General features: G+C 72.6%; 116 protein-coding genes (1 of these 116 cut by a window edge). 58 read left to right on the forward strand and 58 right to left on the reverse strand.

Annotation, left to right across the window (positions count from 1 at the left end):
- Positions 1–221 precede the first annotated feature (221 nt).
- The 4 genes from ABT369_RS31540 to ABT369_RS31555 are packed head-to-tail and all read right to left on the reverse strand — an operon-like array spanning position 222 to position 4,897.
- Positions 222–1,835: a hypothetical protein gene (locus ABT369_RS31540; RefSeq protein WP_350617531.1), complete on the reverse strand. Its 1,614-nt coding sequence runs from the start codon at positions 1,833–1,835 to the stop codon at positions 222–224.
- 23 nt (positions 1,836–1,858) lie between these two features.
- Positions 1,859–3,145, reverse strand: coding sequence for an ABC transporter substrate-binding protein (locus ABT369_RS31545; protein ID WP_350617533.1), 1,287 nt, complete (start codon positions 3,143–3,145; stop codon positions 1,859–1,861).
- A gap of 19 nt (positions 3,146–3,164) precedes the next feature.
- Positions 3,165–4,004, reverse strand: coding sequence for a carbohydrate ABC transporter permease (locus tag ABT369_RS31550; RefSeq protein ID WP_350617535.1), 840 nt, complete (start codon positions 4,002–4,004; stop codon positions 3,165–3,167).
- Positions 4,001–4,897: a carbohydrate ABC transporter permease gene (locus tag ABT369_RS31555; protein WP_350617537.1), complete on the reverse strand. Its 897-nt coding sequence runs from the start codon at positions 4,895–4,897 to the stop codon at positions 4,001–4,003. The genes ABT369_RS31550 and ABT369_RS31555 overlap by 4 nt, the downstream gene beginning before the upstream one ends.
- A 161-nt stretch (positions 4,898–5,058) precedes the next feature.
- Here ABT369_RS31555 and ABT369_RS31560 point away from each other — a divergent pair, with 161 nt between their 5' ends.
- Positions 5,059–6,090, forward strand: coding sequence for a LacI family DNA-binding transcriptional regulator (locus ABT369_RS31560; protein ID WP_350617539.1), 1,032 nt, complete (start codon positions 5,059–5,061; stop codon positions 6,088–6,090).
- Here the strand turns inward: ABT369_RS31560 and ABT369_RS31565 are convergent.
- The 14 genes from ABT369_RS31565 to ABT369_RS31630 form a co-directional block, all read right to left on the reverse strand.
- Positions 6,059–6,769: an EAL domain-containing protein gene (locus ABT369_RS31565; protein ID WP_350617541.1), complete on the reverse strand. Its 711-nt coding sequence runs from the start codon at positions 6,767–6,769 to the stop codon at positions 6,059–6,061. The genes ABT369_RS31560 and ABT369_RS31565 overlap by 32 nt on opposite strands.
- Before the next feature lie 227 nt (positions 6,770–6,996).
- Positions 6,997–7,731, reverse strand: coding sequence for an SDR family NAD(P)-dependent oxidoreductase (locus ABT369_RS31570; RefSeq protein WP_350617543.1), 735 nt, complete (start codon positions 7,729–7,731; stop codon positions 6,997–6,999).
- Positions 7,732–7,746: 15 nt separating this feature from the next.
- The gene (gene npdG, locus ABT369_RS31575) at positions 7,747–8,397 is read right to left on the reverse strand and encodes an NADPH-dependent F420 reductase (RefSeq protein WP_350617545.1); all 651 of its coding nucleotides are present in this window, start codon (positions 8,395–8,397) and stop codon (positions 7,747–7,749) included.
- Positions 8,384–9,103, reverse strand: a complete 720-nt coding sequence (locus ABT369_RS31580; protein WP_350617547.1) for an enoyl-CoA hydratase/isomerase family protein — start codon at positions 9,101–9,103, stop codon at positions 8,384–8,386. The genes npdG and ABT369_RS31580 overlap by 14 nt, the downstream gene beginning before the upstream one ends.
- Positions 9,100–9,423 carry a VOC family protein gene (locus tag ABT369_RS31585; protein ID WP_350617549.1) on the reverse strand — a complete coding sequence of 108 codons (324 nt, stop codon included), beginning with the start codon at positions 9,421–9,423 and terminating at the stop codon, positions 9,100–9,102. Before ABT369_RS31585 ends, ABT369_RS31580 begins: the two co-directional genes overlap by 4 nt.
- Positions 9,420–10,403: an LLM class flavin-dependent oxidoreductase gene (locus ABT369_RS31590; RefSeq protein ID WP_350617551.1), complete on the reverse strand. Its 984-nt coding sequence runs from the start codon at positions 10,401–10,403 to the stop codon at positions 9,420–9,422. The genes ABT369_RS31585 and ABT369_RS31590 overlap by 4 nt, the downstream gene beginning before the upstream one ends.
- The gene (locus ABT369_RS31595; RefSeq protein WP_350617553.1) at positions 10,400–11,380 is read right to left on the reverse strand and encodes an enoyl-CoA hydratase/isomerase family protein; all 981 of its coding nucleotides are present in this window, start codon (positions 11,378–11,380) and stop codon (positions 10,400–10,402) included. Before ABT369_RS31595 ends, ABT369_RS31590 begins: the two co-directional genes overlap by 4 nt.
- A gap of 10 nt (positions 11,381–11,390) precedes the next feature.
- Positions 11,391–12,380 (reverse strand): LLM class flavin-dependent oxidoreductase, encoded by a 990-nt coding sequence (locus ABT369_RS31600; protein ID WP_350617555.1) that lies wholly within the window; start codon positions 12,378–12,380, stop codon positions 11,391–11,393.
- On the reverse strand, positions 12,377–13,810 hold the full coding sequence (locus tag ABT369_RS31605) for a class I adenylate-forming enzyme family protein (RefSeq protein WP_350617557.1): 1,434 nt from the start codon (positions 13,808–13,810) through the stop codon (positions 12,377–12,379). Before ABT369_RS31605 ends, ABT369_RS31600 begins: the two co-directional genes overlap by 4 nt.
- Before the next feature lie 82 nt (positions 13,811–13,892).
- Positions 13,893–14,861, reverse strand: coding sequence for an LLM class flavin-dependent oxidoreductase (locus ABT369_RS31610; RefSeq protein ID WP_350617559.1), 969 nt, complete (start codon positions 14,859–14,861; stop codon positions 13,893–13,895).
- Positions 14,858–15,940: an LLM class flavin-dependent oxidoreductase gene (locus tag ABT369_RS31615; protein ID WP_350617561.1), complete on the reverse strand. Its 1,083-nt coding sequence runs from the start codon at positions 15,938–15,940 to the stop codon at positions 14,858–14,860. Before ABT369_RS31615 ends, ABT369_RS31610 begins: the two co-directional genes overlap by 4 nt.
- Positions 15,941–16,013: 73 nt before the next feature.
- Positions 16,014–16,940, reverse strand: coding sequence for an acyl-CoA dehydrogenase family protein (locus ABT369_RS31620; protein ID WP_350617563.1), 927 nt, complete (start codon positions 16,938–16,940; stop codon positions 16,014–16,016).
- 14 nt (positions 16,941–16,954) lie between these two features.
- Positions 16,955–18,106: an acyl-CoA dehydrogenase family protein gene (locus ABT369_RS31625; RefSeq protein WP_350617565.1), complete on the reverse strand. Its 1,152-nt coding sequence runs from the start codon at positions 18,104–18,106 to the stop codon at positions 16,955–16,957.
- The gene (locus ABT369_RS31630) at positions 18,093–19,628 is read right to left on the reverse strand and encodes an AMP-binding protein (protein WP_350617567.1); all 1,536 of its coding nucleotides are present in this window, start codon (positions 19,626–19,628) and stop codon (positions 18,093–18,095) included. The genes ABT369_RS31625 and ABT369_RS31630 overlap by 14 nt, the downstream gene beginning before the upstream one ends.
- 86 nt (positions 19,629–19,714) lie before the next feature.
- On the opposite strand from ABT369_RS31630, the gene ABT369_RS31635 reads away from it, so the two are divergent.
- On the forward strand, positions 19,715–20,695 hold the full coding sequence (locus ABT369_RS31635) for an MBL fold metallo-hydrolase (protein ID WP_350617569.1): 981 nt from the start codon (positions 19,715–19,717) through the stop codon (positions 20,693–20,695).
- Positions 20,696–20,741: 46 nt separating this feature from the next.
- Positions 20,742–21,353 (forward strand): hypothetical protein, encoded by a 612-nt coding sequence (locus ABT369_RS31640; protein WP_350617571.1) that lies wholly within the window; start codon positions 20,742–20,744, stop codon positions 21,351–21,353.
- Between the two features lies 1 nt (position 21,354).
- On the opposite strand, the gene ABT369_RS31645 is transcribed toward ABT369_RS31640, so the two are convergent.
- Both ABT369_RS31645 and ABT369_RS31650 read right to left on the reverse strand, forming a co-directional pair.
- Complete coding sequence (locus ABT369_RS31645; RefSeq protein WP_350617573.1) at positions 21,355–21,801, reverse strand: hypothetical protein; 447 nt, start codon at positions 21,799–21,801, stop codon at positions 21,355–21,357.
- A gap of 30 nt (positions 21,802–21,831) precedes the next feature.
- Positions 21,832–22,521 carry a hypothetical protein gene (locus ABT369_RS31650; protein WP_350617575.1) on the reverse strand — a complete coding sequence of 230 codons (690 nt, stop codon included), beginning with the start codon at positions 22,519–22,521 and terminating at the stop codon, positions 21,832–21,834.
- 252 nt (positions 22,522–22,773) lie between these two features.
- Between ABT369_RS31650 and ABT369_RS31655 the strand changes: the two genes are divergently transcribed.
- The gene (locus ABT369_RS31655) at positions 22,774–23,160 is read left to right on the forward strand and encodes a hypothetical protein (protein WP_350617576.1); all 387 of its coding nucleotides are present in this window, start codon (positions 22,774–22,776) and stop codon (positions 23,158–23,160) included.
- A 394-nt stretch (positions 23,161–23,554) separates the two neighbouring features.
- On the opposite strand, the gene ABT369_RS31660 is transcribed toward ABT369_RS31655, so the two are convergent.
- Entirely contained in the window at positions 23,555–24,169 is a 615-nt protein-coding gene (locus ABT369_RS31660; protein WP_350617577.1) for a hypothetical protein, read from the reverse strand.
- Positions 24,170–24,538: 369 nt separating this feature from the next.
- On the opposite strand from ABT369_RS31660, the gene ABT369_RS31665 reads away from it, so the two are divergent.
- The 8 genes from ABT369_RS31665 to ABT369_RS31700 all read left to right on the forward strand — a co-directional run bounded on the left by ABT369_RS31665 (position 24,539) and on the right by ABT369_RS31700 (position 33,016).
- A complete protein-coding gene (locus ABT369_RS31665; RefSeq protein WP_350617578.1) occupies positions 24,539–25,387 on the forward strand; it encodes a hypothetical protein in 849 nt (282 codons plus the stop codon).
- A gap of 207 nt (positions 25,388–25,594) precedes the next feature.
- Positions 25,595–26,914, forward strand: a complete 1,320-nt coding sequence (locus ABT369_RS31670) for a cytochrome P450 (RefSeq protein WP_502891847.1) — start codon at positions 25,595–25,597, stop codon at positions 26,912–26,914.
- A 2-nt stretch (positions 26,915–26,916) separates the two neighbouring features.
- Entirely contained in the window at positions 26,917–27,813 is an 897-nt protein-coding gene (locus tag ABT369_RS31675; RefSeq protein ID WP_502891843.1) for a terpene synthase family protein, read from the forward strand.
- A complete protein-coding gene (locus ABT369_RS31680; RefSeq protein WP_350617580.1) occupies positions 27,810–29,252 on the forward strand; it encodes a prenyltransferase/squalene oxidase repeat-containing protein in 1,443 nt (480 codons plus the stop codon). The genes ABT369_RS31675 and ABT369_RS31680 overlap by 4 nt, the downstream gene beginning before the upstream one ends.
- A gap of 127 nt (positions 29,253–29,379) precedes the next feature.
- Positions 29,380–31,626, forward strand: a complete 2,247-nt coding sequence (locus ABT369_RS31685; RefSeq protein WP_350617581.1) for a sensor histidine kinase — start codon at positions 29,380–29,382, stop codon at positions 31,624–31,626.
- Positions 31,627–31,641: 15 nt separating this feature from the next.
- Entirely contained in the window at positions 31,642–32,061 is a 420-nt protein-coding gene (locus ABT369_RS31690) for a roadblock/LC7 domain-containing protein (protein WP_350617582.1), read from the forward strand.
- A gap of 9 nt (positions 32,062–32,070) precedes the next feature.
- Positions 32,071–32,457, forward strand: a complete 387-nt coding sequence (locus ABT369_RS31695) for a DUF742 domain-containing protein (RefSeq protein ID WP_350617583.1) — start codon at positions 32,071–32,073, stop codon at positions 32,455–32,457.
- Positions 32,438–33,016: a GTP-binding protein gene (locus ABT369_RS31700; protein WP_350617584.1), complete on the forward strand. Its 579-nt coding sequence runs from the start codon at positions 32,438–32,440 to the stop codon at positions 33,014–33,016. The genes ABT369_RS31695 and ABT369_RS31700 overlap by 20 nt, the downstream gene beginning before the upstream one ends.
- Before the next feature lie 12 nt (positions 33,017–33,028).
- Here ABT369_RS31700 and ABT369_RS31705 read toward each other — a convergent pair whose 3' ends face one another.
- From ABT369_RS31705 to ABT369_RS31755, 11 genes are read right to left on the reverse strand one after another with little or no spacing between them, the layout of a single operon-like run.
- Positions 33,029–34,576: a class I adenylate-forming enzyme family protein gene (locus ABT369_RS31705; RefSeq protein ID WP_350617585.1), complete on the reverse strand. Its 1,548-nt coding sequence runs from the start codon at positions 34,574–34,576 to the stop codon at positions 33,029–33,031.
- Positions 34,573–36,078 (reverse strand): class I adenylate-forming enzyme family protein, encoded by a 1,506-nt coding sequence (locus tag ABT369_RS31710; protein WP_350617586.1) that lies wholly within the window; start codon positions 36,076–36,078, stop codon positions 34,573–34,575. Before ABT369_RS31710 ends, ABT369_RS31705 begins: the two co-directional genes overlap by 4 nt.
- Entirely contained in the window at positions 36,078–36,572 is a 495-nt protein-coding gene (locus tag ABT369_RS31715) for a VOC family protein (RefSeq protein ID WP_350617587.1), read from the reverse strand. The genes ABT369_RS31710 and ABT369_RS31715 overlap by 1 nt, the downstream gene beginning before the upstream one ends.
- A gap of 20 nt (positions 36,573–36,592) precedes the next feature.
- Positions 36,593–37,489 (reverse strand): SDR family NAD(P)-dependent oxidoreductase, encoded by an 897-nt coding sequence (locus tag ABT369_RS31720; protein WP_350617588.1) that lies wholly within the window; start codon positions 37,487–37,489, stop codon positions 36,593–36,595.
- Positions 37,486–38,670 carry an acetyl-CoA acetyltransferase gene (locus ABT369_RS31725; protein WP_350617589.1) on the reverse strand — a complete coding sequence of 395 codons (1,185 nt, stop codon included), beginning with the start codon at positions 38,668–38,670 and terminating at the stop codon, positions 37,486–37,488. The genes ABT369_RS31720 and ABT369_RS31725 overlap by 4 nt, the downstream gene beginning before the upstream one ends.
- The gene (locus ABT369_RS31730; RefSeq protein ID WP_350617590.1) at positions 38,660–40,042 is read right to left on the reverse strand and encodes a zinc ribbon domain-containing protein; all 1,383 of its coding nucleotides are present in this window, start codon (positions 40,040–40,042) and stop codon (positions 38,660–38,662) included. Before ABT369_RS31730 ends, ABT369_RS31725 begins: the two co-directional genes overlap by 11 nt.
- Positions 40,043–40,047: 5 nt before the next feature.
- Positions 40,048–40,839 (reverse strand): ABC transporter ATP-binding protein, encoded by a 792-nt coding sequence (locus tag ABT369_RS31735; protein ID WP_350617591.1) that lies wholly within the window; start codon positions 40,837–40,839, stop codon positions 40,048–40,050.
- Complete coding sequence (locus ABT369_RS31740; protein ID WP_350617592.1) at positions 40,836–41,711, reverse strand: ABC transporter permease; 876 nt, start codon at positions 41,709–41,711, stop codon at positions 40,836–40,838. The genes ABT369_RS31735 and ABT369_RS31740 overlap by 4 nt, the downstream gene beginning before the upstream one ends.
- 5 nt (positions 41,712–41,716) lie before the next feature.
- On the reverse strand, positions 41,717–42,640 hold the full coding sequence (locus tag ABT369_RS31745; protein ID WP_350617593.1) for an ABC transporter permease: 924 nt from the start codon (positions 42,638–42,640) through the stop codon (positions 41,717–41,719).
- Positions 42,637–43,491 carry an ABC transporter ATP-binding protein gene (locus ABT369_RS31750; RefSeq protein WP_350617594.1) on the reverse strand — a complete coding sequence of 285 codons (855 nt, stop codon included), beginning with the start codon at positions 43,489–43,491 and terminating at the stop codon, positions 42,637–42,639. Before ABT369_RS31750 ends, ABT369_RS31745 begins: the two co-directional genes overlap by 4 nt.
- Before the next feature lie 2 nt (positions 43,492–43,493).
- A complete protein-coding gene (locus ABT369_RS31755) occupies positions 43,494–45,020 on the reverse strand; it encodes an ABC transporter substrate-binding protein (RefSeq protein WP_350617595.1) in 1,527 nt (508 codons plus the stop codon).
- Positions 45,021–45,212: 192 nt separating this feature from the next.
- Between ABT369_RS31755 and ABT369_RS31760 the strand changes: the two genes are divergently transcribed.
- Genes ABT369_RS31760 through ABT369_RS31770 form a run of 3 tightly spaced genes read left to right on the forward strand, consistent with a single transcriptional unit; the run spans position 45,213 to position 47,262 of the window.
- A complete protein-coding gene (locus ABT369_RS31760; RefSeq protein ID WP_350617596.1) occupies positions 45,213–45,938 on the forward strand; it encodes an enoyl-CoA hydratase/isomerase family protein in 726 nt (241 codons plus the stop codon).
- Entirely contained in the window at positions 45,935–46,750 is an 816-nt protein-coding gene (locus tag ABT369_RS31765) for a VOC family protein (RefSeq protein WP_350617597.1), read from the forward strand. Before ABT369_RS31760 ends, ABT369_RS31765 begins: the two co-directional genes overlap by 4 nt.
- The gene (locus ABT369_RS31770) at positions 46,747–47,262 is read left to right on the forward strand and encodes a flavin reductase family protein (protein WP_350617598.1); all 516 of its coding nucleotides are present in this window, start codon (positions 46,747–46,749) and stop codon (positions 47,260–47,262) included. The genes ABT369_RS31765 and ABT369_RS31770 overlap by 4 nt, the downstream gene beginning before the upstream one ends.
- 19 nt (positions 47,263–47,281) lie before the next feature.
- Here the strand turns inward: ABT369_RS31770 and ABT369_RS31775 are convergent, their stop codons facing one another.
- Entirely contained in the window at positions 47,282–47,779 is a 498-nt protein-coding gene (locus ABT369_RS31775) for an aldo/keto reductase (protein ID WP_350617599.1), read from the reverse strand.
- Positions 47,780–47,982: 203 nt separating this feature from the next.
- Between ABT369_RS31775 and ABT369_RS31780 the strand changes: the two genes are divergently transcribed.
- From ABT369_RS31780 to ABT369_RS31790, 3 genes are all read left to right on the forward strand, one after another.
- Entirely contained in the window at positions 47,983–49,197 is a 1,215-nt protein-coding gene (locus tag ABT369_RS31780; protein WP_350617600.1) for a helix-turn-helix domain-containing protein, read from the forward strand.
- A gap of 78 nt (positions 49,198–49,275) precedes the next feature.
- On the forward strand, positions 49,276–49,590 hold the full coding sequence (locus ABT369_RS31785; RefSeq protein ID WP_350617601.1) for a hypothetical protein: 315 nt from the start codon (positions 49,276–49,278) through the stop codon (positions 49,588–49,590).
- Positions 49,591–49,659: 69 nt separating this feature from the next.
- Complete coding sequence (locus tag ABT369_RS31790; RefSeq protein ID WP_350617602.1) at positions 49,660–49,959, forward strand: hypothetical protein; 300 nt, start codon at positions 49,660–49,662, stop codon at positions 49,957–49,959.
- Positions 49,960–50,210: 251 nt separating this feature from the next.
- Here ABT369_RS31790 and ABT369_RS31795 read toward each other — a convergent pair whose 3' ends face one another.
- The 8 genes from ABT369_RS31795 to ABT369_RS31830 form a co-directional block, all read right to left on the reverse strand.
- Positions 50,211–50,828 carry a replication initiator gene (locus ABT369_RS31795; protein ID WP_350617603.1) on the reverse strand — a complete coding sequence of 206 codons (618 nt, stop codon included), beginning with the start codon at positions 50,826–50,828 and terminating at the stop codon, positions 50,211–50,213.
- A gap of 20 nt (positions 50,829–50,848) precedes the next feature.
- Complete coding sequence (locus ABT369_RS31800; protein WP_350617604.1) at positions 50,849–51,382, reverse strand: hypothetical protein; 534 nt, start codon at positions 51,380–51,382, stop codon at positions 50,849–50,851.
- Between the two features lie 219 nt (positions 51,383–51,601).
- Complete coding sequence (locus ABT369_RS31805; RefSeq protein ID WP_350617605.1) at positions 51,602–52,069, reverse strand: MaoC family dehydratase; 468 nt, start codon at positions 52,067–52,069, stop codon at positions 51,602–51,604.
- 3 nt (positions 52,070–52,072) lie between these two features.
- Positions 52,073–52,786 carry an enoyl-CoA hydratase/isomerase family protein gene (locus ABT369_RS31810; protein ID WP_350617606.1) on the reverse strand — a complete coding sequence of 238 codons (714 nt, stop codon included), beginning with the start codon at positions 52,784–52,786 and terminating at the stop codon, positions 52,073–52,075.
- Positions 52,783–53,739 (reverse strand): zinc-binding dehydrogenase, encoded by a 957-nt coding sequence (locus tag ABT369_RS31815; RefSeq protein ID WP_350617607.1) that lies wholly within the window; start codon positions 53,737–53,739, stop codon positions 52,783–52,785. Before ABT369_RS31815 ends, ABT369_RS31810 begins: the two co-directional genes overlap by 4 nt.
- On the reverse strand, positions 53,736–54,422 hold the full coding sequence (locus ABT369_RS31820) for a nitroreductase family protein (RefSeq protein ID WP_350617608.1): 687 nt from the start codon (positions 54,420–54,422) through the stop codon (positions 53,736–53,738). The genes ABT369_RS31815 and ABT369_RS31820 overlap by 4 nt, the downstream gene beginning before the upstream one ends.
- Complete coding sequence (locus ABT369_RS31825; protein ID WP_350617609.1) at positions 54,419–55,150, reverse strand: nitroreductase family protein; 732 nt, start codon at positions 55,148–55,150, stop codon at positions 54,419–54,421. The genes ABT369_RS31820 and ABT369_RS31825 overlap by 4 nt, the downstream gene beginning before the upstream one ends.
- The gene (locus tag ABT369_RS31830) at positions 55,147–56,082 is read right to left on the reverse strand and encodes a nuclear transport factor 2 family protein (RefSeq protein ID WP_350617610.1); all 936 of its coding nucleotides are present in this window, start codon (positions 56,080–56,082) and stop codon (positions 55,147–55,149) included. The genes ABT369_RS31825 and ABT369_RS31830 overlap by 4 nt, the downstream gene beginning before the upstream one ends.
- Positions 56,083–56,180: 98 nt before the next feature.
- Between ABT369_RS31830 and ABT369_RS31835 the strand changes: the two genes are divergently transcribed.
- Positions 56,181–57,305 (forward strand): acyl-CoA dehydrogenase family protein, encoded by a 1,125-nt coding sequence (locus tag ABT369_RS31835; RefSeq protein WP_350617611.1) that lies wholly within the window; start codon positions 56,181–56,183, stop codon positions 57,303–57,305.
- A 7-nt stretch (positions 57,306–57,312) separates the two neighbouring features.
- On the opposite strand, the gene ABT369_RS31840 is transcribed toward ABT369_RS31835, so the two are convergent.
- Positions 57,313–57,438, reverse strand: a complete 126-nt coding sequence (locus tag ABT369_RS31840) for a hypothetical protein (protein WP_350617612.1) — start codon at positions 57,436–57,438, stop codon at positions 57,313–57,315.
- 157 nt (positions 57,439–57,595) lie between these two features.
- Here ABT369_RS31840 and ABT369_RS31845 point away from each other — a divergent pair, with 157 nt between their 5' ends.
- Together ABT369_RS31845 and ABT369_RS31850 are read left to right on the forward strand one after the other, a co-directional pair.
- Positions 57,596–58,093 (forward strand): hypothetical protein, encoded by a 498-nt coding sequence (locus ABT369_RS31845; RefSeq protein ID WP_350617613.1) that lies wholly within the window; start codon positions 57,596–57,598, stop codon positions 58,091–58,093.
- A 175-nt stretch (positions 58,094–58,268) separates the two neighbouring features.
- A complete protein-coding gene (locus tag ABT369_RS31850) occupies positions 58,269–58,571 on the forward strand; it encodes a hypothetical protein (RefSeq protein WP_350617614.1) in 303 nt (100 codons plus the stop codon).
- A gap of 215 nt (positions 58,572–58,786) precedes the next feature.
- Here the strand turns inward: ABT369_RS31850 and ABT369_RS31855 are convergent, their stop codons facing one another.
- Both ABT369_RS31855 and ABT369_RS31860 read right to left on the reverse strand, forming a co-directional pair.
- Positions 58,787–59,248, reverse strand: coding sequence for a hypothetical protein (locus ABT369_RS31855; protein WP_350617615.1), 462 nt, complete (start codon positions 59,246–59,248; stop codon positions 58,787–58,789).
- 180 nt (positions 59,249–59,428) lie between these two features.
- On the reverse strand, positions 59,429–60,886 hold the full coding sequence (locus ABT369_RS31860; protein WP_350617616.1) for an SMI1/KNR4 family protein: 1,458 nt from the start codon (positions 60,884–60,886) through the stop codon (positions 59,429–59,431).
- Positions 60,887–60,941: 55 nt separating this feature from the next.
- Here ABT369_RS31860 and ABT369_RS31865 point away from each other — a divergent pair, with 55 nt between their 5' ends.
- On the forward strand, positions 60,942–61,274 hold the full coding sequence (locus tag ABT369_RS31865; RefSeq protein WP_350617617.1) for a hypothetical protein: 333 nt from the start codon (positions 60,942–60,944) through the stop codon (positions 61,272–61,274).
- Between the two features lie 55 nt (positions 61,275–61,329).
- On the opposite strand, the gene ABT369_RS31870 is transcribed toward ABT369_RS31865, so the two are convergent.
- On the reverse strand, positions 61,330–62,697 hold the full coding sequence (locus ABT369_RS31870) for a GAF domain-containing protein (protein WP_350617618.1): 1,368 nt from the start codon (positions 62,695–62,697) through the stop codon (positions 61,330–61,332).
- A 358-nt stretch (positions 62,698–63,055) separates the two neighbouring features.
- Between ABT369_RS31870 and ABT369_RS31875 the strand changes: the two genes are divergently transcribed.
- Genes ABT369_RS31875 through ABT369_RS31920 form a run of 10 tightly spaced genes read left to right on the forward strand, consistent with a single transcriptional unit; the run spans position 63,056 to position 68,087 of the window.
- Positions 63,056–63,583: a hypothetical protein gene (locus ABT369_RS31875; protein WP_350617619.1), complete on the forward strand. Its 528-nt coding sequence runs from the start codon at positions 63,056–63,058 to the stop codon at positions 63,581–63,583.
- 6 nt (positions 63,584–63,589) lie between these two features.
- Positions 63,590–64,705 carry an SRPBCC family protein gene (locus ABT369_RS31880; protein ID WP_350617620.1) on the forward strand — a complete coding sequence of 372 codons (1,116 nt, stop codon included), beginning with the start codon at positions 63,590–63,592 and terminating at the stop codon, positions 64,703–64,705.
- Complete coding sequence (gene gvpJ / locus ABT369_RS31885; protein ID WP_350617621.1) at positions 64,702–65,097, forward strand: gas vesicle protein GvpJ; 396 nt, start codon at positions 64,702–64,704, stop codon at positions 65,095–65,097. The genes ABT369_RS31880 and gvpJ (ABT369_RS31885) overlap by 4 nt, the downstream gene beginning before the upstream one ends.
- A 1-nt stretch (position 65,098) precedes the next feature.
- Positions 65,099–65,857 carry a GvpL/GvpF family gas vesicle protein gene (locus ABT369_RS31890; protein WP_350617622.1) on the forward strand — a complete coding sequence of 253 codons (759 nt, stop codon included), beginning with the start codon at positions 65,099–65,101 and terminating at the stop codon, positions 65,855–65,857.
- A 22-nt stretch (positions 65,858–65,879) separates the two neighbouring features.
- Positions 65,880–66,128 carry a gas vesicle protein GvpG gene (locus tag ABT369_RS31895; RefSeq protein ID WP_350617623.1) on the forward strand — a complete coding sequence of 83 codons (249 nt, stop codon included), beginning with the start codon at positions 65,880–65,882 and terminating at the stop codon, positions 66,126–66,128.
- 3 nt (positions 66,129–66,131) lie between these two features.
- On the forward strand, positions 66,132–66,461 hold the full coding sequence (gene gvpO, locus ABT369_RS31900; RefSeq protein ID WP_350617624.1) for a gas vesicle protein GvpO: 330 nt from the start codon (positions 66,132–66,134) through the stop codon (positions 66,459–66,461).
- Between the two features lies 1 nt (position 66,462).
- Positions 66,463–66,801 (forward strand): gas vesicle protein GvpJ, encoded by a 339-nt coding sequence (gvpJ, locus tag ABT369_RS58030; protein WP_502891844.1) that lies wholly within the window; start codon positions 66,463–66,465, stop codon positions 66,799–66,801.
- Positions 66,794–67,564, forward strand: coding sequence for a GvpL/GvpF family gas vesicle protein (locus ABT369_RS31910; protein ID WP_350617625.1), 771 nt, complete (start codon positions 66,794–66,796; stop codon positions 67,562–67,564). The genes gvpJ (ABT369_RS58030) and ABT369_RS31910 overlap by 8 nt, the downstream gene beginning before the upstream one ends.
- Positions 67,561–67,746 carry a gas vesicle protein gene (locus ABT369_RS31915; protein WP_350617626.1) on the forward strand — a complete coding sequence of 62 codons (186 nt, stop codon included), beginning with the start codon at positions 67,561–67,563 and terminating at the stop codon, positions 67,744–67,746. The genes ABT369_RS31910 and ABT369_RS31915 overlap by 4 nt, the downstream gene beginning before the upstream one ends.
- Complete coding sequence (locus tag ABT369_RS31920) at positions 67,743–68,087, forward strand: gas vesicle protein K (protein WP_350617627.1); 345 nt, start codon at positions 67,743–67,745, stop codon at positions 68,085–68,087. Before ABT369_RS31915 ends, ABT369_RS31920 begins: the two co-directional genes overlap by 4 nt.
- Positions 68,088–68,100: 13 nt before the next feature.
- Here ABT369_RS31920 and ABT369_RS31925 read toward each other — a convergent pair whose 3' ends face one another.
- The gene (locus ABT369_RS31925; protein ID WP_350617628.1) at positions 68,101–70,956 is read right to left on the reverse strand and encodes a helix-turn-helix transcriptional regulator; all 2,856 of its coding nucleotides are present in this window, start codon (positions 70,954–70,956) and stop codon (positions 68,101–68,103) included.
- Positions 70,957–71,049: 93 nt separating this feature from the next.
- Here ABT369_RS31925 and ABT369_RS31930 point away from each other — a divergent pair, with 93 nt between their 5' ends.
- Positions 71,050–71,646, forward strand: coding sequence for a dihydrofolate reductase family protein (locus ABT369_RS31930; protein ID WP_350617629.1), 597 nt, complete (start codon positions 71,050–71,052; stop codon positions 71,644–71,646).
- A 57-nt stretch (positions 71,647–71,703) separates the two neighbouring features.
- On the opposite strand, the gene ABT369_RS31935 is transcribed toward ABT369_RS31930, so the two are convergent.
- A complete protein-coding gene (locus tag ABT369_RS31935) occupies positions 71,704–72,375 on the reverse strand; it encodes a CPBP family intramembrane glutamic endopeptidase (protein WP_350617630.1) in 672 nt (223 codons plus the stop codon).
- A 79-nt stretch (positions 72,376–72,454) separates the two neighbouring features.
- On the opposite strand from ABT369_RS31935, the gene ABT369_RS31940 reads away from it, so the two are divergent.
- On the forward strand, positions 72,455–73,168 hold the full coding sequence (locus ABT369_RS31940) for a helix-turn-helix domain-containing protein (RefSeq protein WP_350617631.1): 714 nt from the start codon (positions 72,455–72,457) through the stop codon (positions 73,166–73,168).
- A gap of 13 nt (positions 73,169–73,181) precedes the next feature.
- Positions 73,182–74,345 carry a hypothetical protein gene (locus ABT369_RS31945; RefSeq protein WP_350617632.1) on the forward strand — a complete coding sequence of 388 codons (1,164 nt, stop codon included), beginning with the start codon at positions 73,182–73,184 and terminating at the stop codon, positions 74,343–74,345.
- Positions 74,346–74,380: 35 nt separating this feature from the next.
- Here ABT369_RS31945 and ABT369_RS31950 read toward each other — a convergent pair whose 3' ends face one another.
- Both ABT369_RS31950 and ABT369_RS31955 read right to left on the reverse strand, forming a co-directional pair.
- Positions 74,381–74,725: a hypothetical protein gene (locus ABT369_RS31950; RefSeq protein WP_350617633.1), complete on the reverse strand. Its 345-nt coding sequence runs from the start codon at positions 74,723–74,725 to the stop codon at positions 74,381–74,383.
- On the reverse strand, positions 74,722–75,198 hold the full coding sequence (locus tag ABT369_RS31955) for a cupin domain-containing protein (RefSeq protein WP_350617634.1): 477 nt from the start codon (positions 75,196–75,198) through the stop codon (positions 74,722–74,724). The genes ABT369_RS31950 and ABT369_RS31955 overlap by 4 nt, the downstream gene beginning before the upstream one ends.
- Positions 75,199–75,240: 42 nt before the next feature.
- Here ABT369_RS31955 and ABT369_RS31960 point away from each other — a divergent pair, with 42 nt between their 5' ends.
- Positions 75,241–75,825 (forward strand): TetR/AcrR family transcriptional regulator, encoded by a 585-nt coding sequence (locus ABT369_RS31960; protein ID WP_350617635.1) that lies wholly within the window; start codon positions 75,241–75,243, stop codon positions 75,823–75,825.
- On the opposite strand, the gene ABT369_RS31965 is transcribed toward ABT369_RS31960, so the two are convergent.
- Together ABT369_RS31965 and ABT369_RS31970 are read right to left on the reverse strand one after the other, a co-directional pair.
- On the reverse strand, positions 75,812–76,306 hold the full coding sequence (locus ABT369_RS31965; protein ID WP_350617636.1) for a DinB family protein: 495 nt from the start codon (positions 76,304–76,306) through the stop codon (positions 75,812–75,814). The genes ABT369_RS31960 and ABT369_RS31965 overlap by 14 nt on opposite strands.
- Before the next feature lie 29 nt (positions 76,307–76,335).
- Positions 76,336–76,983 (reverse strand): TetR-type transcription factor C-terminal domain-containing protein, encoded by a 648-nt coding sequence (locus ABT369_RS31970; RefSeq protein WP_350617637.1) that lies wholly within the window; start codon positions 76,981–76,983, stop codon positions 76,336–76,338.
- 180 nt (positions 76,984–77,163) lie between these two features.
- On the opposite strand from ABT369_RS31970, the gene ABT369_RS31975 reads away from it, so the two are divergent.
- Together ABT369_RS31975 and ABT369_RS31980 are read left to right on the forward strand one after the other, a co-directional pair.
- On the forward strand, positions 77,164–77,982 hold the full coding sequence (locus ABT369_RS31975; protein WP_350617638.1) for a polysaccharide deacetylase family protein: 819 nt from the start codon (positions 77,164–77,166) through the stop codon (positions 77,980–77,982).
- A 145-nt stretch (positions 77,983–78,127) separates the two neighbouring features.
- Positions 78,128–79,267: a M20 metallopeptidase family protein gene (locus tag ABT369_RS31980; protein ID WP_350617639.1), complete on the forward strand. Its 1,140-nt coding sequence runs from the start codon at positions 78,128–78,130 to the stop codon at positions 79,265–79,267.
- A gap of 73 nt (positions 79,268–79,340) precedes the next feature.
- On the opposite strand, the gene ABT369_RS31985 is transcribed toward ABT369_RS31980, so the two are convergent.
- On the reverse strand, positions 79,341–79,967 hold the full coding sequence (locus ABT369_RS31985) for a TetR/AcrR family transcriptional regulator (RefSeq protein WP_350617640.1): 627 nt from the start codon (positions 79,965–79,967) through the stop codon (positions 79,341–79,343).
- A gap of 97 nt (positions 79,968–80,064) precedes the next feature.
- On the opposite strand from ABT369_RS31985, the gene ABT369_RS31990 reads away from it, so the two are divergent.
- A complete protein-coding gene (locus tag ABT369_RS31990) occupies positions 80,065–81,522 on the forward strand; it encodes an MFS transporter (protein WP_350617641.1) in 1,458 nt (485 codons plus the stop codon).
- Between the two features lie 18 nt (positions 81,523–81,540).
- Here ABT369_RS31990 and ABT369_RS31995 read toward each other — a convergent pair whose 3' ends face one another.
- Positions 81,541–84,543, reverse strand: a complete 3,003-nt coding sequence (locus ABT369_RS31995; protein ID WP_350617642.1) for a TIM-barrel domain-containing protein — start codon at positions 84,541–84,543, stop codon at positions 81,541–81,543.
- Between the two features lie 257 nt (positions 84,544–84,800).
- On the opposite strand from ABT369_RS31995, the gene ABT369_RS32000 reads away from it, so the two are divergent.
- From ABT369_RS32000 to ABT369_RS32030, 7 genes are all read left to right on the forward strand, one after another.
- Positions 84,801–85,784 (forward strand): LacI family DNA-binding transcriptional regulator, encoded by a 984-nt coding sequence (locus tag ABT369_RS32000; protein ID WP_350617643.1) that lies wholly within the window; start codon positions 84,801–84,803, stop codon positions 85,782–85,784.
- A gap of 21 nt (positions 85,785–85,805) precedes the next feature.
- Positions 85,806–86,108 carry a hypothetical protein gene (locus ABT369_RS32005; protein ID WP_350617644.1) on the forward strand — a complete coding sequence of 101 codons (303 nt, stop codon included), beginning with the start codon at positions 85,806–85,808 and terminating at the stop codon, positions 86,106–86,108.
- Between the two features lie 219 nt (positions 86,109–86,327).
- Positions 86,328–87,521, forward strand: a complete 1,194-nt coding sequence (locus tag ABT369_RS32010; RefSeq protein ID WP_350617645.1) for a cytochrome P450 — start codon at positions 86,328–86,330, stop codon at positions 87,519–87,521.
- Positions 87,518–88,486 (forward strand): methyltransferase, encoded by a 969-nt coding sequence (locus ABT369_RS32015; protein WP_350617646.1) that lies wholly within the window; start codon positions 87,518–87,520, stop codon positions 88,484–88,486. The genes ABT369_RS32010 and ABT369_RS32015 overlap by 4 nt, the downstream gene beginning before the upstream one ends.
- Positions 88,487–88,502: 16 nt before the next feature.
- Positions 88,503–89,501, forward strand: a complete 999-nt coding sequence (locus ABT369_RS32020; RefSeq protein WP_350617647.1) for a polyprenyl synthetase family protein — start codon at positions 88,503–88,505, stop codon at positions 89,499–89,501.
- Entirely contained in the window at positions 89,498–90,463 is a 966-nt protein-coding gene (locus ABT369_RS32025; protein ID WP_350617648.1) for a UbiA family prenyltransferase, read from the forward strand. Before ABT369_RS32020 ends, ABT369_RS32025 begins: the two co-directional genes overlap by 4 nt.
- Positions 90,456–92,135: a prenyltransferase/squalene oxidase repeat-containing protein gene (locus ABT369_RS32030; RefSeq protein WP_350617649.1), complete on the forward strand. Its 1,680-nt coding sequence runs from the start codon at positions 90,456–90,458 to the stop codon at positions 92,133–92,135. The genes ABT369_RS32025 and ABT369_RS32030 overlap by 8 nt, the downstream gene beginning before the upstream one ends.
- Before the next feature lie 2 nt (positions 92,136–92,137).
- Here ABT369_RS32030 and ABT369_RS32035 read toward each other — a convergent pair whose 3' ends face one another.
- Entirely contained in the window at positions 92,138–93,043 is a 906-nt protein-coding gene (locus ABT369_RS32035; RefSeq protein WP_350617650.1) for a TauD/TfdA dioxygenase family protein, read from the reverse strand.
- A gap of 47 nt (positions 93,044–93,090) precedes the next feature.
- Between ABT369_RS32035 and ABT369_RS32040 the strand changes: the two genes are divergently transcribed.
- From ABT369_RS32040 to ABT369_RS32070, 7 genes are all read left to right on the forward strand, one after another.
- Positions 93,091–94,068 (forward strand): aminotransferase class I/II-fold pyridoxal phosphate-dependent enzyme, encoded by a 978-nt coding sequence (locus ABT369_RS32040; protein ID WP_350617651.1) that lies wholly within the window; start codon positions 93,091–93,093, stop codon positions 94,066–94,068.
- Positions 94,065–95,258: a nucleotide disphospho-sugar-binding domain-containing protein gene (locus ABT369_RS32045; RefSeq protein ID WP_350617652.1), complete on the forward strand. Its 1,194-nt coding sequence runs from the start codon at positions 94,065–94,067 to the stop codon at positions 95,256–95,258. Before ABT369_RS32040 ends, ABT369_RS32045 begins: the two co-directional genes overlap by 4 nt.
- A complete protein-coding gene (locus tag ABT369_RS32050; RefSeq protein WP_350617653.1) occupies positions 95,251–96,438 on the forward strand; it encodes a cytochrome P450 in 1,188 nt (395 codons plus the stop codon). Before ABT369_RS32045 ends, ABT369_RS32050 begins: the two co-directional genes overlap by 8 nt.
- Entirely contained in the window at positions 96,432–97,265 is an 834-nt protein-coding gene (locus tag ABT369_RS32055; RefSeq protein ID WP_350617654.1) for an aminoglycoside 6-adenylyltransferase, read from the forward strand. Before ABT369_RS32050 ends, ABT369_RS32055 begins: the two co-directional genes overlap by 7 nt.
- A 10-nt stretch (positions 97,266–97,275) precedes the next feature.
- The gene (locus ABT369_RS32060) at positions 97,276–98,574 is read left to right on the forward strand and encodes an NAD(P)/FAD-dependent oxidoreductase (RefSeq protein ID WP_350617655.1); all 1,299 of its coding nucleotides are present in this window, start codon (positions 97,276–97,278) and stop codon (positions 98,572–98,574) included.
- Entirely contained in the window at positions 98,571–99,728 is a 1,158-nt protein-coding gene (locus ABT369_RS32065; protein ID WP_350617656.1) for a cytochrome P450, read from the forward strand. Before ABT369_RS32060 ends, ABT369_RS32065 begins: the two co-directional genes overlap by 4 nt.
- 370 nt (positions 99,729–100,098) lie before the next feature.
- On the forward strand, positions 100,099–100,845 hold the full coding sequence (locus ABT369_RS32070; RefSeq protein ID WP_350617657.1) for a class I SAM-dependent methyltransferase: 747 nt from the start codon (positions 100,099–100,101) through the stop codon (positions 100,843–100,845).
- On the opposite strand, the gene ABT369_RS32075 is transcribed toward ABT369_RS32070, so the two are convergent.
- Entirely contained in the window at positions 100,829–101,503 is a 675-nt protein-coding gene (locus ABT369_RS32075; protein ID WP_350617658.1) for a response regulator, read from the reverse strand. The two genes, ABT369_RS32070 and ABT369_RS32075, sit on opposite strands and share 17 nt — an antisense overlap.
- Positions 101,500–103,077 carry a sensor histidine kinase gene (locus ABT369_RS32080; protein WP_350617659.1) on the reverse strand — a complete coding sequence of 526 codons (1,578 nt, stop codon included), beginning with the start codon at positions 103,075–103,077 and terminating at the stop codon, positions 101,500–101,502. The genes ABT369_RS32075 and ABT369_RS32080 overlap by 4 nt, the downstream gene beginning before the upstream one ends.
- 131 nt (positions 103,078–103,208) lie before the next feature.
- Here ABT369_RS32080 and ABT369_RS32085 point away from each other — a divergent pair, with 131 nt between their 5' ends.
- From ABT369_RS32085 to ABT369_RS32105, 5 genes are all read left to right on the forward strand, one after another.
- Complete coding sequence (locus ABT369_RS32085) at positions 103,209–104,006, forward strand: ABC transporter ATP-binding protein (RefSeq protein WP_350617660.1); 798 nt, start codon at positions 103,209–103,211, stop codon at positions 104,004–104,006.
- On the forward strand, positions 103,999–104,799 hold the full coding sequence (locus tag ABT369_RS32090; protein ID WP_350617661.1) for an ABC transporter permease: 801 nt from the start codon (positions 103,999–104,001) through the stop codon (positions 104,797–104,799). Before ABT369_RS32085 ends, ABT369_RS32090 begins: the two co-directional genes overlap by 8 nt.
- The gene (locus tag ABT369_RS32095) at positions 104,792–105,826 is read left to right on the forward strand and encodes an ABC transporter substrate-binding protein (RefSeq protein ID WP_350617662.1); all 1,035 of its coding nucleotides are present in this window, start codon (positions 104,792–104,794) and stop codon (positions 105,824–105,826) included. Before ABT369_RS32090 ends, ABT369_RS32095 begins: the two co-directional genes overlap by 8 nt.
- A gap of 54 nt (positions 105,827–105,880) precedes the next feature.
- A complete protein-coding gene (locus tag ABT369_RS32100) occupies positions 105,881–106,357 on the forward strand; it encodes a nucleoside deaminase (protein ID WP_350617663.1) in 477 nt (158 codons plus the stop codon).
- Between the two features lie 298 nt (positions 106,358–106,655).
- Positions 106,656–107,459: an ATP-binding protein gene (locus tag ABT369_RS32105; RefSeq protein WP_350617664.1), complete on the forward strand. Its 804-nt coding sequence runs from the start codon at positions 106,656–106,658 to the stop codon at positions 107,457–107,459.
- Between the two features lie 18 nt (positions 107,460–107,477).
- Here the strand turns inward: ABT369_RS32105 and ABT369_RS32110 are convergent, their stop codons facing one another.
- Positions 107,478–109,685, reverse strand: a complete 2,208-nt coding sequence (locus tag ABT369_RS32110) for an MMPL family transporter (protein WP_350617665.1) — start codon at positions 109,683–109,685, stop codon at positions 107,478–107,480.
- A gap of 57 nt (positions 109,686–109,742) precedes the next feature.
- Positions 109,743–110,251, reverse strand: partial view of an ABC transporter ATP-binding protein gene (locus ABT369_RS32115; protein WP_350617666.1) — the 3' end only. 1,075 nt of this gene lie beyond the right edge of the window; the window shows 509 of its 1,584 coding nt (coding positions 1,076–1,584); its start codon lies off the right edge, out of view — the gene reads right to left on this strand; it ends in the stop codon at positions 109,743–109,745.

The raw sequence follows: 110,251 nt of genomic DNA on the forward strand, positions 1-110,251 counted from the left end.
CGGCCTGAACGTGAATCGAAACATGGGCATCTCCCGCTGGCGGACGGGTCAGGAACGCCCAGTGTGTCCCACTAAATCGCCATAGAACAATGTCCAACAGCGAAATGTTTAACTTTGTTGGCTGATCGCAGTGGTGCTCGCGGCGCGCGAGTCCCCCAGAAGCGGAGGCCGTCCCCCGGGCGTTGCTCAGGCGCCCGGGGGACGGCGGGACGAAGGACCGCTCAGGCCAGGTACTTCGCCGCGTACTCGTGGGCGTCCTGGATGATCAGCGCCACCCGGTCGGCCGCGTCGTCGAGCGTGCCGTCGACCACGGTCAGCGTGGGCAGGACACCCTCACGCACGGGCAGGCGCCAGTGCGCGTTGTAGCCGGCCTCGTGCACACCCGTCGACCCGTACGCCGGATCGCCCAGGCACACGTGCCCGAACGCCCGGTTGGCCCCCGTGAACAGGGCGGCATCGGGCTCGTCGTGCAGCGTCGGCACGGTGTCGCGGTGCCCGGCCTGCACGAGCGGGATGTGCCCGCCGATCCCGTCGAACCAGGCCTCCCCCGCGATGAGCAGGTCGGGGCTGCCCTCCCGCAGCAGGTCGACCAGGGCCCGCAGGCCGTGCACCGTGCTGCCGCGCGGGTCGTTGTTGTACATGGCCGAGATGTCCAGGAACGCGGCGTCGAAGCCGTACTCGTGGTGCAGCCGCACGATCTGCTCGGCCAGGTGCCGCCGCCACGGCTCGTAGGCGGGGTTGATCAGCGCGCCCCAGCTGTGGTCGAAGTGGCGCGAGGCGTCCCAGTCGACGGAGCCGATCGGCATGTGGCCGCTGGCGTTGAGCAGCTGCCCGGGCGCGGCCCACGTCTCGAAGCCGGGCAGGTCACGGGCGGCGACGTTGGCGCCGAACATGGGCATCACGCGGGTGCCGAGACGGTGCGCGCCCTCGATGAGCCGCCGGAATCCGGCCGCTCCGCCCAGGCGCTCATCGACGTCGAACCGGCCGTACCACCGGTAATATCGCCCCTCCCAACCGGGCAGATAGGCCAGGATCCGCGACGGGTCGATCTGCTCGGACAGCCGTCGCAACGTGGTCAACATGGCGTCGTAGTCCAGGAACACGCGCCCGGTGAAGTGCATCCCGTTAAGCGAGACCACGAGTGCGGTGCGGCGCAGCCAGTCGGGTACGTCCGGGCGCGATGACCACGAGGGCAGGTCGTACGCGGAGCGGATGTGCTCGGTGTGCGAGGCCACCACCGGCGCCAGGTCCGTCACGCGGCGCAGTTCCCACGTCGGCACGGCGAAGTCCGCGCTCGGCCGGGTGGCGTCCGCGTCGGCGATCAGCTCGAAGTCGCATGTGGACGGTGAGGCGAAGTGCGGGACGACGACGAACCGCTTGGCGCGCACCTGGGTGTCCAGGCTGCGCGCGACCGTGCAGGAGCCGTCGGGGCGCTTCAGGCCGAGCAGCGGGGTCGCCAGGTCGAACCAGCCGTTGGGGTACTGCACGACCCGCCCGGTGACCGGCACCGGCAGGTCGCCCTCGCGCAGGCCGGTGACGTCCCCGGTGGGCTGGTCGTGCAGGACGACGGCGACGCAGCGGATTCCGTCGCGGTGCGTCGCGCGGACCGAGATCCGCACGACGCCGTCCGTGTCGTCGATGCGCACGACCGCGCCGCCGGGGCTGACCTGCTGCCCGCCGGCCCAGGTGAGTTCGCCCGCCGTGACCGTGCCGGTGCCATCGGACGTTGTTGCACCGAGCCCGTAGACGTTCTCGCCGGTGTGGATGCGGACGCTGATCGGGCCGAGCGAGGTGTCGATGCGGGGGTGCGGCCACCGGAAGCTCAGGTCGTGCATGGTGCTGACTCCTTCGGAAACGATCAGGACGCGAGCCGGCTGCTGAAGCCGGACTTGCCGGTGGAGACGGCCTTCGCCGGGTCGCCGGTGAACACCCAGTCGCGGATGAACTGCAGATACGGGCCGGTCGGGTCGATGAACAGGGAGTTGTACTTCGCGGTGACCGGCACCTTCGCGGTGGCGACGAGCTGGTTGGCCTGCAGCAGGCGCGGCTCGGCCTTGGTCAGCTCGTTGTCGGCGGTGTCGGAGCGGACGGTGAGCTGGCCGGTCTTGGCCACGACCGTCTTCTGCACGTCCTCGGACATGCTCCAGGCGATGAAGTCCCACGCGGTCTTCGCGTTCTTGGCGCCACGGGCGATGCCCACGACGTCGCCGCCGAGGAAGGACGCGGTGCCGGACGTGCCCGGGATCGTGGTGACGCCGAAGTTCAGGCCGGCCTGCGCCTTGTAGACGCTGACGGCGAAGCTGCCCAGCGCGATCATGCCGATCTTGCCGGACTGGAAGCCGTTGAGCCACGTGGCGCCGTTGTCGTCCTTGACCGCGGCGGGCATGAGCTTCTCGTCCCACATCGTCTTGTGCGCGTTGAGGGCGGCCGCGACGGCGGGGTCGTCGAGGGTGGCCTGGGTGCCGTCGGCGTTCATGATGTCGCCGCCGCTGGCCCAGATGTACGGCAACAGCGTGTAGGCGTTGCAGCCGGCGCAGTTGCCGGCGAAGGAGAACCCGTACGTGTCTCCGCCCAGCGCGGTGATCTTCCGGGCGTCGGCGACGAGCTCGTCCAGGGTGGCCGGCGGCTTCTGCGGGTCGAGGCCGGCCTTGGTGAAGAGGTCCTTGTTGTAGTACAGCATCGAGACGTCGAGCTGGTGCGGCAGCGCGTAGATCTTGCCGTCGGCGGTGCTGATCCGCACGGCGGCCGGGGCCAGGGCGCTCTTGTACGGCAGCGCGTCGACGAGCTTCGTGATGTCGGTCAGCAGGTTCTGGCTCGTGAGCGACTTGACGTTGGCGATGTCGACGGCGACGAGGTCGGGGGCGTCGCCACTGCGCACGGACTGGACGTACTTCTGCACGTACTGCGCGTCCGGCACGGTCAGCATCGTGATCTTGCGGTTGGGGTTGGCGTCGTTCCAGGCGGCGACGAGGGCCTTGTCCATCGGCTCGTCGGCGGCGCGGACCCAGAGGGTGGCCGGGCCGTCGCCGGTGAGGTCGCTCGCGGCGGACGGGCTGTCGCCGGGGGCGTCGGTGTTGCTGCAGGCGGCTAACACGAGGGCGACGAGGGCGGCCAGAGCCGGCGCCAGGCGGCGCGTAGGGGGCATTGCGGGCTCCTAAAGGAAACTAACCTTTGACGGCGCCGCCGGTCAGCCCGGCGACGTAGTAGCGCTGCAGGATCAGGAAGATGACGACGCAGGGCACCGCCGCGAAGACCGCTCCGGTCTCGAGCACGCCCCAGTTGAGCGTGCCGCCGGCGCCGGTCTGCAGATTCGCCAGAATGACCGGGAGGGTGTACGACTGCTGCCTGGTCGTGAAGATGAGCGCGGCGAGGAACTCGTTCCAGGCGGTGAAGAAGGCGTAGAGCGCGACGGTCGCCACGCCCGGGGCGACCATCGGCACCAGCACCCGCCGCAGCGCCGTGAACGTGCCGGCGCCGTCGCAGATCGCGGCCTCCTCGACCGCGGCGGGCACCGAGGCGAAGGCGGCGCGCATGGTGAAGATGCCGAAGGGCAGGGCGAACACGGTGTAGACGAGCACGAGCCCGAGCCGCGAGTTGGTCAGGTGCAGGTCGTCGAGGATGACGTAGAGAGACGGCACGATCGACTGGAACGGGATCATCAGCGTGGAGAGCACGACGAGGAACAGCACTCCCCGGCCACGGAACCGGAAGCGGGCGAAGCCGTAGCCGGCCAGGACCGACAGGGCGCTCGCGGCGAGCACCGTCCCGGCGGTCACGAGGGCGCTGTTGAGGACGTTGTGGAACAGGCCGGCGTCGAGCAGGCGGCGGTAGTTCTCCAGGCTCGGGTCGTGCGGCAGGAGGGTCGGGGGTGTCTGGGCGAACTCGGCGCCGGTCTTGAACGAGGCGATCACGAGCCAGCCGAGCGGGGCGACGAAGAGCAGGGCGAGGAGCCCGAAGACGGTGTAGAAGGGGACGGCCGGCAACCAGCCGGGGCGCCGGGTCACGAGTCCTCCCGGGAGCGGGTCAGTAGCAGTTGCACGGTGGTGAGGATGAGCAGGATGGCCATGAGCGCGATCGACATGGCCGCGGAGTAGCCGAGGTTGAAGTCGATGAACCCGGCCCGGTAGATGAGGTAGACGACCGGGATCGTGCGGTTGTCGGGGCCGCCCTGGGTGAGGATGAAGAACTGGTCGAAGGCGAGGTAGCTGCCGATGACGGTGAGGATGAGCACCAGCGCGAGCGTCGGGCGCAGCAGCGGCAGCGTGATGGAGCGGAAGACCCGCAGCCGCCTGGCCCCGTCGACCTCGGCCGCCTCGTAGAACTCCTTGGAGATGGCCTGCATCCCGCTCATGAGCAGCAGCATCGTGAGGCCGACGGTCTTCCAGACGACCAGCGCGACGACGACCGCCAGGGCGGTGGGAAAGCTGCCGAACACCGAGACGGGGCCGTCGGCGAGCCCGCTCCTGCGCAGCAGGTCGGGCACGATGCCGATGCGGTCGTCGAGCAGCCATAGCGTCATGTAGCTGGCGGTGGCGAAGCCGATGACGACCGGCATCACGAACGCGGTGCGCAGCAGCCCGACCCCGCGCCGGCGGTGGCGCACCGCGGAGGCGAGCGCGAAGCCGACGACGAGCAGCGCCGCGGTCACGATGACGGTGTAGAGGGTGGTGAAGCCGAGGCTGTGCCAGAAGGTGGCGTCGCCGCCGAGGCGCCGGTAGTTGGCGAGGCCGATGAACCGGCGCGAGCCGAGCAGCGACCAGTCGTAGCAGGACATGACCGCGGTGACGATCACCGGCAGCACGAACAGCCCGAGCACCAGCAGCACGGCCGGCGCCACCAGCAGCAGTCCGAGCCGCTGCCGGCGGGCCTGGGGGCCGAGCCGCCGTCGCTGCGTCATCGATGCTCCTTCCGAACGCGAAGTTCCGAGGTCCCAGTTACGTAATCGTTTTCGTAGAGGGCACGTTACAGCCCTGCGTCCGGATCATGTCAAGTATCCCAGCTGGAGTTTCTGCTACAGTGACGTTCGCCGAAGCTCAACGAAATCGGTTAAGGAGCGATGTGACCGCCGCACGCAGCTCACCGGGCCGCGTCACCATGCGCGACGTGGCCTCCGTCGCCGGGGTGTCGACCGCGACCGTGTCGAAGGTGCTCAACGACCGGCCCGACGTCGGCCCCGAGGTCCGCCAGCGCGTGCTGGACACCATCGGCCGGCTCGGCTACCGGGTCAACGCGGTCGCCCGGGGCCTGCGCGCGCGGACCACCGACACCATCGCGATCCTGACCGACGACCTCGAGGGCATCTTCACCACGACGCTCATGCGCGGCGTCGAGGAGGCCGCGTCGGAGTACGACGTCTCCGTGCTGCTCGCCAACAGCTACGGCGACCCGGAGAAGGAGCGCAAGCACCTGCGACGGCTGCTCGACCGGCAGGTCGACGGGCTCATCATCATGTCCGGCAACCGGGTGCGGCCCCGCTCCGGCCCCGCGCTGCCCATGCCGGACACGCCCTACGTGTTCCTCTACGAATACGGCATGGCCGAGCCGGTCCCGAGCATCCTGCCCGACGACCGCGGCGGCGCCGCCCTGGCCGCCCGGCACCTGCTCGACCTCGGCCGCCGCCGCATCGGCTTCATCAACGGTCCCGCCTCCTGGGAGGCCACCGCCGACCGGCTCGACGGCTTCACCGCGACGCTGCGCGAGGCGGGCCTCGACGCCGACCCGGTGCTCGTGCGGCACGCGGCGTCCTGGTCGCCCGAGGACGGCTACGCGCTGACGGCCGCGCTGCTGGATCTCCCCGACCCGCCCGACGCCGTCTTCTGCGCCAGCGACGACCTGGCCACCGGCGCCCTCGCCGCGATTCACGACCGCGGGCTCGCCATTCCCGGCGCGGTCGCGGTCGTCGGCTTCGACGACCGCTCCCTGGCCGTGCACCAGCGCCCGCCGCTGACGACCGTCGCGCTGCCGCTGCTGGAGATGGGCCGGGTAGCCGGGCAGCGGCTGCTGTCCGCGATCAATGGCGAACCCCAGTCCCACGAGCTGATCCGGGTCGCCTGCGAGCTCAAGATACGGACGTCGACCGGGCCGGCGTGAGGCCGGCCCCGAACAGGAGCCGCTCGACGCCGTCGGGGGGCAGGGGGCGGGCGAAGTGGTAGCCCTGGGCGTTGCGGTACCTCAGCAGCGTCAGCTCCGTCGCCTGGTCCCCGTCCTCGATGCCCTCCGCGACCGTCTCCATGCGCAGGATCTGGCTCAGCCGGATCACGGCCTCGGCGACCGCGGCGCGCTCCGGGTCGCCGTTGAGCTCGGCCACGAAGCAGCGGTCGAGCTTGAGGATGTCGACCGGCAGGCGGGTCAGGCGTTGCAGCGATGAGTAGCCGGTGCCGAAGTCGTCCAGGGCGACGCGCACGCCGCGGGCGACGCCGAGCGTCATGACGAAGGCGCCGACGATCAGGCCGAGCCACGGGAACAGGCCGGAGCGGGCCGCGGCGACGACGAGCAGCAGGTAGCCGCCGGCGAGGGCGGCGTAGGGCAGCCAGGCGTTGCGGCGCAGCGACCGCACGGCGTCCGTCCCGGCCCCGGCGGGCCGCGGCTGCACCACCGGCGCCAGCAGGATCAGGAACATCGGCAGGTGCAGCAGCGTCGGCACGTGCGCGTCCGGGCCGGCGTCGCGCACGCTGAAGGTGAGGAAGACGGTGTCGACGACGAGGTGGCCCGCCGTCCCGGCCAGCAGCAGGATCAGTGGCGTCCGGGCCGCGAGCAGGCCGAGGGCCACGCTGGGTGTACCGGTACGCGCGGACGCGGCGGGGGGCGGCGCGCAGGTGCAGGACCAGCGCGACGGTTTCCAGCGTGCAGATCGAGACGCCGGCCGCCTCGGTGTTGTTCAGGTCACCGAGGCGGGCCACCGAGCGCGGCGAACAGCAGGCACGCCGCGAACAGCAGACCTCGGCCCCGGGCGCCGCCCGCCGCGTCCCCGGGCCCGGGTCAAGGCAAACGTCAGTGCTACCGCGGGGCCATCCGCAGCGCGCCGTCGAGGCGGATGACCTCGCCGTTGAGGTAGTCGTTGTCCACGATCGACAGGACGAGCTTTGCGTACTCGTCCGCGGTGCCGAACCGGTGCGGGAACGGCACGCCCGCGGCGAGGCCGGTGCGGTACTCCTCCGACACCGTCTGCATCATCGGGGTCTCCATGATGCCGGGGGCGATCGCCATCACGCGGATGCCGTACTGCGACAGGTCCCGGGCCGCCGGCAGGGTCAGCCCGGCGATGCCGCCCTTCGAGGAGGAGTAGGCGGCCTGCCCGATCTGGCCGTCGAAGGCGGCGACGGAGGCGGTGTTGACCACGACGCCCCGCTGCCCCTGGTCGTCGGGCTCGGTCTGGGCGATGTGCTCGGCGGCGAGGGTGAGGACGTTGAAGCTGCCGATGAGGTTGACCTGAATGACCTTCGCGTACTTGGCGAGGTCATGCGGGCCGCGGCGGCCGAGGATGCGCTCCGAGGGGGCGATCCCGGCGCAGTTGACGACCGTGCGCAGCGGTTCGGGGCCGCCGGCCACCTGGGCTACGGCGGCGCGGACGGATTCGGGATCGGTGACGTCGACCACGAGCCCGTCCTCGGTGGACGGCTGCAGGTCGAAGCCGTAGACCTTGGCGCCGCGAGCGGTCAGGGCGGCCGCGGTGGCGGCGCCGAGACCCGAGGCGGCGCCGGTGACGATGGCGGCGGTGCCGGCGAGTTCCATTTCGACCAATATTCCTTAAACGTCGGTGATGCGCAGGCCCGCGTGGGCCTTGTAACGACGGTTGACGGAGATCAGGTTAGCGGTGAGCGCCTCGACCTGATGAGCATTGCGCAGGCGTCCGCCGTACAACCCCCGGACCCCGGGAATCGTGGACGCCAGCTCCTGCACGAGGTCGGTGGCGGCCCGGTCGTCGCCGAGGACGAGCACGTCGGTGTCGACGGTCTCGGCCTCGGGGTCCTCCAGGACGACCGCCGAGACGTTGTGGAACGCCCCGACGACGGTCGACCACGGCAGGATCGCGGCGGCCTGCTGGGCGGCCGAGCCCTCGGGCACCACCAGCGCGAACGCCCCCTGCTGGTCGAACCCGAGCGGGTTCACGCAGTCCACGACGATCTTGCCGGACAGCGCCGGGGCGAGCTCGCGCAGCAGCTCGGCGTGGCCCTCCCACGGCACCGCGACGACCACGATGTCCCCGGCCGTGGCCGCCTCGGCGTTGGACGCCCCGCGGACGTTGCCGGGCAGGGTGGCCGCGGTCGCCTCGGCGCGCTCGGCGGAACGGGAGCCGAGCACGACCGCGAGCCCGGCGGCGGCGAAGCGGCGGGCCAGGCCTCGCCCCTGCGGGCCGGTGCCGCCGAGCACCGCGATCGTGCGGTCACGAACGGTCACGGAAGAACTCCTCTACGAGCGCGGCGTGTTCGGGGGTCCGGCCCAGCGCGACCTGCTCCCGCGCCTCGGCCCGCAGCGTCTCCGCGAGCGAGGCCGCGGCCAGGAGCCGCTTCGAGGCCGCCAGGGCCGGGGCGGAGGCGCCGGCCAGGCGGGCCGCGAGCTCCAGGGCGCGCGGCTCGACCTCCCCGGGCGGCACGACGTCGCCGGCGAAGCCCCAGCCGGTCGCCTGCTGCGGGGTGAACGGCTCGGCCAGCAGGATCAGCTGCGACGCGCGGGCGTGGCCGACGGCCCGGGTGAGGGTGAGCGACAGGCCCGAGTCGCAGGTCAGCCCGATCTTGGTGAACGCCGTCGAGAGGGTGGCGGCGGAGGACCACACCTGCAGGTCGCAGGCGAGCGCGAAGCCGAGGCCGGCGCCGACGCAGGTGCCGTTGACGGCCGCGACGACCGGCTTGGGCATCGTCGCGAGCAGCGTCGTGATCGGGTTGTAGTGGGCCTCGACAGTGTCACCGGCCGTGGCCGGGTTGTCGCGCAGCGCCGCGGCCAGCTCCTTCAGGTCCTGGCCACGGCTGAAGACGTCCCCGGTGCCGGTGAGCACGACGGCCCGCACGCTGTCGTCGGCGGCCGCCTTGCGCAGCGCCTGCAGCAGCTTGAGCTTCGCCGTCAGGGTCAGCGTGGGGCCATCCAGGCGGACGACGGCGACGCTCATGAGGGGAGCCTCTCATAGAGCACGACCGGGTTCCCCGCCGGATCGCTGATGACCGCCCGGCGCTCGTGCGGACCGGTTTCGACGACGGCCCCGGGAACGTCCGACAGGCACGCGTCGAGGTCGTCCACCTGGATGCTCAGCACGACCCGGCCCGGGACGGGCTGCTGGGAGGCGTCGGCCAGGCCGATGGTGACCGTGCCGTCGGTCAGGGCCGCGTAGCGGTCGCCGTCGCGGAACCGGGTGGTGAGGCCGAGGCCGGTGTAGAACGCCTCCTGGGCGTCGAGGTCCCCGGCCGGGACGATGAGGTGGCCGATCTTCATGCGCGGAACCTCGGCATGACCTCGCGGGCGAACCGCTCGACGATCTCCATCGAGCGCTCGATCGGCAGGCCGAGCCACTGCGAGCGGAACACGAAGTGGTTGTAGCCGCCGTCGGCGAAGTCGGTGATCTTCGCGGCGATGTCGTCGGGCGAGCCGAAGAAGAGCGCCTTGTGCTTGATGCCCTCCCACTGCGACTCGAAGTAGTCCATGCCGTACTGGACGTATTCGCCGTAGGAGCGCCGCACCGCCTCCCCCGCCAGGGCGTAGGCCTCGTCGAAGGAGTCGGCGATGCACAGGTCCCGGTGGATCGGGAAGACCGCGCCCTCCTCGGAGTGCCCGGCCGCGGCGCGCTGCTCGCGGTAGTCCTTGAGGTTGCCGACGGCCCAGTTGCGCCGCACGTTGGACGGGGCGAGCCAGGGCAGCCCCTGCTTGGCGATGCGGGCGATGCCGATCGGGCCGTTGGCGCCGACCCACACCGGCGGGCCGGGCCGCTGGGCCGGCAGCACGCTGCAGCGCACCCCGTCCAGCTGGAAGTGCTTGCCGTCGTACTTGACCGGCTCCCCCGTCCACAGCCGCTGCATGACCTCGAGGGACTCGTTCATCCGCGACACCCGCGTGCGCCGCTCGACGCCGAAGGACGCGAACTCGTCCTCGCGGTAGCCGGAGCCGATGCCGAGCACGAACCGGCCGCCGGACATCTGGTCGATGGTGGCGATCTCCTCGGCCCAGTGCACCGGGTGGCCCAGCGGCAGGATGAGGATGCCGGTGCCGAGCTGCATGGTGCCGGAGTGCTCGATGAGCCGGGACAGCAGCGGCAGCGGCTGCGGGGTGCTCAGCGACGACAGGTAGTGGTGGATGCCGAAGACCGAGTCGAAGCCGAGGTCGCGCACGTGCTGGACGTACTCGACCAGTTCGCCGGTGCGCCGCTGGATGTCGTCGCCGGGCTCGTACTGGTGGTCCAGCAGGATCCCGAACTTCACTTGGTGTCGTCCTCTTTGGAGCGGGACTGGCTGAGGCGGAAGTACGGGGCCACGAGCCGGTCGCGGTCGGCGAGGGCCTGCGCGATGCCCTTCTCGCGCCGCTCCTTGAGGAAGTTCCAGTCGCCGTCCTCGAAGCTGACGTTCGTCGCCCAGCCGTGCCCGACCCACCCCGTCATCGCGCCGAGGCCCTTGCCCCGCGCCTCCATCACGATCTGCATCATCGACTTGCCCATCATGAGCGAGTCCAGCGGCATGACGGCGATGGCGTCGGCGTAGTCGTCGACCCACTGCTGCAGCTCGTGCCGCTCGACGACCTTGGTGACGAGGCCCTTGCGCTCGCCCTCCTCGGCGCCGATCGCGCGCATGGTGAGCATGACGTCCTTCATGGTCGTCAGGCCGACCTTCTCGATCCAGTGGTACATGTCCTGCGGGCCGGGGCCGAGGTAGCGGAACGCCGGGTGGGTGAAGCGCGCGTCGGGCGTGGCGATGACGATGTCCGCGGACAGCGCGATCTGGAAGTGCCCGCCGTAGCAGTACCCCTGCACCTGGCAGATCGTGGCCTTCAGCGACTCGATGATCGGGCGGGTGAAGCCGGAGCTGAGCACGTTGCGGTCGGGCAGGATCCGCTGGCGCTGGGCGGGGCGGCGCCGCGAGGCCTTGTCGGTGCCGGACTTGTAGCCGATGTAGTGGCCCAGCTCGGAGGCGTCGGCGCCGGTACCGAAGTGATCGCCCTCCCCCTTGAACACGATGACCTTCACGCGGTCGTCGGTCTCGGCCTCCCGCACCAGGTCCCCGACGCGCTCGAAGGCGGCCACCGGGATCGCGTTGAGCCGCTCGGGGCGGTCGAAGGTGATGGTGGCGACGGCCCGCGCCTCGTCGACGTCGTAGCGCACGTACTTCGCGAGCACCTCGGGGTCGACTTCCATGTTCTCGACGTCCCACTGGTTTTCCAGCAGCTCGGCTTCGGTCTTCTTCACGGCGTAGTCCTTAGTGGTTGAAGGCGGGGAAGACTTCCTTGGCGAACAGGCGCAGCGACGCGCGCACCCGTTCGGCCGGCAGGCCCATCCAGCCGGGCCGGAAGATGAGGTGGTTGAAGCCGAGGTCGCGCAGGTAGCCGATGCGCTCGATGAGCATCTCCGGCGAGCCGAGCAGCAGCGTGTTGAGGACCAGCTCGTCGAAGCGGTCCCGCTGCCAGCGCAGGGCCGGGTACTCGGCGTAGGTGGCGTACTCGCTGCGGGCGTGCGGCAGGCCCTCGGCGACGGCCTGCTCGGTGGTCGGCGCGCAGTACAGTTCGACGCCGACAGGACGCTCGACGTTGACGGTGTCCTTGCCGTACTCGGCCAGGGCCGCGTCGTAGACGGCGATGTGCTCGGGCAGGAACTTCTTGCTCGGCGCGTTGCCGGGCGCGTACCAGGCGTCGCCGAGCCGGGCGGCCCGGCGCACGGCCCGCTTGCCGCCGGCCCCGACCCAGATGGGCGGGCCGCCGGGGGTGAGCGGGCGGATGCCGATGGAGGCGTCGCGCAGCGGGAAGTACTCGCCCTCGTGGGTGACGGGCTGGCCCGACCACAGGGCGCGGATCACCCGCAGGCTCTCGTCCATGCGCCGGAACCGGGTGTCGGGCTCGACCCCGAACGCGGCGAGCTCGTTCTCCCGGTAGCCGGCCCCGACGCCGAGGATGACCCGCCCGCCGGAGAGGTGGTCGAGGGTGGCGAACTCCTCGGCCACGTGCACCGGGTGGAACAGCGGCAGCAGCAGGATGCCGGTGCCGATCTGCATGGTGCCGGTGCGCGGGATGAGCGCGGCCATCATCGAGATCGGCTGCGGGGTGGCGAGGTTGGACTGGAAGTGGTTGATCGTCCAGACCGAGTCGTAGCCGAGTTCCGCGGCCAGCTCCACCGTGCCGAACAGCTCGCTGAGGTGCTTGCCGAGGTCCTCGTCGTGGGGGTACTGGTGCGAGGCCATGATGCCGAATTTCATGCCGTGGCCTCCTTGGTGCGGCTGACCTTGCCGGCCGCGCTGCGCTCCAGCGCGGGGACGAACTCGATGCGCCGCGGGGTCTTGAAGTGCGCGAGGCGGTCGCGGACGAAGGCGACCAGCCGCCCGGCGAGCTCGTCGTCGGAGACGGCGTCGTCGGCCTCGCGCACGACGAGCGCGACGGGGATCTCGCCGAGGCGCTCGTCGGGCCGGCCGAGCACGCGCACGTCGTGCACGAGCGGGTGCTCGCGCAGCTCGTCCTCGATCTCTTCCGGCCACACCTGGAACCCGCCGCACTTGATCATGTCGCGCTTGCGCCCGACGAGGAACAGCACGCCGTCGGCGTCCACGTACCCGGTGTCGCCGGTGTGCACCCACCCGTCACGGACCAGCTCCTGCGAGGCGGCGGCGTCGTCGACGTACCCCTTCGTGAGCTCCGAACGCACGACGACCTCGCCCTCCTCGCCGACCGGGAGCGCGGTGCCGTCGTCGGCCCGGATCTCCAGCTCGACGCCGGGGTAGACGCGGCCCGCGGAGCCGGGCTTCCACCGGCCCTCCTTCATGTCCCGCCCGGTCCAGCCGGCGATGTGCCCGGCCTCGGTGGAGCCGTAGTTGACCAGGATCGGCACCCGGTAGCGCTCCTCGAACGCCTTGCGCACCGGCCAGGAGATCGCCTGCCCCGCGACGAGCACCGACTTCACGCCCTCGAACGGCAGGTCGCGCTCGGCGTGCACGATGTCGAAGACCATCGTGGGCAGGAAGAAGAAGTTGTCGAACCGGAACCGCTCCATGAGCGTGGCGAGCCGGTCGATGCCGAAGCGCTCCCAGACGACGGCGGCGCGGCCGACGTGGAACGCGAACAGCAGCGAGTGCTGCCCGCCACTGTGGAACAGCGGCAGCGCGATGAGGTTCGGCCTGGCGTCGGGGGCGGCGGTGAGCTCGGCCTCGGTGCCGGTGGAGACCTTCGCCAGCCGGGCGAGGGAGGCGCGGGTGCCGCCGTGGGTGACGGAGACCGCCTTGGGCCGGCCGGTCGTGGTGCCGCCGGTGAACAGGATGCAGGCCTCGGCGTCGGGCTCCACGTCGGCCGCGGGGACGTCGGCCTCGCGGGTCCAGCCCAGCGTGCCGTCGGAGATCAGCAGGCGGGGGTTGGTCTTCGCGACGGACTCCGCGAGCTCGTCGGCGTTGTAGAGGCTGCTGATCGTCACCGGGACGGCGCCGAGCTTCCAGGCGCCGAAGAGGAAGAAGGCGATCTCCGGGCCGTTGGTGAGGTGGCAGGCAACCCGGTCGCCGGGGCCGACGCCGGCCTCGCGCAGGTCCTCGGCGACCCCGCCGGCGATGCGGTCGATCTGGGCGAACGTCCAGCTGCGGCCGTCCTCACCGTAGAGGCCGGTCCGGTCGCCGCGGCCTTCGACAAGGTGCGCGAGATTGCTCATGCCGACACCTCCGCAAGCTCCGGCGCCGGCATGAGGAAGCTGTGCATCTGATGAGCGGCCCCTCCGCTCCGCTCCGGACCGCTCATGAGCGCACCTGCGGGATGACCTCGGCGCCGAAGCGGGCGATCTGCTCCATGGTCTCCTCCTGGCCGGCGCCCACGAACTGCAGGCGCAGCGACACCTCGGTGATGCCGAGCTCGGACTCCCAGCGGCGCAGCTTCGCCACGATCTCGTCGGCGGCGCCGACCAGGCAGTCCTCGGCGATGTACCGGTCGACGTCGATGTTCTGGGCGTCGTCCCACGACTTGTAGCCCGCGTACTGGCGCTGCAGGTCCGGGCGGACCGCGGCGGCGGCCTGCTCGTAGGAGTCGCCGATGTACGCCTCCCGGCTCATGGGCTGCTCGACCGGCTTGCCGCCGCGCTCCTCGTGGTAGACGCCCAGGAGGCGCTTGAGCTCCTCGTCGTTGCCCTTCGGGCCGATCAGCCACGGGCAGTCGAGGCGGGCGGCGCGGCGGATGGCGGGCTCCGCGAACGCGCCGATCCACAGCGGAGGGCCGCCGGGCTGCACCGGGCGCAGCGCAAGCGAGGCGCCGGGCACCTCGCCCCAGGAGCCGGCGGCGTCGACGGTCTCGCCGTTCCAGAGCGCGCGCAGCAGCGGCACGTACTCGCGGATGCGGCGCAGGCGGTCGTCCCAGGCGACGCCGAACGCGGTCGTCTCGCGCTTGCGGTAGCCCGCGCCGATGCCGACCGTGAGCCGGCCGTTGCTGAGCACGTCGAGGCTGGCGAGGTCCTCGGCGAGGCCGATCGGGTTGTACAGCGGGGCGAGCAGGACGGCGAAGCCGATGCGGACGCGGGTGGTGGCGTGGGCGAGGTAGCCGGCCAGCGGGACGGGCTGCACGAACGCCGACTTCGCGAGGTAGTGGTGGCCGAGGTAGACGGCGTGGAAGCCGGCCGCCTCGGCCGCGGCGGCCTGAGCCATGACGTCGTCGATGCCGGCCGAGGGGTCGGCGGACGGGTCGAACTGGGCGCTCAGGAAGCAGCTGATCTTCACCCGACGACCGCCTCGGCGGCCGGCTTGACGGCGTCCTTGGCGCGGAAGTACGGGATGACCTTGGTGGCGAACTCCTCCATCGACTTGAGCGCGGCCTTGCGGTCCAGCGACGGGATGCGCAGCCAGCCGATGTAGTGGTTGACGCCGAGCTGCTCGCCGAGCATCTCGATGGTCTCGATGACCCGCTGGGCGGAGCCGAAGTTGCCGCCGTGGGTCAGCGTCTGCTCCAGGGTGAGCAGGTCGATGTTCTTGGCCACGGCCGCGTAGTACTTCTTCTCCTGCTCCATGGCCTCCTCGGAGCCGGGGATGACCTTGCCGACCGACTTGTAGTAGTTCAGCGCGGCCTGGGCGGCCTCCCGCAGGCCCTCGTCGCCGTCGCCGACCCAGACCTGCTGCATGAACGGCACGTCGTAGGCGGCGATGTCGAACCCGTTGTCGGCCATGGCCTGCCGGTAGAGGTCGTAGTTCTTCTGCATGATGCCCAACGGCGTGAAGTTCGGCGAGGTGATGATCGACTCGCCGACGGCACCGCGGTCGCGGAAGCTTTCCGGGGAGACCGTGCCCTGCAGGATCGGCGGGCCGCCCGGGGTGAACGGCCGCGGGTAGGTGGTGATGTTGTCGTAGGTGAAGAACTTGCCGTGGTACGAGAAGCCCTCCTGCGACAGCGCGAGGCGCAGGACCTCGAGGGTCTCCTGGTAGCGCTCCTTGGACTCGGCGAGCGGGATGCCGAAGCCGGCGAACTCCGAGGGCTGGTAGCCGCGGCCGACGCCGATCGAGACGCGGCCGCCGCTGAGCACGTCGAGCGCGGCGATGTCCTCGGCCAGGCGCAGGGGGTCGTGCAGCGGCAGCACCAGCACGGCGGTGCCGATGGTGATCCGCTTGGTGCGCTCGGCGACCGCCATGCCGAAGTGCACCGGGCTGCCGAGGATGCCGTACTTCGAGAAGTGGTGCTCCGCGAGCCACACGGAGTCGAAGCCGAGCTCGTCGGCCAGCCCGATCTCCTCGAGCGTCTCGCGCAGGACCTGGTGGTCGGACACGCCGTCGCCCACCGGGAACAGGTTCATGATGCCGAACTTCACGACGTCTCCCAAACTATTCCGACCAGCCGGTATGTTAGTGCCAAAAGTGCCTGACCTGCAAGATGTCGACGGTTTACCCGCGGCGGGACTGCACCCGGAGCTCGCCCGTGCGGCGCCGGTGCCACGACCCGCTGCCGCCCAGCGCGTCCAGGACGAAGGCGCGGCGGAGGTACAGATGCGGATCCGCCTCCATCGTGATGCCCATGCCGCCGTGGACCTGGATGCAGCGCTCGGCCGCGAAGACCGCCGCGTGCCCGGCCGCCGCCTTGGCCGCGTGCACCTGGATCGCGGCGTCGGAGCGCCCGTGCTCGACGGCCCAGGCCGCGTACAGCGTCAGGTCCCACGCCGCCTTGCGCGCCACGGCCGCCTCGGCGAGCTGAAACGCGACTCCCTGGAACGAGCCGATGATCCGCCCGAACTGACTGCGGGTGCGGGCCTGCGCGGCGGCGAGCTCGATCGCGCCCTGGGCCACCCCGCACAGCTGCGCCGCGAGGACCAGGACCGCCCGCTGTGTCGTCTCCGTCGGCACCGGGTCGAGCGCGACGCCGGACAACGGCACCGACGGGTCGAACGAGCGCCGCGGGGTGACCTCGGCGGCATCGACGAGGCGGTCCCCGGCCACAAAGCCGTCGGCCTGCTCGGCGTAGGCCGCGAAGGAGTCCAGCACCGGCGTGAGGACCCGGCGGCCCTCCAGCACGTCGGCGGGGAGTGTCCGGCTGGACAGCAGCTGGACGGCCGCCGCGTGGAACGGGAAGCGGCTCGGCACCAGCAGCTCGCCGAGGACCTCGACGGCGACCATGAGGTCGATGAGCCCGGAGCCGACGCCGCCGGCGGCCTCGGGGACGCCGAGCAGCCCGAAGTCGCTCAGCAGCGGCGCGTCGCAGGACGGGGCCCGCCACGGGCCGCTCAGCGCGTCGCGGGCGGTGAAGTCCGCGTCCTCCACGATGGCGCGGACGGTCTTGGCGATCTCCAGCTGTTCCTGGGTGAAGGTGGCTCGCATCGCACCGGCTCCGCTCAGCGTGAGCGGGGCAGGTCGAGGACCCGCTCCGCGAGGATGGACTTCTGGACTTCCTCGGTGCCGCCCTCGATCGTGTGGGCGCGCGAGCGCAGGTAGCGGCGCATCCGGGCGGCGGCGCCGTCGCCGTCGAGCAGCACCCCGCCCGCGTCGTCGAGCTGCACGGCCAGCCGGTTGGCCCGCTGGACGGTCGCGGCCCAGAGGCTCTTGAGCGCCGAGGTCTCCGGCCCGGGCACGCCCCCGGCCCGGCTCTCGCCGACCATGCGCATGGAGCCGATGCGCACCGCCTCGGCGTCGCACTGCAGCTGCCCGACGGTGTCGAGGAAGGCGGCGTCGCCGTCCATCCCGCGCTCGATGGCGAGGTCGACGATCCGGTCGACGGCCTGACGGGCCCACACCCACAGGTTCAGCGCCATGCTCCCCCGCTCGAAGGCCAGGGTGGTGAGCGCGACCTTCCAGCCGTTGCCGACGCCGCCGAGCACGTCCTCGTCGGGCACGAACACGTCGTCGAGGAACATCTCGTTGAACTCGGTGTCGCCGTTGATCATCACCAGGGACCGGACGGTGAACCGGTCCATCGGCGCCAGAAGGTAGGAGATGCCCTGGTGCTTCGGCGCGTCGGGGTCGGTGCGGGCCAGCAGCAGGCACTTGGACGCGTTGTGCGCGTTGGAGGTCCAGATCTTCGACCCGTTGACGAGCCAGCCGCCGTCGACCTTGCGCGCGGCGGTGCGCAGGCTGGCCAGGTCCGAGCCGGACTCCGGCTCGCTGAAGCCCTGGCACCAGTACGTCTCCCCGGAGAGGATCGCCGGCAGGTGCCGGGCCTGCTGCTCGGGCGTCCCGTGCGCGATGATCGTGGGGCCGGCGAGCATCATGCCGACGCCGTTGAGCGGGTACGGCGCCCCGCGGACCGCGGCCTCCTCGTTGAAGATGGCCTGCGCGAGCGCGTCCATCCCGCGCCCGCCGTGCTCGACCGGCCACGACAGCCCGGCCCAGCCGGCCGCGCACAGCCGGTCCTGCCAGACCCGCGACCACGACTCGCGCTCGTCCTGGCTCAGCTCCTCCTGGTCGGGCACGTCCGCGAGCGCCCCGTCGAGCCAGGCCCCGACCTCGCGCCGGAACGCGAGATCGGCGTCGCTGTCATCGAAGTCCATGCGATACCTCCAGCCGTGCCTTGTAGAGCTTGCCGTTGGGGTCCCGGGGCAGGGCGGGGCTCACGACGTACGACACCGGCCGCTTCGGCTTGGCCAGCCGCTGCTCCAGGTGCGCCCGCAGGCCCGCCACCGCCTCGTCCGGCCCCGGCGCGCCCTCGCGCAGCACGATGTGGGCCTGCGGGACCTCGCCGAACTCGGGGTCGGGCGCGCCGATGACGGCCGCGTCCGCGACCCACTCGTGCGCGACCAGCTCGGCCTCGATCTCAGCGGGGTATACGTTCACGCCGCCGACAAGGATCAGCTCCGCGGCCCGGCCGGTGATGTAGAGGAAGCCGTCGGCGTCGACGTGGCCGACGTCCCAGACGGTCATGAGCCCGTCGCGGCGGGCGCCGTCGGTCTTGCCGGGGTCGTTGTGGTACTCGACCCGGTCCTCGCCCTGGCGCATGTAGACGATCCCGGTCTCGCCCACCGCCACCTCGTGCCCCTCGGCGTCGAGGATGCGCAGCGTGGAGATCGAGGCCGGGCGCCCGACGGTGCCGGGGTGGGCGAGCCACTCGTGCGGCCGCGCGATCGTGGTGCCGACCTCGGTGGAGCCGTAGTACTCGTACACGACCGGACCGAACCAGTCCATGATGCGCTGCTTGATCTCCCGCGGGCACGGCGCGGCACCGTGCAGGACGTACCGCAGGGACGAGATGTCGTACTGCTCCCGCACCTGCGGGGGCAGCTGCAGCAGCCGGTAGAAGTGCGTCGGCACCATGCTCGTGCCGGTCACGCGCTGCTGCTCGACGCGGCCCAGGAAGCCCTCCGCGGTCCAGCCGTCCATCAGCACCATCGTGCCGCCGGCGTGCAGCGCGCCCATCGCCGGCGTGATGTTGGCCGAGTGGTACAGCGGCGCCGACACCAGCCAGCTCCCGAACGCGGGCCGCTGCATGCCGAACTCCTTGAACAGCCACACATAGGTCAGCGCGCCCGTGTCGGCGTCGATCCCGCTCAGGGGCCGCTTGACGCCCTTCGGCCTTCCCGTGGTGCCGGAGGTGTACATCATGAGCGAGCCCGCCGGCGTCTCGTCCGGACTGGTCTCGGGCATCCCCGCGGTGAGGTCTCGCATCGGCGCGGCGCCGTGCTTCGGCTCGCCGTCCACATAGACGCGCACGCCCGGCCCGGCGGCCGCCGTGGCTATCGCCTCGACCCGCTCCGAGGCCACCACGACCTTGGCCCCGCTGTCGCGCACGATGTACTCGACCTCGGGCTCGGTCAGGTGGTAGTTCAGCGTCACCAGGTACAGGCCGGACTGCATCGCGGCGAGGTACAGCGCGACCATCCCCGGGCTGTTGGTCATCACGGCCGCGACGGTGTCGCCCACCTCGAGCCCATCGCGCGTGCGCAGCCCGTGCGAGATGCGGTTCACCTCGGCGAAGAGCTCGCCGTAGGTGATCCGCCGATCGTCGGCGGCCACGATCGCGCACAGGTCCGGCTCGGCGGCGGCCCAGAGCCGGAAGCCCGTCCGCTCGTCGCTCATCGTCCGTCCTCCTGCACTTGCGGTTGCTTGAGTTTGATTCCGACCATCCGGTATGTTGGCGCCAACAGTAAGGGAGCGCTCCGACGATGTCCATACCCGCGATCGAGGCGCACGAGGCGAGCTACCGCGCCCGTGAGGTGCCGGAACCCGCCCAGGTCGTCCCCGGTGTCTGGGCCGTGCCGATCCCGCTCAACGGCCACGCCCTGCGCTCGATCACGGTCTTCCTCGCCGAGACCCGCGACGGCCCGGTGCTCATCGACGCCGGCTACGCCCACTCCTCGTGCTGGGCCGCGTTCCAGGCCTCGCTGGCCGTCATCGGCCACCGCATCGAGACCATCCGCGCCGTGCTGCTGACCCACAACCACCCCGACCACGTGGGCTTCGCCGACCGCGTGCGGGCCGCGTCCGGTGCCACCGTCGCCATGGGCCGGGCCGACGACTTCGCCACGGTCCGGGCGGCCCGCGGCGGCTTCCTCGACCAGCTGCGCCGCTCCCTGGACCTGACCGGCGCCCCGGCGTCGGTGACGGACACGATGTACACCGAGGCCCTGGACGTCGCCAAGCACCACGAGTCCCTGTCGCTGGACGTCCTGCTCTCCCAGGAGCAGGAGCTCGACTTCGGCGACGTGACGATCCGCGCCGTCCCGTCCCCCGGCCACACCTACGGCCACACGGTGTTCCTGGACTCCCGCGGCGTCCTCTTCACCGGCGACACCATGATGGCCGAGGGCCCGACCCAGCTGGCGATCGTGAGCAGACCCGCCGACGACCCGGCCGGCGACCTCCTGTCGACCCTGGACCACATCGCCGGCCTCGGCGCGAGCATCGCCTGCCCGGCGCACCAGTTCCCCTACGAGCACGTGGCCACGCGCGCGGCCGAGCTGCGAGCCTTCCACGCGGCCGAGGTCGACCAGGTGCGCGCCCTGGCCGAGGAGGGCGCGACGGCCTGGACGATCGCGCCGCAGCTGACGTGGAAGAAGCCGTGGGAGCAGCTCGGCCCGGGCACGCGGCGCTTCGCGCTCATGCACACCCTCGCCCTGCTCCGCCACGTCGAGCGAGCCCGCTAGCGGCCTGCAGTATGGGGGGATGGCGTCGATCGGTACGGCACGGCGGATGACCGCGGACTGGCAGAGCATCTTCCCGAGCTTCGACGTGTACCGCCCGCGGTGGCTGCTCCGCCGGATCGGCCCGGTGATGCAGGGCATCCTGCTCGAACGGACCCGCTCAGCCGATAGGTACCGGCCCACGTCGCACATACACGCGCTGACCCGGCCGTTCCCCACCCTGACGCTGATGCTGTTGCAGTGCGGGACCGACATCCGGCACGCACGCCATGAGCAGGAGTTCCGCGACGTGGCGGCGCAGCTGGAACGGCAGACCGTGCTGCCACTGCGGGAGCCGCCGACGATCCCGCAGATCGTCGACGCCTGTCACGCATTCGCCCGCGCCGAGCGCGAGCGGGGATGCCCGCCGGCGGTGTACCCGGTCGAGGACAGTGTGCTGATCGCCGCCGCGAGCGGTGAACGCGCGCTGGCCGACGCGGGCCTGCGGCTGGCGGAGGAACTCGTCGCGGTCTGGCCGAAGTGGGGGCTGCCGCTCGACTGGCCGGGCAGTGACGCCTGGCTGCAGAGCCTCCGTGAAAGGGCAGCCAACGTGGATCTGCTGGACGCGTTGATCGCGGGTCAGGTCGCCCAGCACAAGCTCGGCAGTATCCGCGCGGTTTAGCTCATCGACGGCCTGGTGGAAGCGGCCCCCGGCTGAGCAGCAATCGGACCAACGCCGCCGCGTCCGCGACCGCGGTCAACGCACGGGGGGCCACCGTCGCGGCGTCGTGCCACAGCGGCTCGCAGAGGTCGTCGGCCGGGCGAGCCGGCCACGGATAGGCGACCTCGCCGGCGGTGTGCACCGCCCTGAGCTGGAAGGTGACGCCGAGGGATTCGCAGGGACCATTGAGGTGCTCCGGCGGATACGTGACCTCGCAGATCAGCTCCGCCGCCGGGGTGTCGACCCGGGTACGCCGCTCCTTGTCGAAGACGGAGTCGGCGCGGCGGCGCACCTCGATCTGCCGCCGTAACAGGTCGAGACGGGCGCACACCGAACCGCGCGCGGTGTAACCCGGGCCGAGGTGACCGGCGATCGCCTTGGCGACCTTCGGCGCCGTCCAGCCCGCCACGCTTCACCCCTTTGACCGGCTCTGCACATCTTAGGCGGTTTGCGGCTTGTGTGTCTGCCGCGTAGTGGTGAGGCTGACGCGGCGACCAGTCCGCCAGTACGTGTGCCGCAGGTCAAAGCAAAAGGCAACAAGCCTTGTCTTTCCCTCCCTGAAAATTTGAAGTTCGTCGCTCTTCGGGTTCCGCCTGCTGCGGATCGTCAGCGAGACGTCGAGGAAGCTTCCGATCCGCGTCCTGGACGAGCCCGACCTCGCCGCGGACACACCATTCGTCGGCGACGTCACGTGCTGGCTCGAAGCGCTCGACCGGCACGGTGTGGACGCCCTCGATGGAGCATGCTGAATCCGGTAGGTCAGTCGCGGCAGTACGAGAGGCGCGGCGAGCAGGGTGTGCTGGCCGAACGCCGTGTTCCACGCGGTGCCGTCGGCGGTGGTGACCTCGACCGTGGTGCCGCCGACGAACCGCGCGGAGGCGAAGGTGCGCTCCGGTGCGGCGTCATGGTCGAACGGCACGACAAAGCAGGCTAGGTCCTGACCTGCCTCGCGGCTGCGCAAACCCTCCCGCGAACGGACCCGCACGATGTCAGCGCCCAGCCCGATCGAGCTGAACTGCAGTCGCACCAGCTCGAACCGCCCGCCGGGCGCGACGCCCAGGACGGTGACGCTCCTGGGATCAGCACCGAACGAATCCGCCCCGGCGGTGAACCGCGCCCCTCCGCGCACATGGCGAGGGCGAGCACGACCGCGATCCCGGCCGAGATGCCTCGCGCGATCCGATTGCGCAGCACGAGCCACGCCGCGGCGCCGAGCAGCAGCGGCGCGACGACGAGCGCTGTCAGCACGGCCCCGGGGCGCCCACACGGCATGAGGTGGACGTAGCGCTTCGGGTTGTTCCCAGCGGCGATCGCGCCCGCAACGGCCAGTGCCGCCACAACGCCCAGCGCTGACGCCAGGAGCCACCGCCCCCGTGCGCTCATGCCCGCCCCTGATGCGGATGAGGTTGTCAGGGCGCCGATCGTAACTCGCATCGAGCAACTCCGGTGCCACGTGCTGCCGGGCCGGCCGGCGTCGATGGCCTCGGACGTGGCGGCGGTGAACCAGGCTTCGGGTTTGCGCATGATGTGCAGCACGGTGGCAAGGACGGTTCCGGCCGGCATCGGCTCCGTCACCGCCGCTTCTTCCCACGCTCGCGGCAGCCGCCAGGTCAAAGCAAAGAGCAAAAGCGACAAGCCTGGAATTTCCAAAGGGGGAAAAACAATAGGCCTGGCGGCCGCCGAGGCGTTCCCGATCCCGGGGTGTTGCCGTGGTCGGCCACCGTCGGCGTTGAAAAGCATCCTGAACAGCGGCATTGGCGAGCGTTGAGCGCGCGGTTCGCAGCCGACATCGGCGCGGACTTCCGGCCGACGCCCGAGAGCTGCGGGCCGACGTTGTCTCCGCGGCCCTGCTCTTCAACCCCGACGGTGGCCGACCACGGCAACACCCCGGGATCAGGAACCCTTCGAATCCGTCCGGCCCATTGCTTTTCCTCTCCTGAAAATTTGAAGTTCTCGCTCTTCGGTTTTCGCTTGTGTCCGCAAACGTGTGCTGGCTTGTCCGCAGTCATGGAGCTATTCCGCGCAAGGTGATGGTGACGTTCGGTAGTTGATGGTGTGACGGCGTCCGACACGCCGAAGTCGCGAGAGCACGCACAACGGCTCGCCAGACGATCCGCCGTCATCAGAGACAACCTTGGTGCGATGCCTGAACTTGTGCCAAGTCATCGGCTTTCTGGGCTCTCGGTCGGCCATACCGCTTCCAGGCCGTGGTCGGTGGCGTAGAGCAGGTATGGCCGCAACTCGGGGGCGCATTCCAGGTCGCGGCGCAGTGCGTACAGATGAGCTGACCTCACCGCCAGGAACGGCTGGGCGGCGAGCAGGCCCCTGAGATCCCCGAACCGCCAATCCACACCCAGCAGCTTCCTTGCCCGTACCAGCAGCTGAACTCCATCGGCCGGAATCCCGCCCACATAGACGTCGGCGGTCGGCGGCAGGTCTGGCTCCGGGTCGGCCGGCAGAGCGAAACCGGAACGCAGCCACACCTCGAACACGGGGGCAGCGACATCGAGGTCGGCTTCGCCGAGACCGCCCAGGTCGGCCCGAAACACCGGGCCGCCGCCGTCGTCGCACCTGAGGAAGAATCCCCGATCGCCTTCTTGGCCGATCATGAGGTAGCCCGTGAGCCACTCGCCGATTTCGTAGGTCGTGTTGCGCTCCGGCAGGGATTCCAGGCAGAACATGACCACACCATCGGCGACGACGTCGTCGGTGACCGACGCCAACCATCGCTGGTAGGCGGCATCCGTCCGGGAAATGAGCTGCTCGACCATCTCCACCGCCGGCTCCTGCCTGTCGTCACCCGGCCGGCCCCAACCCGACACCCCGGAAGCCAACACCGTAGCCCGACCCGCACCGCAGGAGTCATCATCAAGGCCAAGCCCCGTCCACTGCAGGAGGGTCCAGGGCACGTCCGGGAGCGCCGACCGCCCCGCCGAACTGCCGAGAAGCGCGCACGTGGCACGTCGCTCGTCGGCTAGTTTGATCGGGTGGCGGAGCCGAGGGTGATGTATGAGCCGGTGCTGAGCGGCGAGCCCAAGGCAGCATCTTCTATCAGGCCGGCGCGTTCCGAGTGAGGCCGAGGCGCAGAAGGGCAACTGCCAGGAGACGGCCGTCAACATCGTGCCCGTCTACGACACGGCTGAAGCGTGGCTGAGCGACCGGTAGCGAGCAGCATCGCCCTGATCGCCTGCTTCGAGGAGGACGACGGCAACGGTGTGCTGGCCGCCGCGGCTGGCCTGTCCGACGACGCACGAGCGGCAACCTGGCAGGCGCTACGAGTGCGGCTGTGCGCAGTGCCCGACTCCGAGCAGCGGCAGGGTCTGACCGGCCAAGCCTGGAGCGAACGCGTCCGGACGTGGGCGCTCCTGGCCCTGGCCGTCGGCCCGGTCGACGTCGTGAAGCGGGTGGGCTCGTACGTGTACCTGCATCCCCCGGTGACCGATGTCGAACGAGTGCTGGCCTCGCGATCGCGCGAGTGGCGCCAGGCGTTCACGGAGGCCACCCTGCGCGCCGAGGCCGGCGAGACCGAGGTCGGGCTGTTTGGCCCCCTGTGGTGGGACCTCTGGCGAAGGTTCCGCGAACTGGCCGGGGCGTTGCAGCCGGACGACACATCGCCGGGCTATCTCGTTCTGATGGTCAGGGGCCTGCTGTTCAGCGGCTCCATCGTCGACGCCGTCGGCGCGGATCTCCAGCTGACCGAGCGGTCGATCTGGTTCCTCTTCGAGCCTGCGGCCGGGGTGCAGAAGGCGTTGCTGGGAGCCGAGCGGTACTGGAACCCAGCCAACACCTGGCGGGTCGCGCTGGTCCGGCTGGCGCTGGCCGGCGTCCTCGACCGTCAGCGGCTCGCCGACGCGGCCACGGCCGCCGCCGGCGACGGGCGGATGGGCCGTAACCACCGCAGCTGGTACCGCCGAATTCCGCAGCTGCTGGCCGACCCGCGCCTGCTTCCGCGGGAGGCCGGCCACGGTCCTCCCCCGCCCGGCAACCAGCTGTGAATGTTTCCGTTGTGCGCAGCCATCTGCCACAAGTTACAAAACCGGTAAATATTCACATGGATCGCAGACTTGGCGACCTCCCGTGACATGATCCTGCAGGTTCCACGATGCATGTTGCGAGTCGGGCCGGGCGCCGCGATGCCCGGCCGCTGGGGGTGTTCGGTGTCCGCAGTCCAGGAGGCCTCGCATAAGGCCGCCGTCGTCCCGATGCACCGAGCGGTGCGCGGGCTCGCCCGCAATCCCCTCGACGCCCTGGTGGGCTTCGCCGAGGCGGCCGGCGGTGACGTGGTCCGGGTCAATCTCGGCGCGTTCCGGCCCTACCTCGTGTCGAACCCGGCCCACGTGCAGCACGTGCTGCGCGACAACGCCGCGAACTACCTGCGCGACGGCAAGGGCATGCTGTGGCGGCCGGTGAAGCGGCTCTTCGGCGAGGGCATCCTCGCCGAGGGGCAGGTGTGGGCGGCCAGCCGGAACACGCTGCAGCCGCTGTTCACCGCCAAGCGCGTCGACGCCCTCGTCGACGGCCTGGCCGCGTCGATCGAGGCGTCGGTCGAGCGCCTCGACGAGCCCGCCCGCCAAGGCCGGCCGATCGACCTCGGCGCCGAGCTGTCCGAGATCGTGTGCGCCGCCATCATGCGGGTGCTCTTCGCCGACAAGGTCAGCGTGGCCGAGGCGCTGCGGATCGTCAGCGCGCAGAACACCATCGCCACCGCGATCGTGTACCGGCTGCTCGTGCCCTTCGTGCCGAACGCGATCCCGATGCCGGGCGACCGGCCGTTCCAGACCGCGGTGCAGCAGATCGACGACGTGCTGCTGCCGATCGTGCGGGCGGCCCGCGAGCACGGCGACGACGGCGACGACATCATCGCCACGCTGAGCCGGGCCGTCGACGCCGCCGGGCGGCCGATCGACGAGCGGCAGGCCCGCAACGACACCGTCGCCATGTTCGCCACCACGACCGAGACGACGTTCGGCGTGCTCACCTGGCTGTGGCCCATCCTGCAGGCCCACCCGCGGGTCGCCGAGCGGCTCTACGACGAGGTCGACCGGGTCGTGGGCGACGGGCCGGTCCGCCGCGAGCACCTGGCCGAGCTGACGTACCTGCGGATGGTCCTCGAGGAGCTGCTGCGGCTGTACCCGGTCGGCTGGCTGATCCCGCGCGTCGCGGCCGGGGCGGACGTCATCGGCGGGACCCGGATTCCCGCCGGTGCCGACATCCTCATCAGCCCGTACATCACGCAGCGGATGTCGGCGTTCTGGGACCGGCCGGCGCAGTTCGACCCGGAGCGGTTCGCCTCGCCGCGCGCCGAGCGACGCCACCGCTACGCCCACTACCCGTTCGGCGGCGGCCCGCACCAGTGCCTCGGGCAGTACCTGTTCTACCTGGAGTCGCAGCTCATCGTCGCCGCGATGCTGCGCCGGTTCCGGTTCGAGCTCACGAATCCGGTGATCCCCGAGCCGCAGGTGGCGGCGTCGCTGCGGCCGAAGACCGCGGTCGAGCTGACGCTCCTGCCCCGCACCCGCTGACCGTGCCGGCCATCGACACCCCGGCGGGGCTCACCGGCGAGCTGACCGCGGCGGCCGAACAGGGCCGCATCTGCGCTCTGGCCGCCGGGGGCCAGCGGGACCTGCAGGCCGTCGCCGCGGCCTACCCGGAGCTGTTCCCGGCCAAGCCGTTCGATCCGGCGGTGTTCGGCACCGTCGCCCTGGCGACCGCGTTCGGGGCGCCCTGGTGCACCCGGGAGCAGTTGCGGATCGCGAACCTGACCGCGCTGTGGGTCTTCGCCGTGGACTGGCGCATCGACTACCTCGCCCGCGAGGCGGCCGACGTCGACGGCGTCGTCGAGCGCTGCCTGGCGACCGCGGACGGCGCGGCGCCCGGCGACGACGACGCACTGGCGCGCATGCTCGCCGCGGTGCGCGACGAGCTCGCGGCCGGTCCGGCGTTCGCCGCGCACCGGGCGGCCTGGCGCGAGGAGTTGCGCCGGATGCTCGCGGCCATGCGGCGCGAGTGGCACTGGAAGACGTCCGGCGCGCGCCCGGGGCTCGAGGAGTACCTCGACAACGCCGACAACTTCGGCTCGTCCTGGGTCAACGTCTCGCACTGGCTGTCCGGTGCCACCGCGGGCGCACTCACCGCCCTGCCCCGGCTCACCGAGGCCGGGCGGCTGGTCCAGCGGGTGCTCCGGCTCGCCAACGACCTCGCGACCTACGAGCGCGACGTGGAGTGGGGCGATCTCAACGCGCTGCTGCTCGGCGCCGGCCGCGACGAGGTCACCGGGCGCATCGGCGTGCTGGCGCGCGAGGCCCTCACCGCGGCGGAGGCGCTCACCGCCGCCTGCCCGCGGGAGGCGGTGTACCTCAGCCGCCAGATCGGGTTCAGCACCGGCTTCTACCGGCTGACCGACTTCTGGGGCGAACGGTGACCGCCGAGCGCACGATCACCTCGCCGGCAGCCGACGGCGGCCTCGGCCGGCAGGTCGATGCCCTCCTCGCCGGCCTCGTCGCCGAACCCTGGGGGCAGGTGACCGCCTCGGTCTACGAGACCGCGCGGCTGGCCGCCCTGGCACCGTGGCTGCCCGGCCACGCGGAGCGGCTGCGGTGGCTGCGGGCCGGGCAGCGCGCCGACGGGGGCTGGGGGCCGCCCGGCGGCTACGCGGTGGTGCCGACGCTCAGCGCGACCGACGCGCTGCTGGCCGCGGGCGGCGGCGGGGCGGCGCAACGCGGGCTCGCGTTCCTGGGCCGGCTCATGCACGGGGCGCGGCCCATCCCCGACACGCCCGCCGCCGACCTCATCGTCCCGGCGCTCGTCGAGCGGATCGCCGAGCGGACCGGCACCCGGCTGCCGCTGCCGGCCGGGGTCGACGGTGCCCGGCTGGCCGCACTGCGCCGTCGCTTCGGGACGGGTGCGACGGTACCGCCGAAGCTCCTGCACGCCCTGGAGGTCCTCGGCGACGCGGCCCGCGGCGCGCCCGGCGTCCGCCCGGCCGGGCCCGGGACCATCGGCGCATCGCCCGCCGCGACCGCCGCCTGGCTCGGCGAACGGCCCGCGGCCCCCGATCCGTACCTGGCCGCGGCCGCCCGCACCCACGGCGGCCCGGTGCCGTGCGCCACGCCCATCACCGTGTTCGAGCGGGCCTGGGTGCTCGGGGGCCTGGCCCGGGCCGGCGTCGGGTTCGCCGCGCCGCCCGGCCTGGTCGCGAGCCTGACCGCCGACTGGGGACCGGACGGCACCGCCGCCGGGCCCGGGCTGCCGGCCGACGCCGACACCACCGCGGTCGTGCTCTTCGCGCTGGCCGAGCTGGGTCACGACGCCGATCCCGGCGTGTTACAGCGATATGACGTCGGTGAATTCTTCTGTACCTGGCCCGGCGAAGACGGATTCTCGGTCACCACAAATGCCCATGTGCTGGACGCATTCGGCATATTTGACCGCCGCGACATCGCCGAGCGGATATCCCAATGGCTGTGCCTGCGCCAGGAGCCCGACGGCTCTTGGCGCGACCGGTGGCACGCCTCGCCCTACTATGCGACCGCCTGCTGCGTGCTCGCCCTGAGCCGCTTCGGCCGCGGGCCGGCGGTGTCCGCCGCGGTGGCCCGCGCCGCCCGCTGGGCGGCCGCGACCCAGCGCCCCGACGGCTCGTGGGGCCGCTGGCAGGGCACCCCCGAGGAGACCGCCTACGCGGTTCACGTGCTGCTCGCGGCCGGTGCCGGCACCGATCTGGACCGCGCCGGGCGCTACCTGGCCGGGGAGCACCCGCCCGACCTGCCGATGTGGCACGACAAGGACCTGTACGCGCCCCACGCGATCGTGCGCGGCGCGGTGCTCGCCGCGCGGCATTTGCTCAACCACCGCCGGAATTGACCGCACCGGATTTGAGAATCCCGGCAGGAAGTTGCTAGCGTGCCCCAGTGCTCCGGAGGCCGGCGTTGTCCGATATCAATGCATCACCGCTCCGGCCGGTTCAAGAAATGCCGACTGGGACGGTGTAATGGCTTCCCGCAGTTCACGGCTCCGCACGAAAATCACCGCCCTGCTGCTCTCGCTGACCGCGCTCTGGGTGTTCGCGGCCTGGGTGACGCTGCGCGAAGGCATCAACCTCCTGTGGGTCCAGACCTACAACAGCCGCATCTACGAGCCGAGCGAGCCGCTCCTGCTGCAGCTGCAGGTCGAGCGGCGCATGTCGATGGTGTTCCTGGGCAACGCCGGGGCCGTCCAGCGCGCTGATCTCGACGCCCAGCGCCGCAAGGTCGACGACCTGGCCGCCGAGTTCCGCGGCTCAGCGCTGAGCCGCTGGGCCGAGATCGCGGCCGACGCCGAGCTCGAGGGCCGCATCGACCTCGTCGTGCACAACCTCGACCAGCTGCGGTCCACCCGCGCCTCGATCGACGCCCGCACCGTCGACCGGGCCGCCGTGTCAGGCGTCTACACCAGCGCGGTCGAGTCGATCTTCCAGGTGTACTACTCCCTCGGCAAGCTCGACGACCAGGCCATCGCCGACGACACGGTGACGCTGATCCAGCTCAACCAGGTCCGCGAGCTCGTCGCCCAGGAGGACTCGCTGCTGGCCGGGGCGCTGGCCGCCGGCCGGTTCACCGACGCCGAATACGGCCAGTTCGCGCAGCTCGTCGGCGCCCAGCGGTTCCTCGCCGGTCAGGTCGCGGCGAAGCTGCCCGCGGCCGACAAGGCCCGCTACGACGCGGCGGTGACCGACGGCGAGCTCACCCGCCTGCGCCAGATCGAGGACCAGGTCATCTCCGGGTCGCGCACCAGCCTGCGGCTGCCGGTCGACGCCAACGGCTGGAGCGCGGCGACCGAGGCGGCCCAGAAACGCATCCTCGACATCGTGCTGCAGGGCGGCGACGCGGTCGTGCAGCGCGCGGCCCCGGTCGCGATCGGGGTGGTCGTCCGGCTGCTGCTCGCCGCCGGGCTCGGGCTCATCACCGTCATCGCCTCGATCATCGTCTCCATCACCACGGCCCGTGCGATGCTGCGCCAGCTGGAGCGGCTGCGCGACGCGGCCCGCCGCCTCGCCACCGACCAGCTGCCCGGCGTCGTGGCCCGCCTCGGCCGCGGCGAGACGGTCGACGTGGCCGCCGAGGCGCCGCCGCTGGAGTTCGGCCACGACGAGATCGGCCAGGTCGGCCACGCGTTCAACGCGGTGCAGGAGACCGCCATCCGCGCGGCCGTCGAGCAGGCCGAGCTGCGCCGCGGCATCCGCGACGTCTTCCTCAGCATCGCCCGGCGGTCCCAGTCGCTCATCCACCGCCAGCTCTCCCTGCTCGACGGCATGGAGCGGCAGGAGGCCGACGCGGCCAAGCTCGACCACCTGTTCCGGGTCGACCACCTCGCCACCCGGATGCGGCGCAACGCCGAGAACCTCATCGTGCTGGCCGGGTCGAGCCCGGGCCGGGTGTGGCGCCGCACCGTGCCGATCGTCGACATCGTGCGCGGCGCCGTGGCCGAGGTCGAGGACTACACCCGGGTCACCGTGCACCAGCTGGGCCCCGCCGAGCTCGCCGGCCGGGCCGTCAGCGACGTCATCCACCTCATCGCCGAGCTCGTCGAGAACGCGCTGTCGTTCTCCCCGCCGCACACCGAGGTCCACATCAAGGGCCAGCCGGTCGGCAACGGCTACGTCCTGGAGATCGAGGACCGCGGCCTGGGCATCGGCGCCGACGAGCTCGACGAGCTCAACCGGCGCATCGCCAGCCGCCCCGAGTTCAACCTGACCAGTGCCGCCCGGCTCGGCCTGTTCGTGGTGAGCCGCCTCGCCGACCGGCACGGCATCCGGGTCCAGCTCAAGGAGTCGCCGTACGGCGGCACCACGGCCATCGTGCTGATTCCGAAGGGCCTGCTCGACGACGCCGCCCCGGCCGGTGACGGGCCCGCGGCCGGGCTCGTCGCCGCCGGCGCACCGGTGGCCGCGGACCGCGGGGCGCAGCCCGGGGCACCCGCGCCGACGCCGGCGCGGCCTTCCGCCGTCGCCCTGGCCGAGGCCCCGGAGCCGGTCCACGACGCCGAGTTCACCCCGACCGGGCTGCCGGTCCGGGTGCGGCAGGCCAACATCGCCGCGCCGCTGCGGGAGGAGCCGCGCGAACCCGGACCGGCCGGGCCGCCGGCGGGCCCCGACCCGCAGCAGGTCCGCAGCCGTATCGCGTCGTACCAGGACGGGAGCCGCCGGGGACGCGCCGGCCGTCCTCGGCCCGCCGACGACTCCACGCCGCCCGAGGCCTGACGTAAGGGGACATCTGTGGCACCGCACATCACGGCCAACGCGGACCTGACCTGGCTGCTGGACGACTTCGTCGGGCGCGTCGACCACGCGCAGCACGCGATCGTGCTGTCGGTCGACGGCCTGCTCAAGGCGTCGTCGCAGGCCCTGGGCCGGGACGACGCCGAGCACCTCTGTGCGATCGCGGCGGGCATCCAGAGCCTCGCCCGGGCCGCCGGCAAGCGGTTCGACGGCGGGCCGCTGCAGCAGACGATCGTGGAGATGCAGCGCACCTCGCTGCTGGTGACCACGGCCGGCGACGGCTCCTGCCTGGCCGTGCTCGCCGGGGAGGAGGCCGACCTCGGCCTGCTCGCCTACGAGATGGCGATGCTGGCGACCCGGGCCGGGAAGTACCTCGGCTCGCCGCCCCGGCTGCACGAACCGGCTGAAGGAGTGTGACCCGAGCCGATGACCGACCGCGACGAGCCGAAGGACGACGAGTGGGTCGACGACCACGCCGGCCCCGTCGTCCGCCCCTATGCGATGACCCGCGGACGGACGCGGCCGAGTCGCGGCACGTTCAACCGCATCGCACAGGTGACGGCGGCCGTGACGGTCACGACGCCCGACGTCTGGATGGAGCCCGAGCACCTCGCCATCCTGCGGATGTGCCGGCACCCGCTGTCGGTCGCCGAGCTGGCGGCCCATCTGGACCTGCCGCTGGGCACGGTCCGGGTCATGCTCGGCGATCTGCTCGACCGGCACCTGGTCCAGGTGCGTGAACCCGATCCGGCCGGGACGCATCCCAGCGCGGACATCATCGAGGCGGCGATCAATGGCCTACGGGCACTCTGACGACGTCCCCACCGCGATCAAGATCCTGATCGCGGGCGGGTTCGGCGCGGGCAAGACCACGATGGTCGGTGCGGTCAGCGAGACCGGGCCGCTGCGCACCGAGGAGGTCCTCACCGAGGCCGGTGCCGGCGTCGACAGCCTCACCGGCGTGGAGACCAAGTCGACCACCACGGTCGCGCTCGACTTCGGCCGGATCACGATCAGCCCGCAGCTGGTGCTGTACCTGTTCGGCACGCCCGGCCAGGACCGCTTCTGGTTCATCTGGGACGAGCTCGCCCTCGGCGCGACCGGCGCGGTCGTCCTCGCCGACACGCGCCGCCTCGCCGACTGTTTCCCGTCCATCGACTACTTCGAGCGGCGCGGCACCCCGTTCGTCGTCGCGGTGAACTGCTTCGACGGCGCGCGGCAGTACGAGCTCGACGAGCTGAAGCTCGCCCTGAACCTCGAGTCGGACGTCCCGATCGTGCTGTGCGACGCCCGGCAGCGGCAGTCCGGCAAGGACGTGCTCATCGCCCTGCTCCAGCACGCGGCCCGCGTGGGCGCCGCCGTCACCGCCTGACGCCCCTTGCCGTCAGGTGGTGGGCGTGTACGTCCAGTCCGGGGTCATCGACGGGCGGAGGTCGCGCAGGGTGCGCTTGAGGACCTTGCCCGACGGGTTGGTCGGGAACTCCTCGACGATGTAGATCTCCTTCGGGACCTTGAACCGGCCGAGGCGCTCGCGGGCGTGGGCGATCAGCGCCTCCGGGGTCAGGCCGGGGCGGCCGATCACGAACGCGACCGGGACCTCCTGCCACTTCGGGTCGGGGGCACCCACGACCGAGGCGGCGAGCACGAGCGGGTGGTCGGCCAGGACGTTCTCGATCTCGGCGCTGGACATGTTCTCGCCGCCGCTGCGGATCATGTCCTTGAGGCGGTCGCGGATGTACAGGTAGCCGTCCTCGTCGAAGCAGCCCACGTCGCCGGTGTGGAACCAGCCGTCGCGGAACGCGGTGGCGGTCGCGTCCGGGTCGTCGAGGTAGCCGGGGCTCACCTTGGGGCCGCGCGCCACCACCTCGCCGTCGACCCCGACGGGGACGTCGTTGTCGGAGGCGTCGACCACGCGGACCTGGACCCACGGCACCGGGATGCCGACCGAGCCCTGCTTCGACTCCATGTGGGCCGCGTCCAGATAGGTCAGGCCGCTGCAGGTCTCGGTCAGCCCGTACCCCTCGATGAGCCGCGCGTTCGGGAAGAGCCCGCGGGCCACGCCGAACAGGGCCGTGGTCACCTGGGAGTAGATGATCCAGCGCACCGAGGACAGGTCGGCCGCCTCGGACTCGCTCGCGCGGCGGACCATGTCGAGCATGGTCGCGGCCATGACCATGCCGGTGATCCGCTCGGACTCGATGGCGTGCAGCACGGCGGCCGGGTCGAAGCGGCGCTGCAGCACCATGCAGCCGCCCACGTGCCAGATGCCGTAGCCGGGCAGGTCCGTGCCGCCGACGTGGTACAGCGGCGCGAAGTTGAGGATGCGATCGCCCGCGCGCAGGCCCAGCTCGACGATCTGGGCGTGCATGTTCATGTTCACGTTGCCGTGGGTGAGCATGACGCCCTTGGGCAGGCTCGTCGTCCCGGACGTGTAGATGATGCGCTGGAGGGCGTCGTCGCCCAGTTCGGCGTCCGGCACACGGGCACCGCTGTGCCGGGCGGTGAGCGCGCGCAGGTCGGTCCAGTCGGCGTCGATCGGCTCGAGCGCGAACCGGCGTACGCCGGGCAGGGCGGCGCAGGCCGCCGCGGTGAGCGCGGCGAACTCGGGCACCGTGGCGACAGCCTGGACCCGCGCGTGGCCCAGCAGGTGCGCGAGCTCTCCGGCGGTCAGGCGGTAGTTGAGCGGTACGAACACCGCACCGATCTTCGACAACGCCAGCGAGAGGATCAGGAACTCGGGCACGTTGTTGGCGATGATCGCGACCCGGCTGCCCTGGCGGACGTCCAGGTCGAGCAGCCCGGCCGCGAGCGCGTTCACGTCCGCGTCCAGCTGGGCGTGGGTCCAGCGCCGGCCCTCGAACACCAGGGCGTCCTCGGCCGCGAAGCGGCGCGCGTTGCCGGCGAGCATCGCGGCGATGTTCGCGGTCGTCATGAGGTCTCCCGCAGGTTCTTCTTGAGCACCTTGCCGGAGTCGTTGCGGGGCAGCGACTCCACGATCTGCACGTACTTGGGCACCTTGAACTTGGCCAGGTTCGCGAGGCAGTGCGCGCGGACGTCCTCGCCGGTGGCGCGGGAGGCGGGGTGCAGGATGACGAACGCCTTGGGCACCTCGTCCCACTGCGGGTCCGCGACGCCGATGACCGCGACCTCGGCGACGTCCGGGTGCTGGGCGATGACGCGCTCGACCTCGGCGCTGGCGATGTTCTCCCCGCCGGACTTGATGAGGTCGGTGCGGCGGTCGACGAACCAGAGATAGCCATCGGCGTCGATCCGGCCGACGTCGCCGGTGAGGAACCAGCCGTCGCGGCGGGTGCGCTTGGTGGTCTCCTCGTCGCGCCAGTACCCGGGCGAGATCTTCTCCCCGCGCACGATGATCTCGCCCTCGACGCCGGGCGCGACCTCGCGGAAGGACTCGTCCACGATGCGGATGTGCACGCCGGGGAACGGCGCCCCGAGCGCGCCCAGCTTCGAGTCCTCGTGGGCGGCGTCCATGTAGGTGGCGCCGTTGCAGCACTCGGTCATGCCGAACGTGTCGATGAGCCGCACGTGCGGCAGCCGCGCCTTGACCTTGCGCCGGACGCTCGGGGCGACGCCGGCGAAAAGCAGGTACCGCAGCGCGGAGAGGTCCGGCGCCGGGTCGAGGTCGAGCATCCCGAAGAGGATCTGCGCGGCGAGCACCATGCCGGTGATGCGTTCCCGCTCGGCGATCGCGGCGATGTCGGCGGCCTTGAACGTCGGGGTGAGCACCATCGTGGCGCCCGCGACGAAGACGGCGAGGCCCGGCGCCTCCAGGCCGGAGACGTGGAACAGTGGCGCCGAGACGAGGATCCGGTCCTGCTGGGTGAGCTCGAGCTCGAGGACCTGGGCGCGGTGGTTGGCGGCGACGTTGCCGCACGTGTGGATGACGCCCTTCGGGTGGGCGGTGGTGCCGGAGGTGTACAGCAGCCGGTGCACATCGCCGGGCGCCTTCTCGGCATCGGCGATGCGGATCCCCCGCGGCTGCCCCGCGAGGAGCGCCTCGAGGCGCTGGGCGCCGGCCACCATGGAGGAGCCGTTGGCGACCAGCACCCGAAGGCCGGGCAGGGCCTCGGCGACGTCGGCGAAGTCGTCGTCGTAGAGCAGCGCCGCGATGCCCGCCTGCGAGATGACGTAGGACTGCTCGGTCGCGTGCAGCCGCCAGTTCAGCGGCACCGCGATCGCGCCGATGCGGCTCAGCGCGAGCAGCTCGATGACGTAGGTGGCGGTGTTGCGGGCGAGGATCCCGACGAGGTCGGCGGCGGTGATGCCGGCCGCGAGCAGGGCCGCCGCGTGCCGGTCGGTCTCGGCGTCGAGCTCGGCGTAGGTCCAGCGGGCGTCGCCGTCGACCAGCGCCTCCCGGTCCGCGCGGCGCAACGCCTGGACCCGCAGCACCTCGGCGAAGTTGCTGGTGGCCATCAGCTGCCGTTCTCGGCCCGGTAGGCGAGGATCTCCTCGCGGCTGGGCAGCGACACGAACTCCAGCAGGTTGCCGTCGAGGTCGCGGGCGGCGAAGGCGGTGATGTACCCGTAGTTCTCCAGCAGCACCCGGTTGGGCTTGCCCAGCACCTCGGCGCCGAGGTCGGTGATGCGCCGGTGCAGGTCCTCGATCTCGTCCAGCGGCACCTCGAAGCTGAGCAGGAACGTGCCCAGCTCGAGGTGCCCGCCGGTCGCGGTGCGGGTCTTGGTGCCGTTCCACTCGATGAGCTCGAGCTGGCCGACGCGGCTCGGCCCCTGCATGTACTGCACCTTGCCGGTCGTCCCGGCGGGCAGCCCGAGCGAGACCTCGATCCCGGGTCCGCCGACGTCGCTGCGCAGGGTGCGGCGGTAGCCGAGCGCCTGTTCGTAGAAGTCCGCGGCCCGCTCGACGTCCGAGACGGTCATGGCCACGTGATGCACTTCGGAGACCGGCATGGGGTGTAAGCCTTTCCGTTTTACTGGGAGAGAACCTTCTGGATCAGCTCGATCTCGTCGGCGCCCGACGTGGGGACGATGAAGTCGTCCAGGCGGCAGATGTCGTCGAGGTTGGCGAGGATGTCGTCGGGCTTCGCCGGCTCGCGGCCGGAGTACCAGCCGGGCGTGACGCCGAGGAAGATGCGCCCGACGCGGCCGCCGCCGACGGTGAGGATGTGCCGGTTGATCTCGCACTGCTCGGAGGCGAGGAACGTGCCCACGGCGGCGACGTGGCGCGGGTCGAACCGGTCGGCCAGCTCGCCGAGCAGCCCGTCGGTCATCCGGGTGGCCGCGGTCGGCGCGATGGTGTTGACGAGGATGCCGCGACGGGCGCCCTCGAGGGACAGCACGTGCATGAGCCCGATGAGGCCGGTCTTGGCCGCGCCGTAGTTGGCCTGGCCGAAGTTGCCGAGCAGGCCGGACGACGAGCTGGTGAGCACGATCCGGCCGTACCCCTGCCCGGCCATGAGCGGCCAGGCGGGGCGCAGCACGTTGAACGCGCCGGTGAGGTGCACGTCGATGACGGACTGGACGTCGTCGTCGGAGAGCTTGGCGATGGTGCGGTCGCGCAGGATGCCGGCGTTGTGGATGACGGCGTCGACGCGGCCGAAGGCGTCCATGGCCCGGCGCACGAGCGCGGCGCCCCCGTCCGGGGTGGCGATGGAATCCGTCGAGGCTTCGGCGGTACCGCCGGCTGCTCTGATCTCCTCGACGACGCGCTCGGCCGCGCCGCCGCTGCCGGTTCCGTCGAGGGCCCCGCCGAGGTCGTTGACCACGACCTGCGCGCCGTGCTCGGCGAGGGACATGGCGTGGGCGCGGCCGATGCCGTTGCCGGCTCCGGTGACGATGGCGACGCGGCCGTCGAGTCGAACGCTCATCGCTCGCTCCCCAGGACCGCGACGAAGGCCACGCACGAGCCGGGCTGGCCGCCGAGGTTCTGGGCGACGGCGAGCCGGGCGCCGGGCACCTGCCGCTCCCCCGCCTCGCCCCGCAGCTGGGTGAAGCACTCGAACATCATCCGCAGCCCGGTCGCGCCGATCGGGTGGCCGAACGACTTCAGGCCGCCGTCGGTGTTGACCGGCAGCGCGCCGCCGAGGTCGTAGCGGCCGTCGAGGATGTCCCGCCAGGCCTTGCCGCGCTCGGAGAACCCGAGGTCCTCCATGAGCACCACCTCCGTCGGGGTGAAGCAGTCGTGCACCTCGGCGAGCGAGATCTGCGTCGCCGGGTCGGTCACGCCGGCCTGCTCGTAGGCCTGCCCGGCGGCCGCGACGACCTCCGGGAACGTGGTGAAGTCGTAGCCGTCGGTGGCCAGGCCGGCGCCCGAGCCCGCGACGAAGCCCATACCGCGCAGGAACACCGGCTTGTCGGTGTAGCGGTAGGCGTCCTCGGCCCGGACCAGGATCGCGGCCGCGGCCCCGTCGGAGACGCCGGAGCAGTCCATGACGCCGAGCGGTCCGGCGATGCGCGGGCCGCGCTCGACCGCCTCGGCGGTGACCGCCTTGCGGAACTGGGCCCGCGGGTTGAGCGCGCCGTTGGCGTGGTTCTTCATCGCAACCCGGGTGAGCGCGCCGCGCAGGCCGCGGTCGTCGACGCCGTAGGCCTCCTGATACGCCGGGGCCAGCAGCGAGAAGCCCGCCGGGGCGGTCCAGTCGACGTCGGTACCGTCGGCCGGCGGGTACACCGCCGAGAGCCCCGACTGCGAGGCGTCCTTGAGCTTCTCGACGCCGGTCGCCATCACCATGTCGTAGGCGCCCGACGCGACGGCGAACGCCGCGTTGCGGAACGCCTCCGAGCCGGTGGCGCAGTAGTTCTCGACCCGGGTGACGGGCTTGCCGACCAGCCGCAGCGGCCGGGCCAGGGTCTGCCCGGACATGCCCGAGCCCTGGGTGCCGACCCAGAACGCGTCGATGTCGTCGAGCGCGACGTCGGGCAGCGAGCCCACGCACTCGTGGACGGCGTCGACGAGCAGGTCGTCGGCGGAGGAGTTCCAGTGGTCGCGGAACGGGGTGCAGCCCATCGCGACGATCGCGACGTCGTGGGCCATGCGCCTACTCGCCATCGGTGGCGGTGTCCTTTCCCGGGCGAGGCCCGCACGCAAGCTTCCAGAAGTAGTTGTGGATCCCGTCGGTCGTCCACATGCGGCGGAACGTCGGGGTCATCGCCGTGCCGACCGCGATCTCGCCGGCGTCGGCGGTGGCGTAGGCGCTCAGCCGTCCGCCGCCCTCGAAGTCGACGACCACGATCGCCACGTCGGACTCGGGCATGGTGGTGAGGTGGTCGCGGGTCACCGACACGACGGTCGCGGTCTTGTCGCGCAGCGAGACCTTGGCGGTGCCGTCGCCGGCGATCCCGCAGGCGGCGCAGACCCGGCTCGGCGGCGTGGTGACCTTCCCGCAGGCGCCGCATTGGCTGCCCTCGAGGCGGTACTTCCACCCGGCGCGCCGGTGCATCGGCGGCGACGCGGGCGCGGGCGCCGCGGGGCGGGACGGGCCCTGCACGTCGAGCAGGCCCCGCCAGCGCAGGTACCGCCCGTAGCCGATGGTCTGCCGCGCCTCGAGCTGCTCCCGCACGGACGGCCCCGAGCGGGCCTCGCGCACGCCGTCGCCGACCCGGAACACGAACGCGTCGGCGCCCTCGGTCGCGGAGACCAGCAGGATGACCTGCCCCGGCTCGGCCTGGTCGAGCGCGTCGGCCAGCAGCAGCCCCGGGTGCGCGGCGCCGGTGAACCCGGTCGCCTTCTCCAGGTCGCCGGCCTCGCTCGCGGCCCCGAGCGCGCGGCGCAGGGCCGCGGCCGCGCGGACGTTGGAGGAGGAGACGACGACATGGTCGGCCGCGTCGAGCCCGGCCTCGGTCAGCGCCCGGCGGGCCGCTTCGAGGCCGGCCGCGGCGAGGATGTCGGCGGTGAACCGCTCGTCCCACACCCGGTCGTGGCGCTCGCCCGGCAGCCGCCAGCGCTCCAGGAGCTCGGTGGTGTGCCCGGCGCGAGCCAGGAGTTCGGCGGCGCGTCCGGAACCGCCGGTGAACGCGGCCGCGGCGTCGCCCTGGGCCAGCTCGTCGGGGGCGCCGGGGCGGGTGGTGCGCAGGTCGGCCAGGGCCGCGCTGCCGCCGGCCCGGACGACGAGGTCGAGCGCGGTGGCGCCGGAGCGGTGCCCGCGCAGGTCGAGCGCGATCACCCCCGGGTCCAGGCCGAGCGCCTCGTGCACGACGCCGGCGGAGGTCTTGGCCTCGTACGGGGCGCTGGTCGTGGCCAGCAGCAGGCGGTCTTGCGGCAGCGGCAGATGGCGTGCAACCTCGACGGCCATCGTGATGACGTCCTCGTCGAAGCCGGCCACGGACCGGGCGATGCCGCGCGGCCGGGGCGGGCCGTCGAGGCTGTTGTCGGTGAGCGCGTACGCCGGGAGGTAGGCCGCGTAGGCGTCGATGCCTGCCATGCTTGTCAGCTCCAGGAGGGGATGGCGGCGAGCAGGCGCTGGGTGTACTCCTGCTCCGGGTGGTCGAGCACGTGGGTGACGTCGCCCTGCTCCACGACCCGCCCGGCGCTCATCACCGCGATCCGGTCGCACAGGTCGCTGGCGAGCATCAGGTCGTGGGTGACGAAGAGCAGGCCGATGCCGAGCTCGTCGACGAGGGTGCGGAACAGCCCGACGACCTTGGTCTGGGTGGTGACGTCGAGCGCGGTGGTGCACTCGTCGGCGATGACCAGGGAGGGCCGGGTGACGACGGCGAGGCCGATGGCGACGCGCTGGCGCAGGCCGCCGGAGAGCTGGTGCGGATACGCGGCCAGGACCCGGGCGGTGTCGGTGATGCGCATCTGTTCCAGCACCTCGACCGAGCGCCGCTCGACCTCGGCCTTGGTGATGCCGGGGACGTGGCGGCGCAGCACCTCGGCGAGGTGGGTGCGGACCTTCATGAGCGGGTTCAGGGAGCGCGAGGCGTCCTGGAAGACCATGCCGACCGCGGTGCCGCGGACCTTGCCGGTGCGGTCGGCGCCGGGGGCGACGATCTGCTCGCCGGACAGCTCGATCGAGCCGTGCTCGACGCGCACGTTGCGCTCCAGCAGCCCGACGACCGACCGGGCGAGGGTCGTCTTGCCGCTGCCGGACTCGCCGACGACGCCGACGATCTCGCCGCGGCCGATGCGCAGGTCGACGTCGTCGAGCAGCGGCACGTCCCGGTCGCCGACCCGGGCGGTGATGGACAGCCCGGCCACATCCAGCAGGCTCGTCATCGCTGCCTCTTCCGCGGGTCGTGGTGGGTGAGCAGGGCGTCGCCGAGCAGGTTGACCAGCACGACGAGGACCGTGATGGCCAGGCCGGGGAAGAACGCGATCCACCACGCCTGGCTGAGCTCGTTCTGGCCGGACGCGAGCAGCGACCCCCAGCTGATCATCGGCGGGACGACGCCGAGCCCGAGGAAGCTCAGCGCGCTCTCCACGAGGATCGCGGTGCCGACCTGCAGGGTGCCGAGCGCGACGATGGTGCCGGCGAGGTTGGGCAGGATGTGCCGGAACACGATCCGCGCCTCGGAGGCCCCGGCGGCGCGCAGCCCGAGCACGAACTGCCGCTCCCGGATGGCGAGCGTGGCCGAGCGGGTGACCCGGGCGCAGATCGCCCAGCCGGTGAGCGACAGCACCAGGAACAGCACGGGCAGGGAGCTGCCCCGGTTGGAGATGATCGCCAGGGCGATGAGGATGAACGGCAGGGCCAGCTGCGCGTCGATGAGGATGGAGATGAGCCGGTCGACCCAGCCGCGGAAGTAGCCGGCGAGCAGGCCGAGCAGCGTGCCGGGGCCGATCGCGACGAACGCGCCGACCAGGCCGATGACGATCGTGAGCCGGCCGGCGGAGACGAACTGGGTGAGCACGTCCTGGCCGAGCTTGTCGGTGCCGAGCGGGTGCGACCAGGAGCCGCCGCCGAGCCAGCCGGGCGGGCGCCGGGTGGCGGCGAGGTCCTGCCCGGTGTCGGGCAGCAGGCCGGTCAGCGGCAGGACGAAGACGGCCACGACGATGACGGCGATCGGTACGGCCAGCCAGAACGCCGAGGTCCGGCGTCGTTTCGGCGCGGCGGGGCGGACATCGGGCGCGAGCGCGACCTCGGTCACGGCGGTCACCTCACCCTCGGGTCGACGATCGAGTGGATGACGTCGACGAGCAGGTTGAGCAGGACGAAGACGAGGGCCCCGAAGACCACGATCGCCTGCACCAGCGGGAAGTCGCGGAACTGGATGGCCTGCAGCGCGAGCTGGCCGAGGCCGGGCCAGGAGTAGACGTACTCCACCGCGACCGCGCCGGAGAGCAGAATGCCGGTCTGCAGCACCACGATGGTGAGGATCGGCATCATCGCGTTCTTGAACGCGTGCCGCCACACGACCCGGCGCCGCAGGATGCCGCGGGCGCGGGCGGAGTCGATGTAGGGCTCGGCGAGCGCGTCGCTCATCGAGGCCCGGGTGAGCCGGGCGATCTGGGCCATGGGGTAGACGGACATCGTCAGCGCCGGCAGCACGAGATGGGCGGGGGTGCCCGACTGCCCGGCCGGCAGCCAGCCCAGCCGCACGGCGAAGAGCACCACGAGCATCATCCCGAACCAGAACACCGGCACCGACTGGCCGAGCAGGGCCAGGGTCGAGGCGGCCCGGTCCCACCAGGTGCCCTCGCGGGTCGCGGCGAGCACGCCGAGCGGCACGCCGACGAGCACGGCGAGGGCCATGCCGGCCGCGACGAGCTGCAGGGTGAACGGCAGCCGGTCCATGATCATGGAGGTGTTGGACTGGTAGAACTGCAGCGACTGGCCGAGGTCGCCGGTGAAGACGCCCTTGAGGTAGTCGAGGTACTGCACGAGCAGCGGCCGGTCGAGGCCGAGCTCGTGGCGCAGCTCGATGCGCTGCTCCTCCGGGGCCATGGGGCCCAGGATGGTGGCGGTCGGGTCGCCCGACAGCCGGCCGAGCAGGAACGCCATGCTCAGCGCGATGAGCAGCGACGCGAGCAGCGCTGCCAGGCGGCCGCCGATTCTGCGGATTGTGCTGGCCTTCATCGGCGGGCCCTCCAGCGCGCGCCGGGCATGGCGGCCAGCAGCTCGCGCGTGTAGTCGTTCTCGGGTTCGGCGAAGACCCGCTCGCACGGGCCGGACTCGACCACCTGGCCGCGGTACATCACGTGCACCGTGTCGCAGACGGAGCGCACGACGGCCAGGTCGTGGCTGATCATGAGCAGGGCCGCGCCGGTGGCCGTGCGGATCTCGCGCAGCAGGGCCAGTACGTCGGCCTGCACGGAGACGTCCAGCCCGGAGGTCGGCTCGTCCGCGACGATCAGCCGCGGGCGCATGAGCAGGGCGCGGGCGATGCACACCCGCTGGGCCTGGCCGCCGGAGAGCTGGTGCGGGTAGCGCTCCAGCAGCTCGGGGGCGAGCCGGACCCGGCCGAGCAGCGCCGCGTCGTCGATCCAGGCGGTCCGCTTCGGCTGCAGGGCCCGCAGCTCCTTCAGGCCGGAGCGCACGGACTGGCGCGGGTCCAGCGAGCCGTGCGGGTCCTGGAATACCACCTGGACCTCGGGCCGCAGCCGGCGCAACTGCTTGCGGCCGACCGAGGACAGCGAGTGCCCGAGCAGGCGGATGTCGCCCCCGCCGCGCGGGCCGAGCCCGGTCGCGGCGAGGGCGAGCGTCGTCTTGCCCGAGCCGGACTCGCCCACGACCGCCACACTCTCGCCGGCCTCGATGCGCAGCGACACGTGGTCCACGGCCCGGAAGATCTCGCCGGTCGTGCGGTTGCGGTGATCGACGACGAGCTGGTCGACCACCAGGACGGGTGCGTCGGTCTCGGGGGTGCCGGGGCGGCGGGCCGCGTCGCTGATGCGGCCCGCCACCTCCGTCTTCGCTGCCTCGGGCATCGTCAGTGGGTCGTCTTGGTGAAGTCGACGGTGTTCAGCGGGCCGAACACCACGCCCTTGACCCCGGCACCGGTCGCGTAGTTGAAGATCTGCCGGTACAGCGGCACGTAGCAGTGCTTGTCGACCACGCCGATCGTGTTGAGCTGCTCGTAGATCGGGGCGGCGGCCGCGGCGTCGGTCTGCTCCAGCGCCTTGGTGGCCAGGTCGTCGATCTGCGGGTCGGCGCAGTTGCCGGTGATCGACTTCGTCCGCATGAAGCCGGAGACGAAGTAGTCGGGCGAGGCGACGTTCGGGACGCCGGCGAAGATCGCGATGCCGGGGACCTGACGGCCGACGACCCGCTTGACCAGCGTGCCGTAGTCGATCGGCACGTAGCTGACCTTGAAGCCGGCCTTCTCCAGCGCGCCGCCGACGGCCTGGCTGACCTCGGCGATGTTGGTGTACTGGTTCGCCGGGTAGGTGATCTGCACGGCCGGCGCCGCGGAGCCGACGAGCTCCTTGGCCTTGGCCGGGTCCGCGGTCACGCTCGACGCCGGCTTCGAGCCCGGGTTGATGTTGAGCAGCCCGGAGTCGGCGACGGCCTGGCCGTCGAAGATGCCCTTGACGATCGCGTCGCGGTCGATGGCCAGGGCGGCCGCCTCCCGCAGCTTCGGGTCGTCGAACGGCGCCTTGGTCGAGTCGAGGAACGCGATGATCTTCATCGCGGTCTCGGTGCTCACCACGTTGATGCCGGCCTTCTTGGCCTCGCTCGTCTGGGCGGGCGGCAGGTCGAAGGAGACGTCGACGCTCTTGCTCTGGATCAGGGCCAGGCGCTGGGACGCCTCATTGGCCCAGGTGAACGTGATGCCGCTGTTCTGTGCCTTGTTCGGGCCCCAGTAGTTGTCGTTCTTCTTCACGGACATGTCGCGCCCGGCGTGGGCGCCCGCCCACACGTAGGGCCCGGTGCCGATCGGGTCGGCGGCGAAGCCCTCCGAGCCCTTCTCCTTGTAGTAGGCCGGCGGCACCAGGTAGACCGTGGTGAGCAGGTCCGGGTAGTTGTACTGCGGCGTCTTCGTCTTCATCACGACCGTGGTCGCGTCCGGCGCCTCGATGCTGGCGACGTTGGTGAAGTACGACTTCAGCTGGGACGACGGCGCGTCGCGGGTCAGCGTCAGCGTGTTGGCGACGGCGGCCGCGTCGGCCTTCTCGCCGTTGCTGAACGAGACGCCGTCGCGGACCTTGAAGGTCCAGGTCGTCGGGTCGGTGCGGGTCCAGCTCGTCACGATGCCGGTGTCGACCGGCTTGAGCGACGAGTCGGTGTTGATCAGCGGCTCGAGCATCGTCGCCCAGACGATCTGGGCGGAGCGCGCGCCGACGATGGGGTCGAGGGTGGCCGGCTGCGCGGCCAGCAGCGCCCGGATCGGGGCGGTGCTGGGGGTGTTGCCGCTGCTGGCGCCGGAGTCCGTGGTGCCGCCGCAGGCGGCCAGGCCGAGCGCTGCCACGGCAACCGTGGTGACCAGCGACAACGACCTTCGGGGGTGCTTCATCATTATCGATGTCCTTCACAGCGATGAGGCTGATGTGTCACTGCGAATCGAGCCCGTGACGCTCGCCACAAAGTACCGACCAGCCGGTATCAAGTCAACAGGTCGAACCGGTATCGCGTCCGTGACATCGGCGTGACAAACCGCCGGTCAGAGGCCTGCGTTGCCTTCATACCGACTGGTATGTATGATCCGGCCGTGCCCATCACCTTGACCCGCGAACACGACGGCCGCGTCGCCCGGGTGGGCTACGACAACGCCGGGCGCGGCAACGCCTTCGACGACCACGCGCTGCGCGAACTGGTCGCGGCCATGCAGTCCGCGGCGGCCCATCCGGCCTGCGCGGTCGTGCGGCTCGACATGGCCGGTCGGCACTTCTGCGGCGGCTGGGACACCTCCTCGTTCGCCGGCCTCGCGGGCGCGACGGCGGAGTCGGTCGCGGCCGGCCTGCGCGACAGCGACACCCAGCTCGGCCGCATCCGGGACCTGCCCGTCCCGGTCGTGGCCGCCGTCCGCGGCCGGGTCATCGGCTTCGGCGCCGGGCTGCTCGCCGCGCTGCACCTGCCCATCGCCGGGCAGAACGCCCGCCTGACGCTGCCCGAGGTCCGCTTCGGCTTCGCCCCGGCCGGCGTCGGCTTCACGATCGCCCGGCGGCTGCCGCGCCCGCAGGCGTACGCGCTGCTGACCGGCGTCACCGAGGCCACCGCGGCCGACCTGCTCGGCTGGGGCCTGGTCGCCCGCGTGGTGTCCGACGACGACCTCGACGCCGCGGTGGACGAGGTGGTCGCCGCCCTCGCCGCGGTGCCGGGCGACACCCTGCGCGGCGTCGTCGGGGTCGTCGAGGCCAGCCTGGCCACCGGCAGCCCCGAGCGCGCCTACGAGATCTCCGCCGCGACCATCACATCCCGGGAGGTTCACGCATGAACCACCGCTTCCACGCCGGTGAGGCCGTCTGGGTCGAGCTGTGCACCCCCGACCCGGACAAGGCCGAGCGGTTCTACGCGGCCCTGCTGGGCTGGTCGGTACGTCACGAGCCGCTCGGCAGCGGGACGTACCGGATGTGCAGCGTCGACGGCCGCGACGTCGCCGGCATCTCCGACGCCGCCGCCCTGCACGGCGGCCGCCCCCGCGGCTGGATCACCTACTTCGCCGTCGACGACATCGAGCGCTCCGCCCGCCAGGCGGTCGACCTCGGCGGCGAGCTGGTCACCCGCCCCCGCTACCTCCCGGCCGCCGGCACCGGCGGGGTCGTCGTCGACCCGTTCGGCGCGGTCTTCGGCCTCTACCAGGGCGAGTCGCGGGCCGGCGTCCAGGCGCTGAACTCGGTCGGCGCCCTGTGCTGGAACGAGCTGGACACCGGCGAGCCCGAGCGCTCGGTCCAGTACTACCGCTCTCTTTTCGGCTACACCACCCAGCAGCGCGACGACTCCCCCACGGCCCGCCCCTACACCGTGCTCATGCTCGGCGACGTCCCGGTCGCGGGCGTGCTGGAGCTGGACAACGAGTGGCCGAACCTGCTGCCGTCCAAGTGGATCACGTACTTCACGGTCGCGTCCCTCGACGCGGCCCTCGCCCGCGTCACCGCGCTCGGCGGCACCCCGACCGTCGGCCCGGTCGACAGCCCCCACGGCCGTCTGCAGCTGGTGAAGGACCCCGGCGGGCACACGCTGTGCCTGATCGAACTCGAAGGCGGGCTCCGCCCCGATCACCCCTCCGACCCGGCGGTGCAACGATGATGACTGAGCCCTTGTTCGACTCGGCCGAGTTCCGCCAGGTGTGCGGGCACTTCCCCACTGGGGTGACCGCGGTGACCGCCGTCGCGACCGACGGCGCCGTGGCCGCGCTGACCGTGAACTCCTTCACATCGGTGTCGCTGACCCCGCCGAAGGTCCTGTTCTGCGTCGCGACCTCGTCGTCGAGCTTCCGCGTGCTGATGGAGTCGCAGCGCATCGCGATCCACATCCTGAGCCAGGAGCAGGAGGACGTGGCCCGGCGGTTCGCCACCTCGGGCCTGACCGGCCCCGAGAAGCTGGGCGGCGTCGCCTGGGTCCCGGGCCCCGACGGCGTGCCCCTCCTGCCCGCCACCCCGGCCGTCCTGGCGGGCCGGCGCGACGAGGTCATCACGAGCGGCGACCACGTGATCGTCCTGCTCGACATCGACCACGTCCACCTGAAGCCGTCCCGGGTCCCCGCGCTGTCGTTCTACCGGGGCCGGTTCGTGGCCCCGAACGCCGACATCGCGGAGTGAACCGGAGCGCAGTGCCCGCTCAGGCGTTGGCGTAGCCGGGGATGCTGTCGCGGATGCGCTGCATCTCGGCCTCGTCGGAGACACCCTGGAAGTCGTACCGCGGGGTGTAGGGCCGCCGCAGGGCCGCGACCTCCTCGCCGGTGAGGTCGATGTCCAGCGAGGCCACGGCGTCGTCGATCTGGGCGATCGTGTTGGCGCCGACGAGCGGCGCGGTGACCACCGGGTTCCCGCGCAGCCAGGCCAGGGCGACCTGGGCCCGGGTGGCGCCGCGCTCGGCCGCGATCGTGCCGACGGCGTCGACGATCGCGCGGTTGGCGGCCTCCTCGGCGGGCGTGTACAGCATGTCGGCGAAGCCGCCGTCGGTCGCGGCCCGGGCGGTCGACTTCGCGTCGTCCCAGGCGCGGGCGAGCCGGCCGCGGGCGAGCGGGCTCCAGATGAGGGTGCCGACGCCCTCGTCGAGGCAGAGCGGGATCATCTCGCGCTCCTCCTCGCGGTACACCAGGTCGCAAAGCTTCACCGAATGCGCAGTGGCCGCGCGATGCTAGTTCTAGCACCTGAGGCTGCTAGCGCTAGCACCCGTACTAGCACCTGAAACGTGAGCTGATCAGGACGTTAGCAGCCAGCAGCCTTTCGCGGCGCTGGGCGTCGCCCCCGGTTTCGGCCGGGCTGCGGACCCCTCTGGGGTGCTAGATTCGCGGTGTCCGACGAGGGGAAACGTCGATGGCGCGCAACGAGGTCGATCCACGGTTCGGTGATCTGCTGCGCGCGTTGCTTGAGGCGCGGGGCATCTCGTACCGGGCGCTCGCCGCCCGGGTGTACCAGGGCAAGACCTACGTCCACGACCTTGCCACCGGCCGGGCCGCGCCAACCGTCGAGGTCGCTCAGCGGCTTGACGAGGCGCTGGACGCCGGGGGAGCGCTGGTCGCCCTGGTGCAGCCGCAGCCTGCCGTACCGCCTACCGCTCCGTCTGTTGACGCGGAGCTTGAGGCCATCGAGCTGGCCCGCCGGATCGAAGCGAGCGACGTCAGCGACGGCACCCTGACCCGCCTTGAGCAGGCGGCCGATCGAATGGCGATGAGCTATGCCGCCACCCCGCCGGCTGACCTGTTGCCGCAGGTCCGGCGGTACCTCGGCTACGTGACCGGCCTGGTCGACGCGCGGATGACGATCGACGCTCAGCGCCGCCTGCTCGTCGTCGGCGGCTGGCTCTCGCTCCTGGCCGCCACGCTGCACATTGACCTCCGGCAGCGACCGGCCGCCGAAGCCTGGCTGGCCACGGCGGAACAGATGGCCGCGCATGCCGGACAGGACGAGATCCGTGCGTGGTGTATGGAGACGCGGGCCTGGGATGTCTTGACGGACGGCCGGTATGCGGAGGCCCTTGCCTTGTCGCAGCAGGCGCGAGCACTCGCCCCGTCCGGCGGGTCGGCGCTCATCCAGGCGACCGCCCAGGAGGGCCGCGCCTGGGCACGAATGGGCAAGGCCGGGGAGACCCGCGATGCTTTGGAACGGGTCGCGCGGCTGGTGAGCAACCTGCCCACGCCGGAGCACGCGGAGCATCACTACCGCTACGACCCGGCGAAGGCCATCTCGTACACCGCTACGACCTTGGCCTGGGTCGGCGACCCGGCGGCGGAGGAGTTCGCCCGCACTGCCATCGACGAGCTGCTGTCCGAGCCCGGCGGCGTCCCACGTCCGCGTCGGGTCGCATCTGCCCGCCTCGACCTGGCCCTCGCGCTCCTGGCCGCCGATCGACCGGACGAGGCCAGCGCCGAGGCGCTGTCGGCGGTCACCTCGGGACGGATCGTCCCATCCAACTGGTGGCGCGCTGCTGAGGTCCTTGCCGGTGTGGAGAGCACCGGCGTCCGTGAGGCGAAGGACCTCCGCGACGCCTGCCTTGCATTCCGTCCGGCGCAGCGGGAGCTGACGAGCTGACTGTCCGCCGCGCCCGGACAGGCGCGGACATCGACGGACACCGCAGTTGTTCTCAACGCTCCCGGTGATCGCAAGACTGTGGATGAACAGCCGCTCACTGGACGTGGTGGCGGTGATCCGCAGGAGGTGTCCATGCAGGCTGGTGACGCTGCCGTTGAGACTGCGGAGCCGGTACGCATCGGCTCGCTCGACGTGCGGGGCGCTCGTGCCCGGATCGAGTTCGTCGATGACGACGTCGTCATGTTCGTCCACGACGGGGACTCCGAGATCGAGTTCTCGTCCGGCCTCGGCGGCACGTGGCGGGATGCCATCGCCGGTGCTCATGAGATCGCGGCGGTGGCGCTGATGTTCGCCGAGGAACTCGGTCGGCGGGGGCCACGCCGCTGCGGGTGACGCTCCCCGGCGTTTCTGCGGCTGAGATCCCGGGGGACGTGTCCCAAGGTACTGCGACTAGGAGCGGCGATGAACTCCGCGTATCACCCCGACTGGTGTTCCGAGGCGGCTTGCACGGCGTACTTGGACGAGGCCGACCAGCTTCACCGCTCCGAACCGATCGTGATCGAGACGGACGATCCGACCGTCGAGTTGTACGTCTTCAAGACCGCCTACGATGACGGCTCCGGCGAGTACATCGAGATGGTGAAGCTCGACGTGCCAACGGTGCGGCCCTGGCACCTATCGAAGCCGTTCTTGGGGGTGGAGCTGATCCTGCCAGTCTCGTCAGCGGCCGCCGTGCTTCAAGCTGTGGCCGCGCTGGCCTGACGAGCCAGTCGCTTCGGGGTCCGGCTGATCAGATTGCAGGCTGTTGTGTTAGCCGAAGATCGCAAAGAAGCCCACTGAACCGTAGAACTGCACGTATACGAATCCGCTGTCGGGCGCCGGCGCTTGCCGCCCGCGTAGGCGAAGCCGAAGCGGGCGGGCGAAGTGCCCCGGGCGCCCCGGTTGCGCCGCGCCAGCGGCGCCTTGACCCTGTAGAGAAAGTTGTAACCACCCATGGCGGTCACGAGTGGCTGTCACGAGGCGGCCCGCTGGGCTCTGATCGCTGCCGCAGTTCGCTGCCGCAGGCGGATAGCATCGACGATCGGTCGTTCACCGTAGGAGAGGCCGGTCTGGATGACGGTCCACTCGGAGTCGATGACGACCAGGCGCCCACCAAGCTCGGGCAGTCCATGCCGGGCTCGCCGCTCGGCGTCCCGGTGCTGCCGCCGGTCCTGCCGGAGCTGCCCGTAGGTGACGGAGTAGACCCGGCTCTTGGTAGCGCAGTGTCCGCGGTACCCGAGCATGTGCGCCCACTTCCGCAGGTTCAGCTCCCCGTACGCCGGGATCGCCGCCAGGTCGAAGCAAGCTCGCGCCATCCGTGCGGTGTGCGCCGGAAGGTGCAGGTACTCCAGATCGGACACCCGCTTGATCGGGCGTGGGGTCGCGCCGGCCGACTCGGCGGACTTGGTGACGTACTTGCCGACGTACCGGGCTACGGCCCGCCCAGTCACGCCGTCGCCCCACGCCCCACCCACGGTGCCATCGCTGATCGGCTGCACGTCGATCTGCGTCCCGAACCCGAGTGCCGCGCTTCTGGTGTGCGATGTGGACGGCCCCGAACCCCGTGGGAGGAGACCCTCGAGACCCTCCACGACCTGGTCAACGGCGCGTTCTAGCGGAAGGCCGGGCAGCCGGTCGTCTCCGCGTCGCCGCCCCAGGTGCGCGACGCCCAGCCGGCCGCGGCGCGCAAGGCGGCCGACAGCGCGGGGAAGTCGTCGCGCAGGGCCAGGGCGCCCCAGCGCCAGCGGGAGGTCAGCAGCTGCCGGTAGCTCGGCGAGCGGCCGGCCGGGCCGGCGCTCGGGCGCCCCTCGTTCGCGCCGTCGAGGAACCACGCGGTGTTGAAACTGACGTAGGCCGCGCACGCGGCGGTCACGTGGCGAGGCCAGTCCGGCGCCGCGACGGCCTCGGGGGCGTGCGACCCGAGCCCGGCGGTGAACGCGGCGAAGAACTCGTCGGTGAGGCCCGGCGGCGGGTCGAACACGCACCAGCAGGTGGCGAACGGCAGCACCGTGGAGGCCGCCGCGAGGGCCGCGTGGCCGACGTCGGTTCCCTCGAGGTCCAGGAACCACCAGCCGTCGCCGGCCAGGACGGCGTTGTCGGGGCAGGTGTCCGTCGGCCACAGGACGTCGGCTGGGCTCGGCTCCACCAGAAAGGCGGGTCGAACACGGCCAGGCCGACCGCCTCGCGCTCGGCGCCGCCGTCGTCGGACACGAAGCGCTTGACGATGACGGACCCGTCGGCCGCCTCGCAGCGCAGGACCCGCGATCGGCGTGAGCCGCCCAGGTCGCCCACGAGACGCAGCGGCTGGCCGAGGAGGGACGCGGCGAGCGCAACGGTGTCGGTGCCCACCCCGGCAGCATCGCTGTCAGGCGTAGTAGCGGAACACCGACTCGGCGGCGCAGCAGGTCTGGCCGTCCGCGGCGAACTCGACCACGACCGCGGCCTTCGCCTGGACGCCGCCGTCGATCGGGGTCGCCGACACCAGCGTCGCGGTCGCCTGGATCTCGGTGCCGGGCGGCAGCGGCTTCACGAACCGGACGCGGTCCAGGCCGTAGTTGACGCCCATGGAGTACGACTCGACCTCCAGGATGTCGGCCAGCAGCAGCGGGACGAGGGCCAGGGTGAAAAAGCCGTGCACGATGGTCGTACCGAACGGGCCCGAGCGAGCGCGCTCCACGTCCACGTGGATCCACTGGTGGTCGCCGGTCACGTCGGCGAAGGTGTTCACCTGCTCCTGGGTGATGATCCGGGTCCCGCTCGCGCCGAGCTCGGCGCCGACCAGCTCCAGCAGGGCGTCCGGGTTCGCGACGGTGGTCTTGTGCGGGGTACGCATGGGCTACTCCTGGGACGCGAGATGCTCGGTGAGGGTCTGCCACTCGCGGTCCCACTCCGCCTCGTCGATGACGGGGCGGGCCACGCGCAGCATGCGCGCCACGGCCGCGGGGTCGAGGGACGCCAGGTGCTCGGCGAGGGCGGTCGCGCGGGACCCGAGGGCGTCGGCGGGCACGCACTCGCCTACCAGGCCGTTGGCCATGGCCTCCAGGCCGGTCCAGGTCTCGCCGGTGAGCAGCAGCCGCCGGGCCGCGGCCGGGCCGATCGCGCGGGGCAGCAGCACGCTGGAGCCCCAGCCCGGCACCTGGGCGGCGGCGATGTGCCGGTCGCCGATGCGGGCGGTGTCGGCGGCGATCGCGAGGTCGCACGCCAGCAGCAGCTCCAGCCCGCCCCCGAACGCGACGCCGTTGACCGCGGCGATGGTCGGCACCGGGCTGGCCCGCACCGCGCGGACCAGCCGGCGGCCGCGGTCGAGGTACGCGCGCAGGGCCGGCTGGTCGCCGAGCAGCGCCGTGCCCTCGACCATGTCGGCGCCGGCGCAGAAGTGCCGGCCGGTCCCGGTCAGCACGAGCACCCGCACGCCGGGCTCGCCGGCCCGGGACAGCCACGACTCCAGCCCCGCCATGACCGTGGACCCGCAGGCATTGGCGGCATCGGTACGGTCGATGCGCGCCCAGAGCGCGGCACCGCGCCGGGAAATCTCGACGGGCCCGCTCATGACACGCGCACGCAGAGCTTGCCGAACGCGTCCCCGGCGAGCATGCGCCCCGCCTGCCGTCCCACGCCGTCGAGCTCCACGGTGCTGTCGACCGCGGGCCGGATGCCGTGCGCGTCCACGAACTCGACCAGCGCCCGGAACTCCTCCAGCGTGCCCATCGTGGAGCCGCACACGGTCACCTCGCGGGCGAAGAGCCGGGCCAGGTGCAGCGGCGCCGTGAAGCCGGTCGAGCCGCCGCAGACGACGACGGTGCCGCCGGCGCGCGTCGAGGCCATCGAGTGCTCGAACGTGGCCGGCCCGACGGTCTCGACCACGATGTCGGCGAGCTGCGGCAGCCGGGCCCCGCTGTCCAGCGCGGCGCTCGCGCCGAGGGCGAGGGCCCGCTCGCGCTTGGCCGCCGAGCGGGACGTGACGACGACCGTGGCACCGGCCGCGACGGCGAGGGCGGTCGCGGCGGTCGCGACTCCCCCGCCGGCGCCCTGGACGAGCACGACCCGCCCGGGACCGGCCTGGGCCTTGGTGAACAGCATCCGGTAGGCGGTCAGCCACGCGGTCGGCAGGCAGGCCGCCTCCTCCCAGGACAGCCCGGCCGGCTTGGGCACCAGGTGGGCCTCGGGCACCACGATGCGCTCGGCGAGCACGCCGTGCCCGGCGTCGGGCAACAGGGTGGCGTGGGCGACCGTCCGGCCTCCGGTCTCGGCCGGCAGCACGGGGTACACGACGAAATCCCGTCCATTGTGGACAACCGCGGCGTCGCTGCCGATGACGTGCGGCCCGGGGCCCGCGGGCGTCATCACGCCGCGGAGGGTGAACACGTCGTGCATGTTGAGCGCGCCGGCGCGCACGTCGACGCCGACCCAGCCCGGGGGCGCCTCGGGCACCGGCACCTCGCCGACGCGCACGGCTCCGGCCGGGTCCTCGGCCGACGGCTCGGCGACGTAGGCGGCCCTCACGCCGGACCGTTCCAGAACGCCACGTCCTTGAGCTCGGCGCGGGCGGCCGGGCGGAAGTCGAGGCCCTTGGTGTACGCCACCGGCAGCAGCGTGATCGGGCGCCAGTCGTCGGGCAGGCCCAGCACCGCCTGGACCTTGCGGGCCTTGTGCGCCATCGCGGTGGCCATCACCGAGCCGAGGCCGCGCGAGCGCAGGGCGAGCTGGAAGGACCACGCGAACGGGAAGACGGAGCCGTAGTACCCGGACGCGGCCCCGCCGACCGGCCGCTCGGGGATCGGCTTGGTGCTGCACAGGATCACGAGCACCGGCACCTCGGTGAGATGGTCGACGAGGTACTTCACCGCCGCGAGCACCCGCTGCTGCCGCGCCGCGGCGACGGGGTCGGGGCGCACCGACGGGGACAGGCGCGTGACGGTCGCGGCCTCGCCGCTGGCCAGGGGGGCCTCGACGGTCTCGTACCAGACTTCGGAGTACAGCTGCGAAAGTCTGCTCTTGAGGTCCGGATCGTCGACGCAGACGATGCGCCAGTCCTCGAGATTGGAGCCCATCGGCGCCTGCTGAGCGAGGCGCAGGCACTCCTCGACGACCTCGCGGCCGACGGGCCGGTCGAAGTCCATGCGGTGGCGCACGGCGCGGGTGGTGCTCAGTACCTCGTCGATGTCGCGGATGACGGGATCGCTCATGCGTGGGTCTCTCCCCAGGGCTGGTCCGAGTAGGGCAGCGGCGCGCCCCACCGGTCGAGGTACGCGACCTCGCCGACCGGGCGGCGGGCGGCGGGGCGGAAGTCGGTGCCGACGGTGTACGCGACGGGCAGCAGCGTGATCTGCAGCGCGTCGGCGGGGATGCCGAGCAGCGCCGCGGCCCGCTCGGCGTGGTGCAGGTGGAGCGTGGTGATGCAGGTGCCGAGCCCGCGGGCCCGCAGCGCCAGGTTGAACTGCCAGATCGCCGGGTACAGCGAGCCGTACACCGCCGAGTGCGTGCCCGCGCCGCCGTGCGCCGGGTTCGGGCGGGTGGCGCAGGGGATGACGAGGTACGGCGCCCGGCCGATGTTGTGCGCCAGGTGCTCGGCCCCGTCGAGGATGCGCGCGGTTCGCGGGTTGACCCGGCCGTCGGCGCCGACGCCGCCGAGGCGGCCCTGGACCGTGCTGTGGGCGGTGCCCTCGTCGCTGTGCAGAGGCTTGTGGACGTGTTCGAGGTAGGCCTCGAGGTACAGCGCGGCGAGCTCGGCCTTGCGCGCGGGATCGGCGACGACGACCCAGCGCCAGTCCTCGGCACCGCCGCCGGTGGGGGCCTGGAGGGCGAGCTGCAGGCACTCGCCGAGCACCGCGAGGTCCACGGGCCGGTCGTAGTCGAGCCGGCGCCGGATCGCGCGGGTGGTGGTCAGCACGTGGCGCAGGTCGTTGGAGTTCACAGCAGGCCCATCAGGTCGGCGAGGTGCAGGGTGTCGCAGTACTCCCGGACCGCGGCGATCCCGTGGTCGCGGACGTCGACGATCCAGAGGTAGCGGTTCTGGTACCTCCCGCCGTCGCTCAGCAGCGCGTCGCCGCTCGCCTCGATGGCGACCAGCGTGTCGTCGGCGAGCCAGCGGTGCGGGGTCACGGTGACGGCGGCCGAGCGGTACGCGCCGTCGGCGAGTCGCCGGCGCATCTGGGCGAGCTTGTCGGCCATCGCGACCGTGCCGTGGAACGGGCCGTTCGCGTCGATGTCGCCCGTGCCGTGGTGGCGCCCGCGCCGCCGGTCCCGCCCCGAGTCCGTCCACCAGGTGGCGTCTGCGGCGAACAGCGCCGCGAACGCGTCGATGTCCCCGCGGGCCAGCGCCGGCCACATCGCCCCCGCGGGCTCCGGCAGCGGCTCGCCCGCCTCGGGCACGTGATCCAGGCCGGTGCGCGGCACGGGCTCGCCGTCGCCGATGACGTCCTGGGCGTGCAGGGTGTCCAGGTACTCGCGCACCGACGTGATCGCGCCCCGCGCGTCGACGTCGAAGACGAAGCCGTAGCGATTGGCGTAGGTGCGGCCGTTCGCGTGCACGCCGTGGCCGTCGACCTCGATGACGCACCAGTCGTCGCCGACGACCACGCGGCGCGGGATCTGCCGGCAGCCGGTCGGGAACGCACCCGGCCCCTGCTCGCGCATGAGGGCGAGCTTGCGGTCCATCGTCATGCGCCCGTGCAGCGGGAAGCGGCCGCTGCCGTCCGGGGCCAGCCGCGGATCGCCGCCGAGCCGGTCGGGTCCGGTGTCGACCCACCAGGTCGCCCCCGGCGCGCAGAGCCGGCCGAGCCCGCCGAGGCTGCCCTGATCGAGCGCGCTGATGAACTCCATGCCCGCCCGAGTCGCCCTGGTCACCGCACCCTCCTATTAATACCGACTGGAAGGTATCTACCACGCGACCTGGGCCGATACAAGACTGCCGTTGCATACCGACCGGCTGGTACTGTCCGGCCGTGTTCGAGCTGTCCGAGGAGCATCACGCCATCCGCGCGGCCGTGCGCGCGCTCTGCGACGACAAGGTCGCCCCCAACGCCGCGGCCGCGGACGAGACCGGCGAGTTCCCGCAGGCCTCCTTCGATGCCCTGCGCGCCGCCGACTTCCACGCCCCGCACGTCCCCGAGGCCTACGGCGGCCCCGGCGCGGACGCCCTCGCCACGGTCATCGTGGTCGAGGAGGTCGCCCGGGCCTGCGCCGCGTCATCGCTGATCCCCGCCGGCGCGAAGCTGGGCACCATGCCCCTGCTGCTGTCCGGGTCGCCCGCGCTGCGCGAGCGCTACCTGCCGCCGGTCGCCCGCGGCGAGGCGATGTTCGCGTACTGCCTCTCCGAACCCGACGCGGGCAGCGACGCGGCGAGCATGAAGACCCGCGCGGTGCTCGACGGCGACACGTGGGTCCTCAACGGCGTCAAGCGCTGGATCAGCAACGCGGGCGTCGCGCTGTACTACACCGTCTTCGCCACGACCGACGCGGGCATCTCCGCGTTCGTGGTCGAGCGGTCGGACGCGGGCGTGAGCTTCGGCGCCCCCGAGAAGAAGCTGGGCATCAAGGGCAGCCCGACGCGCGAGGTGTACCTCGACAACGTCCGCATCCCCGCCGACCGCATCATCGGCGAGCCGGGCACCGGGTTCACCACGGCGATGCGCACCCTCGACCACACCCGGATCACCATCGCCGCCCAGGCCGTGGGGATCGCACAGGGCGCCCTCGACCACGCGCGGGACTACGTGCGCGAGCGCCGGCAGTTCGGCCGCCCCGTCGCCGACTTCCAGGGCGTCCAGTTCATGCTCGCCGACATGGGCATGAAGCTGGAGGCGGCGCGCCAGCTGACCTACGCGGCGGCGGGCCGCTCGGAGCGCGAGGCGGCGGACCTGACGTTCTTCGGCGCGGCCGCGAAGTGCTTCGCCTCGGACGTGGCCATGGCCGTGACGACGGACGCGGTGCAGCTGCTGGGCGGCTACGGTTACACGAAGGACTTCCCCCTGGAACGCATGATGCGCGACGCGAAGATCACCCAGATCTACGAGGGCACGAACCAGATCCAGCGCATCGTGATGGCACGGCAGCTGCTCAAGGGCTAGGACCGAGTCAGGCCAGGTCTTCGAGGGACTCTTCGGCGGGGCGCTCGCTCAGGACCGCGATTTGCGCCCCGGACATCTCATCGGCCTCGGGATGCCGACAGCTCGCCCCTTCGTCGAACTCGACGAAGGCCACAGCCCGTCTCCGCGACCGGCGCGACGACATGGCGCCGGATGTTCGCCACGCGGCGCGACGGGGTTCACCGTCCTTACACTCACGGTCGGCGGCATCGCTCGCACCGCACACATGGGCCGGAGAGGTATTGATGGGCTCCTCTGCATGGTCGTACACCGTGAACTACCAGGCCGATGTGAACGCCGCGCTGCAGCAGCTGCGGCAGCAGATCTACGACCGGGGTGAGTACTACCGCGAGCCGCGGGACGTCGACCTCGATCTGACGGAGGAGGAATTCCGAGCGAGTCTCGCCCCGCGGCACACCGACCCGAAACGCTATGACGCCACTGTCGAGGACTGGTTGGAGCGCAAATCCCGGCCGGCGCCAGTCGACCCCGACACACTCGTGACGGCGCAGCCGCACTCGGGTACCCACTCGATCATCGACATGGCCAACGGCGTGTCGAACCAGCCGACGTTCGCAACGGTCTCGCCGCTGCCGGCCGACAACCTCATCTCCACCTTCGGCATCGTCACTCCCTCGACGGGCCAGGTACAAGCATGGATGAGTGCCGACGCCGCCAGCGAACGAGACCGGTGGATCGGTACGTACGTCATCAGCTACCGCGACGGCCAGCCCGACCACATCCACTTCTGCGGCCACTCAGGAGACTGAGCCCTCACGCATCCGGCACATTTCAGCGACGTATTCCCCGGCGCCCTGGCCCTCGGCGGCGATGACTTGCCGTGCATTCGAGCCATCGGAGTTGACGCATCCTCATATGGTGGCCTTGCCGCGTCGCGGTTCCGTCAGCTCGCCCCAGGAAAGTCGCCCGGCCTACGGAGGCGCCGTGAAGTTCGACGACGTGTTCTGGTACATCGTCATATTCCTGTTCCTCTTCGGCGGCGGTACCGCGGGCTTCGTACAGCACCTCCAGTCCCGCCGGCACGAGTTCAAATTGGCGATGGCCAAGGAGAAGGTCAAGTTGGAGCAGGCGAAGGCGAAGCTGGCTGAGGAGCAGAACCGGCAGGCCGCGCTGGAGGTGCGCAAGGCGGAGCTGGAGATCGAACGCTATGACCGGCGGATCCCGGGCATGCTATCGATTCCACTCACCGACAGCGCAACCGACAACGCCGCGGAAGAGACGCCGTAACCGAATCTCTGCCGACCGCCGCCGCCCATAGGCATACCCGGTCTCCGGCGTTCACGAGTGCTGCCGGGCCGCGAAGCTGTATCGCAGTCGGCGCTGGGACGGCATGGGAGTGTCCGCTCATCGACTGGTCACTGCTGGTGACGGGATCTGCCCGGCCGCCGTTGGGCCCGTGGGGACTTGGATCACGGGTTGGCCGCACCCGAGCCCGCAGAGCGTCACTGGAGTGGGCCGATGCCATTCTCCCGGCGTAGTCGGCTCTCACGACGCACTACGAAGACCAAGCCCGCTACGGTGACAGCGAGGCCGGTGAGCAGAAGGATCGGAACCGCGCCGCGCATCTCATCGTCGGTCTGCAGGTACACGCCACCGGGTATGAAAACGACTGCGAACCCGACCGTCAGCACCGCGAAGGGCGATTCGAATCCGCGAAGTCTTGACGGCGTCCAGATGCGCGTGACCGCGAGGGCAGACAGCGCCAAGATCCCGGCACCTATTAACGTCACGAGCCAGCCGGACCAGCCGAGCACCGCGGCCGCCAGGAAGACTGCGCCGATTCCCGCCGTGAGCGCCGCGTATCGGCGCTCACGGCCGCGCCATCGCTCCGGAACCCAATATCGTGTGATCGCCAGAATCGAGAACGCGAACAGGAAGATCGGGAACGTCCAGACAGAGGACACGAGCAAAACTCTATTCGTTCTGTGCCTCGGATGGACCGGACGGTGGCATGTCGGCGCACGTGATCATGATGTTTGGTTCGGATGGCGTGCTCGGTGGGACGGCGCTTGGTTGTGTGTGCCGGGTGTTGTTCCGTGAGGTGCGCGGACGTGGCAAGGTGTTGTGCACCCTGACTTTGACGTTCAGTGACCGCCGGTGATGGTGCGGAAGGTGCCTTGGTGGCCGAAGGCCTGCAACCAGCGGGCAGCGTCACGCACTCCGGCGGAGCCGCCCAGTCCGGCAGCGGCCAGCTGAGCCGGTTTCCAGCCGGTGGCCAGTAGCTCCGTCCACTGACGGCAGTTGAGGGTCAACACTCGCAATGCGGGGAACGCGGCGATCATCTCGATGTCCGGCACCGTCGCCCCGGACAGATCTAGACGGACCAGGTTCGGCAGGGTGGCCAGATCGGCGACCGGCGTCGACCCGTCGTTGCCGCTCAGGGTGATGTCGATGATGGTCGGCGGCAGCGCAGCGAATTCCCATCGTGCCGCCTCCACTAGCAGGCGTTCGACCGGCAATCTGGCGGAAAGCGTCATGTCCACCAGTGGCGCATTCCCACGTATCACAATGGATCGAAGGTTCGTGAAGGGCTCGAAGTCGGCGACACGAACTGGGCCTTTCGCGCGAAGCACAACCCCCTGGGCCGTTACCGGCAGGTCCGCGATGCTCTCCACAGTGATCTCGGGGTCCGGCGGTGACGGGCGCTCGTCGTCAAGCGTCGCGATCGCGCGGCGGAGTAAGTCGGTGACCGAGGCGGTGACGTATTCGACCGGCGACCACACGTCTCGTCCGTGCCTGACAACCTGCCCGATGCGGCCTAGCGGTCCTGGATCGAGGTCGACGGCCGCGAAGTTCATGCCGTAGTCGCGAGCGAATGTGACCCAGCCGTTGCTCGACGACACTCGGCGCACGTGCCCGCTCGGCACGCAGTCAAAGATCACCGCGTCGTCGAACGGGCCGTCGTGGTAGCCGGGATGGTTCTTGCGGTTCCACTCGACGAGCACGTCAAGAGGTGCGAGAACGAACGGGTCGAGCAGTCCCGACTCGCCGCTGTCGTCATGGACCAGCCGGTAGAGTGCCCGCAGATCCTCCGGCAGCCGCACCCCGAGCTGTTGTTCGGCGGCAAGGATCTCCTCCTCGGAGTAGCCCGGTGCGTACCCCTGCGGATGGTGCTGCGCGACGAACTCGTCGACCAGTCGCTCGACCTCGGCCAGCACCGAGAAATCGGTGACACTGGTATTGGCGACACCAGGTGAACGGGCCGGCGGCAATTCATGTCCGGGCATGCGGTACTGCTCGTCGAGGACAATCCGGGCAGGCAGGGATGGCACAGCCCACGACCAGTGGATCGTGTACGTCCCGTTCGGGTCGCCGATCATCTCGACCGTCAAATCCTGACCGGCAACCCTGGGCAGCGCCGCCATGGCATTGCTGAGGTCCAGGTTGTTCCAGCGGCCGAGCAATGCCGGCTCACCCGCCATGGTGTACGTCTGGCTTCGGTGACCCCAGGATTGCACGGTGGTCAGCTGGTAGCCGGGCTGCCGGAGACCCGCCACAAACGCCTTGCCTAACCGGTGCAGAACCTCGTCAATCTCGGTCACACCGGGATTGTTTCAGCCGCGCGCACGGCCAGGATCACAGCGCCACGCAGGTCGGTTGCTGGACCCGCCGGCCGCGGTCAGCTCCATCGACATCGCCCAGGGCCTGCTCGGCGAGGGGCGGTTCGGCGGCCCGGTGCCCGCCCCCGCGGCGTTTCCGGCCCGCTGGCCGGCGCTCGCACAGGGCGCGACCTTCGCGCTGGGCCTGCTGGTGCCCGGTACTGCTGGCAGCGACCGCCGTCGTCGCGATCGCGCGGGCTTTCCGCCGGCGTCGCGCCGCCGCCCGGTCCTGACATCGCCCGGTGGTGTGAGGTTCGGCGCCGCCGGGCGGGTAGTCACCCGATCGCCGCGCCGAAGTCCGATCGGCACGGTAACGGGAAAATTCCGATGATGTCCGACACGACAGCGGGCGGGGCCGCAGGCGCCCCGCCCGCGGCGCGGAGGCGTCACACGCCGAGGTCCCGCAGCAGACCAAGTGCGTCGCGCCGGGCGCGGAGCAGGCGGGCGAGCCGGTCGGCCGAGGCCGCCGGCCGCGCGAGGGCGGCCTGGCCCGCCGCCCGCAGCAGCAGGTTGATCGCGAACGGCTCGACGATGTCGGCCTCGACCGCGCGCTGCCGCACCACCCAGCGGCACGCCGCGTCGGGGGCGGCGTGCGCGAGCGCGGCGAGGTCGCACCCGGCGAGGTACATCCCGCCTTCGGCGAAGCCCTTCAGTGTGAGCCGGCGTGACGGGAGCCGGATGACGTTGCGCAGGGTGAGATCGCCGTGGGCGAAGGTCCGGTCCTGCTCGCAGCGGCGCAGCAGCGCGGTGAGCCGCCCGGCCTCGTCGGGCGTGAGGTGGCCCGCACGTTCGTACCGGTTGATCCACGCGGGGTAGTCGACGGTCCACCGCCGGGCGTCCTCGGCCCGCGGCTGCCAGGTGGACAGCAGCGCGGCGGCGCGCACGACCGCCGCCCATTCGCCGCCGCCGAGCCGCAGCCGGCGGTCGGGGCGCTGGTGCAGCGGTTCGCCCACGGCCCGGCTGACGACGAGGACGCGATCGTCGTGCCAGCGATGCTCCTCGACCGGCACCCTGGGCGGGTCGCGGCGCATCGCCGCCGCGATCTCGGCGCGGCGGCGGAACCGGCTCAGGGCATCGGGGCTGTCCGCGGTCCGGACGATCGCGGTGACGGGCTCGCCGCTCCAGCGGCCGGTCAGGGCCAATTCGCCGGTGCCGCCGGGCGCCGGTGGCCTTCGGTCCAGGGTCAGGGCCGGCGGGAAGGCCGGCTTCCACAGCAGGCCGCCGGCGTCGGGCCCGGGCGGCTGGGCCTCGCCCGGTGCCCCGAGCCGGCTCGCGCACCGGGCCGCGAGCCGGTGCAGGGTGCTCAGCTCCGCCGTGGTCCACGCGCGGGGCTCGACGTCGATGGCGCACAGCGCTCCCACGACCTGGTTGCCGGGGCCGCGCAGCGGGGCGCCCGCGTAGGCGGCGACGCCGAGGTCACGGATCGCGTGGCTGGTGTGCAGGACCGGGTCACGCCGCACGTCGGCGACCGCTAGGAGGCGGCCGGAGCCGACGACGTACTGGCAGATGGAGTGGGTCAGCGGCGTCTCCCGCCGACGCTGCCACGGCTCGGGCAGCCCGACCGATCCGGGCATGATCTGCCGGGTCCGCTCCACCAGGACGAGCAGGACGACCGGCACGTGGAGTATCCGGCTCGCCAGCTCGGCGAGCCGGTCGCACCAGGGCGTCGGCTGCGCGTGCAGACCGGTGGCGACGACGGCGTGCAACCGGGCCGCGTCCCGCACCACGGCGGCAACGTTGAGCGCGTCGATCACGGCATCCTCCCGGCCGGTCCGATCGGCCGCGCCGGCAGACAGCGACGACTGACTATTCATTCGACGGCGAGGCGATACCCGGATCGCATCGACCGATCGGCTCGATGGTGCCAGCCGAACGGCTATCGATTGACGCCGATCATCCTAGCATCGGGCCGCGATCCGGCCCGCGGCGATGCGGACGGACGCCAGGCGGCGTCCGGGCCGGCGAACCGATTCACGGTTTCACCCTGGGGGCTGGGGGGTAGCTGGCCGGTTCTGTGAGGCTCACACGCCAGTTCATCTTCACGCCGGCCGTCCATCGTGGCGGCGTCGTACAGGCCAGGTGCCGGTCGGCCATCACGCCGAGGGAGAGGCCATGAACTGCAAGACACAGGTTGCACTGGCGGCCGGAGTCGGCTATCTGCTCGGGCGCCAGCACAAGCTGCGCTGGGGCCTGCTGCTGGCCGCGGCCGCGATGTCCGGCCGCCTCAGCCGGCCCGGCACCCTGCTGGACCACGGCGTTCGCGCGCTCAAGTCGACGCCGGAGCTCGGCAAGCTCGGCGAGATGGGCGCCCCGCTGGTCACGGCCGCGAAGGACGCCGCGCGAACCGCGGTCACCAGCCGGATCGGCTCGCTCAGCGACCGGCTGCGCGAACGAGCCGGCAAGGGGGCCGAGGAGCCGGAGCCGGAGGAAGAAGAGGAGCCCGAGGAGACCCCGACCCGCCGGACCCGCGCGGCCAGGGGCACTCGCCGCTCGCGGCCGCGGGCCGAAGAGGCGGACGAGGAGGACTACGAGGACGAGGAGGAGGGCGAGAACGAAGACGAGGACGAGGACGAGGAGCTGGTGAAGGCCGGCCGGCGACAGGTTCGCCGTCCGTCGGTGCGCCGGCGCGGAGAGGGTTAACGGACCATGGCTGGACAAGCGAGCGGGCGAGCCACGAGCGGCTTCGGCGAGAAGCTCGGCCAGCTGCTGCTGGAGCAGCTGCAAGGGCTGGCGGCGGCCGCCGGGCGCCGCGCGATCAATGCGGTCGGCCGGCGGGTCGGCTCGGTGACGGACCGCCTGACCGAGTACGCCGACCAATCGGGCGAACCCAAGCTCAAGGCCGCCGCGGCCGGCGCCCAGAAGCTCGCCGAGGGTAAGTCACCGGCCCGGGCGGCGTTCTCCGGCGGGTTTGCCGGCATCAAGGAGAAGATCAAGGGCCTGTTCGGCCGAGGCAGCAAGCCCAAGAAGCTGAAGCTCACCAACATCGAGGAGTCACAGGACGTCGGCGTGCCGGTGAAGGTCGCCTACAACCAGTGGACGCAGTTCGCCCAGTTCCCGAGCTTCATGAAGAAGGTCGAGAGCGTCGAACAGCAGTCGGACGAGAAGAACACCTGGAAGGCCCAGGTCTTCTGGTCGCATCGCACCTGGGAGGCCACGATCGTCCAGCAGATCCCGGACTACAACATCGTCTGGCGTTCGAAGGGGGCCAAGGGCCACGTCGACGGCTCGGTCACCTTCCACGAGCTTGCGCCGAACCTGACGCGAATCATGCTGGCGATGGAGTACCACCCGCAGGGTCTGTTCGAGCGCACCGGAAACCTGTGGCGAGCCCAGGGCCGCCGGGCCCGGCTGGAGTTCAAGCACTTCCGGCGGCACGTCATGACGCAGACGGTCATGAACCAGGAGGACGTCGAGGGCTGGCGCGGCGAGATCCGTGACGGCCAGGTCGTAAAGGACCACGAGACCGCCCTCCGCGAGGAGCAGGAGCAGGAGGAGCGGAAGCCCCAGGAAGCCGAGGAGCAGGAGCCCGAGGAGCCCGAAGAGGAAGAGGAAGAAGAGGAGGAGCCCGAGGAAGAAGAAGAGCCCGAGGAGGAAGAGGAAGAGCCCGAGAAGGGCGAGGCCAAGGAGCCGGAGGATCGCGGCCCGCAGCGGCCCGCACGGCCGCGGCGACGCCCCGAGCGCCCCGAACGCCCCGAGCGCGCGGAGCGGCCCGTGCGGGCGCGGCGGGAGCCGAGTAGCGGCGATCGGAGGGGTGGACGATGAGCACGTCCTTGCAGCCGCGCGGCGGCGGCGGCATCGAACGGCCGACATCAACGTCACTGGCCGAGGTGATCGACACGATCCTCGACAAGGGACTCGTCATCGACGCGTACGTGCGGGTCTCGCTCGTCGGCATCGAGCTGCTGACCATCGACGCCCGCATCGTGGTGGCCAGCGTCGACACCTATCTGCGCTTCGCCGAGGCGGTCAACCGGCTGGACATCTCCCAGGAGAAGGCCGGGCTGCCGGAGCTCGTGGGGGACATAACGCAGGGCGGCGCCAAACACAAGACGAAGGGCGTGCTCGAGGCGGCCGGCGAGAAGGTCCGCGACATCCTCGAACCTGACGAGGAGCCCGAGCGGGCGCCCCGCCGGCGGCGACGGGAGGGAGACTGACATGGCGGCCGTCACCGGCGTCTACATCTACGGCATCGTCCCGGCCGACGTCGAAGCCGACCCCGCGGCCCGGGGCGTCGGCGGGGACTCCACCCCCGTGACGGTGGTGCGCCACGGCCGGATCGCGGCCCTGGTGAGCGAGCTCGACCTCGACCGCCCGCTCGGCACGCCCGACGACCTGCTCGGCCACGAGGCGCTGCTGGACGCGACCGCCGCCGTGGTACCGGTGCTGCCGGTGCGCTTCGGCGCGGTGGTGACGGACCGGCAGGCGGTCGTCGACGAGCTGCTCGCGGCCCACCACGACGAGTTCGAAGCGGCGCTGCGCCAGCTGGACGGCAAGGCGCAGTACGTGGTCTCCGCCCAGTACGTGCAGGACACGGTGCTGCAGGACGTGCTCGCGGAGGACCCGCGGATTCAACAGCTGCAGGCGGCGGTCCGCGGCAAGCCCGAGGAGGCGGTCCACGGCGAGCGGATCGCGCTCGGCCAGGCCGTCAACGAGGCCATCGAGGCCCGCCGGCAGACGGACAGCCGGGCGCTGGCCGAGGCCGTCGCGCCGCTGGCCGCCGGCGTCGTCACCCGCGAGGCGACCGGCGAGTACGAGGCCGCCACGGTGGCCGTGCTCACCGGCCTGGACCGGGAGCACGACCTCGTGCGGACGGTCGAGAAGCTGGCCACGGACCGGGAAGGGAAGATCACCATCCGGCTGCTCGGTCCGATCGCGCCGTACGACTTCGTCGCGGACCTGCGCCCGGGAGACTGACGGAGATTGGCGGAGATCAACGATGGGCCTCATCACCGCGATCCTGACCGCCCCGCTCGCGCCGGTGCGGGTGGTGGTCTGGGCCGGCGAACTGATCCGTGACCAGGTCAACCACGAGTTGTTCGACCCGGGGGTGATCCGGCGCCAGATCCAGCAGATCGACGAGGCCCGCGCCGCCGGGCGGATCGACCCGGCGGAGGCCGAGCAGCGCCAGCAGGAGCTGATCAGCCGCCTGCTGGGGCCGGTCGGCAACCCCGAGCAGGAGGGCTGAGCCGTGCGTGGTTCCCGTGACGACAACGCCGACAACGACCGGTACACCTACGACGACGAAGGCGAGGCGCTGGCGCCGGGCATGATCGCCGCGACGGCCATGCGCGACGTCGCCGAGCTGACCGGCAAGGCGCCGTCGGGCATCACCGCCCTGGAGCCGGACGACGACGGCGGCTGGCTGGTCGAGATCGAGGTCATCGAGGACCGTCGCATCCCGTCGTCCGGCGACATGCTGGCGACCTACCGGGCCCAGGTCACCGCGGACGGTGAGCTGACCGGGCTGCGGCGCATCCGGCGGTTCTCGCGCGGCAAGGGTGACACGGAGGTCGGCTGACATGCGCCAGAACCCGCGCTCGGAGTCCGTGCTCGCCTCCGGCGCCTCCCGCTCGCCGGCCGTCGCCGGGCCTCAGCCGGCGAACCTCGGGGACATCCTGGAGCGCGTCCTCGACCGCGGCATCGTCATCGTCGGCGACATCCGGGTGAGCCTGCTCGACATCGAGCTGCTGACGATCAAGCTGCGGCTGGTGGTCGCCTCCGTCGACACGGCCCGGCAGATGGGCATCGACTGGTGGGAGCACGACCCGTGGCTCACCTCGCAGGCCCGCAAGCCGCTCGCGCCCGGCGCCGCGGCCGCGCAGCTCGAGCAGGGCGACGCGGAGGACGAGCATGAGTGACGGAGTCTGGCTGCACGCCGTGGCGCGTGACCTCGAGCCCGGCGCCGTCGACGGCCTCGTCGGGGTCGCCGGCGGTGCCGTGCGCACGCTCGCGGCCGGAGCCCTCGCCGCCGCGGTCTGCCCCGTCGACCTCGCCGAGTTCGGCGAGGAGGCGCTGCGCCGCAACCTCGAGGACCTCGCCTGGCTGGACCGGGCGGCCCGGGCCCACCACGCCGTCGTGGCCGCGCTCGCGCGCGAGCACGCGGTCGTCCCGGCCCGCCTCGCCACCGTGTACCACGACGACGCCGGCGTCCTCGAGATGCTCCGGCAGCGCCGCGAGGAGCTCGAGGCCGTCCTGGACCGGGTCGGCGGCCGGGCCGAGTGGGGCGTGAAGATGTACGCCGAACCGCCCGCGTCGCCGGCCGGCGAACCCTCCGGGCCGTCCGCCGGCCGCCCGGGCACCGCCTACCTGGAGCGCCGCCGGGCCCGGCTGGCCGCCGACGACGTGTGGCGGCTGCGCGCCGCCGAGGGTGCCGAGGCGACGCACCTGGCCCTCGCCGCCGACGCCGCGGCGGCGCGGCGGCACCCGCCCCAGGACCGCCGGCTGACCGGCCGCGCCGAGACGATGGTGCTCAACGGCGCCTACCTGATCGACCGGGGCCGCTCCGGCCCGTTCGCCGACCTCGTCGCCGCCCAGGCCGCCCGCCACGCCGAGCTGTCCCTGGAGCTCACCGGGCCCTGGCCGCCGTACTCGTTCACCGGCACGGAACCGGCGCCGCCATGACGTCGGACTCCGTGATGCGCTCCCAGCCGGTGGCGCTCGTCGACCTGCTCGACCGGCTCCTCGGCACCGGCGTCGTCATCACCGGCGAGGTGACCCTGTCGATCGCCGGCGTCGACCTGGTCTACATCTCGCTCCGAGCCCTCGTCGCATCGGCAAGCACCGTCGCGCCCCGGCAGCCATGACCGCGGCCGGCGAAGGCCCCACACCCCCGGCCCGCCGCCAGCGGATCGAGGTCGACCGCGAAGGCGTCGAGCGCGGCTTCGCGAGCCTGGTGCTCACCGTCGTGGAGCTGCTGCGGCAGCTGATGGAGCGCCAGGCGCTGCGCCGCATCGACGTCGGGGACCTCACCGACGACCAGATCGAGGAGATCGGGGCCACGCTCATGGCCCTCGAGGAGCGCATGACCGAGCTGCGGGAGCACTTCGGGCTCTCGGCCGCGGACCTCAACATCGATCTCGGGCCGCTCGGGCCGCTGCTGCCCGACCCGCCCGGCGACGCGGGCGGTCATCCCCCGCAGCCGTGAGCGGCCGGGACCGTCACCGCAGGCCGTGCTCGAGGGCCCGGGCGGCGGCCTCGGTACGGGTCGCGACCCCGAGCTTCGCCAGGATCCGCGCCACGTGCGTGTTCACCGTGTTCACGCTCACGAACAGCTCCGCGGCGATCTCGGCGTTCGAGCGGCCGCGGGCCAGCACGCGCAGCACGTCCAGCTCGCGGGCGGTCAGGCCGAAGCCGCCCGGCGCCGGCTCGGCCGCGGTGCCGTCGAGCCGGCCGCGGTGCGCCAGGTCGTCGATGCGCGCCAGCAGCGGCGCGGCCCCGAGGTCGGCGGCGATCGCGCGCGCCTCGGCCAGCCGGGAGCGGGCGCCGGGCCGGTTGTTCGACGCCAGCGCGCGGGCGGCGGCGTCGGTCAGCACCAGCGCGGTCTCGTGCCGCTGGCCCAGCGCCCGCCACGCCGCGGCCGCCCGGTCCCAGGCCGCCAGCTCGTCGGCCGTCGTCGCCGCGACGGTGAGGCGGTGGGCGTCCAGGCCGTGCGCGGACAGCGCGGTGAGCTCGGCGAGGCGGGCCGTCGTCGCCGCGACCGTGAGGCGGTGGGCGTCCAGGCCGTGCGCGGACAGCGCGGTGAGCTCGGCGAGGCGGGCCGCGACCGCGTCGGCGACCCGGCGGTTGCGCGGGGCCGCGGCGCGCCGGGCCCGCTGCAGCCGCGCGCCGGCCACGGCGAGGCGCAGGGCCTGCGGCGGCAGCCACGACTCCCGGGCCGCCGGGAGGTGCTCGCCCAGGACGTCGTCGGCCGCCTCGTACTCGCCCCGGGCCGCCGCCCACTCGAGGCGAGCGACGGCGATGTCGGCCTTCAGCTCCTCGGCCCCGGCCGCGTGCGTGGCGAACTCGACCAGCTGGCGCAGCAGCACCTCGAGGCGGTCGGTCCGGCCCCGGGCGGCGGCGATGCCGGCGGCGACCAGGCGCAGGGCCGCGGCGTACAGCGGCGGCGGCCCCTCGGCGAGCGCCTCCTCGACGATCGCCCCGGCCTCGTCCCAGCGGCCCAGCGCCGCCAGGTTCTCCGCCTGGGCCTTGGCGAGCATGGTGCCGCGGGAGCGGGCATGGCCGAGGCGTTCGGCCTCCGCCCGGCCCTCCTGCGCAAGGCCGGCCGCGTCGGCGTACCGGCCGTCGGCGCCCAGCCGGAGCGCCTCACACTGGAACGTCGTCAGGTAGGTGTGCTCGTCGCCGGCCTGCCGGGCGAGGCGGCGGGCGGCGGCGAAGCCGGCTCGGTCGCCGTGCAGGGTGGCCAGCACGAGCAGGGCCGGGGCCCGCAACGCGTCGTCGTCGAGCTCGTCGGCGATGTGCAGGGCCTCGGTGGCCGCCGCCCGGCTCTCGGCCGCCCGGTGCCCGCCGACGCCCGCGAACGCGAGGGCCGACAGCAGCTCCGCGCGCAGGCCCGGCGGGGCGCCCGGCGGCAGGAGCGCAACCGCGGCCGCGAGGTCGTCGGCGCCGGTGCCGTCGACGCGCTGCCGCAGCCGCCCGCGCAGCCCCAGCAGCCGCGCCGCCCGCTCCGGCTCGGCGGCCCGGTGGAGCTCGTCGAGGGCGTCCGTGGCCAGGTCGACGCCGCGGGCGGAGCGGCCCGCCGCGAACGCCGCCCGCACTGCCTGCTCGAGGACGTCGCCGCGCTCGAGGCCGGCCCCGGTGGCTGTCGGGCCGGCGGGGTCCCACTGCCGCAGGATCAGGCCGAGCAGGTGCAGCCGCTCGTCGTGGGCGTGCTGGCGCTCGGCCCGGGCGGCGGCGCGCCACGCGGCCGGCAGGGCGGCATCGGGCTCCCCGGCCGCGGTCCAGTGCTCGGCCAGCGCGGCCCCGTCGGGCTCGTGATCCGCCAGCGCGACCGCGAACCGGCGATGCAACCGGCGCCGCTCCCCCGGCAGGAGCGCGTCGTGGACCGCCTCGCGAAGAACATCGTGCCGGATTTCGTACCGCTCGCCGCGCGCCGAAACCAGGCGCCGTTCGGCGAGATCGTGCAGGGCGCGGCCCAGCTGGACGGGCGGGAGGGCGGTGACGGATGCGAGGACCGATTCGACGGTACCGCCGCCGGAAACGGCCAACGCGGACAGCGCCTCGCCGAGGGGCTCCGGCAGGTCCGCGACCCGGGCTAGCAGCAGTTCGCGCAGGGAGGCCGGGGCCTCGCCCGCCTCGCTGAGCGCCTCCACGAACAGCGGGTTGCCGCCGCTGCGCCCGTGGATGCGGCGGACGCGCTCGGGCTCGGGCGGGCGGCCGTCGATGGCCGCGAGCAGCTCCGCGACCTGCGGCGGGGCGAGCGGCTCGAGCGGCATCCGGACGACGTCGGGGCGGCGCCCGAGCTCGGCGAGCAGGCGCCGGTCCGGGGTGCCGCCGGCGCGCGACGTGCCGACCAGCAGGACGGACCCGGCGGCGTTGCGGGCCAGGTACGCGAACAGCTCCCGCGTGGACGCGTCGGCCCAGTGCAGGTCCTCGACCACGAGCACGAGCGGCCGGGCCTCGGCGACGCGCCCGGCGAGCGCGAGGACCTCCTCCAGCAGCCGGGTCCGGGCGTAGCGGGCCGGCGCCGGGCCGAGGCCGGGCAGCCAGTCGCCGAGGGCGGACCCGTCGGCGGGCAGCAGTGCCCGCACGGCATCGAGGCCGAGCTGCCGCACGAGGTCACGGACGACGGCGACGAACGGCACGTAGGGTGCGCCCTCCGCGCCGAGCTCCAGGCAGGCGCCGACGAGCACCAGCGGGTCGCCGGGCAGGTCCCGCAGCGCGTCGGTGACCAGGCGCGACTTGCCGATGCCGGCCTCGCCGGTGACGAGCACGGTGACCGGCGCCCGCGCGTACGCCGAGCGCAGCGCGGCGGTCTCGGCCGCGCGGCCGACCAACACCGGACTGACGACCGCCATGCCCCGCCTCCCCGCAGTCCCGGGAAATCCCGGGCTCGATGTCATCAAGTCTGGCGACGACCCGGAGCCGCCTCGCGGGAGAACCTATCGAACATGACTCAGCACCGGCGCGTCGTCGCCAACATCTCCCTCTCCCTCGACGGTCGCGTGACCGGCCGCGGCGGGGACTTCGACATGGCCTGGATCGTCCCGCACGCCGTGAGCCCGGGCGCGCGCAGCCACATGGTCCGCGTGACCGGCGCGGCCACCACCGCCCTGCTCGGCCGCAAGAACTACCAGGGCTTCGCCGGCTTCTGGCCCGCCGTCGCCGACGACGAGAACGCGCACGCCGACGACCGCACGTTCTCCCGCTGGCTCAACGAGGTCGAGAAGGTCGTCTTCTCCACGACGCTCACCGAGGTCGAATGGGACAACGCCCGCCTCGCCGGCACCGACCCGGTCACCGCCGTGCGGCAGCTGCGCGGCGAGCCCGGCGGCGACATCATCGTGCTCGCCAGCACCAGCGTCATCCGGCGGCTGCTCGACGCCGACGAGGTCGACCGGCTCAGCGTGACGCTGTGCCCGGAGCTGGTCGGCGGCGGCGCCCGCCTGTTCGACGACGGTCCGGCGGGCTCCTGGCGGCTCGCGGACAGCACCGCGACCGAGAGCGGCGCGCTGTGCCTGCTCTACGACCGTGCCCGCGACCAGTGAGGGAGACCGCCCGGCGGCCGGTCTCACGCGCCCGCACCTAGCCGGCGCGGACGCGGGTCACGCGAACGCGTAGAGGAGGAGAAACGACGTGTTGTAGACAGCGTGCAGGACGACGCCGGGCCAGATCGACCTGGTCCGGCAGAGCAGCCAGCCGTTGACGAGGCCGACGAGGAACGCGGACGGGAACACGAGGCTGATGCCGTGCCAGAGCGCGAAGACGAAGGCGCTCACGAGCACGGTCACCCAGGTGCCCCAGCGCTGCAGGAAGCGGGCGATCACGCCCCGGAACAGCAGCTCCTCGCCCAGCGGGGTCAGCAGGCCGCCCAGGGCGATGGTGCCGATCAGCGTGGCGAGGCCGGCGGCGGACGCGGCGCGCAGGTCGCCCTGGGCGTCGTCGAGGTTCGGGTACAGCCGCGCGACGACGACGTCGAAGGTCCGGATCACGGCGAGGCACGCCGCGGCGAGACCGACCGCGACGAGCAGCCATTTCGGGTCGACGCGGCGCACGCCGAACGCCCGGAGGCCGCGGATGCGGACCGCCACGACGATCGCGAACACGGCGAGGGGCGCCAGGCCGGAGAACGCGAGCTGGGCGATGCCCTCGAGGGCCGGGGTGCCCGCCGGGAACGCCACGAGCAGGACGAGGCCGCCGGCGTACACCACCACGGCCGCGATGAGGGCGACGCCGAGCTCGAGCCAGCCGGGCCGGCGATCTGGGGTTTCCGTCATGGGCTCCAGTGCAGAGCGTGCCCTTGGGGCCGGGTCAAGTGCTTGACCGTGCCCCTGGGGCATGGTCTTCACTGGCTCCATGGCGTGGAGTACCAGGCAGCTCGCCGAGCTCGGCGGCGTCACCGTCAAGGCGGTGCGCCACTACCACCGCATCGGGCTGCTCGACGAGCCCGAGCGGATGTCGAACGGCTACAAGCAGTACAAGCCCGGTCACCTCGTCCGGCTGCTGCAGATCAAGCGGATGAGCGACCTCGGCGTGCCCCTGGCGCAGATCGGCGCGATGGGGCGGGCGGACGAGGACCCCGACGAGGCCATCCGGATGCTGGACGCCGAGCTCGCCGGCACCATCGCGCGGCTGCAGCGGATCCGGGCCGAGCTCGCCGTCACCCTCCGGCACCGGGCGCCGATCGACACGCCGCCGCCGTTCGGGCCGGTCGCCGACAAGCTCGGCGAGCGGGGCCGGGCGCTGGCCGCCGTCTTCTCGCGGGTGTTCGACGGCGACGCGCTCGACGACCTGCGGCTGCTCGTGTCGGGGCGGGACGACTTCGAGGACGCGTTCGAGACGATCGCCGAGGACGCGGACGACGCGGCGATCGACGAGCTGGCCGCGCAGATGGCCGTGGCCATCCGCGCGCACCATGACCGCTTCCCGTGGATGAGCGACCCGGCCGGCGCCGCGCCGGGGGGCCGGAGGTTCGCCGAGGACGTCATCGTCCCGGCCTTCGCCGAGCTGTTCAACAAGGCGCAGCTCAAGGCGATGGCGCGGGCGTTCGAAATTCTCCAGGCGTCGTGATTCGATCTCCTGTGTGAAGGCAACCCCGGCGGCCACCCTGCACCGCACCGAGCGCTGGTTCGTCCGGGCCGCGCTGCCCCAGCTCGTCGCCGACTTCTCCGCGCGCGCCCAGGTGGTGCCGCGGATGCTGCCGTTGCTGACCGGCGCCGCGCTGTACTGGCTGCTCCAGGCCGCCTCCGTCGGCGCGTTCGCGTCGCTGGCCCTGCCGCTGCTGGTGCTGGTCGCGATCTGGCCGTTCACCACGGGCCTCAACGGCCGCCGCCCGCCGCGGCTCCCACGCGCCGGGGTGGTCGGGGTGGCCGTGTTCTTCGCGGCGGTGTTCACGCTCGGCGGCCCGCTGGTCCACGCGATGCGGCCGGGCGCGTTCAGCCCCGCGCTCGCCGCGACGGTCGGCGCCGACCCCGCGCTGATCGTCGGGTTCGTCGGGCTGGCCCTCTTCGCGGCCACGTTCGTCGGCGGCTACCTCGCGACCGCGTACGGCGTGGTCCCGGCGCTGCGGCACGCGCTCGGCGATCTGCTGACTGGGCTGGGCGACATCCCGCGCTCGTTCGGCCGGTCGCTGCCGGTGGTGCTGTTCGGCACGCTGTTCCTGTTCTTCACCGGCGAGCTGTGGCAGCTGCTGGACCGGCTCTCGTGGCCGCGGGTGCTGCTGGTGCTGGTGTTGCTGGCGGCAATCGTCGGGCTGGCCACGTGGCGGGTGGTGAAGGGCTACGACGGGGACCCGGTCGGCGCGCCGCCCACCCCGGCGGATCTGGCCGAGGCGTGCGACGGCACGCCGCTGGCCGGGGTGGACGTCCCGCCGGCGCGGCTGCGGCCGTTGCAGCACCGGCAGGAGCTCAACGTGCTGGTGCTGCTGACCGTCCGGCTGCTCGTGCAGGCCGCGATCATCGGGCTCGGCCTGTTCCTGTTCTTCGTGGCGCTGGGACTGATCACGGTGCAGTACGAGACCGCCGCCGTGTGGATCGGGCACGCACCGGTGCGGTCGAACCTGCTCGGGGTACCGGAGGCGCTGTTCAAACTGTCGGCGCTGCTCGCGTCCTTCGGCGGCGTGTCGTTCGCGACGACCTCGATGACGAACGCGGAGTACCGCCAGGAGTTCTTCGAACCGGTGCTGCGCAGCATCCGCCGGCCGATGCTGGTGCACACCGTCTACCTGGCGCTGCGCAACGACCGCTGACCGCGTGGGCGCTCAGCCGGGGCGGCAGCGCTCGCTCACGCGATGGCGACGGCCGCGGCCGCGTGCAGCACCGTCAGCAGCGAGGCGCCGGCGATCATCGTCCACTTGCGGCGGGCGATGCCGATCGCCGCGTCGCCGGCCTGGGACGCGGCGGCCGCGAGGAGGATGACGGCGCCGGCCGGCCCCGCCCACCACAGCGGCACCACGCCGGCCGCCACCCCCAGCGGCACGCCCCGCACGGCGTACATCCAGCCGTAGAAGCGCTCGCCGACGGTCGGCGGATCGCTCGCGCTCAGCGCCGCCGGCCGCACGCCGCCCACCACCGCGAAGGCGATCCCGGCGAGGGCGGCGACGGTGTTGGCGATCAGCAGCACGGTCACGACGCGTACTCGGTGGACGGCTCGGTGCCGTACTTCGTCCACACCGCGGCCACCGAGCCGGGCGTCAGCGGCTGCCCGGACTCGACCATGTCCTTGAGGTCGCGGAAGTACTGCACGTACAGGTCCGGCGTGAAGGTGTTGAGCATGACCGCGGGGTCGTCGCTGACGTTGGCGAACGTGTGCGGCGCGCCCGGCGGGACCATGACCCAGGTCCCGGCGCCGGCGTCGTAGTCGTCCTGCCCCACGGTGAACCGCACGGTGCCGGACAGCACGTAGAAGCCCTCGTCGTGCTGGGAGTGGCGGTGCTGCGGCGGGCCGGGGGTGCGCGGGGGCAGCGTGATCTCGCCGAGGCCGAGGCGGTGGCCGGTGTTGCTGCCGTCCTCGAGGATGCGGATCCGCGCCGGGCCGTTGACGAAGAGCTCGCCGTCGCCCGGGCCGACGATCGCGACCCTCTTATGAGAGTTCACTGTCATGAAGCGACTGTACCCTCATTACGAGGGTGCACAATAGTGAGCATGCGCGCGAACCAGATGGAACGCACCCGGTCCGCGATCCTCGCGGCCGCCCGTGACCTCGCGGACAGCGGCGCGGAGATCACGATGTCGGCGGTCGCGGCCGAGGCGCGGGTGTCCGAGGCGACCGCGTACCGGTACTTTCCCGACCTCGTCTCGCTCCTGCGCGCCGCCGTGATGGTGGAGGACCAGGTCGCGGCCCTGCGCTCGATGACCGCCGGCGACGACCCGGTCGAGCGGATCGGCCAGGCCGCCGAGGTGCTGGGCCGGGCCGTCCTGCGCCGGCAGGGCGCCGTGCGGGCGGTCGTGGCCGCCTCCATCGCGAAGCCGTCGACCGCCAGGGAGCGGCCGGCGCAGCGGTTCGCGCTGATCGAGCACGCGCTCGTCCCGTGGATCGACGCCAACGGCCTGGCCGGGCGCGCCGACGTCGAACAGCTGGTCCGCGACCTCGCGCTCGTCGTCAGCGCGGAGTCGGTGTTCGCCCTGACGGACCTGTGCGGCCTGGCCCCGGACGACGCGATCGCGAGCCTCGTGGCCACCGCCCGGCGCGTGACCGCGGCGGGGGTCGCGGCCGTCAGCGGCCCGTAGACCCGTCGAGCCGCTCACGGATGATGTCGGCGTGACCGGCGTGGCGCGCGGTCTCCTCGATCATGTGCGCCAGGGCCCAGCGCATCGTCGGGGCCGGGCCCCGGCCCGGCGGGCGCGGCGCCGGGCCGCCCAGGTCCGGGCACGCCTCGACGACCGCGTTCACCTCGGCGTTCGTGCGCCGGTAGGCGACGAGCAGGCCGTCGACGGTCTCGTCGGGGCCGGGGAGCATGGTGCGGCGCAGGTTCGCGATCGGCTCGCCGAGGAAGTAGAACCGCTCGACGTGCGTCAGGTGCTTGACCAGCCCCAGGAGGTTGGTCCCGGACGGCACCCCGGCCGCGCGCACCTGCGGCTCCGGCACGTCGGCCACCTTGCCCGCGATCGAGCCGCGCAGGTAGTCGAGCACGCCCAGCAGCGTGGCCTTCTCCCCCGGGCCGGTCCATGCGGGCCCGAGGTCCTTCGTCCGGCGAGGCTTCGGCGACATGACCCCAGCCTTTCAAGGAAAGCTGAGCGTCAGGCGGCCGGGGCCTCCAGGCCCTGCAGCACCATCGCGGCGAACTGCCGGGCGACCTCGTCCACGCTGAGCGGGCCGCTGACGTTCAGCCATTGGTACGCCCACGCGCACATGCCCACGAGCCCGAACGTCGCGATCCTCGGGTCGACGTCCGCCCGGAACGCGCCCCGCGTCACGCCGTCGGCCACCATCCCGGCGAACGCGGCCTCGACCAGATCGCGCTTGCGGGTCACCTCGGCGAAGAGGTCGCCGGTGAGGTACCGCCGCTCCTGGTAGAAAATCGTGACGTGACCACGGTATTCGGCCACGCTGGTCAGGCTGAAGCGAATCAGCTCGGACACGCGGGTCTTCGGATCGTCGCTGCCGGACTCGATCTTCTTGATCGCGGTCAGCTGCGCCTCCAGGTATTCCTCCTGGATCGTGCGCAGCAGGTCGTCCTTGCTCTCGAAGTGGTGGTAGAACGCACCCTTCGTCAGCTGTGCCCGGTCGGCGATCTCCTGCACCGAGGTGCGGTCGAAGCCCTGGCGCTCGAAGAGTTGCAGCGCGCTGTCGATGAGCGACCGGCGCGTGTTCTCCGGGTCGTAGCCGCCCGGCCAGCGCTGCCGGCGGCGGGCGGACTCCGGCCGCGGAGACGTCGTACGGGCCATATGCGGCCTCCCCTCTCCCTGCCGACACAGCGTACCGTCCGGTCGGAAGGATATCTCTCGGGCCGCGCCACGCAACCCCCGAACCTGGCCGACGTCCACGATAGACGATGGCTTGATCGACGTCAGTCAACTACCCGCACGCGCTGCAACCCAGTCGCGGCCCTCAACCGTCTGGTAGGTGTGCGCCTTGCGACTTCCGGCCTGCTGATCGCCGCGGTACTGCTCCTGCTGGGCACGATCGCCCGCGACAGCGACCGCGTGAACCCGGCCGCGAGCCCCTCCGCACCCGCCGTTCCCGCGACCCCGGTCGCCGCCGCGCCGCCGTCCCCGACGCCCTCGGCGAGCCCGTCGGCCCCGCCGGTGTTCCACGACGGCGACGGCCCGGTCGGCTCGTTCCTCACCACCCGCAGCCAGTCCGTCGCGCTGACCTTCGACGACGGACCGGACCCGATCAACACCCCGAAGCTGCTGGCCCTGCTGCGGGAGCGGCACATCCACGCCACGTTCTGCATGGTCGGCTTCCGGGTCCGCGACCGGCCCGACCTCGTCCGGGCCATCTACGCCGACGGGCACACGCTGTGCAACCACTCGTGGCAGCATCTGCTGAACCTCGCCCAGCGCGACGACGCGTACATCGACTGGGACCTCAAGCACACCAACGACATGATCCACGCGGCGGTGGGTGCCGACGCGCCGATCCGGTACTTCCGCGCGCCCGGCGGCAACTTCACGCCCGCGCTCGTGGCCAAGGCGCGCTCGCTCGGCATGGACTCGATCTACTGGGACGTGGACCCGCGCGACTGGGAGCACACGCACGACAGCAACGCCTCGGCACACATCTCGCGCGTGGTGAACGAGGTGCAGCGGCACACGCGGCCGGGCTCGATCGTGCTGTCGCACGACAACGGACAGCCGAACACGATCACGGCGTACCAGCACCTGCTGCCCTGGCTCCAGGAGCGCTTCACGCTGGAGGGCCTGCCCGCCTCGGGGCTGTAGGGGTGGGGCTGACCCTCCTCGATGGACGGGGGCCACCGGTACTGTGCGGCGGTCCGAAACTCGACAGGCTGAACGCATGCCAATCAGCCGCCGCACCCTCCTGCGGGCCAGCACAGCATCGGCCTTCGTCCCTATGCTCGGCGTCGTGGACGAGCCTGACGATCTCATCGAGCTGCGCCGCGATCTGCACCGCCACCCCGAGACCGCCGGGGAGGAGCGCTACACCTCGGCCGTGGTCGCGCGCCGCCTGCGCAAGGCGGGCCTCGACGTCACCACCGGCGTCGGCGGCCACGGCGTCGTCGGCGTGCTCCGCGGGGCCGGACGGGGCCGGACCGTCGCCTATCGCGCGGACATGGATGCCGTACCGCCCCAGGACCAGATCGCCGGCGGACCCGAGCCCGCGCACCTGTGCGGGCACGACATCCACACCACGATCGGCGTGGGCGTCGCCGAGGCCCTGGCCCGCGGGCGCCGGCGGCTCGCGGGCACCGTCGTCTTCGTGTTCCAGCCCGGCGAGGAGGCGCTCACGGGCGCGGCCGCGATGCTCGCCGACCACGTCCTCGAGCACACCCGGCCGGAGGAGATCCACGCCCTGCACTGCGGCCCGTTCCCGCTCGGCGACTTCGTGGTCATGCCCGGCACCGGCATGCCGGGCCAGGACCACGCGACCGTGACCGTCGACGGAACCGGCGCCGCCGAGCGCGCGGCCTCGCTGGCCGCGGCGATCAACGGGCTCGGCACCATACGCCCGCCGGCGGGCCCGGCCGAGCTGGAGCGGCTCGTCACCGAGCTGCTGACGCCGCACGGGCCGCTCGCCGAGTTCGTGTTCATGAACGCGTCGGCGGACGGGGCGCAGGTGCGGGTGTCGTACCGGTGCTGGCCCGAGGCGCGCTGGACGGCGGTCCGCCACGACATCGAGCGCCTGGCCGCCGCGGCCGGACCGGCGACGGTCGCCTACCCGGCCGACCCGTTCCCGGCGATGATCGTGCCCGAGGCCGACGCGCGGGCGGTGGAGCGGTACCTGCGCCGGAGCGTGGGCGACGACCACGTCGACGTCATGCACGGCGCCGTCCCGTTCAACGGCGAGGACTTCGGCCTGTTCCTGCGGCGGGTGCCGGGCACGTACTCGTTCCTCGGCGTGCGCCGCCCGGGCGCGTCGATCGAGACGGCGTACCCGCACTTCGGGGCGTTCGACCCGGACGAGCGCGCCATCGCCCACGGCGTCCGCGCGATGTCGGGCTGGCTGTCCCACCGGACCGCCCGCGCCCACGGGCCCCACGACTGACGGTTCGGGGTGGCCCGGTCACGGCACTGCGGCTGGTGCCACCACAGATAGGCGCCGCGAGGTCGGCTTCGGCTCAGCCCTGGACGCTGCCGGGGGTCGCGCCGTAGACGAGGCGCAGGATCGCGTCGGTGAGCGTGTCGAGCAGTTCGTCCTCGTCGTAGGCGCCCGGGTCGGCGTAGGCGTCGGCGAACGTCATGCTGCGCAGGTGCATGGCCATCTTGGCGAGCAGGTCGGGCGGGCCGACGACCGTCCGGCCTGCCCGCGCGTCACGCTCGATGCGCTTGCTGAACAGCGTGCAGCCCTCGTCCAGCAGCCGGTCGCGGACGTGCCGCACCTCGGGGCCGGGGTCGGGCGTGATGAAGGCCTCGCGCAGCCAGCGGCCGTCGATTTTCCAGCGGGCCAGCCCCCCGGCGAGGCCCCGCCGCAGCGCGCCCCGGTCCAGCCCGTCCGAGGCGAGCCACTCGGCCATCTCCAGGTCGGCCTCGGCGAGCCGCTGGTCGACGAGCGCGGCGAGCAGCGCCTGCTTCGACTCGAAGTAGAAGTAGAAGCCCGACCGTGCGATGCCGGCCGCCCCGGCCAGGTCGTCGATCGTGACCTGACTGATCGGCTTGTCCCGGAACACGTCCCGGGCGGCGTCGACCAGGGCCTGCTCCCGCTGGTCGCCCTTGGTGGGGGCGCGGCGGCTCTTGATGGCTGGCACGGCGTCGACTGTACCGTCCGCCGAGTGTAATCGACACCGCATCTTTTATTTTCGACACCGTGTTGAAAAGCCTGGGCGACGCGTCTACGTTCGGGCTGTGATCCTCAGAACGCGCCTCGCGCTGCCCGTCGCCTGCTACGTGGTGCTGCTCGTCTCGGCGCTGCAGACCCTGGTCGTCCCGGTCGTCGCCGACATCCGCGCCGACCTGGGCGTCTCGACCAGCGCGGCCAGCTGGGTGGTGACCGCCAACCTGCTCGCCGCCGCGGTGTTCACCCCGATGCTCGGCCGGCTCGGCGACCTGTACGGCCGCCGCCCGGTGATGCTCGGCGTGCTGAGCGTGGTGCTGCTCGGCTCGGTGCTCGCCGCCACCACCTCCAGCCTTCCGCTGCTGCTCGTCGGCCGGGTCGCCCAGGCCGCCAGCTTCGGGCTCTTCCCGCTGGCCATCGGCGTGCTCCGCGAGGAGCTCCCGCCGCAGCGGCTGACCGGCGCGATGGCCCTGGTCAGCGGCATGCTCTCGATCGGCGCCGGGTTCGGCCTCGTGGTCACCGGGCTGCTGATGCGCCACGGCGGCAACTACCACGAGCTGTTCTGGCTGTCGACCGCGCTCACCGCGGTCGGCCTGGCCGGCGTCTGGCGGCTGCCCCGCCGGGCGGGCGCGGCGACCGGCTGGCTCGACTGGGCCGGCGCGGTCCTGCTCGGGGTCGGCCTGGTGCTGCTGATCCTGCCGCTGGAGGAGGGCAACGGCTGGGGCTGGGGCTCGGCCCGGGTGCTCGGCTCGCTGGCCGCCGCGGTCGTCGTGCTGGCCGTCTTCGTCCTGTTCGAGCGGCGCGTCACGCACCCGCTGGTCAGCCCGCGGATGCTCAGCCACCGCCCGATCGTGGTGGCCAACGCGGCCGGCTTGTTCCTCGGCTTCGCGATGTTCGCCGTCTTCCTGGCCGTCTCCGCGCTGGTGCAGACGCCGCACGCGGTCGCCGGCTACGGCTTCGGCGCCTCGGTGCTCGCCGCCAGCCTGGTCTACCTGCTGCCGGGCACGGCCGGCGGCGTGATCACCGCGCCGCTCGGCGGCCGGCTCGTCGCCCGGTTCGGGGCGAAGCCGACGCTGGTGATCGCGGCGGTCCTGGCCGGCGCCGGCTTCGCCATGCTCGCGGTGCTGCACTCGGCGACCTGGGAGGTCATCGTCGGGGCCCTGGTGGTCAACACGGGGGTCACGTTCGGCTACGCGGCGCTGCCCGCGCTCCTGATCGCGCACGTCGAGCCGGCCGAGACCGGCATCGCCAACAGCGTTAACTCGATCGCCCGCTCGGTCGGCATGTCCCTGGGCACCGCGTTCGTGGTCACCATGATGACCCGCAACCCGATCCCGGGCCCGGTGCCGCTGCCCCGGGAGGCCCAGTTCGTGACCGTCTTCGTGATCGGCGCGGTCCTGGCCGCGATCGCCGCCGCCGTGGTCGGCTGGGCCCTGCCGCGGGCGCGGCCGGTCGCGCTCACCACGGCCGAGGTGGAGGCCGACGACGTGCTCGGCGCGGCCGGGCTGGAGGTGCCGGTCCGGCGCTGAGCACGTCGCCGGCGCCGCTCAGCCGACGGTCAGGCTGTCGATGTTCGCCCCGTTGGCGCCGGTGGTGGTGGCCCGCACCGTGACCTGGCTGCCGGCGGGCAGTGAGGCGGTGAACGAGGTGGTGCTCCAGGTGCTCCACGAGCCGGTCGGGTTGAACGCCAGCGCGCCGTTGACGGTGGCGCCGTTGACCGCGATCGCGAGCGGGCGGTTGGCGGTGCCGCCGTTGGCGTAGCGGAACGTCAGCGTCCTGGTGCCCGCGGCCGGGACGTTGACGGTCCACTGGACGTAGGCGCCGCTGGCCGAGGCGTCGGCGAAGTCGACGAAGCCCGTTCCGGTGTAGTCCGGGTGGCGGGTGTCGATGGCGGCGCCGCTGAGCGTGGCCCGCTCCGCCTGGTAGGCGGTGCCGCCCGTGGCGGCCGGGAAGGCCGATCCGCTCGGCTCGATCGTGGCGGCCACGCCGCCGCCGACGACCGTGGCGATGGCCGGGGTCACGACGGAGAGCACGTTGCGGGCGGCGTCCCACACGGTGCCGCCGCCGCTGGTGACGGCGGTCGCCTCGGTGGTGAAGGACGGCAGCGTGGCACCGCCGTTGACCCGCATGCCGACGGGGGCCGTCAGCCCGTGGAGCCGGACGACGTAGCGGCGCGTGGCCGGGGCGCCGGTGTAGGTGCCCTGCGGGTGGCCGACGGTGATCCTGGTCGCGGCGTCGGTGTAGGTGAGGGTCGTGACGCTCTTGGCGCCGGAGACGCGGTGGGCCTCGGTGACGCCGTCGTCCTCCACCAGGTTGAAGGTGCCGTCGGCGCCGGCGTAGACCTCCATCTCCAGGTGCCGCTTGTTCAGGTAGGCGGTGCTCTGCGCGTACTGGTACTTGGGCAGGATCGCGCCGGCCTTGACGAACAGGATGACCTCGCCGGTGTGGGTGACGTAGGGCAGGTCGGCCGAGTCCGTGCCGACGTGCTTGATGTCGGCCCAGAGGTTGTACCAGGTGGCGCCGGCGGGCAGCCAGACGTTCTGGGTCGCCCCGCCGTCCGACGTCACGGGCGCGACGAGCAGCGACGGCCCCCACATGTATTGCAGGTCGTGGGAGTACGCGTTGGGCCGGGTCTGGTAGTCGACGACCATGGCCCGCGCCATCGGCATGCCCGTGGCCGCGGCCTCGTGGGCGATGCTGTAGATGTACGGCAGCAGGGTGTAGCGCAGCTCGCCGTACTTGCGGAAGTCCGCCTGAATGACCGCGCTCTGGTCGAGGGGCCAGCGGGAGGCGATCGCGCCCTGCGAGGTGGTGCTGGCCCCGCTGTGCGGCCGCCAGATCGGTGACACGCTCGACCAGGCCGCGGTCCAGTTGCGGTAGAACGGCTCGGAGATCAGGCCGCCCGTCCCGCCGAGGAAGCCGCCGCCGTCGATGTTGGAGAACGGGAAGCCGCCCAGCCCGCCGACCTGCATGCCCCGGATCTGCTGCTGCATCTCGCTGTAGGTGGAGGCGATGTCGCCGGTCCAGTAGTGGCCGTAGCGCTGCTGCCCGGCCGACGCGCCGCGGCTCCAGGTCCACGGGCGCTTCGCGGTGCCGATGTGACCGGCGGTCTGCGGATCCCAGCCCTCCTCGCCGACGCCCTTGTGCAGGTAGAAGAAGTACGCGTTGCGCAGCTCCGACCACTTCCGGCCGTTCGCCGTGTCGGCGTTGAACGGGATGGGGCCGAGCTCGTCGGGCTCGTCGAGCCACAGCCCGTCGCCGGGATAGTGCAGGGCCGGGTTCAGTGCCTTGGACCAGAAGACGTTCCACACCCAGGCGCGGGTGGCGGGGTTGCTCCAGTCGGGCACCGAACCGTTGTCCGCGACCCCGGTGAGGTCGGCGGCCTTGAAGCTGTAGCCGGGCGGCGGCCCGCCGACCCAGCCGGCCATGAGGTTCGAGTTGTTGCGGTTGTAGTCGAGGGTGACCGTCACGCCGTTGTCCGCGGCCCACGCCTGGTAGCCGGCCGGGTCGGGCCAGCGCACGGAGCTGAACTCGAACCACGAGCCGCCCCACGCGCCCGTGCCGGACCGCCAGCGGTTGTCGTTGACGTGGTGGTCGAAGGGGAAGCCGGCGTTGCGGTGCTGCGTGATCTTCGTGCGCCACCAGTTCTCGTCGCTGACGTCGGGGAAGTTCTTGTCGGTCATGTGCAGGCCGAAGATGGCCAGCTGCGGCAGGCGAGGGCGCCCGGTCAGCTGGGTGTAGCGGTCGAGCAGCTTCGCGAACTCGGGGCCGTTGATGAGGAAGTAGTCCATCTGCGGCCGGACGCCGGCGGTGCCGTGGTCGTCCGCGGAGAACGCGTAGTCCCGGGCGGTGCCGCTGGCGAAGGAGAAGGTGGCGTCGAAGGTCGTGTTGAAGAAGACGCCGTACCCCATGGTGGACAGATAGAGCGGCACGATCGCGGGCGCCTGGTCGCCGCGCACGGAGCCGTAGTTGTGCGCCACGACGTCGCCGGTCCGGTCGATGCGGGGCGAGCGCCCGAAGAACCCGTGCCCCGCCTTGACGAAGTGCTCGTCGGCGGGCGGCGGGACGAACGCCTCGGTGATGACGCTGTTGTTGGTGCCGCCCCAGGTGATGCTGCGGGTCGCGTCCTCCTTCGCCAGCAGGGCCCCGGTGCCGCGGTGGTAGAACTCCAGCCGCAGCGGGTTCTTCTGCAGCACGACCCGGATGCCGTCCGCCGCGCCGGTGACGATCGTCAGCGCGGTGCCGGAGTCGGTGACGCTCAGGGTGCCGCCCATGCCCGCGTGGTTGGCCGGCACCACCATCTCGTAGCGCGTGTCGGCGAAGAACGTCTCCCCGCTGCGGATCGCGCGGACCCGGACGATCTGGTTGCCGTACGCGGTGATCTTCAGCCGCTGGCCCGTGGCGCTGGTGACGGTGATGCTGCGCGCGTCCGTCACGTGCGAGGCGTAGTTGCTCAGCTGCTCCCCGGTGGCCGCCTCGGCCTGGCCCGGCACCGCGACGGCGCCGATCGACAGCCCGGCGGCCATCCCGAGCACGTTTCTTCTCTTCATCGCATCGACTCTCCTCGGCAGGGCGGGCGAACCCGTTGCGCAGCACGGCATCCGGCTTTGGGGGAAGGGCGCGCAACGGCACGCGGCGACAGTGGTCTCCGGGCGGGTTGGCGGACGGAGCGCGCCGGAAACGGTTCCCACACTGATCCCGGCGCGTCGGCTTTGTCAACGGTTGAATATCGACGGATTTCACATTGACATGCATCGTGCTACCGTCGGGTCTGACAAGATCTGGAACCGCTTCCAGGAGGCGTCTCATGGCGGCGACGATCAAGGACGTCGCCCGGCTCGCCGGGGTCTCCCAGTCGTCGGTCTCGCGCGCACTCGCCGCACCGGAGCGGGTGCGGCCCGAGACCCGGGAGCGGGTCGAGCGGGCCGTCGCCCGGCTCGGGTACCACCCGAGCCGGATCGCCCGCGGCCTGAGCACCGGACGCACCGGCACCATCGGGTTCGTGGTGCCCGACATCGCCAACCCGTTCTTCCCGGGCATCGTCAAGGCCGCCCAGCGCCGCTCCCGCGAGTTCGGGCTGTCGGTGCTGCTGGCCGACTCCGACGAGGACCCCGCCATCGAGATGGACCTCATCCGCACGCTCACCAAACAGGTCGACGGCTTCGTGCTGTGCGCGCCCCGCGCCGGCGACGACGACCTGCGCGCCGTGTGCGACGACATCCCGGTGGTCCTGCTCAACCGCCGGGTCGGTCAGCTGCCGTCCATCATCTTCGACAACGCCGACGGCGTCCGCCAGGCGCTCGCCCACCTCGCCGCGCTCGGCCACCGGCGGGTCGCCTACGTCGCCGGCCCCCGCACCTCGTGGGTCAACCGGGAACGGCTGCGCGCCGTGCGCAGCGTCGCGGCGGCCATGCGCCTCGAGGTGGTCGAGGCGGGCAACGTCTCCCCCGACTTCGAGGGCGGCGTCGCCGGCGCCGACCTGGTGCTGGCCGCGTCCGTCACCGCGGTCATCGCCTACAACGACATGATCGGGCTGGGCCTCATCAGCCGGTTCGGCGCCCGCGGGGTCAGAGTGCCCGACGACGTGAGCATCATCGGCTTCGACGACATCCCGGCCTCGGCCCTCGTCAGCCCCGCCCTGTCGACCGTCAGCCAGCCGAAGGACCGGTGCGGCCGGGCCGGCATCGACCTGCTCACCGACCTGCTCAACGAGCGCGGGCGCGCGGGCGGCGCGCGCACGCCCCTGCCGACCCGGTTGATCGTGCGCGCCTCCACCGGCCCGGTCCCCTAGCCGGCATCTACCCTGACGCCCATGCGTATGAGCCGTCATTGCGTGAAGTGCCAGTGCCCGCGCCTGTGGCAGATCAACCCCTTCATGGTTCCCGACAACGACAGCAGCAATGTCGTCCTGCCGCTGCCGGGCATCTCCCGGCTGCACTCCGGAGCGGCGGTCGGGGCGGAGTTGCGCCGGCGTCTCGAGGCCGGCCGCTTCGAGGTGTGGATCTGCACCGCGTGCGGATACACGGAGTGGTACGCCTTCGAGGTCAACGATGCGCTCGCGCGGATCTCGCAGAATCCCCACTCGGGCGTGTTCTACCACGACGCCGGCGCGTAAGCATCGCCCGCACCCCGCGCCGGAAGACCGTGAATCATCGCCATTCGCCGCTCTGGACATTCCCTGCCGAATACCCGATAGCGGCGTGAGATCTTTACGAACCTCGATCTCCCCATCTACGCTCTGGAGCATCTCAGGCGACGCCGAAGACGCATTTTGCGTTGACGTCAGTCGATGTGTCGACGGTGGCCATCTCGAATAAGCCAGTGCGAGGACGCCATGAGCGACAGTGCGACAGCGCACCCCGGGGTGCGGGAGTATCCGTTCGAGGTCTTTCGCGGCGATCTGCCCGGCGAGCTGCTGCGCATGGTCGAGCACGAGAAGGTGAGCCGGGTCCGGCTCCCCGACGGCCGGCTGGTCTGGCTGGTGCTCGGCTACGACGAGGTGAGCACCGTGATGACCGACATCCGGTTCCGACGCCGCGGCGGGGCCTACGACACCGGCTCCGCGGCCGAGGCCGGTTGCCCGGTGCGCGACCTGAGCATGGACGGCCCGGCCCACACCGAGCTGCGGCGCCTGGCCGGGCGCGCCTTCACCGCACGGCGGATCGACGCGTACCGGCCGCGCATCCAGGCGGTCACCGACGAGCTGCTCGACGAGATGGAGCGGCGGGGCAGCCCCGGCGACCTCGTGGCCGATCTCGTGGTGCCGCTGCCCGCGATCGTCATCTGCGAGCTGCTGGGGGTGCCGGCCGCCGACCGCGAGCGGTTCGCCGAGTGGGACCGGGCGCTCATGGCCGTGAACACGCACGCCGCGACGGAGACCGCCGACCCCACCATCGCGATGCGCGCCTACCTGCGGCAGCGGCTCGCCGAGAAGCGGGCCGCGCCCGGGCCGGACCTGTTGTCGGCGTGGGCCGAGGCGCAGGCCGAGGACCCCTCGCTGACCGACGAGGAGATCGTCGGGCTGGCCGTCACCGTGCTCGTCGGCGGGCGGGAGATCGGCTCGATCAGTGCGGGGATGCGGGCACTGTTCCAGCATCCGGACGTGATGGAGCGGCTGCGGGACGAGCCCGCCCGGCTGCCCGCGGCGGTCGACGAGCTGCTGCGGTACACCTCCCTCAGTCCGACGTTCCTGGAGCAGACGGTCATGGCGCCCGTCGAGCTCGGCGGGATCGCGCTGCGCCCGGGTGACGTGGTGATGCCGTTGCCGTGGGCGGCGAACCGCGACCCCGGGAAGTTCGCGCGCCCGGGCGAGCTGGACATCGATCGGTCCCCCAATCCGCACATCACGTTCGGGGTGGGCCCGCACTTCTGCCTGGGCGCCGCGCTGGGGCGGGTCGAGATCGAGACGGCGATCGGCTCGCTGCTGCGGCGCTTCCCGAAGCTGCGGCCGGGGGTGCCGATCGACGAGCTGCCGTGGCGGCACGAGCGGATCAACTGCGGGCTGTCCGCGTTCCCGATCGCATGGTGAGCGCCGACGGCCCGGCCGAGCGGCTGCGGGACCTGGTGGACCTGGGCGGGCCGTTCGCCGTCCGCGTCGCGGCCACCCTGCGGCTGCCGGACCTGATCGCGAGCGGCCGGCATTCGCCCGCCGAGCTCGCGGCGGCCACTGGCACCGACGCCGACGCGCTCGGGCAGCTGCTGCGGTACCTCACCGGCCGCGGCGTCCTCGGGCAGCCCGCGCCGGAGCGCTTCGAGCTGACCGAGGTGGGGCGGCTGCTGTGCGGGAGCGGCCGGCGGGAGTGGCTGGACCTCGACGGGCTCGGGTTCCGCATGGACCTGGCCTACGCCGGGCTGCTGCACGCGGTGCGCACCGGCGGGCCCGGGTACGCCGCCGTGCACGGGCGCACCCTGTGGGAGGACACCGACGCGAACCCGGCCCACCGCCGCGTCTTCGACGAGCTGATGCGGGCCGAGCAGCGGCGCACCGCGCCCGAGGTCGCCCGCCTCTACGACTGGTCCGGGGTCGCCGAGGTCATGGACGTCGGCGGGGGCAACGGCGGGCTGCTCGCCGAGGTGCTCGTGAAGCACGGGCATCTACGGGGCGTACTGCTGGATCGCCAGGCGTCCGCCCCGGCGGCCGCGGCGACGTTCGCCGAGCTGGGGGTCGGCGATCGGGCGAGGTTCACGGCCGCGAGCTTCTTCGAGCCCCTGCCGTGCGCCGCGGACGTCGCGGTCGTCTCCCGGGTGCTGTCCGACTGGGCCGACGAGCCCGCCCGCGCCATCCTCGGCCACTGCGCCGCGGCCGCCGGACGGGTGCTCATCGTGGAAGTCCTCCGCAGCGGGCCGCACTACGACCTGAACATGCTCGTCACCGTCGGCGGCCGCGCCCGGGGCGTCGCCGACTTCGACCGGCTCGCCCGCTCCGCGGGTCTCACGCTCGCCCGGACGCTGCACGGCGACGGCGGGCTGGTGCTGCTCGAGTGCGTCCGATGAGGCGGAGGTGCGCTCCATGACGATGCTCGCACACGCGAACTCCGGCCGTCCGGAACAGCCCGCGTTCGAGCGCCGGCTCCGCGACGAGCTGCACCGGCGCTGGCCCGCCGGCGCCGACGAGCTGGACGCGCTGGCGCGCTACGCGCTGCTGCCGCCGGGCAAGCTGCTGCGCCCGCTGCTGGCCCTCGCCTGCGCCGAGGCGGTGGGCGGCGCCCCCGACGACGTGGTGCCGGCGGCGCTCGCCGTGGAGTACCTGCACGTCGCGACGCTGGTGCACGACGACATCATCGACGCCGACGACGTCCGGCGATCGCGCCCGGCGGTGCACGCCGCGCACGGGGTGCCCGACGCCATCGTCGCGGGCGACCACCTCATCTTCGCCGCGTTCACGGCCATCGGCGAGTGCCGCCCGGCGAGAGCGGCGACGGCCGCCGCCACGGCCCTCGCCGCCGCGGGATCGGACCTCTGCCGCGGCCAGGTCCTCGAGGCTCGGCTGGCCGGCAACCCGGCGGCCGGCGTCGAGGCGTACCTGACCGTGGCCGCGCTGAAGACCGGCGCGCTGTTCCGGGCGGCCTGCCGGATCGGGGCGCTGCTCGGCGGCGCGGACGCCGAGCGGGCCGACCGGCTCGGGGAGTACGGCGAACTGCTCGGCATCGCCTTCCAGATCCGCGACGACGTGCTCGCGTGCACGCTCGGCCCCGAGGCCACCGGCAAGCCCTCGACCAGCGATCTGGCCAACGGCCGGCCGACCCTGCCGGTGCTGCTCGCCTTCGAGGCCGCCGACCCGGCCACCCGCCGGGCGCTCGCGGCCGCGCTGGCCCGGCGCTCGGCCGGACCGGGCGAGCTCGCCGAGTTCCGCGCCATGCTCGTCGCCACCGGCGGGGTGGATCGGGCCCGGGCGCGGGCCACCGAGTACGGGGAGCAGGCGCTCGCCCGGCTGGACACGCTCGAGGCGTCGGCGAGCCGCGATCTGCTGGCGTCGGCGGCGGCCTGGGCGACGGGAGCCGGGCGATGAGGCGCCTGCGCACGGCGGTGCTCGCGCACGTGCAGACCTGGCGTCCGTACACCGTGTGGTACGTCGGCCTGCTCGGGCTGGCCGGCGCCGGCCTGGCCGGGGAGCACCGTCCACTGTGGCTGGTCGTCGCGTGGGCCATCCCCACGCTGGGCTGGCTCGGCGGGCACTACCTCAGCGACTGGTTCGACCGGGACCTCGACGCCGTCAGCAAGCCGCACCGGCCGATCCCGTCCGGCCGCCTCGCCGCGCGGACGGCGCTCGTGTGGGGCAGCACGGCGATGCTCGCCGTCGCGGCGCTGGCCGTCGTCGGCGGCTGGCCGACCGCGGTCGTGGCCGCGTGCGCGGTCGCCGCCGTCGTCGCCTACGGCCTGTACCTCAAGGCGGCGGGGCTGGGCGGCAACCTCGTCCGCGGCCTGCTCGGGGCGCTCACGCTGCTGTTCGGCGCCGCCGTCGTGCCGATGTTCGACCGGCGGGTGCTCGTCTTCGCGGTCGCGTTCTGGCTGCACGACTGCGCGTCGAACCTGGTCGGCACCCTGCGCGACGTGGCCGGCGACGCGGCCGGCGGCTACCGGACGCTCCCGGTGCGCCGCGGTACCCCGGCCGCGGTGTGGACCGCGGTCGCGTTCTACGCCGCGGCCATGGTCGCGGCCGCGATCGGCGCGGGGCCGGGGCACCTGCTGCCGCTGGCCGCCGTCGCCGCCGCCGGCGCGGTCGCGCTCGCCCCGCTGGTGCCCCGGCGCCGGGCGCTGCCGGTGCGGGTCGCTTTGCGCGCCCACGAGGTGCTGGTGCTGGAGCGGCTGGGGCTGGCCGCCACCGTCGTCGGGCTCGGGCTCGGCGCGACGACGGCCGTGGCGCTGCTCGTGCCGATGGCCGCGCTGACCTGGTGGACGCAGCGCCGAATGCGGACATGGTACGAGCTGGGGCCGGCCGACCGGCCCGCGGAATGGACGGCCGATGTCTGACCCGCGCCCGCAACGCGTCCGCCGGGCCATCGCCGCCGGCGCCGAGGACCTGTTCCGCCGGCAGCGCGACGACGGGGCCTTCGGCGACGACCCGCCCGCCTCGATCCTGGGCACCGCGGGCGCGATCACCGCCCTGCGGGCCGCGGAACCGTCCGGCTCGGCCGACCTGGTCGCGGCCGGCGCGGCCTGGCTGCGCGGCGTGCAGCACGACGACGGCGGCTGGGGCGGCGTCGTCGGCGCCGGCAGCGAGGCGGTCGCGACCTCCGTCGCGGCGGCCGCCCTGCACATCGTCGCGCCGGACACGAGCGCCGCCGCGGTCGAGGCCGGACAGGCCGCGCTGGCCGCGCTCGGCGGGGTCGAGGCGGTGACCGACCCGGCGGTCGCGCACCTCTGCGCGCAGTTCCAGGTGCTCGCCGGGTTCGCACCGGCGGGGAGCCTGCGCCGCCTCCCGCTCGAGGTGGTGCTGGCCGACCCGGTACGCCGGCGGCGGGTGTCGTTCCGGACCGCGCCGTTCGTCGGGCTGGCCCTGATGCAGGCCGCCGCCGACCCGCCCGGTCCGGTGCGCCGGCTGACCAACCGGGCGGCCGTGCCCGCCGCGCTGCGCCTGCTCGCCGCGGTGCACGACCACGAGCGCCGCACCGGCGCGTTCAGCGCGGACCCGTGGCCGGCCGCGCTGGTGTGTCTCGGCCTCGCGCACGCCGGGCTGGCCCCGGACATCGTCACCGCGATCGCCGGGTTCCTGCGCCGGTCGGTGCGGGCGGACGGCTCCTGGGACGCCGTGGCCAACCTGGACCTGACCCGTTCGGCGTTCGCGTCGACCGGGCTGATCGCCGCGGGCTACGGCGCCGACCCGCGGCTGGCCCGCACCCGCGACCTCTTCCACCGCACCCGGCAGCGCGACGCGTTCACGGTGCTGGACTGCCCGGCCGGCGGGTGGAGCTTCTCCGACGCGCACGGCTGGCCGGTCACGCTGGAGTCCGCCGAGATCCTGACCGCGCTGGCCGGCTTCCCCGGCCGCGACCGCGACGCGGTGCTGCGCGACGGGCTCGCGTGGCTGGTCGGCCGCCAGGACTCCCGCGGCTCGTGGAGCCTGTGGGTGCGCAACACCCGGCTGGCCAACGACGGCCCCTGCCCGGCCATCACCGCCCAAGGCGTCGTCGCGCTGCTCGAGTCCGGCCGGCCGGCCGGCGACCCCGCGGTGCGGGCGGCCCTGGACTGGCTGGAGAGCCGGCAGGCGTCCGACGGCACGTTCGAGAATCTGTGGTACCGCGACCACACCTCCGGCACGGCGATGGTGCTCGGCGCGCTCGCCCTGGCCGGGCGCGGCGACGGCCCCGTGGCGCTGGCTGCCGCCGGGTGGCTGCTGTCCACTCAGTGCGCGGACGGCTCCTGGGGCGCGGGCGACGGCTCGGCGGGCACCGTGGAGGAGACCGCGTGGGCGCTGCCGGCCCTGCTCGCGGCCGGCGTCGACCCCGGGTCCGAGCCGATCCGGCGGGGCACCGACTGGCTGCTGGACGCCCAGCGCCCGGACGGCGGCTGGCCCGCGAGCCGGGTCTGCGCCTACATCCGCCACCACATGTACTACCCGAACGGCGCGATCACCCGTGGTCTCGCGCTGCGGGCCCTCGCCGCGGTGGCCGGGGGCCTCGGGGGCCTCGGAGGCCCGGCATGAGCTCAGTACTGCTCGCGCGCGTTGACCCGCGACGGCCAGTACCGCTGGCCGGGCGCCGGGCGGTAGACGGGCCAGCGGGGCGGGCCGCCCTTCGGCTCGTCCGCGAAGACCGTGACCCGCTGGCCGACCCGGCGCTCGTCGTAGTCGTTGAGCGCGTAGTGCTGGGTGACGCGGTTGTCCCAGACCGCGATGTCGCCGTGCCGCCACCGGTGCCGGCACGTCAGCTCCGGGCGCTCGGCGAAGGCGAAGAGGTACTCGAGCAGGGCGTCGCTCTCGCCCCGGCTCAGCTGCGGGATGTGCGAGGTGAAGAGCCGGTTGACGTACAAGGCCTTGCGCCCGGTCTCCGGATGCACGCGGACCACCGGGTGTTCGGCCCGCCGGGTGGTCTCGTTGCCGGGCTGGCTGTGGATCGCGGTCAGCCCGTCGAGCAGGTCGCGGATCGGCGCGGACAGCCGCTCGTAGGCCAGGTACTGGTTGCTCCACATGGTGTCGCCGCCCCGGCCCGGCACGCGGACGAGCCGCAGCACCGAGGCCAGCGGCGGGTGCTGGTTGTACGTGATGTCGGTGTGCCAGACGTCGACCTTGCCGCCGCGCTCGGAGTCGATGACGACGATCTCCGGGTGCCCGTCGAGCCGTTGCAGGTGCGAGTGCGGCTCGACGCGGCCGAGGCGGTTGCCGAACGCGATGTGCGCCTGCGGGGAGATGTGCTCCTGGCCGCGGATGAAGACGACGAGGTGCTCGAGCAGCGCCCGCTTGATCTCGCCGAACCCCTCGTCGGTGAGCTGCTCCAGGTCGGCGCCGCCGATCGTGGCGCCGAGGGCGCCCGCGCCGGGTTCGATGACGATGTTCATGGCGCGGGTTCCGTCCTCGGTCGGGGCCGTCGACAGGGTGACCAACTGTTTGACCATCATCAATACCTTGTCGGTGGCCCCGGCCGCAAGGAGAGGGGCGACTTGTGGACCTGTCGATGAACGAGTCTCCGTTCCCGCCGATTCCGGCCGTGCTCGACGCGGTGCGGGAGGCGGCGGCCCGGCTGCAGCGCTATCCCGACTTCCGGTCGGCCGAGCTCGTCGCGGCGCTGGCGAAGCACCTCGACGTGCCGGACGGCGAGCTGGTCCTGGGGCCCGGGTCCGCCGGGCTCATCCAGCTGCTGATCCAGGCGCTCGACCCCGGCCGGGACGAGATCGTCCACCCGGCGCTGTCGTTCGAGGGCTACCCGCTGATGGCCGCCAACCTCCGCAACCGGTCGGTGGCGGTGCCGCTGGCCGGGCTCACCCACGACCTCGACGCGATGGCCGCCGCGGTCACCGAGCGGACCCGGTGCGTGCTGCTGTGCAACCCGAACAACCCGACCGGCGCCGTGCTCACCCACGCCGAGATCACCGCCTTCCTGGCCCGGGTCCCGGATGACGTCGTCGTGATCATCGACGAGGCCTACCGGGAGTACGTGACCGACGGGGACTACGCCGACGGCCTGGCCCTGCGCCGCGCGCACGACAACGTCTGCGTCGTGCGCACCTTCTCCAAGGCCCACGGCCTGGCCGCGCTGCGGGTCGGGTACGCCGTGGTCCCGCCCCGGATCGCCGGGCCGGCCCGGATGGCGGGCGTGCTGTTCTACCCGGGCGGGCTCGCGCAGGTCGCGGCGCTCGCCTGCCTCGAGCCCGGCGCGCTCGACGAGTGCGCCCGCCGCTGCGCGGAGCTCGTCGCCGTCCGCGACCGGCTGGCCGCCGCGCTCGCCGCGGCCGGGCTCCCGGTCGCACCGACGCAGACCAACTTCCTCTGGCTCCCGCTCGGCGCCGGCAGCGACGCCTTCGCGCGGCGCTGCGCGGCCGCCGGCATCCTCGTGCGGGCCTTCCCGGAGGTCGGCGTACGGGTCACCGTCGGCGACGAGGCCGGCAACGACCGCCTGCTCGCCGTGGCGAGGGCCGGATGAGGATCCTCGTCGTCACCTGGGGCTGGCGCTCGCACCTCAACCACCTCGTGCCGCACGCGTGGGCGCTGCGGGCGGCGGGGCACGACGTGCGGGTGGCCTGCCCGGCCGACCTCACCGAGGCCGTCACCGGCGTCGGGCTGGCGGCCGTGCCGGTCGGGGCGCGGCTCGACTTCGCGACCGTGGCCACCGGCCAGGTCGCGCCCATCCGCGACGACACCGGCGACGAACCCAGGGGCGGCCCGGCCGGCGGCGCGCTGCCCCGCTCGGTCACCGTCGGCGGGGTCGCCCACACCTACGCCGCGACCATGCTGCCCGACCTCGTCGCCTTCGGCCGGTGGTTCCGGCCCGGCCTCGTGGTGCACGAGCAGAACAACCTCGGGGCCGCGGTGGCCGCCGCGGCGCTGGGCGTGCCGTCCGTGCGCGTGCTGTGGGGGCCGGACTTCGCGCTGCCAATCGACCGCGACGCCGTGCTCGGCCCGCTCGCCGAGCCCTACGGCGTCGCGCCGCCGGAGGTGCCGCTGACCGGCACGCTCACCCTGGACCCGTGCCCGCCGCCGCTGCAGGTGCCGCTCGCCGGGCCGCACCGCCCGGTCCGGTTCGTGCCCTACAACGGCGTCGCGGTGCTCCCCCGGTGGCTGCACGGGCCTGCCGACCGGCCGCGGGTCGCGCTCTCCCAGGGGACCCTGATGCCGCGGCTCGGATTCGCCGCGTTCGACCTGCGCACGACCGTCGCCGCGCTCGCCGACCTGGACGCCGAGTTCGTGCTGACCGTCGAGCCGGAACCGGGCCAGGTCCTGCCGCCGAACGTGCGGGCGGCGCCGGGCCTCGCCCACCACCTGCTCCTGCCGACCTGCGCGGCGGTCGTGCACCAGGGCGGGGCCGGCACCACGATGACCGCCGTCGCGTGCGGGGTGCCGCAGCTCGTCCTGCCACGCGTGGGCGATCAGCACTTCAACGCGGAGCGGGTCGTCGCCGCCGGCGTGGGCGCCGCGCTCCCGGCCGAGCGGGCCCGGCCCGACGCGATCCGGGACGCGGTGACCGAGCTGATCGGCGACCCCCTCCGGCGGGCGGCGGCCGCGCGGCTGCGGCGGCGCAACGACGCCCGTCCCGCGCCGGCCGAGGTCGCCGGGCACCTGACGCGGCTGGCGCGCACAGCACCGGTACGACACCTGGAGAGGGCCCATGATTGAACCGATCCCGTTCCCCCTGCCCGAGCCGCCCTCGCTCTACCAGCCGCTCCCCGAGCTCGTCGAGCTGCAGCGCGACCGGCCGGTGGTGGAGATGCGGATGGCCGACGGCACGCCCGCGTGGCTCGTGTCGCGCTACGCCGACGTGCACACGGTGCTCACCGACTACCAGCGGTTCAGCCGCGAGATCAACAAGGCCTCGCGGACGCCCGTCGCGGAGCTGGGCGGCCTGGAGACCGAGTCCCTGATGGGCATGGACCCGCCGAAGCACACCCGGATGCGCCGCCTCGTCGCGCACGCGTTCACGCCGCGGCGGGTCGAGCGCATCCGGCCCGCGGTCCGGGCGATGGTCGACGAGCTGCTCTCGCGCATGATGACGATGCCGCGCCCGGTGGACCTTGTCGCGAACTTCTCGACGCCGATCCCGATCTGGGTGATCAGCGAGCTGCTGGGCATCGCCGTGGAGGACCGCGGCAAGTGCAAGGAGTGGTCAGACATCATGGTCGGCGACTGGAACCGCGATCCGGCCCGGACGAAGTCCGCGGTCGACGGGTTCGCCGGCCTGATCGACTCGCGGCGCTCGAAGCCCGGCGACGACCTGATCAGCGAGCTGATCATCGCGCAGGAGGTGCACGGGCACCTCACCGAGCGCGAGATGCTCATGGTCTGCATCGGGCTGCTCATCGGCGGCCACGAGACCACGACGAACCAGATCAACCTGTTCCTCATGGCGCTGATGCACTTCCGCGACCTCTGGGACCGGGTCGTCGCGAACCCGCAGGACATCCCGAAGACGGTCGAGGAGCTGTCGCGCTACATGCAGATCGGCGTCACGGGGGTGATGCTGCCGCGGGTCACCAAGCAGGACGTGGAGCTCAGCGGGGTGACGATCCCGGCGGGCGGCGTGGTGCTGCTCGCCTTCATGGTGGCCAACCGCGACCCCGAGGTGTTCGCCGATCCGCACCGGATGGACGTGGACCGGGCGAGCAACCCGCACCTCGGGTTCGGCATCGGGATTCATCACTGCATCGGAGTACACCTGGCAAGAATGGAGCTGCAAGAGTCCCTGGCCGGGATCGTGCGCTGGATGCCGGAGGTCCGGATGGCGATCCCCGAGTCGGAGGTGAAGCTCGTCGAGGGCCTGGTGGTGCGCCAGGTCCAGGCGCTGCCGCTGACATGGTGAGCCCGCGGGAGGAGCTGATCGGGCGCGTCCTCGGCTGGTGCCGGGCGCGCGAGGAGGTGCGCGCGGTCGTGCTCTTCGGCTCGCTCGCCCAGCCGGACGCGCGCGTGGACGAGCAGTCCGATGTGGACATCGAGCTCACCTTCGCCGCCGTGACGCCCGAGCTGCTCGCCGGGGCGTGGTGGCGGGACTTCGGCGAGGTGTGGGCCGCGCACTCGCTCGACCCCCTGCCGGTGTGGAGCCTCGTCTACGCGGGCGGGCTCGCCGTCGACCTCAGCATCGTCGACCCGGGCCGGATCGGCGGCATGGTGGCCGCCGGGAAGCTCAGCCGCGTGTGGGAGCGCGGCTACCGGGTCCTGCTGGACCGCGACGGCAGCACCCGCGGGCTGCCCGCGCCCAGCGGGGCGATGCCCGAGCCGGGGCCGCTCACCCACGACGAGTTCCGGCGGCTCGCCGACGGGTTCTGGGTCGAGGTCCTGCGGGTGCCGAAGTACGTCGCCCGCGGCGAGCTGTGGGCGGTGAAGTCCCGCGACTGGACGGCGAAGACCCGGCTGCTGCGCCTGCTGGAGTGGCACGCGATCACGGTCGGCGGGCATCGGGTCGACGGCCACGGGCTCGGCCGGGGCATGCCGGGCTGGCTGCCGCCGCCGCTGTGGGAGGCCGTGCACGGCGTGTTCGGCCGGTTCGACGGCGCCGACGCCCTGCGCGCGTTCCGAGCCTCGGTCGAGGTCTTCGACCGGGCCGCCCGCGAGGTGGCCGCGGCGGCCGGATTCGAGTACCCCACGCAGCGCGACCGGCTGCTCCGCGCACACGCCGAGGGACTCCTATGAAAGGGCTCCTATGAGACACGAGAGCGCGGTCGTCATCGGCGGCAGCCTGGCCGGGCTGGCCGCGGCCCGCGCGCTCGCCGGGCACTTCGAGCGCGTCGTCGTCATCGAGCGCGACGAGCTCGCCGACGACACCGAACCCCGCCGGGGCGTGCCCCAGGGCGGGCACGGGCACGTGCTGCTCGTCGCCGGGCAGCGGGCCCTGGACGCGCTGTTCCCCGGCCTCATGGCCGAGCTCGTGGCCGCCGGCGCGGCCGAGTTCGATCCGGGCCTGGGCCTGGCCTTCTCCCGCTTCGGCGCGATCTGGCCGCGGGTGCGCACCGAGCTGCGGCTCGTGACGGCGAGCCGGCCCCTGCTCGAACGCGCCGTGCGGCGCCGGGTGCGGGCGCTCGCCGGCGTCGAGCTGCGCACCGGGGTCGCCGTGGCCGCCCTCGTCGGCGACGGCGAGCGGATCGCCGGCGTACGGCTCGACGACGACACGGTGCTCGCCGCCGACCTCGTGGCCGACTGCAGCGGCCGGGGCGGCCGGTCCCAGCAGTGGCTGCGGGACCTGGGCCACCCGGTGCCCCACGTCACCGAGATGAAGATCGGCGTCGGCTACGCGACCCGGCTGTACCGTCGCCGGCCCGACGACCTCGGCGACGCGCGGGCCGCGTTCGCCCTGCCCGACCCGCCCGCGCAGCTGCGGGCCGGGCTGGCCCTGCCCGTCGAGGGCGATCGCTGGGTGGTGTCGCTGGGCGGCTGGCACAACGCCTTCCCGCGCGACGAGACGGCGTTCGCCGCGCACGCCGCCGCCCTGCCGCACCCCGGCCTCGCGAGCATCGTGGCGGACGGCGAGGCCCTCAGCGACCTCACCGTGTGCACGCTCCCGGTCAGCCGGCGCCGCCACTTCGAGCGGCTGCGCGGCGTCCCGGCCGGCTATCTCGCGCTCGGCGACGCCGTGTGCAGCTTCAACCCGATCTACGGCCAGGGGATGACCTGCGCTGCCGTCGAGGCGGTCGAGCTCGGCGACCTGCTGGAGCGCCACACCGCGGTGACGGCGGCGCTGAGCCTCGACTACTTCCGGCGGGCGGCGCGGATCGTCGCGACGCCGTGGCGGTTCGCCTCCGGCGGCGACTTCGCCTACCCGCAGACCGAGGGCGCCCGGCCGCTCGGGGCCGGGCTGCTCAACGCCTACGCCCGGCGCGTCCAGCTCGCGTCCATGCGAAACCCGGACGTCCGGCGGGTCTTCACCTCGGTCCAGCACCTGATCATGGACCCGGCGGCGCTGACCAGCCCGGCGATGATCGCAAAGGTACTGCGCACGCGATGAGGGACTATCCGTTCGAGCCGTTCCGGGGCCGGCTGCCCGACGAGGTGCTCCGCATGGTCGTGGACGAGCCGGTCAGCCAAGTCCGGCTCCCCGACGGCCGCCCGTGCTGGCTGGTGCTCGGCTACGAGCAGGTGTGCACGGTGCTGGCCGATCCGCGGTTCGCCCGCTTCGGCAACGGGCCGTCCGGGACCGTCGCCGCCTGCCCGAACGGGCGCCCGCCCGGGAGCCGAACGCTGCGCAGCGACGGGCCGGACCACGCGTCGCTGCGCCGGGTGGCCGCCCGCGCCTTCGGTCCGCGCGCGGTCGAGGGCTACCGGCCGCGGGTCCGGTCGCTGACGGACCGGCTCCTGGACGCGATGGTCGCGCGGGGCCGCCCGGCCGACCTGATGACGGCGCTGGTGAAGCCCCTGCCCGTGCTCGTGATCTGCGAGCTGCTCGGCGTGCCCGCGACGGACGAGCGCCGCTTCGACGAGTGGGCCTCGGCGATCCTGTCCGTGACCGCCTTCGACTCCCCCGCCGGGCGCGCCGCGCAGGCGGCCCTGGACGCCTACTTCAAGGACCTGGTGAACGCGCGCCGCGCCGAACCCGGCGACGACCTCGTGTCGGCGTGGCTCGCGACCCCGCTCTCCACACCGGAGATCGCCGACCTTGCCGCGACGGTCCTGCGCGGCGGCCGGGAGATCAACTCGATCGCCTCCGGGCTGCGCACCCTGTTCGAGCACCCGGACCAGCTGGCGCTGCTGCGCGCGGACCCGTCGCGGATGCCGGGGGCGGTCGAGGAGATGCTGCGGTACTCGGTGCACAGCAACATGTTCCGGGTGCAGACGGCCCTCGAGGACGTCTCGCTGGCCGGGGTCCGCATCAGCGCCGGCGACTGCGTGATGGCCCTGCCCGCGGCGGCGAACCGCGACCCGCGGCAGTTCGCCGAGCCCGGCGTGTTCGACATCGGGCGCTCGCCGAATCCGCATCTGTCGCAGGGGTACGGGGCGCACTTCTGCCTGGGCGGGGCGCTCGGGCGCATGGAGATCGAGGTGGCGATCGGGTCGCTGCTGCACCGGTTCCCCGGCCTGGCGCCGGCGGTGCCGGTCACGGACATCGCGTGGCGCAACGAGCGGTTCAACGCGGGGATGGAGGCGTTCCCGGTCACCTGGTGACGGCGATCGGCCGCAGACCAGGTCGACGCGTTCAATCGCCCGACTGCCTTCGTCCGGCCGAGGAGCATCCTTCGATCAAGGCGCTTGTGGCGATGAGCGATCACGAGCTCGGGCTGGTGATGCCCTGTGGCAATTCCCTGGAACCGAATCGTCGCCGGCAAGGTCAACGGGAGTTCGGGCCTCTGGTCGCTGGAAGATGGACTGTTCCGGAGCGTGGCGAGGGGCGACTACCGTGGCGGCGCTTTCACGCCGGACGGAAAAAGGCTGGCGGCGACGCTGCGAGATGATGGATGGTTCTCCATGCGTTGGTCGCTGCGATTGATCTCCGTTCCATAGCGTTCACCATGGCGCGGGCGAGGAGGTGCACCACATGGATCCGCTGACGCGGGCCAACCGGGCGATCTGGGAGAAGGCCGCGCGCAAGTACGTCGACGAGCACGACGACCTGCTGCGGCAGGCCCGTGCCGGCTCGTCGCTGTTCCCGGCCGAGGCCGAGCTTCTCGCGCCGCTGCTGCGGGACTCCCCCGACGTCGTGCACCTGCAGAGCGGGCACGGCCTCGACGACATCGCCCTCGTCCAGGGGGGCGCGCGGCGCGTGATCGGTGTCGACTACAGCGAGACCACGGCCGGGGCGGCGCAGCGGCGGGCCGACGCGCTCGGGCTGCCGTGCGCGTACGTGGTCGCGGCCGCGCCGCGAGCACCGCTGCGCAGCGGCTGCGCCGACCTCGTCTACACGGGCAAGGGCGCGCTCATCTGGCAGCCCGACATCCAGGCGTGGGCCCGTGACGCGGCGCGGCTGCTGCGGCCCTCCGGGCATCTGTTCGTCTACGAGGAGCATCCGGCGCATCCACTGTGGACCTGGGACGTCGACGAGCCCCGGATCCGGGCGAACCGCGGCTACTTCGAGCGCACCTACGCCAGCGACACCTTCCCGGGCGAGGGTGCGACGGTGTGGCTGTGGACGCTCGGCGAGATCGTCACCGCCGTCGTCGACGCGGGGCTGACCGTGCGGCATCTGTCCGAGTACGCCGAGCCGTTCTGGCGCGCGGGAGGCCTCGACGCCGCCGCGTTCCGGGGCCGGCTGCCGAACGCCTTCGCGCTCATGTGCTCGAAGTGACCGAGGCCCAGCGGTACTGGTGCTCCGGGCGGCCGGTGACGCCGTAGCGGAGCTGGACCTCGGCGATGCCGTCGCGGGCCAGGGCGGCCAGGTAGCGCTGGGCGGTCGCGCGGGAGATGCCGAGCTCGTCGGCCACCTCGGCGGCCGTGCGCGGCCGGCCCGCGCCGCGCAGGGCCTCGCTCACCAGCCGGACGGTGACCGCGGACTGGCCCTTGGGCGCGGCCGGGCGGTCGCCGTCGTGCAGCACGCGCCAGCAACGGTCGATCTCGGCCTGGGTCAGCGTGCGCTCGGCGGCCACCAGCGCGCGGTAGTGCCGGTACGCCGTGAGACGGTCGGCCAGCTGCTCGGCGGTGAACGGCTTCACGAGGTAGTTCAGCGCGCCCCGGGCGTAGGCGGCCCGCACCGTGGCGGCGTCCGACGCGGCGGTGAGCATGATGGCGTCGGCGGCCAGCTCGGCGAGCAGGTCGAGGCCGGACTCGTCGGGCAGGTACACGTCGAGCAGCACGAGGTCGATCGGCTTCGCGGCGAGCACGCGCCGGGCCTCGGCCGCGGTGCGCGCGGTCGCCGTGACCGCGAACCCGTCGACGCGGTGGGCGAAGTCGAGGTGCACTCGGGCGACGCGGAAGTCGTCCTCGACCACGAGGACCCGGATCGTCACGCGGGCCTCGCCGCCGGCTGCAGGGCCGCGGGCAGCCGCGCCTCGAACACGGCGCCGTGGTCGTCGTGCACGGCGCCGGCCAGGCGCACGTCCCCGCCGAGGCGCCGGGCCGCCTGCCGGGCGAGGGCCAGGCCGATGCCGCGGCCGTCCTCGCCGTTGGTGGACACGCCGGAGTCGAAGATGCGCTCGGCGAGGCCGGGCGGGACGCCGTCGCCGGAGTCGACGACCGAGATGTGCAGCGTCGTGCCGTCCTCCAGCAGGGCCACGTCGACCCAGGCGGGGCGGCGGGCTCCGCGCCGGGCGGCCTCGAGGGCGTTGTCGACGAGGATGCCGAGCACGGTGGTGACCTCGACCGGCGCGGTGACCCGGGTGCCGACCCAGCTGGTGTCGGCCAGCGCGAGCCGCACGTCCTTCTCGGCGGCCTCGGCGCTCTTGGCGTCGATGAAGGCCTGCAGGTACGGGTCGTCGACGGTGCGCCCGGACGCGGGGGCGGCGGTGTCCGAGACGGCGTGCAGGAACTCCAGCGCCTCCCCGCTGTGCCCGTTCTGCAGCAGCCCGGACAGGACGTGCAGCCGGTTCGCGAACTCGTGGCGCTGGGCGCGCAGCGCGGTGCTCAGCGTGCGCACGCTCTCCAGCTCCCGCGTGATGTTCTCCAGGTCGGTCCGGTCCCGCAGGGTGAGCACCCCGCCGAGGTCGCGGTCGTCGCGGCGCACCGCGCGATAGTTCGCGACGAGCACCCGGTCGTTGGCGACGGTGATGACGTTGTCGACCGGAAGGCGCCGATCGAGCGCTTCCCGCAGCGCGGGCGGCAGGTCCAGGCCGCCCTCCGAGTCGCCGAGGAGCCGCACCGCCTCGCCGTTGCAGACCGACACACGGCCGTCGGTGCCCACGGCCACGACGCCCTCGCTGATGCCGTGCAGCACCGCCTCCCGCTCCTGCACCAGCTCGGCGAGCTCGTGCGGCTCGAGGCCGAGGGTGAGCCGCTTGAGCCGCCGCGACAGCAGCGCCGAGCCGACGAACCCGAGCAGCAGCGCGCCGCCGGCGAAGAGCGCGGCGAACGCCAGCTCGCGAACGACCTTCTCGCGGACGTCCTCGATGCGGAAGCCGACGCTGACCTCGCCGACGATCGCCCCGGCGGCGTCGCGCAGGGGCGTCTTGCCGCGGGCGGACAGCCCGAGCGTGCCCTGCTCGACGTTGATGGTGTCGTGCCCGGCCAGGACCTCCGACGGGTCGGTGCTGACGGGCTCGTGGATGCGGTCGGGGTTCGGGTGGGCCAGGCGGATGCCCCGGCGGTTGGTGATGACCACGAACAGCGCACCGCTGGCGATCTTCGCGGCCTCCGCCCGCGCGGGCAGCACGCCCCCGGGGTCGTCGGCGGCGGCCGCGGCCGCGATCGCGGGGTCGGCGGCGAGGGTGTGCGCGACGGCGAGGGCGCGGGTGCCGTACTGCTGGGTCAGCTCCCCGTCGAAGAGCCAGCCGACGAGGGCGAAGCCGACACCTACCACGACGACCAGCACGCCGGCCTGCAGGGCGAAGGCCTGCCGGGCGAACGGGGCGTAACGCAGCCGAAACATGACGGGAGCGTACCGCCGGAGGGGCCCGATCGGCCCTGTGAGCAAAACGCGCAATACGCGGCTTACGCGGCCTGCCTCCACAACGCTCGCAAGGATTCGCGGCGGCCGCGCCGATCCCTACCGTCCCTGCCATGAGCGTAATCGCGTTGCGCCACGCCACCAAGCGCTTCCCGGGCGCCGGTGGCACACCCCACACCGCCGTCCGGGATCTCACCTTCACCGTTGAGGCAGGCGAATTCGTCGCCGTCGTCGGCCCGACCGGCTGCGGCAAGTCCACGACGCTGTCACTCGTCTCCGGCCTGGAGCCGCCGTCCAGCGGCGAGGTCGAGGTCGACGGGGCCGCCGTGCGCGGCATCCCCGACGGTGTCGGCTATATGTTCCAGTCCGATGCCGTGCTGCCCTGGCGCTCGGTCCTCGACAACGTCGCCGCGGGCCCCCGCTACCGCGGCGCGGGCAAGGCCGAGGCCCGCGGCCGGGCCGCCGTCTGGGTCGAGCGGGTCGGGCTCGCCGCGTTCGAGCGGTACTACCCGCACCAGCTCTCGGGCGGGATGCGCAAACGGGTCGCGCTGGCCCAGACGCTCGTCAACGAGCCGCGCATCCTGCTCATGGACGAGCCGTTCAGCGCGCTCGACGTCCAGACGCGGGCCCTGATGCAGGACGAGCTGCTGCGCCTGTGGCAGGGCACCGGCGCCGCGGTCGTGTTCGTCACCCACGACCTCGAGGAGGCGATCGCGCTCGCCGACCGGGTGGTCGTCATGACGTCCAGCCCGGCGACGGTCAAGGGGATCTTCGACGTGCCACTGCCCCGGCCGCGCCGCGTCGAGGAGATCCGCCTGACGCCCGCCTTCGTCGAGACCTACCGCGAGATCTGGGACAGCCTGCGCGAAGAGGTCGAGCGAGCCCGGGCGGAGGCGAGCGGCCGTGCGTGAGCGCCGAACGCTCGTCATGTGGGCGGTCCGGCTCGCCGTCGTCGCCGTATGGCTCGGCACCTGGGAGCTGGCCGCGACCCACTGGATCGACCCGTTCTTCTACTCCAAGCCGTCGGCCATCTGGGAGCGGCTCGGCGACTGGTTCACCAAGGGCACCGCGTTCGGCTCGGTGTGGACGCAGATCGCGATCACGCTCGAGGAGACGGTGTTCGGGTTCGTCATCGGCGCCGTCGGCGGGGTGCTGCTGGGCATCCTGCTCGGCCGGGCCCGGTTCGTCGCCGACGTCGCGGCCCCTTTCATCAAGGCCGCCAACGCCGTACCGCGGATCGTGCTCGCCTCGCTGTTCGTCATCTGGTTCGGGCTCGGCCTGACGTCGAAGGTCGCGACCGCTGTCGTGCTCGTGTTCTTCGCGGTCTTCTTCAACGCCTTCCAGGGCGCCCGCGAGGTCGACCGCAACCTCGTGAACAACGCCCGCATCCTGGGCGCCTCCCGCATCCAGCTGCTCACCTCGATCGTGGTGCCCAGCGCCATGTCGTGGATCTTCGCCTCGTTGCACGCCGCGTTCGGGTTCGCGCTCATCGGCGCGGTCGTAGGCGAGTACGCCGGGGCCGACAAGGGCCTCGGGCTGCTCATCGCCAACGCCCAGGGCACGTTCGACGCGGCCGGCATCTACGCCGGAATGATCATCATCACCGTCATCGCCCTGCTCGCCGAGTGGCTCCTGACCCTGCTCGAGCGCCGGCTGCTGCGGTGGCGCCCGCCAACCCACACCCAAGGAGACGCACATGCGTAAGTTGTCGGCGGCCGTCTGCTGTGCCGCCCTGCTCCTCGCCGGCTGCCGGGGCACCGCGCCCGACCAGACGGGCCAGGCGCAGACGCCGACCCAGGTGAAGATCATGGTCGGCGGCATCGACAAGGTGATCTACCTGCCGGCCAAGCTGACCGAGCAGCTCGGCTACTTCAAGGCCGAGGGGCTCGACGTGCAGCTGCTGACCGAGCCCTCCGGGGCCACCGCCGAGAACGTCCTCATCTCCGGCGACGTGCAGGGCGTCGTGGGCTTCTACGACCACACCATCGACCTGCAGACCAAGGGCAAGTGCATCGTCAGCGTGGTCCAGCTGGCCGACGTGCCCGGCGAGGTCGAGATCGTGGCCGCGAACAAGGCCGACCAGATCAAGAGCCCGGCCGACTTCAAGGGCCGCAAGCTCGGCATCACCAGCTCCGGCTCGTCGACCGACTTCCTGACGCAGTACCTGGCTACCAAGGGCGGGCTGAGCAACGGCGACTACACGACGGTCAAGGCCGGCGCCGGGCAGACGTTCATCGCGGCCATCGACAACGGCGGCATCGACGCGGGCATGACCACCGACCCGACCGCCGCCCAGCTGACCAGCACCGGCAAGGGCAAGATCCTGCTGGACATGCGCACCGAGGCCGGCACCCGCGCGGCCCTCGGCGGGCTGTACCCGGCCAGCTCCCTCTACATGGACTGCGCGTGGGTCCAGTCGCACCGGGAGGCGGTACAGAAGCTGGCCAACGCGTTCGTGAAGACCCTGCGCTGGATCAAGGCGCACCAGCCGGACGAAATCGCGGCGAAGATGCCGGCCGAGTACTCGGCCGGGAATCCGCAGCTGTACGTGCAGGCGGTGACCGACAGCATCGGCATGTTCAACGGCGACGGCGCGATGAAGGCGGAGGGCGCCAAGAACGTGCTCGAGGTGCTCAGCCAGTTCTCGCCGAACGTGAAGGGCAAGAAGGACACCGTCGACCTCGCCAAGACGTACACGACCGATTTCGTCGCGAAGGTCGCCGCCGGATAAGCGCGGCGGCGCGGGGTCACCGGCCGCCCGCCGGGGTGGGTAGAGTCAGGTCGCATGAGCGGGATCTCGGCGGCTGACACGGCCCACCTCGAGCGGGCGGTCGCCCTCGCGTGGGAGGCCCGCGAGCGCGGCGACCACCCGTTCGGCTCGCTGCTCGTCACGCCGGACGGCACGGTGCTCGAGGCGCGCAACAGCGTCGTCACCGGCGCCGACCCGACCGGTCACGCGGAGACCAACCTCGTCCGGCTCGCCGGGCGGCTGGAGCGGGCCGTGCTGGCCGGCAGCACGCTGTTCACCAGCACCGAGCCGTGCGCGATGTGCGCCGGCGCCATCTACTGGTCGGGCATCGGCCGGGTGGTGTTCGCGCTCTCCGAGGCCGACCTGGCCACGATGGTCGCGGAGGAGGAGGGTGTACCACCCCTGCACCTGCCCTGCCGCGAGGTCTTCGCCCGCGGCGGCCGCCCGATCGCCGTCGACGGGCCCGTCCCGCTCCACGGCGCCACCGCCGTCCACGAGGGCTTCTGGAACTGACCGGATCAGTCACTCGTCGGCCGTCGTTCAGACGTACGATTCATGAATTGAACGAACGGACATTTGGCCTCCCGAATTTCCGGTACAAATCGAACGTCAGGCGCCCTGTCAGCCGCCGGACCAGAAGCACCTAGGGCCCCGAGCCCCACCCGAAAAGACGGTCGGGCCGCATCATTGACATCGACCACGGAACGTGTTTGCATCAGCTATTCGACGTTCTCCCCCGATTCGGCGAATACTGCGCAGCGATTCAATCGGATTCCGCGGAATCCGGCGGCCAACCGACCAGGAAGCCGAGATGCTGGAAACAGCAATCACCGTGCGCGAGAATGTCGACCTGGCAGTGATCGATATCGCCGCCAAAGGTCGTTGGACCTGGCAGCTGCGGGTCGATTTCATGGCGGCGGTCCGCAAGTCGCTCACCCAGCAACCGCGCGCCCTCATTCTCGACCTGGCCGGGCTGGTGGACGCCGAGCACGAGCTGGTCGCGTCGGTGCTGCTGGCCGAGCAGCAGAGCGCCGTGCACCAGCCCCCGGTCCCGTTGCTGGTCGTCGCGCGGGAGGCGCAGGCGCTGCGGCTGCACTACAGCGCTGTGGCGCGGCGCATTCCGGTCCACGCCGACCGGGCCGCGGCGCTGCGTCACCTCATGGCGAACACCCCGCCGTTCGGCCAGGCCCGCCTGGTGCTGCAGCCGAGCCTGCGGGCGGCGGCGAAGGCGCGCGGCGTCGTCGATGACGCCTGCCGCACCTGGGGCCTGCCCCAGGTGCTGTACCCGGCGCGGCTGATCGTGTCGGAGCTGGCGACGAACGCGGTCGAGCACGCGGGCTCCCCGTTCACCGTGACGCTGACGCGCCGCGGCGCCGGGCTGCTGCACATCGCCGTGGAGGACGACCTGCCGAGGCTGCCGAAGCTGCGCCTCTGGCCGAAGCACGCCGACCCGATGCCGCCCCTGCGCGGCAACGGGCTGCGGATCGTCTCCGCCGCGGCCACCGCCTGGGGCAGTCATCTGACCGCGCACGGCAAGGTGGTCTGGGCCACGCTGCGGGCCGGGCCGGAGCGGATCCGCACCGCGGGCGTGGCCCCCGGGGCCGCCGCCGGCTGAGGCGCCGGCGCGCGGACCTCAGCCGACGGGCACGTCCGCGCGCTCGAACGCCTCCGGCTCCGGGGCGACCGTGGAGCCCAGCACGCTCAGCAGGGCCGGGGCGAGCAGCGACCGCACCAGGAACGCGTCGATCAGCACGCCGACGGACAGGGCGAACGCCAGCTCGCGGAACGGGCGCAGCGGCACGATGAGCAGCAGCCCGAAGCTCACCGCCAGGGTGAACGCGGCGGTGCGGATGGCCTTGGCCGAGTGCGGCAGCGTCAGCGCGAGGGCCTCGCGCAGCGGCCGGGTGCGGGCCTCGCGCCAGGCCGGCCCGATGCCGAAGATGTTGTAGTCGGAGCCGAGCGCGACCAGCAGGACGGCGGCCGCGAACGGCACGTAGAAGGTGAGCCCGTCCGCGTGCAGGACGTCCTGGAACAGCCACGTGGTCAGGCCGAGCGTGGCGCCGATCGCGAGGACGCTGCACGCGAGCAGCCCGATAGGGGCGACCAGCGCGCGCAGGAAGAGCATCAGGAACAGCAGGTTGGCCAGTAGCGCGGCGATCGCGATCCGGCCCAGGTCGTCGGTGGTCTGCTCGACGATGACCCGGGCCACCGCGGTGTCACCGCCGAGGCTCGCCCGGGCGCCGTCGAGACCGGCGGCGGCGAGCAGCCCCGGCAGGTCGCGCTGGACCCGGTCGACGGTGGCCACGGCCCGGGCCCCGAGCGGCTCGTCGGCGAGGATCAGCAGGTAGCGGGCCGCGGCGCCGTCGGACGAGCGGAACACGTTGTAGCCCTCGGGCAGGTTGGGCGTGGTCGGGCCGACCACCGCGGCGACGCCGGGCTCGCGGGCGAGGGCCTGCTGGAGCTGGGCGAGCTCGGCCTTGCGCCCGGCGATGGCGTCGCCTTCCAGCAGTACCTCCGTGGGCGAGAGGATCCCGTCGGCGAACCCGGTCTCGGCGGCGGTCGCGGCCGCCCGGGCCGGACGGTCCTTCGGCAGCGCCTCGACGAACGACACCCCGAGCTTGATGTGCTGCAGCGGCAGCGCGGCCACGACCAGCCCGGCGGTGCACAGCAGCAGCACCGGCAGCGCGAACCAGCGGCGGGTCAGCAGCCGCGCCCACCAGCGCCCGCCGACGGGGCGCGGCGGCGGCGTGGCCCTGGGCCGCAGCGGCGACCAGAACGCCGCGCGGCCGAGAATCGCCAGCAGGGCCGGCACGAGCGTGACGGCCACGAGGGCGCCGATGAGGATGGCCAGCGCCATCCCGGGCCCGAACGCGCGGAAGGCGGGCGAGCCGGCGACGATCAGCGCACCGGTACCGGCCGCCGCGGTCAGCCCCGCGACCGCGATGATCGGCGTGAACCGCGCGGTCGCGGCCCGGGCCGCGTCCAGCCTCGTCTCGCCGGCCCCGAGCCCGCGCCGGACCGCCGAGAGGTAGAACACCACGTAGTCGGTGACCACGCCGAGCAGCAGCGCGACGAGCAGCGGCTGTGTTTCCTGCGGCACCGGTACGCCGAGCCGCAACGCCAGCGCCCCGCCCACGTGCAGCGTCAGCAGGGTGGCGACGCCGGCCACCCCGAGCGCGACCAGCGGGGCGACGAGCGAACGGAACGCGACCGCCACGATGAGGAAGACGGCGGCGACCGTGATCAGCTCCAGCCGCGACACCGACGACTGCACGATGCGCGCCTGCTCGACGCGGGCCGGTACCGAACCCGTGATGCCCACGACCGAGTCGCCGGCGCCGTAGTGCGCCGCGACGAACCGCTCCGCCGCCTGGACCTGCCCCGCGAAGTTCACGTCCGGATCGGTGAACAGCAGCGTGACGATCGTGGTGCCGTCCTCGGCCGAGCCCGGGAACAGCCCGAGCGTGTTCATGACCGGAACGGCCGCCCGGATCGGGCCCACGTCCCCGTACGTCCCCTCGCTGACCGCCTTGGCCCGCTCGACCGCCTCGGCCTGCGTCGCCTGCGACAGCCCGTCCGCGTTGCGCTGGACCACGGCGACGCGACTGAGCAGCGGAAACCCGAACTTGTCGAACGAGCGCAGCTCGCTGCGCACGGCCGGGTTGTCGGCGGAGACGAGCTGTTCGAGGTCGCTGCCGCCTTGCCCGACGGCCGGCAGATAGACCACCGACGCCACCGCGGCCGCGGCCCACCCGCCCACGATGAGCCACCGCAGGCCGACGACGAACGCGGCGTACGCCCGCGGTACGAGACTCGGCCGCCACCGGCTGCGCATATCCATGCATCGCGTGATGCCCCGCCATCGAGCCACGAAAACGAACTTCACCGCGGCGAGCAACTAGAGCAGGTGCCCGGCGTCGAAGACGAGCACCCGGTCCGCGGTCGTCGTGGTCAGGCCGCGGTGGGCGATCGAGACCGTGGTCCGGCCGCGGGTCAGCGCGGCCAGGGCGCGCTGGACCGCCGCGTCCGTGGCCGGGTCCACGCCGGAGGTCGCCTCGTCCAGCACCACCAGGTCCGGATCGGCCAGGGCGGTGCGGGCGAGCGCGACGAGCTGCCGCTCTCCGACCGAGAGGCGCTCCCCGCGCAGGCCGACCTCGGTGGCGAGGCCGTCGGGCAGGGTCGCGTACCAGTCGCCGACGCCCAGCTCGTGCAGGACACGCACCGCGTCGGCATCGGTCGCGGCCGGGCAGCCGAGCCTGATGTTCTCGCCCACGGTGCCGTCGAACAGGAACGGGTCCTGCGGCACGATGACGACCCGGCCGGCCAGGGACGCGTCGTCGAGGCGGTCCAGCGGCACCCCGCCGAGCCGGATCGTCCCCGCGGCCGGCTCCAGCCGGCGGGTGAGCA

This window comes from Dactylosporangium sp. NPDC000244 (genome assembly GCF_040300725.1).
GTDB lineage: Bacteria > Actinomycetota > Actinomycetes > Mycobacteriales > Micromonosporaceae > Dactylosporangium.

What these genes read in the sequence shown, in the direction of transcription:
- ABT369_RS32035 (WP_350617650.1), bottom strand. Translation starts at nt 93,043, where the DNA reads ATGGTCAAACAGTTGGTCACCCTGTCGACGGCCCCGACCGAGGACGGA.
- ABT369_RS31920 (WP_350617627.1), top strand. Translation starts at nt 67,743, where the DNA reads ATGACCGCGGCCGGCGAAGGCCCCACACCCCCGGCCCGCCGCCAGCGG.
- ABT369_RS31600 (WP_350617555.1), bottom strand. Translation starts at nt 12,380, where the DNA reads ATGAAATTCGGCATCATGGCCTCGCACCAGTACCCCCACGACGAGGAC.
- ABT369_RS32080 (WP_350617659.1), bottom strand. Translation starts at nt 103,077, where the DNA reads ATGTTTCGGCTGCGTTACGCCCCGTTCGCCCGGCAGGCCTTCGCCCTG.
- ABT369_RS32055 (WP_350617654.1), top strand. Translation starts at nt 96,432, where the DNA reads ATGGTGAGCCCGCGGGAGGAGCTGATCGGGCGCGTCCTCGGCTGGTGC.
- ABT369_RS32095 (WP_350617662.1), top strand. Translation starts at nt 104,792, where the DNA reads ATGCGTAAGTTGTCGGCGGCCGTCTGCTGTGCCGCCCTGCTCCTCGCC.
- ABT369_RS31730 (WP_350617590.1), bottom strand. Translation starts at nt 40,042, where the DNA reads ATGGCAGGCATCGACGCCTACGCGGCCTACCTCCCGGCGTACGCGCTC.
- ABT369_RS31960 (WP_350617635.1), top strand. Translation starts at nt 75,241, where the DNA reads ATGCGCGCGAACCAGATGGAACGCACCCGGTCCGCGATCCTCGCGGCC.
- ABT369_RS32020 (WP_350617647.1), top strand. Translation starts at nt 88,503, where the DNA reads ATGACGATGCTCGCACACGCGAACTCCGGCCGTCCGGAACAGCCCGCG.
- ABT369_RS31580 (WP_350617547.1), bottom strand. Translation starts at nt 9,103, where the DNA reads ATGAGCGTCGCCGTCGTCCGCCTGGATGGCCCCACGCTGACCCTGACG.
- ABT369_RS31935 (WP_350617630.1), bottom strand. Translation starts at nt 72,375, where the DNA reads ATGACGGAAACCCCAGATCGCCGGCCCGGCTGGCTCGAGCTCGGCGTC.
- ABT369_RS32085 (WP_350617660.1), top strand. Translation starts at nt 103,209, where the DNA reads ATGAGCGTAATCGCGTTGCGCCACGCCACCAAGCGCTTCCCGGGCGCC.
- ABT369_RS31875 (WP_350617619.1), top strand. Translation starts at nt 63,056, where the DNA reads ATGAACTGCAAGACACAGGTTGCACTGGCGGCCGGAGTCGGCTATCTG.
- ABT369_RS32030 (WP_350617649.1), top strand. Translation starts at nt 90,456, where the DNA reads ATGTCTGACCCGCGCCCGCAACGCGTCCGCCGGGCCATCGCCGCCGGC.
- ABT369_RS31735 (WP_350617591.1), bottom strand. Translation starts at nt 40,839, where the DNA reads ATGACGAGCCTGCTGGATGTGGCCGGGCTGTCCATCACCGCCCGGGTC.
- ABT369_RS32045 (WP_350617652.1), top strand. Translation starts at nt 94,065, where the DNA reads ATGAGGATCCTCGTCGTCACCTGGGGCTGGCGCTCGCACCTCAACCAC.
- ABT369_RS32105 (WP_350617664.1), top strand. Translation starts at nt 106,656, where the DNA reads ATGCTGGAAACAGCAATCACCGTGCGCGAGAATGTCGACCTGGCAGTG.
- ABT369_RS31570 (WP_350617543.1), bottom strand. Translation starts at nt 7,731, where the DNA reads ATGGAACTCGCCGGCACCGCCGCCATCGTCACCGGCGCCGCCTCGGGT.
- ABT369_RS32065 (WP_350617656.1), top strand. Translation starts at nt 98,571, where the DNA reads ATGAGGGACTATCCGTTCGAGCCGTTCCGGGGCCGGCTGCCCGACGAG.
- ABT369_RS31620 (WP_350617563.1), bottom strand. Translation starts at nt 16,940, where the DNA reads ATGCGAGCCACCTTCACCCAGGAACAGCTGGAGATCGCCAAGACCGTC.
- ABT369_RS31930 (WP_350617629.1), top strand. Translation starts at nt 71,050, where the DNA reads ATGACTCAGCACCGGCGCGTCGTCGCCAACATCTCCCTCTCCCTCGAC.
- ABT369_RS31635 (WP_350617569.1), top strand. Translation starts at nt 19,715, where the DNA reads ATGTCCATACCCGCGATCGAGGCGCACGAGGCGAGCTACCGCGCCCGT.
- ABT369_RS31685 (WP_350617581.1), top strand. Translation starts at nt 29,380, where the DNA reads ATGGCTTCCCGCAGTTCACGGCTCCGCACGAAAATCACCGCCCTGCTG.
- ABT369_RS31970 (WP_350617637.1), bottom strand. Translation starts at nt 76,983, where the DNA reads ATGGCCCGTACGACGTCTCCGCGGCCGGAGTCCGCCCGCCGCCGGCAG.
- ABT369_RS31670 (WP_502891847.1), top strand. Translation starts at nt 25,595, where the DNA reads ATGCACCGAGCGGTGCGCGGGCTCGCCCGCAATCCCCTCGACGCCCTG.
- ABT369_RS31540 (WP_350617531.1), bottom strand. Translation starts at nt 1,835, where the DNA reads ATGCACGACCTGAGCTTCCGGTGGCCGCACCCCCGCATCGACACCTCG.
- ABT369_RS31780 (WP_350617600.1), top strand. Translation starts at nt 47,983, where the DNA reads ATGGCGCGCAACGAGGTCGATCCACGGTTCGGTGATCTGCTGCGCGCG.
- ABT369_RS31745 (WP_350617593.1), bottom strand. Translation starts at nt 42,640, where the DNA reads ATGAAGGCCAGCACAATCCGCAGAATCGGCGGCCGCCTGGCAGCGCTG.
- ABT369_RS31820 (WP_350617608.1), bottom strand. Translation starts at nt 54,422, where the DNA reads ATGAGCGATCCCGTCATCCGCGACATCGACGAGGTACTGAGCACCACC.
- ABT369_RS31925 (WP_350617628.1), bottom strand. Translation starts at nt 70,956, where the DNA reads ATGGCGGTCGTCAGTCCGGTGTTGGTCGGCCGCGCGGCCGAGACCGCC.
- ABT369_RS31605 (WP_350617557.1), bottom strand. Translation starts at nt 13,810, where the DNA reads ATGAGCAATCTCGCGCACCTTGTCGAAGGCCGCGGCGACCGGACCGGC.
- ABT369_RS31895 (WP_350617623.1), top strand. Translation starts at nt 65,880, where the DNA reads ATGGGCCTCATCACCGCGATCCTGACCGCCCCGCTCGCGCCGGTGCGG.
- ABT369_RS31630 (WP_350617567.1), bottom strand. Translation starts at nt 19,628, where the DNA reads ATGAGCGACGAGCGGACGGGCTTCCGGCTCTGGGCCGCCGCCGAGCCG.
- ABT369_RS31810 (WP_350617606.1), bottom strand. Translation starts at nt 52,786, where the DNA reads ATGAGCGGGCCCGTCGAGATTTCCCGGCGCGGTGCCGCGCTCTGGGCG.
- ABT369_RS32110 (WP_350617665.1), bottom strand. Translation starts at nt 109,685, where the DNA reads ATGGATATGCGCAGCCGGTGGCGGCCGAGTCTCGTACCGCGGGCGTAC.
- ABT369_RS31915 (WP_350617626.1), top strand. Translation starts at nt 67,561, where the DNA reads ATGACGTCGGACTCCGTGATGCGCTCCCAGCCGGTGGCGCTCGTCGAC.
- gvpJ (WP_350617621.1), top strand. Translation starts at nt 64,702, where the DNA reads ATGAGCACGTCCTTGCAGCCGCGCGGCGGCGGCGGCATCGAACGGCCG.
- ABT369_RS31715 (WP_350617587.1), bottom strand. Translation starts at nt 36,572, where the DNA reads ATGCCGGTCTCCGAAGTGCATCACGTGGCCATGACCGTCTCGGACGTC.
- ABT369_RS31805 (WP_350617605.1), bottom strand. Translation starts at nt 52,069, where the DNA reads ATGCGTACCCCGCACAAGACCACCGTCGCGAACCCGGACGCCCTGCTG.
- ABT369_RS31545 (WP_350617533.1), bottom strand. Translation starts at nt 3,145, where the DNA reads ATGCCCCCTACGCGCCGCCTGGCGCCGGCTCTGGCCGCCCTCGTCGCC.
- gvpJ (WP_502891844.1), top strand. Translation starts at nt 66,463, where the DNA reads ATGCGCCAGAACCCGCGCTCGGAGTCCGTGCTCGCCTCCGGCGCCTCC.
- ABT369_RS31765 (WP_350617597.1), top strand. Translation starts at nt 45,935, where the DNA reads ATGAACCACCGCTTCCACGCCGGTGAGGCCGTCTGGGTCGAGCTGTGC.
- ABT369_RS32050 (WP_350617653.1), top strand. Translation starts at nt 95,251, where the DNA reads ATGATTGAACCGATCCCGTTCCCCCTGCCCGAGCCGCCCTCGCTCTAC.
- ABT369_RS32010 (WP_350617645.1), top strand. Translation starts at nt 86,328, where the DNA reads ATGAGCGACAGTGCGACAGCGCACCCCGGGGTGCGGGAGTATCCGTTC.
- ABT369_RS31955 (WP_350617634.1), bottom strand. Translation starts at nt 75,198, where the DNA reads ATGACAGTGAACTCTCATAAGAGGGTCGCGATCGTCGGCCCGGGCGAC.
- ABT369_RS31725 (WP_350617589.1), bottom strand. Translation starts at nt 38,670, where the DNA reads ATGGCGAGTAGGCGCATGGCCCACGACGTCGCGATCGTCGCGATGGGC.
- ABT369_RS31555 (WP_350617537.1), bottom strand. Translation starts at nt 4,897, where the DNA reads ATGACGCAGCGACGGCGGCTCGGCCCCCAGGCCCGCCGGCAGCGGCTC.
- ABT369_RS32025 (WP_350617648.1), top strand. Translation starts at nt 89,498, where the DNA reads ATGAGGCGCCTGCGCACGGCGGTGCTCGCGCACGTGCAGACCTGGCGT.
- ABT369_RS31750 (WP_350617594.1), bottom strand. Translation starts at nt 43,491, where the DNA reads ATGCCCGAGGCAGCGAAGACGGAGGTGGCGGGCCGCATCAGCGACGCG.
- ABT369_RS31625 (WP_350617565.1), bottom strand. Translation starts at nt 18,106, where the DNA reads ATGGACTTCGATGACAGCGACGCCGATCTCGCGTTCCGGCGCGAGGTC.
- ABT369_RS32070 (WP_350617657.1), top strand. Translation starts at nt 100,099, where the DNA reads ATGGATCCGCTGACGCGGGCCAACCGGGCGATCTGGGAGAAGGCCGCG.
- ABT369_RS31585 (WP_350617549.1), bottom strand. Translation starts at nt 9,423, where the DNA reads ATGAAGATCGGCCACCTCATCGTCCCGGCCGGGGACCTCGACGCCCAG.
- ABT369_RS31790 (WP_350617602.1), top strand. Translation starts at nt 49,660, where the DNA reads ATGAACTCCGCGTATCACCCCGACTGGTGTTCCGAGGCGGCTTGCACG.
- ABT369_RS31640 (WP_350617571.1), top strand. Translation starts at nt 20,742, where the DNA reads ATGACCGCGGACTGGCAGAGCATCTTCCCGAGCTTCGACGTGTACCGC.
- ABT369_RS31655 (WP_350617576.1), top strand. Translation starts at nt 22,774, where the DNA reads ATGCCCGCCCCTGATGCGGATGAGGTTGTCAGGGCGCCGATCGTAACT.
- ABT369_RS31965 (WP_350617636.1), bottom strand. Translation starts at nt 76,306, where the DNA reads ATGTCGCCGAAGCCTCGCCGGACGAAGGACCTCGGGCCCGCATGGACC.
- ABT369_RS31940 (WP_350617631.1), top strand. Translation starts at nt 72,455, where the DNA reads ATGGCGTGGAGTACCAGGCAGCTCGCCGAGCTCGGCGGCGTCACCGTC.
- ABT369_RS31910 (WP_350617625.1), top strand. Translation starts at nt 66,794, where the DNA reads ATGAGTGACGGAGTCTGGCTGCACGCCGTGGCGCGTGACCTCGAGCCC.
- ABT369_RS31695 (WP_350617583.1), top strand. Translation starts at nt 32,071, where the DNA reads ATGACCGACCGCGACGAGCCGAAGGACGACGAGTGGGTCGACGACCAC.
- ABT369_RS31710 (WP_350617586.1), bottom strand. Translation starts at nt 36,078, where the DNA reads ATGGCCACCAGCAACTTCGCCGAGGTGCTGCGGGTCCAGGCGTTGCGC.
- ABT369_RS31890 (WP_350617622.1), top strand. Translation starts at nt 65,099, where the DNA reads ATGGCGGCCGTCACCGGCGTCTACATCTACGGCATCGTCCCGGCCGAC.
- ABT369_RS31755 (WP_350617595.1), bottom strand. Translation starts at nt 45,020, where the DNA reads ATGATGAAGCACCCCCGAAGGTCGTTGTCGCTGGTCACCACGGTTGCC.
- ABT369_RS31995 (WP_350617642.1), bottom strand. Translation starts at nt 84,543, where the DNA reads ATGAAGAGAAGAAACGTGCTCGGGATGGCCGCCGGGCTGTCGATCGGC.
- ABT369_RS32100 (WP_350617663.1), top strand. Translation starts at nt 105,881, where the DNA reads ATGAGCGGGATCTCGGCGGCTGACACGGCCCACCTCGAGCGGGCGGTC.
- ABT369_RS32000 (WP_350617643.1), top strand. Translation starts at nt 84,801, where the DNA reads ATGGCGGCGACGATCAAGGACGTCGCCCGGCTCGCCGGGGTCTCCCAG.
- ABT369_RS31705 (WP_350617585.1), bottom strand. Translation starts at nt 34,576, where the DNA reads ATGACGACCGCGAACATCGCCGCGATGCTCGCCGGCAACGCGCGCCGC.
- ABT369_RS31700 (WP_350617584.1), top strand. Translation starts at nt 32,438, where the DNA reads ATGGCCTACGGGCACTCTGACGACGTCCCCACCGCGATCAAGATCCTG.
- ABT369_RS31720 (WP_350617588.1), bottom strand. Translation starts at nt 37,489, where the DNA reads ATGAGCGTTCGACTCGACGGCCGCGTCGCCATCGTCACCGGAGCCGGC.
- ABT369_RS32005 (WP_350617644.1), top strand. Translation starts at nt 85,806, where the DNA reads ATGCGTATGAGCCGTCATTGCGTGAAGTGCCAGTGCCCGCGCCTGTGG.
- ABT369_RS31880 (WP_350617620.1), top strand. Translation starts at nt 63,590, where the DNA reads ATGGCTGGACAAGCGAGCGGGCGAGCCACGAGCGGCTTCGGCGAGAAG.
- ABT369_RS31770 (WP_350617598.1), top strand. Translation starts at nt 46,747, where the DNA reads ATGATGACTGAGCCCTTGTTCGACTCGGCCGAGTTCCGCCAGGTGTGC.
- ABT369_RS32060 (WP_350617655.1), top strand. Translation starts at nt 97,276, where the DNA reads ATGAGACACGAGAGCGCGGTCGTCATCGGCGGCAGCCTGGCCGGGCTG.